103 protein-coding genes, 3 tRNA genes and 2 pseudogenes (1 of these 108 cut by a window edge) are annotated in these 114,700 nt (G+C 70.2%); 58 read left to right on the top strand and 50 right to left on the bottom strand.

Features of this window, described 5'->3' with window-relative positions:
* Window positions 1-46 precede the first annotated feature (46 nt).
* Window positions 47-937, top strand: a complete 891-nt coding sequence (locus tag ACZ45T_RS09465; protein WP_468439129.1) for a Cof-type HAD-IIB family hydrolase — start codon at window positions 47-49, stop codon at window positions 935-937.
* A 66-nt stretch (window positions 938-1,003) separates the two neighbouring features.
* Here ACZ45T_RS09465 and ACZ45T_RS09460 read toward each other — a convergent pair.
* From ACZ45T_RS09460 to ACZ45T_RS09445, 4 genes and pseudogenes are all read right to left on the bottom strand, one after another.
* Window positions 1,004-2,812 (bottom strand): annotated as a pseudogene (locus ACZ45T_RS09460) (sensor histidine kinase).
* A 24-nt stretch (window positions 2,813-2,836) separates the two neighbouring features.
* Window positions 2,837-6,394 carry a thiol reductant ABC exporter subunit CydD gene (gene cydD / locus ACZ45T_RS09455; protein WP_468439127.1) on the bottom strand — a complete coding sequence of 1,186 codons (3,558 nt, stop codon included), beginning with the start codon at window positions 6,392-6,394 and terminating at the stop codon, window positions 2,837-2,839.
* A 62-nt stretch (window positions 6,395-6,456) separates the two neighbouring features.
* Window positions 6,457-7,458: a cytochrome d ubiquinol oxidase subunit II gene (gene cydB, locus ACZ45T_RS09450; RefSeq protein WP_468439125.1), complete on the bottom strand. Its 1,002-nt coding sequence runs from the start codon at window positions 7,456-7,458 to the stop codon at window positions 6,457-6,459.
* A gap of 18 nt (window positions 7,459-7,476) precedes the next feature.
* Window positions 7,477-8,982 (bottom strand): cytochrome ubiquinol oxidase subunit I, encoded by a 1,506-nt coding sequence (locus ACZ45T_RS09445; RefSeq protein WP_468439123.1) that lies wholly within the window; start codon window positions 8,980-8,982, stop codon window positions 7,477-7,479.
* A 192-nt stretch (window positions 8,983-9,174) separates the two neighbouring features.
* Here ACZ45T_RS09445 and ACZ45T_RS09440 point away from each other — a divergent pair, with 192 nt between their 5' ends.
* The gene (locus ACZ45T_RS09440) at window positions 9,175-9,543 is read left to right on the top strand and encodes a cyclophilin-like fold protein (RefSeq protein ID WP_468439121.1); all 369 of its coding nucleotides are present in this window, start codon (window positions 9,175-9,177) and stop codon (window positions 9,541-9,543) included.
* A gap of 24 nt (window positions 9,544-9,567) precedes the next feature.
* On the opposite strand, the gene hisC is transcribed toward ACZ45T_RS09440, so the two are convergent.
* The gene (hisC, locus tag ACZ45T_RS09435; RefSeq protein WP_468439119.1) at window positions 9,568-10,647 is read right to left on the bottom strand and encodes a histidinol-phosphate transaminase; all 1,080 of its coding nucleotides are present in this window, start codon (window positions 10,645-10,647) and stop codon (window positions 9,568-9,570) included.
* 361 nt (window positions 10,648-11,008) lie between these two features.
* On the opposite strand from hisC, the gene ACZ45T_RS09430 reads away from it, so the two are divergent.
* From ACZ45T_RS09430 to ACZ45T_RS09420, 3 genes are all read left to right on the top strand, one after another.
* Window positions 11,009-12,124, top strand: a complete 1,116-nt coding sequence (locus ACZ45T_RS09430) for a LacI family DNA-binding transcriptional regulator (protein ID WP_030028209.1) — start codon at window positions 11,009-11,011, stop codon at window positions 12,122-12,124.
* Window positions 12,125-12,353: 229 nt separating this feature from the next.
* Window positions 12,354-13,499, top strand: coding sequence for a metallophosphoesterase (locus ACZ45T_RS09425; protein ID WP_468439117.1), 1,146 nt, complete (start codon window positions 12,354-12,356; stop codon window positions 13,497-13,499).
* Window positions 13,500-13,647: 148 nt separating this feature from the next.
* Complete coding sequence (locus tag ACZ45T_RS09420; RefSeq protein ID WP_468439115.1) at window positions 13,648-14,466, top strand: hypothetical protein; 819 nt, start codon at window positions 13,648-13,650, stop codon at window positions 14,464-14,466.
* A 41-nt stretch (window positions 14,467-14,507) separates the two neighbouring features.
* On the opposite strand, the gene ACZ45T_RS09415 is transcribed toward ACZ45T_RS09420, so the two are convergent.
* From ACZ45T_RS09415 to ACZ45T_RS09405, 3 genes are all read right to left on the bottom strand, one after another.
* Entirely contained in the window at window positions 14,508-15,875 is a 1,368-nt protein-coding gene (locus tag ACZ45T_RS09415) for a hypothetical protein (RefSeq protein ID WP_468439113.1), read from the bottom strand.
* 296 nt (window positions 15,876-16,171) lie between these two features.
* Window positions 16,172-16,957: a hypothetical protein gene (locus ACZ45T_RS09410; RefSeq protein ID WP_468439111.1), complete on the bottom strand. Its 786-nt coding sequence runs from the start codon at window positions 16,955-16,957 to the stop codon at window positions 16,172-16,174.
* Window positions 16,958-17,322: 365 nt separating this feature from the next.
* Window positions 17,323-18,519 (bottom strand): hypothetical protein, encoded by a 1,197-nt coding sequence (locus ACZ45T_RS09405; protein ID WP_468439403.1) that lies wholly within the window; start codon window positions 18,517-18,519, stop codon window positions 17,323-17,325.
* 382 nt (window positions 18,520-18,901) lie between these two features.
* Here ACZ45T_RS09405 and ACZ45T_RS09400 point away from each other — a divergent pair, with 382 nt between their 5' ends.
* A complete protein-coding gene (locus tag ACZ45T_RS09400) occupies window positions 18,902-19,990 on the top strand; it encodes a glycosyltransferase (RefSeq protein WP_468439109.1) in 1,089 nt (362 codons plus the stop codon).
* Between the two features lie 95 nt (window positions 19,991-20,085).
* Here ACZ45T_RS09400 and thiC read toward each other — a convergent pair whose 3' ends face one another.
* Window positions 20,086-21,876 (bottom strand): phosphomethylpyrimidine synthase ThiC, encoded by a 1,791-nt coding sequence (gene thiC / locus ACZ45T_RS09395; protein ID WP_468439107.1) that lies wholly within the window; start codon window positions 21,874-21,876, stop codon window positions 20,086-20,088.
* Window positions 21,877-22,088: 212 nt separating this feature from the next.
* Between thiC and ACZ45T_RS09390 the strand changes: the two genes are divergently transcribed.
* On the top strand, window positions 22,089-23,495 hold the full coding sequence (locus ACZ45T_RS09390; protein ID WP_468439105.1) for a YibE/F family protein: 1,407 nt from the start codon (window positions 22,089-22,091) through the stop codon (window positions 23,493-23,495).
* A gap of 45 nt (window positions 23,496-23,540) precedes the next feature.
* Here the strand turns inward: ACZ45T_RS09390 and ACZ45T_RS09385 are convergent, their stop codons facing one another.
* The 4 genes from ACZ45T_RS09385 to ACZ45T_RS09370 all read right to left on the bottom strand — a co-directional run bounded on the left by ACZ45T_RS09385 (window position 23,541) and on the right by ACZ45T_RS09370 (window position 25,839).
* The gene (locus ACZ45T_RS09385) at window positions 23,541-23,990 is read right to left on the bottom strand and encodes an SsgA family sporulation/cell division regulator (RefSeq protein ID WP_468439103.1); all 450 of its coding nucleotides are present in this window, start codon (window positions 23,988-23,990) and stop codon (window positions 23,541-23,543) included.
* A 96-nt stretch (window positions 23,991-24,086) separates the two neighbouring features.
* Entirely contained in the window at window positions 24,087-24,857 is a 771-nt protein-coding gene (locus ACZ45T_RS09380) for an IclR family transcriptional regulator (protein WP_468439101.1), read from the bottom strand.
* A 271-nt stretch (window positions 24,858-25,128) separates the two neighbouring features.
* On the bottom strand, window positions 25,129-25,356 hold the full coding sequence (locus tag ACZ45T_RS09375; RefSeq protein ID WP_468439099.1) for a DUF5326 family protein: 228 nt from the start codon (window positions 25,354-25,356) through the stop codon (window positions 25,129-25,131).
* 165 nt (window positions 25,357-25,521) lie between these two features.
* The gene (locus tag ACZ45T_RS09370; protein ID WP_468439097.1) at window positions 25,522-25,839 is read right to left on the bottom strand and encodes a cupin domain-containing protein; all 318 of its coding nucleotides are present in this window, start codon (window positions 25,837-25,839) and stop codon (window positions 25,522-25,524) included.
* 89 nt (window positions 25,840-25,928) lie between these two features.
* Here ACZ45T_RS09370 and ACZ45T_RS09365 point away from each other — a divergent pair, with 89 nt between their 5' ends.
* The 5 genes from ACZ45T_RS09365 to ACZ45T_RS09345 all read left to right on the top strand — a co-directional run bounded on the left by ACZ45T_RS09365 (window position 25,929) and on the right by ACZ45T_RS09345 (window position 29,641).
* Window positions 25,929-26,309: a phage holin family protein gene (locus tag ACZ45T_RS09365; RefSeq protein WP_468439095.1), complete on the top strand. Its 381-nt coding sequence runs from the start codon at window positions 25,929-25,931 to the stop codon at window positions 26,307-26,309.
* Window positions 26,310-26,320: 11 nt separating this feature from the next.
* Window positions 26,321-26,818 (top strand): low molecular weight protein-tyrosine-phosphatase, encoded by a 498-nt coding sequence (locus ACZ45T_RS09360; protein ID WP_468439093.1) that lies wholly within the window; start codon window positions 26,321-26,323, stop codon window positions 26,816-26,818.
* A gap of 79 nt (window positions 26,819-26,897) precedes the next feature.
* Window positions 26,898-28,019 carry a cystathionine gamma-lyase gene (locus ACZ45T_RS09355; protein WP_468439401.1) on the top strand — a complete coding sequence of 374 codons (1,122 nt, stop codon included), beginning with the start codon at window positions 26,898-26,900 and terminating at the stop codon, window positions 28,017-28,019.
* A 177-nt stretch (window positions 28,020-28,196) separates the two neighbouring features.
* Window positions 28,197-29,102 carry a LysR family transcriptional regulator gene (locus ACZ45T_RS09350; protein WP_468439091.1) on the top strand — a complete coding sequence of 302 codons (906 nt, stop codon included), beginning with the start codon at window positions 28,197-28,199 and terminating at the stop codon, window positions 29,100-29,102.
* A 59-nt stretch (window positions 29,103-29,161) separates the two neighbouring features.
* Window positions 29,162-29,641 (top strand): NUDIX domain-containing protein, encoded by a 480-nt coding sequence (locus tag ACZ45T_RS09345; protein WP_468439089.1) that lies wholly within the window; start codon window positions 29,162-29,164, stop codon window positions 29,639-29,641.
* Window positions 29,642-29,738: 97 nt separating this feature from the next.
* Here ACZ45T_RS09345 and ACZ45T_RS09340 read toward each other — a convergent pair whose 3' ends face one another.
* Complete coding sequence (locus ACZ45T_RS09340; RefSeq protein ID WP_468439087.1) at window positions 29,739-30,944, bottom strand: globin domain-containing protein; 1,206 nt, start codon at window positions 30,942-30,944, stop codon at window positions 29,739-29,741.
* 121 nt (window positions 30,945-31,065) lie between these two features.
* Window positions 31,066-31,716 carry an HAD family hydrolase gene (locus ACZ45T_RS09335; protein ID WP_468439085.1) on the bottom strand — a complete coding sequence of 217 codons (651 nt, stop codon included), beginning with the start codon at window positions 31,714-31,716 and terminating at the stop codon, window positions 31,066-31,068.
* A 181-nt stretch (window positions 31,717-31,897) separates the two neighbouring features.
* On the opposite strand from ACZ45T_RS09335, the gene ACZ45T_RS09330 reads away from it, so the two are divergent.
* From ACZ45T_RS09330 to ACZ45T_RS09320, 3 genes are all read left to right on the top strand, one after another.
* On the top strand, window positions 31,898-32,791 hold the full coding sequence (locus ACZ45T_RS09330; protein WP_468439083.1) for a GNAT family N-acetyltransferase: 894 nt from the start codon (window positions 31,898-31,900) through the stop codon (window positions 32,789-32,791).
* A 37-nt stretch (window positions 32,792-32,828) separates the two neighbouring features.
* A complete protein-coding gene (locus tag ACZ45T_RS09325; RefSeq protein WP_468439399.1) occupies window positions 32,829-33,269 on the top strand; it encodes a GNAT family N-acetyltransferase in 441 nt (146 codons plus the stop codon).
* A gap of 80 nt (window positions 33,270-33,349) precedes the next feature.
* The gene (locus ACZ45T_RS09320; protein WP_468439081.1) at window positions 33,350-34,525 is read left to right on the top strand and encodes a winged helix DNA-binding domain-containing protein; all 1,176 of its coding nucleotides are present in this window, start codon (window positions 33,350-33,352) and stop codon (window positions 34,523-34,525) included.
* A 41-nt stretch (window positions 34,526-34,566) separates the two neighbouring features.
* Here the strand turns inward: ACZ45T_RS09320 and ACZ45T_RS09315 are convergent, their stop codons facing one another.
* Both ACZ45T_RS09315 and dnaB read right to left on the bottom strand, forming a co-directional pair.
* The gene (locus tag ACZ45T_RS09315; RefSeq protein ID WP_468439079.1) at window positions 34,567-35,952 is read right to left on the bottom strand and encodes a serine hydrolase domain-containing protein; all 1,386 of its coding nucleotides are present in this window, start codon (window positions 35,950-35,952) and stop codon (window positions 34,567-34,569) included.
* A gap of 9 nt (window positions 35,953-35,961) precedes the next feature.
* Window positions 35,962-37,440 carry a replicative DNA helicase gene (gene dnaB / locus ACZ45T_RS09310; protein ID WP_468439397.1) on the bottom strand — a complete coding sequence of 493 codons (1,479 nt, stop codon included), beginning with the start codon at window positions 37,438-37,440 and terminating at the stop codon, window positions 35,962-35,964.
* A gap of 452 nt (window positions 37,441-37,892) precedes the next feature.
* Between dnaB and ACZ45T_RS09305 the strand changes: the two genes are divergently transcribed.
* Complete coding sequence (locus tag ACZ45T_RS09305) at window positions 37,893-39,230, top strand: MATE family efflux transporter (protein WP_468439077.1); 1,338 nt, start codon at window positions 37,893-37,895, stop codon at window positions 39,228-39,230.
* A gap of 122 nt (window positions 39,231-39,352) precedes the next feature.
* Here the strand turns inward: ACZ45T_RS09305 and rplI are convergent, their stop codons facing one another.
* The 4 genes from rplI to rpsF form a co-directional block, all read right to left on the bottom strand.
* Window positions 39,353-39,799, bottom strand: a complete 447-nt coding sequence (gene rplI / locus ACZ45T_RS09300; RefSeq protein ID WP_030008386.1) for a 50S ribosomal protein L9 — start codon at window positions 39,797-39,799, stop codon at window positions 39,353-39,355.
* Window positions 39,800-39,817: 18 nt separating this feature from the next.
* Window positions 39,818-40,054 carry a 30S ribosomal protein S18 gene (rpsR, locus tag ACZ45T_RS09295; protein ID WP_005315025.1) on the bottom strand — a complete coding sequence of 79 codons (237 nt, stop codon included), beginning with the start codon at window positions 40,052-40,054 and terminating at the stop codon, window positions 39,818-39,820.
* Between the two features lie 43 nt (window positions 40,055-40,097).
* On the bottom strand, window positions 40,098-40,697 hold the full coding sequence (locus ACZ45T_RS09290) for a single-stranded DNA-binding protein (protein ID WP_468439075.1): 600 nt from the start codon (window positions 40,695-40,697) through the stop codon (window positions 40,098-40,100).
* Window positions 40,698-40,769: 72 nt separating this feature from the next.
* Window positions 40,770-41,060, bottom strand: a complete 291-nt coding sequence (gene rpsF, locus ACZ45T_RS09285) for a 30S ribosomal protein S6 (RefSeq protein ID WP_004950685.1) — start codon at window positions 41,058-41,060, stop codon at window positions 40,770-40,772.
* A 249-nt stretch (window positions 41,061-41,309) separates the two neighbouring features.
* On the opposite strand from rpsF, the gene ACZ45T_RS09280 reads away from it, so the two are divergent.
* The 3 genes from ACZ45T_RS09280 (at window position 41,310) to ACZ45T_RS09270 (ending at window position 43,960) form a co-directional block, all read left to right on the top strand.
* A complete protein-coding gene (locus ACZ45T_RS09280; protein WP_468439073.1) occupies window positions 41,310-41,633 on the top strand; it encodes a hypothetical protein in 324 nt (107 codons plus the stop codon).
* Between the two features lie 133 nt (window positions 41,634-41,766).
* A complete protein-coding gene (locus ACZ45T_RS09275) occupies window positions 41,767-42,885 on the top strand; it encodes a lipid II:glycine glycyltransferase FemX (RefSeq protein ID WP_468439071.1) in 1,119 nt (372 codons plus the stop codon).
* Window positions 42,886-42,928: 43 nt separating this feature from the next.
* On the top strand, window positions 42,929-43,960 hold the full coding sequence (locus tag ACZ45T_RS09270) for an alanine racemase (RefSeq protein WP_468439069.1): 1,032 nt from the start codon (window positions 42,929-42,931) through the stop codon (window positions 43,958-43,960).
* 10 nt (window positions 43,961-43,970) lie between these two features.
* Here ACZ45T_RS09270 and ACZ45T_RS09265 read toward each other — a convergent pair whose 3' ends face one another.
* Window positions 43,971-45,431, bottom strand: coding sequence for a glycosyltransferase family 87 protein (locus ACZ45T_RS09265; RefSeq protein WP_468439067.1), 1,461 nt, complete (start codon window positions 45,429-45,431; stop codon window positions 43,971-43,973).
* 93 nt (window positions 45,432-45,524) lie between these two features.
* The gene (locus ACZ45T_RS09260) at window positions 45,525-48,131 is read right to left on the bottom strand and encodes a transglycosylase domain-containing protein (RefSeq protein WP_468439065.1); all 2,607 of its coding nucleotides are present in this window, start codon (window positions 48,129-48,131) and stop codon (window positions 45,525-45,527) included.
* A gap of 274 nt (window positions 48,132-48,405) precedes the next feature.
* Between ACZ45T_RS09260 and ACZ45T_RS09255 the strand changes: the two genes are divergently transcribed.
* The 3 genes from ACZ45T_RS09255 (at window position 48,406) to ACZ45T_RS09245 (ending at window position 51,514) form a co-directional block, all read left to right on the top strand.
* Window positions 48,406-49,008 carry a PadR family transcriptional regulator gene (locus ACZ45T_RS09255; protein ID WP_136210355.1) on the top strand — a complete coding sequence of 201 codons (603 nt, stop codon included), beginning with the start codon at window positions 48,406-48,408 and terminating at the stop codon, window positions 49,006-49,008.
* 49 nt (window positions 49,009-49,057) lie between these two features.
* Window positions 49,058-50,140 (top strand): inositol-3-phosphate synthase, encoded by a 1,083-nt coding sequence (locus tag ACZ45T_RS09250; protein ID WP_214930779.1) that lies wholly within the window; start codon window positions 49,058-49,060, stop codon window positions 50,138-50,140.
* A 105-nt stretch (window positions 50,141-50,245) separates the two neighbouring features.
* Complete coding sequence (locus tag ACZ45T_RS09245) at window positions 50,246-51,514, top strand: MFS transporter (RefSeq protein WP_468439062.1); 1,269 nt, start codon at window positions 50,246-50,248, stop codon at window positions 51,512-51,514.
* A gap of 24 nt (window positions 51,515-51,538) precedes the next feature.
* Here the strand turns inward: ACZ45T_RS09245 and ACZ45T_RS09240 are convergent, their stop codons facing one another.
* Window positions 51,539-53,005: a CCA tRNA nucleotidyltransferase gene (locus ACZ45T_RS09240; RefSeq protein ID WP_468439060.1), complete on the bottom strand. Its 1,467-nt coding sequence runs from the start codon at window positions 53,003-53,005 to the stop codon at window positions 51,539-51,541.
* Between the two features lie 186 nt (window positions 53,006-53,191).
* Here ACZ45T_RS09240 and ACZ45T_RS09235 point away from each other — a divergent pair, with 186 nt between their 5' ends.
* The 7 genes from ACZ45T_RS09235 (at window position 53,192) to trxA (ending at window position 62,620) form a co-directional block, all read left to right on the top strand.
* Entirely contained in the window at window positions 53,192-55,456 is a 2,265-nt protein-coding gene (locus ACZ45T_RS09235; protein WP_468439058.1) for a DUF6049 family protein, read from the top strand.
* Between the two features lie 46 nt (window positions 55,457-55,502).
* Window positions 55,503-57,677 (top strand): murein biosynthesis integral membrane protein MurJ, encoded by a 2,175-nt coding sequence (gene murJ, locus ACZ45T_RS09230; RefSeq protein ID WP_468439056.1) that lies wholly within the window; start codon window positions 55,503-55,505, stop codon window positions 57,675-57,677.
* 117 nt (window positions 57,678-57,794) lie between these two features.
* Window positions 57,795-59,510 carry a serine/threonine protein kinase gene (locus ACZ45T_RS09225; RefSeq protein ID WP_468439054.1) on the top strand — a complete coding sequence of 572 codons (1,716 nt, stop codon included), beginning with the start codon at window positions 57,795-57,797 and terminating at the stop codon, window positions 59,508-59,510.
* A 26-nt stretch (window positions 59,511-59,536) separates the two neighbouring features.
* Window positions 59,537-60,232 carry an RNA polymerase sigma factor SigM gene (gene sigM, locus ACZ45T_RS09220; protein WP_468439052.1) on the top strand — a complete coding sequence of 232 codons (696 nt, stop codon included), beginning with the start codon at window positions 59,537-59,539 and terminating at the stop codon, window positions 60,230-60,232.
* Window positions 60,229-61,146: an anti-sigma factor family protein gene (locus tag ACZ45T_RS09215; RefSeq protein ID WP_468439050.1), complete on the top strand. Its 918-nt coding sequence runs from the start codon at window positions 60,229-60,231 to the stop codon at window positions 61,144-61,146. The genes sigM and ACZ45T_RS09215 overlap by 4 nt, the downstream gene beginning before the upstream one ends.
* 123 nt (window positions 61,147-61,269) lie before the next feature.
* On the top strand, window positions 61,270-62,229 hold the full coding sequence (gene trxB, locus ACZ45T_RS09210; RefSeq protein WP_468439048.1) for a thioredoxin-disulfide reductase: 960 nt from the start codon (window positions 61,270-61,272) through the stop codon (window positions 62,227-62,229).
* A gap of 52 nt (window positions 62,230-62,281) precedes the next feature.
* A complete protein-coding gene (gene trxA, locus ACZ45T_RS09205; protein ID WP_468439046.1) occupies window positions 62,282-62,620 on the top strand; it encodes a thioredoxin in 339 nt (112 codons plus the stop codon).
* A gap of 93 nt (window positions 62,621-62,713) precedes the next feature.
* Here trxA and ACZ45T_RS09200 read toward each other — a convergent pair whose 3' ends face one another.
* The 9 genes from ACZ45T_RS09200 to rpmH all read right to left on the bottom strand — a co-directional run bounded on the left by ACZ45T_RS09200 (window position 62,714) and on the right by rpmH (window position 69,181).
* On the bottom strand, window positions 62,714-63,331 hold the full coding sequence (locus ACZ45T_RS09200; protein ID WP_360897092.1) for a GNAT family N-acetyltransferase: 618 nt from the start codon (window positions 63,329-63,331) through the stop codon (window positions 62,714-62,716).
* A 102-nt stretch (window positions 63,332-63,433) separates the two neighbouring features.
* Window positions 63,434-64,525 (bottom strand): ParB/RepB/Spo0J family partition protein, encoded by a 1,092-nt coding sequence (locus ACZ45T_RS09195; RefSeq protein WP_468439044.1) that lies wholly within the window; start codon window positions 64,523-64,525, stop codon window positions 63,434-63,436.
* Window positions 64,522-65,610, bottom strand: a complete 1,089-nt coding sequence (locus ACZ45T_RS09190) for a ParA family protein (RefSeq protein ID WP_468439042.1) — start codon at window positions 65,608-65,610, stop codon at window positions 64,522-64,524. Before ACZ45T_RS09190 ends, ACZ45T_RS09195 begins: the two co-directional genes overlap by 4 nt.
* 264 nt (window positions 65,611-65,874) lie before the next feature.
* On the bottom strand, window positions 65,875-66,591 hold the full coding sequence (gene rsmG, locus ACZ45T_RS09185) for a 16S rRNA (guanine(527)-N(7))-methyltransferase RsmG (RefSeq protein ID WP_468439040.1): 717 nt from the start codon (window positions 66,589-66,591) through the stop codon (window positions 65,875-65,877).
* Window positions 66,592-66,731: 140 nt separating this feature from the next.
* Entirely contained in the window at window positions 66,732-67,244 is a 513-nt protein-coding gene (locus ACZ45T_RS09180) for a Jag family protein (RefSeq protein ID WP_030707720.1), read from the bottom strand.
* A 15-nt stretch (window positions 67,245-67,259) separates the two neighbouring features.
* Window positions 67,260-68,366 carry a membrane protein insertase YidC gene (gene yidC, locus ACZ45T_RS09175; RefSeq protein ID WP_468439038.1) on the bottom strand — a complete coding sequence of 369 codons (1,107 nt, stop codon included), beginning with the start codon at window positions 68,364-68,366 and terminating at the stop codon, window positions 67,260-67,262.
* 3 nt (window positions 68,367-68,369) lie between these two features.
* Entirely contained in the window at window positions 68,370-68,651 is a 282-nt protein-coding gene (gene yidD / locus ACZ45T_RS09170; RefSeq protein WP_076043740.1) for a membrane protein insertion efficiency factor YidD, read from the bottom strand.
* Window positions 68,648-69,022, bottom strand: a complete 375-nt coding sequence (gene rnpA, locus ACZ45T_RS09165) for a ribonuclease P protein component (protein WP_078848045.1) — start codon at window positions 69,020-69,022, stop codon at window positions 68,648-68,650. The genes yidD and rnpA overlap by 4 nt, the downstream gene beginning before the upstream one ends.
* Before the next feature lie 21 nt (window positions 69,023-69,043).
* Window positions 69,044-69,181, bottom strand: a complete 138-nt coding sequence (gene rpmH / locus ACZ45T_RS09160; RefSeq protein ID WP_008741645.1) for a 50S ribosomal protein L34 — start codon at window positions 69,179-69,181, stop codon at window positions 69,044-69,046.
* Window positions 69,182-69,536: 355 nt separating this feature from the next.
* Between rpmH and dnaA the strand changes: the two genes are divergently transcribed.
* The 11 genes from dnaA (at window position 69,537) to ACZ45T_RS09105 (ending at window position 83,870) form a co-directional block, all read left to right on the top strand.
* A complete protein-coding gene (gene dnaA / locus ACZ45T_RS09155) occupies window positions 69,537-71,318 on the top strand; it encodes a chromosomal replication initiator protein DnaA (RefSeq protein ID WP_468439035.1) in 1,782 nt (593 codons plus the stop codon).
* An 898-nt stretch (window positions 71,319-72,216) separates the two neighbouring features.
* Window positions 72,217-73,347: a DNA polymerase III subunit beta gene (gene dnaN, locus ACZ45T_RS09150; protein WP_319721180.1), complete on the top strand. Its 1,131-nt coding sequence runs from the start codon at window positions 72,217-72,219 to the stop codon at window positions 73,345-73,347.
* Between the two features lie 240 nt (window positions 73,348-73,587).
* Window positions 73,588-74,463, top strand: coding sequence for a phosphogluconate dehydrogenase (NAD(+)-dependent, decarboxylating) (gene gnd / locus ACZ45T_RS09145; protein WP_468439032.1), 876 nt, complete (start codon window positions 73,588-73,590; stop codon window positions 74,461-74,463).
* An 86-nt stretch (window positions 74,464-74,549) separates the two neighbouring features.
* A complete protein-coding gene (gene recF, locus ACZ45T_RS09140; protein ID WP_468439029.1) occupies window positions 74,550-75,686 on the top strand; it encodes a DNA replication/repair protein RecF in 1,137 nt (378 codons plus the stop codon).
* On the top strand, window positions 75,683-76,219 hold the full coding sequence (locus tag ACZ45T_RS09135) for a DciA family protein (protein WP_468439027.1): 537 nt from the start codon (window positions 75,683-75,685) through the stop codon (window positions 76,217-76,219). The genes recF and ACZ45T_RS09135 overlap by 4 nt, the downstream gene beginning before the upstream one ends.
* 396 nt (window positions 76,220-76,615) lie before the next feature.
* Window positions 76,616-78,685: a DNA topoisomerase (ATP-hydrolyzing) subunit B gene (gene gyrB / locus ACZ45T_RS09130; protein ID WP_468439025.1), complete on the top strand. Its 2,070-nt coding sequence runs from the start codon at window positions 76,616-76,618 to the stop codon at window positions 78,683-78,685.
* 43 nt (window positions 78,686-78,728) lie between these two features.
* Window positions 78,729-81,338: a DNA gyrase subunit A gene (gene gyrA, locus ACZ45T_RS09125; RefSeq protein ID WP_468439023.1), complete on the top strand. Its 2,610-nt coding sequence runs from the start codon at window positions 78,729-78,731 to the stop codon at window positions 81,336-81,338.
* 3 nt (window positions 81,339-81,341) lie between these two features.
* A complete protein-coding gene (locus ACZ45T_RS09120; protein WP_468439021.1) occupies window positions 81,342-81,962 on the top strand; it encodes a DUF3566 domain-containing protein in 621 nt (206 codons plus the stop codon).
* Between the two features lie 118 nt (window positions 81,963-82,080).
* Window positions 82,081-82,154, top strand: a tRNA-Ile gene (locus tag ACZ45T_RS09115).
* 145 nt (window positions 82,155-82,299) lie between these two features.
* Entirely contained in the window at window positions 82,300-82,434 is a 135-nt protein-coding gene (locus ACZ45T_RS09110; protein ID WP_208809277.1) for a DLW-39 family protein, read from the top strand.
* Between the two features lie 122 nt (window positions 82,435-82,556).
* A complete protein-coding gene (locus ACZ45T_RS09105; protein WP_468439019.1) occupies window positions 82,557-83,870 on the top strand; it encodes a hypothetical protein in 1,314 nt (437 codons plus the stop codon).
* Here the strand turns inward: ACZ45T_RS09105 and ACZ45T_RS09100 are convergent.
* Window positions 83,857-85,128, bottom strand: coding sequence for a serine/threonine-protein kinase (locus ACZ45T_RS09100; protein ID WP_468439018.1), 1,272 nt, complete (start codon window positions 85,126-85,128; stop codon window positions 83,857-83,859). The genes ACZ45T_RS09105 and ACZ45T_RS09100 overlap by 14 nt on opposite strands.
* Window positions 85,129-85,197: 69 nt before the next feature.
* Window positions 85,198-85,746, bottom strand: a complete 549-nt coding sequence (locus ACZ45T_RS09095; RefSeq protein ID WP_030012999.1) for a helix-turn-helix domain-containing protein — start codon at window positions 85,744-85,746, stop codon at window positions 85,198-85,200.
* A gap of 161 nt (window positions 85,747-85,907) precedes the next feature.
* Here ACZ45T_RS09095 and ACZ45T_RS09090 point away from each other — a divergent pair.
* Window positions 85,908-85,980 (top strand) — tRNA-Ala (locus ACZ45T_RS09090).
* A gap of 238 nt (window positions 85,981-86,218) precedes the next feature.
* A complete protein-coding gene (locus ACZ45T_RS09085; protein WP_468439015.1) occupies window positions 86,219-86,728 on the top strand; it encodes a LysM peptidoglycan-binding domain-containing protein in 510 nt (169 codons plus the stop codon).
* Window positions 86,729-86,793: 65 nt separating this feature from the next.
* On the opposite strand, the gene ACZ45T_RS09080 is transcribed toward ACZ45T_RS09085, so the two are convergent.
* Complete coding sequence (locus ACZ45T_RS09080; RefSeq protein ID WP_468439013.1) at window positions 86,794-87,492, bottom strand: DUF5324 family protein; 699 nt, start codon at window positions 87,490-87,492, stop codon at window positions 86,794-86,796.
* A gap of 175 nt (window positions 87,493-87,667) precedes the next feature.
* On the opposite strand from ACZ45T_RS09080, the gene ACZ45T_RS09075 reads away from it, so the two are divergent.
* Complete coding sequence (locus ACZ45T_RS09075) at window positions 87,668-88,195, top strand: peptidylprolyl isomerase (RefSeq protein WP_468439395.1); 528 nt, start codon at window positions 87,668-87,670, stop codon at window positions 88,193-88,195.
* Between the two features lie 146 nt (window positions 88,196-88,341).
* Window positions 88,342-89,217, top strand: a complete 876-nt coding sequence (locus ACZ45T_RS09070; RefSeq protein ID WP_468439012.1) for a rhomboid family intramembrane serine protease — start codon at window positions 88,342-88,344, stop codon at window positions 89,215-89,217.
* Window positions 89,218-89,332: 115 nt separating this feature from the next.
* Here ACZ45T_RS09070 and crgA read toward each other — a convergent pair whose 3' ends face one another.
* Window positions 89,333-89,587 (bottom strand): cell division protein CrgA, encoded by a 255-nt coding sequence (gene crgA / locus ACZ45T_RS09065; RefSeq protein WP_319721979.1) that lies wholly within the window; start codon window positions 89,585-89,587, stop codon window positions 89,333-89,335.
* A 91-nt stretch (window positions 89,588-89,678) separates the two neighbouring features.
* Here crgA and ACZ45T_RS09060 point away from each other — a divergent pair, with 91 nt between their 5' ends.
* The 6 genes and pseudogenes from ACZ45T_RS09060 to ACZ45T_RS09035 all read left to right on the top strand — a co-directional run bounded on the left by ACZ45T_RS09060 (window position 89,679) and on the right by ACZ45T_RS09035 (window position 93,650).
* Window positions 89,679-90,452: a DUF881 domain-containing protein gene (locus ACZ45T_RS09060; RefSeq protein ID WP_468439011.1), complete on the top strand. Its 774-nt coding sequence runs from the start codon at window positions 89,679-89,681 to the stop codon at window positions 90,450-90,452.
* Window positions 90,424-91,176, top strand: a complete 753-nt coding sequence (locus ACZ45T_RS09055; protein ID WP_468439010.1) for a class E sortase — start codon at window positions 90,424-90,426, stop codon at window positions 91,174-91,176. The genes ACZ45T_RS09060 and ACZ45T_RS09055 overlap by 29 nt, the downstream gene beginning before the upstream one ends.
* 90 nt (window positions 91,177-91,266) lie before the next feature.
* Complete coding sequence (locus ACZ45T_RS09050) at window positions 91,267-91,443, top strand: hypothetical protein (protein WP_030011120.1); 177 nt, start codon at window positions 91,267-91,269, stop codon at window positions 91,441-91,443.
* Window positions 91,440-92,078 (top strand): aminodeoxychorismate/anthranilate synthase component II, encoded by a 639-nt coding sequence (locus tag ACZ45T_RS09045; protein ID WP_468439009.1) that lies wholly within the window; start codon window positions 91,440-91,442, stop codon window positions 92,076-92,078. Before ACZ45T_RS09050 ends, ACZ45T_RS09045 begins: the two co-directional genes overlap by 4 nt.
* A gap of 149 nt (window positions 92,079-92,227) precedes the next feature.
* A pseudogene (locus tag ACZ45T_RS09040) lies at window positions 92,228-92,899 on the top strand (class E sortase); the annotation flags it as partial.
* A gap of 22 nt (window positions 92,900-92,921) precedes the next feature.
* Complete coding sequence (locus tag ACZ45T_RS09035; protein ID WP_468439008.1) at window positions 92,922-93,650, top strand: class E sortase; 729 nt, start codon at window positions 92,922-92,924, stop codon at window positions 93,648-93,650.
* Between the two features lie 96 nt (window positions 93,651-93,746).
* Here ACZ45T_RS09035 and ACZ45T_RS09030 read toward each other — a convergent pair whose 3' ends face one another.
* The 7 genes from ACZ45T_RS09030 to ACZ45T_RS09000 all read right to left on the bottom strand — a co-directional run bounded on the left by ACZ45T_RS09030 (window position 93,747) and on the right by ACZ45T_RS09000 (window position 103,013).
* Window positions 93,747-94,784: a restriction endonuclease gene (locus ACZ45T_RS09030; RefSeq protein WP_468439007.1), complete on the bottom strand. Its 1,038-nt coding sequence runs from the start codon at window positions 94,782-94,784 to the stop codon at window positions 93,747-93,749.
* A 147-nt stretch (window positions 94,785-94,931) separates the two neighbouring features.
* Window positions 94,932-96,950 carry a Stk1 family PASTA domain-containing Ser/Thr kinase gene (gene pknB, locus ACZ45T_RS09025; protein ID WP_468439006.1) on the bottom strand — a complete coding sequence of 673 codons (2,019 nt, stop codon included), beginning with the start codon at window positions 96,948-96,950 and terminating at the stop codon, window positions 94,932-94,934.
* Window positions 96,951-97,144: 194 nt separating this feature from the next.
* Entirely contained in the window at window positions 97,145-98,608 is a 1,464-nt protein-coding gene (locus ACZ45T_RS09020; protein ID WP_468439004.1) for a peptidoglycan D,D-transpeptidase FtsI family protein, read from the bottom strand.
* Window positions 98,605-100,029 carry an FtsW/RodA/SpoVE family cell cycle protein gene (locus ACZ45T_RS09015; RefSeq protein WP_468439002.1) on the bottom strand — a complete coding sequence of 475 codons (1,425 nt, stop codon included), beginning with the start codon at window positions 100,027-100,029 and terminating at the stop codon, window positions 98,605-98,607. Before ACZ45T_RS09015 ends, ACZ45T_RS09020 begins: the two co-directional genes overlap by 4 nt.
* A gap of 31 nt (window positions 100,030-100,060) precedes the next feature.
* On the bottom strand, window positions 100,061-101,572 hold the full coding sequence (locus ACZ45T_RS09010) for a PP2C family protein-serine/threonine phosphatase (RefSeq protein WP_468439000.1): 1,512 nt from the start codon (window positions 101,570-101,572) through the stop codon (window positions 100,061-100,063).
* A gap of 93 nt (window positions 101,573-101,665) precedes the next feature.
* Window positions 101,666-102,163 (bottom strand): FHA domain-containing protein FhaB/FipA, encoded by a 498-nt coding sequence (locus tag ACZ45T_RS09005; RefSeq protein WP_360897191.1) that lies wholly within the window; start codon window positions 102,161-102,163, stop codon window positions 101,666-101,668.
* A gap of 10 nt (window positions 102,164-102,173) precedes the next feature.
* Window positions 102,174-103,013 carry an FhaA domain-containing protein gene (locus ACZ45T_RS09000; RefSeq protein WP_468438997.1) on the bottom strand — a complete coding sequence of 280 codons (840 nt, stop codon included), beginning with the start codon at window positions 103,011-103,013 and terminating at the stop codon, window positions 102,174-102,176.
* 293 nt (window positions 103,014-103,306) lie between these two features.
* Here ACZ45T_RS09000 and ACZ45T_RS08995 point away from each other — a divergent pair.
* From ACZ45T_RS08995 to ACZ45T_RS08970, 6 genes are all read left to right on the top strand, one after another.
* A tRNA-Leu gene (locus ACZ45T_RS08995) sits at window positions 103,307-103,389 on the top strand.
* 201 nt (window positions 103,390-103,590) lie between these two features.
* Window positions 103,591-105,273: a sensor histidine kinase gene (locus tag ACZ45T_RS08990; RefSeq protein WP_468438995.1), complete on the top strand. Its 1,683-nt coding sequence runs from the start codon at window positions 103,591-103,593 to the stop codon at window positions 105,271-105,273.
* Between the two features lie 8 nt (window positions 105,274-105,281).
* Window positions 105,282-105,941, top strand: a complete 660-nt coding sequence (locus tag ACZ45T_RS08985; RefSeq protein ID WP_468438993.1) for a response regulator — start codon at window positions 105,282-105,284, stop codon at window positions 105,939-105,941.
* A 52-nt stretch (window positions 105,942-105,993) separates the two neighbouring features.
* The gene (locus ACZ45T_RS08980) at window positions 105,994-107,394 is read left to right on the top strand and encodes a DUF2252 domain-containing protein (RefSeq protein WP_468438991.1); all 1,401 of its coding nucleotides are present in this window, start codon (window positions 105,994-105,996) and stop codon (window positions 107,392-107,394) included.
* Between the two features lie 76 nt (window positions 107,395-107,470).
* Complete coding sequence (locus ACZ45T_RS08975; protein WP_468438987.1) at window positions 107,471-108,322, top strand: hypothetical protein; 852 nt, start codon at window positions 107,471-107,473, stop codon at window positions 108,320-108,322.
* A gap of 157 nt (window positions 108,323-108,479) precedes the next feature.
* Window positions 108,480-108,824 carry a rhodanese-like domain-containing protein gene (locus ACZ45T_RS08970; protein ID WP_468438977.1) on the top strand — a complete coding sequence of 115 codons (345 nt, stop codon included), beginning with the start codon at window positions 108,480-108,482 and terminating at the stop codon, window positions 108,822-108,824.
* A gap of 6 nt (window positions 108,825-108,830) precedes the next feature.
* On the opposite strand, the gene ACZ45T_RS08965 is transcribed toward ACZ45T_RS08970, so the two are convergent.
* The 6 genes from ACZ45T_RS08965 to paaA form a co-directional block, all read right to left on the bottom strand.
* A complete protein-coding gene (locus tag ACZ45T_RS08965) occupies window positions 108,831-109,973 on the bottom strand; it encodes an acyl-CoA dehydrogenase family protein (protein ID WP_468438975.1) in 1,143 nt (380 codons plus the stop codon).
* Between the two features lie 102 nt (window positions 109,974-110,075).
* Complete coding sequence (locus ACZ45T_RS08960; protein WP_468438973.1) at window positions 110,076-111,179, bottom strand: 2Fe-2S iron-sulfur cluster-binding protein; 1,104 nt, start codon at window positions 111,177-111,179, stop codon at window positions 110,076-110,078.
* Window positions 111,180-111,686, bottom strand: a complete 507-nt coding sequence (gene paaD / locus ACZ45T_RS08955) for a 1,2-phenylacetyl-CoA epoxidase subunit PaaD (RefSeq protein WP_361949295.1) — start codon at window positions 111,684-111,686, stop codon at window positions 111,180-111,182.
* Window positions 111,680-112,384 (bottom strand): 1,2-phenylacetyl-CoA epoxidase subunit PaaC, encoded by a 705-nt coding sequence (gene paaC / locus ACZ45T_RS08950; RefSeq protein ID WP_468439393.1) that lies wholly within the window; start codon window positions 112,382-112,384, stop codon window positions 111,680-111,682. Before paaC ends, paaD begins: the two co-directional genes overlap by 7 nt.
* 17 nt (window positions 112,385-112,401) lie before the next feature.
* Window positions 112,402-112,686: a 1,2-phenylacetyl-CoA epoxidase subunit PaaB gene (gene paaB, locus ACZ45T_RS08945; protein ID WP_030009045.1), complete on the bottom strand. Its 285-nt coding sequence runs from the start codon at window positions 112,684-112,686 to the stop codon at window positions 112,402-112,404.
* Complete coding sequence (gene paaA, locus ACZ45T_RS08940; RefSeq protein WP_468438970.1) at window positions 112,683-113,711, bottom strand: 1,2-phenylacetyl-CoA epoxidase subunit PaaA; 1,029 nt, start codon at window positions 113,709-113,711, stop codon at window positions 112,683-112,685. The genes paaB and paaA overlap by 4 nt, the downstream gene beginning before the upstream one ends.
* A gap of 135 nt (window positions 113,712-113,846) precedes the next feature.
* Here paaA and ACZ45T_RS08935 point away from each other — a divergent pair, with 135 nt between their 5' ends.
* On the top strand, window positions 113,847-114,509 hold the full coding sequence (locus tag ACZ45T_RS08935; protein ID WP_468438968.1) for a DUF5819 family protein: 663 nt from the start codon (window positions 113,847-113,849) through the stop codon (window positions 114,507-114,509).
* Window positions 114,446-114,700 carry the 5' end (the start) of an HTTM domain-containing protein gene (locus tag ACZ45T_RS08930; protein WP_468438966.1) on the top strand. The gene runs 993 nt beyond the window's last position, so the window shows 255 of its 1,248 coding nt (coding positions 1-255); its start codon is at window positions 114,446-114,448; the stop codon falls past the right edge of the window. Before ACZ45T_RS08935 ends, ACZ45T_RS08930 begins: the two co-directional genes overlap by 64 nt.

Raw genomic sequence — 114,700 nt, 5'->3', positions numbered from 1 at the left:
CGAGATGGTCCGGAGATCGTCGGCCATGGTCGGGCCGTCCCGGGCCATGGGCGAAGATGGAGCCGTGACCTCGGCTCCCCAGTGCCCGGACGGGCCAACCCCCACGCCCCGGCTCATCGCCACCGACCTCGACGGCACCCTGCTGCGCGACGACAAGTCCGTCTCGCCGCGCACCGTCGCCGCACTCGCCGCTGCCGAGGAGGCCGGGATCGAGGTCTTCTTCGTCACCGGCCGCCCGGCCCGCTGGATGGATGTGGTCAGCGACCACGTCCACGGCCACGGCCTCGCGATCTGCGCCAATGGCGCGGCGGTCGTCGACCTGCATGCCGGACGGGAGTTCGTGCAGGTCAGAGCCCTTCAGCGAGGCATCGCACGCACCGTCGTCGACGCCCTGCGGGCCGCGGCACCCGGCACGTCCTTCGCGGTCGAGCTGACCACCGGCATCAACTACGAGCCGACCTACCCGCCCTTCTTCAAGGATCCGGGTGCCAAGGTCGCCACCGCCGAGAAGCTGCTGGACGAGGACACGGACGACAGCGCCGCGCCCGTGCTCAAGCTGCTGGCGCACCACGCCGAGCTCGCCCCGGACGACTTCCTGGCGCTGGCCCGCTCCGCCGCCGGCGCGTACGCGTCGATCACCCGCTCCAGTCCCACCGCCCTGCTGGAGATCAGCGGGCCGGGCGTCTCCAAGGCCAGCACGCTGGCGCTGTGCTGCGCCGAGCGGGGCATCTCCCCCGCCGAGGTCGTCGCCTTCGGGGACATGCCGAACGACGTGGAGATGCTGAGCTGGGCGGGCACCTCGTACGCGATGGGCAACGCGCACCCGGATGTGATCGCGGCCGCGTCCGGCCGTACGGTCGCCAACAACGAGGACGGGGTCGCTCTCGTCATCGAGCGCATCCTGGCCGAACGCATCGCCCAGCAGCAGCAGGCATGAGCGGTAGCCCCGGACCACCGGACACCCCGGGCCCGGGCTGATCCGCGAAGATCGCCCGGACAGGACCTAGAGCGGGGCCTCCCACACCAGGGTGGTCCCGCCGCCGTCCTCGGCGAGGCCCGGGCCGTACGAGCTCGCGCCGCCCAACGACTCGGCCCGTCGGCGCAGGTTCCGCAGCCCGCTGCGCCGGCCGCCCTCCGGGATGCCCACCCCGTCGTCGGCGACCGCCAGGCGGACCCCGGGCCGGCCGTCGGCGAGTGTGGCGGTGGAGTCCACGACCACCTCGATCCGGGACGCGTCGGCGTGCCGGAACGCGTTGGACAGTGCCTCACGCAGCGCGGCGATCAGGTTCTTGCCCACGAGCTCGCCGACGACCGCGTCGATCGGGCCGACGAAGCGGTGAGCGGGCTTGAAGCCCAGGGGCACGGCGGCCATGTTGATCTCCCGCAGCACCCGGGTCCGCAGCCCTGACGGTGCTTCCGCCGGGCCCTGCTGGAGGGCGAAGATCGCGGTGCGGATCTCCTAGATCGTCACGTCGAGCTCGTCCACGGCCTTGCCCACCCCGTCGCGGACCTCGGGCACGATGGACCGGCGCTGGGCGCCCTCCAGCATCATCCCGGTGGCGAACAGCCGCTGGATGACCAGGTCGTGCAGGTCACGGGCGATCCGGTCACGGTCCTCGAAGACGGCGAGCCGCTCCCGGTCGCGCTGGGCCTCGGCCATCATCAGGGCGAGCGCCGCCTGGGAGGCGAACTGCGTGGCCAAGGTCCGCTCGGCCTCGCTGAACGGCCGCTCGCCACGGGCCCGGGGGGTGATCAGCGCGCCCAGCACCCGCCCGCCACTGTGCAGGGGCAGCATCATGCAGGGCCCGTACGGGCTGGTCAGCTCACTGGCCATGCGGGGGTCGGAGGCCGCGTCGTCCACGAAGACCGGCTCGCCGTGCAGCAGGCTGTCCACCACCGGGCTCTCGGCCGGGATCACCAGTCCGAGCGAGGTGGCCGGGTTCTCGGCCGATACGGCGACGATCTCCATGCCGCCCTCCTCGGCCGGCAGCATCACGATCCCTGCGGCCGAGTCGGCCAGGTGGCGGGCCTGCTCGGCCACCACCGCGAGGGCGTCGTCGGCGTCCCCGCCCGACAGGAGGGCGGTGGTGACGGCCACCGAGCCGTCGATCCAACGCTCCCGCTGGGTGGCGGCCTCGTACAGCCGGGCGTTGCCGATGGCGATGCCCGCCTCGGTGGCCAGCACCCGGACCATGTGGACGTCGTAGTCGTTGAACTCGCCGCCGCCGTTCTTCTCGGCGAGGTACAGGTTGCCGAAGATCTCTCCCTGCACCCGGATGGGGACACCGAGGAAGGTCTTCATGGGCGGGTGGTGCGCCGGGAAGCCCTCCGCGCGCGGGTCCTTCGTCAGATCGGCGAGCCGCACCGTGCCGGGGTGCGAGATCAGTGCCCCGAGCAGGCCGCGCTTCCCGTCCGGACGGTCCCCGATCTTCCGGGCCAGCGCGGCGCTGATCCCGTACGTGACGAAGTCCGTGAGCCCGCGGCCCTCGGTGTCGACGACGCCGATCGCCGCGTACCGGGCGTCCGCGAGCTCGGCCGCGGTCTCGCAGATGCGGTCCAGCGTGGAGTGGAGTTCGAGGCCGGTACCGACCGAACGCATGGCCTCCAGCAATTGCGGCACCCGGGCCGTGAGTTCGGTGGACAGACCCTGCAGGCTCCTGGTGGCCTGGGCCGCGGCCCCGAGTGGGTCCGGCGTCCCCGTCGATGGATCCGGCACTGGAACCGGCACTGGAGCCGTCCCTGGAGCCGTCCCTGGAGCCGGTCCCGGATCCGATACGGGATCCGGGGATTGCTGCGACCGCTGCGCTGACATGCTCTTGAGACTAGTTAGTCCCCATTAGACGGGAAAGCTGGCCAAAGTCCCGTCGGTTGCCCTCTCCCGCTCCAGCAGCCGGCGCAGCGGCCCCTCGGCCGAGGCCAGCTCCGCGTACGCGCCCCGCTGCACGACCTCGCCGCGATCCAGCACGAGCACCTCGTCCACCGCCTCCAGCCCGGCCAGCCGGTGCGTGATGAGCACGGTGGTGCGGCCCTCGGTCGCGGCCAGCAGATCCGCCGTCAGGGCGTCCGCGGTGGCCAGGTCCAGGTGCTCGGCCGGCTCGTCCAGGACCAGTACGGGGAAGTCCGCGAGCAGCGCCCGGGCCAGGGCCAGGCGCTGGCGCTGGCCGCCCGAGATCCGCTCGCCGTGCTCGCCGACCAGGGTGTCCAGCCCGTCGGGAAGGCCGTCCGCCCAGTCCAGGAGCCGGGCCGCGGCCAGCGCGTCCCGCAGCTGCTGCTCGCTCGCCCCGGTCCGGGCCAGCCGCAGGTTCTCCCGGACCGAGCTGTCGAAGATGTGCGCGTCCTGGGCGCACAGGCCCACGAGCGCGCGTACGTCGTCGCTGTCGAGCGTGTGCGCGTCGGTCCCGCCCAGGGTGTACGCGCCTTCGCGCGGGTCCAGGAACCGGAGCAGGACCTGGGCCAGGGTGGTCTTGCCGGAGCCGGAGGGTCCGACGACGGCGATGCGGCGGCCGGCCTCCAGGGTCAGGTCGAGCCCGCGCAGCGCGTCACGCTCCTGGCCGGGGTGGCGGGCGGCGAGCCCCGTCAGCCGCAGCGGGAAGGGCGAGGCGGGGGCCTGAGCGGCGTGCTCCGGCTCGGCGACCGGGACCGGAGCGTCGATGACCTCGTAGACCCGCTCGGCGCTACGGCGCACCCGCTGGCGGTACTGGACGGCGAGCGGAAGTCCGCTCACCGCCTCGAAGGCGGCGAGGGGGGTCAGGACCGCGACGGCCATGGCCACTCCGGACAGCCGTCCCTCGTGGACGGCCGTCGCCGCGACGGCCGCGGCGGCCACGACGGTGAGGCCGCAGACGAGGGCGGACAGCCCGCCGCCCAGCCCGGCAGCGGCAGCGCCCCGCGCGGCGATGCGCGTCAGCAGGCCGTCGCTCTCCCGCGCCCGGCCCTTGCGGTCCTCCAGCGCACCGGCCACGGTCAGTTCCGCGGTTCCGGTGAGCAGATCGGCCACCCGGGTGGCGAGCTCGCCCCGGGCGGGTGCCAGCCTGCGCTCCGCACGGCGGGCGCAGGCCCCGCTGACCAACGGCACCCCGATCCCGGCGGCGAGCAGCCCGACGGCGAGTACGGCTCCGGCCTCGGGCAGCAGCCAGGTGGTGAAGGCGACCGAACCGGTGCCGACGAGCACCGCGGTGGCGACCGGCAGCAGCCAGCGCAGCCAGTAGTCCTGGAGCGCGTCGGCATCGGCCACCAGCCGGGCCAGCAGGTCCCCGCGCCGGTGCTCGCGCAGCCCGGCGGGCGCGATGCGCTCCAGCCGCCGGTACACGGACACCCGCAGGTCGGCGAGCATCCGCAGCACGGCGTCGTGCGAGACGATCCGCTCGGCGTAGCGGAAGACGGCGCGGCCCATGCCGAAGGCCCGGGTGGCGGTGACGGCCACCATCAGGTGGAGCACGGGCGGCTGTTCGGAGGCCCTGGAGATCAGCCAGCCCGACACGGCCATCAGGCCGACGCTGCACCCGACGGCCAGCGCTCCGAGCAGCAGCCCGAGCCGGAACCGCCCTTGCCATGCCTTGGCCACCGCCCGCACCCGGCGCAGCGGATCGGCTCCGCCCGAGTCGGTCCCGCCGCCGACCCGCACCGGCTCGGGTGCCGTGCCGAGGATCCACTCCCCGGCGTCCGGGGCAAAGTCAGCGGCGGTGCGGGCCTCGGCCCGGGCGGCAGCGCGGCGGGGGAGGGACCCGTCGGCGCGCGCCTCCGCCGTGTCGCTCCCGGCCTCCATCGGGACCACCCGGTCCGCGACGGCGAGCAGGGCCGGCCGGTGCACGACCAGCAGGACGGTCCGCCCGACGGCGAGGCGCCGGACGGCGTCCACGACGCCCGCCTCGGTCTCGCCGTCCAGGGCCGCCGTCGGTTCGTCCAGCAGCAGCACGGGCCGGTCCGCCAGGAACGCCCGGGCCAGGGCGAGGCGCTGCCGCTGCCCGGCGGACAGTCCCACGCCGCCCTCGCCCAGCGGGGTTTGCGCCCCGCGCGGCAGGGCGGACACGAACTCCCATGCCCCGGCGTCCTTCAACGCCGCGGTCACCTCGGTGTCGGAGGCCTCCGGGCGGGCCAGCCGTACGTTCTCGGCGATCGTCCCGGCGAACAGGTGCGGCCGCTGCGGCACCCACGCGATCTGCTCCCGCCACCGCGCCGGCGACAGCTCCGCCAGGTCCACGCCCGCGATCCGTACCCGGCCCGCGGTCGGGGTCACGAATCCCAGCAGCACCTGGAGCAGCGTGGACTTCCCCGCACCGCTCGGGCCGGTGAGGGCCACGCACTCCCCCGGCCCGACCGTCAGGGAGACGGGCCGCGGCGAGTCCTCGCTCCGGCCCTCGTAGCGGACGGCGACCCCGTCGATCTCGATCCGCAGGGGAGCGCCGCTCGGCAGCTCGGCCACGCCGGCCTGACCCTCGACCGGGGTCTCCAGGATCTCGAAGATCTCCTCCGCGGCCGCGAGCCCTTCCGCGGCCGCGTGGTACTGCGCCCCCACCTGCCTGAGCGGCAAGTACGCCTCGGGCGCCAGGACGAGGATGACCAGCCCGGTGTAGAGGTCCAGGCCACCGTGGACCAGTCGCATGCCGATGGTCACGGCCACCAGTGCCACCGACAGGGTCGCCAGCAGCTCCAGCGCGAAGGAGGAGAGGAAGGCGATGCGCAGGGTCCGCATCGTCGCGCGCCGGTAGTCGTCGGTGATCTTGCGGATCGATTCCGCCTGCGCCTTGGCCCGGCCGAAGACCTTCAGGGTGGGAAGCCCCGCCACCACGTCGAGGAAGTGTCCCGACAGCCGCGACAGCAGCCGCCACTGGCGGTCCATCCGGGACTGGGTGGCCATGCCGATGAGGATCATGAACAGCGGGATCAGGGGCAGCGTGACCACGATGATGGCCGCCGACACCCAGTCCTCGGTGACGATCCGGGCGAGCACCGCCACCGGCACGACCACCGCGAGCCCCAGCTGGGGCAGGTAGCGGGAGAAGTAGTCGTCGAGCGCGTCCACGCCCCGGGTGGCCAGCGCCACCAGCGACCCCGTCCTTCGACTGCTCAGCCGGCCGGGCCCGAGATCCGCGGCCCGGTCCAGCAGCCGGCCGCGCAGTTCCGACTTGACCGCCGCACTGGCGCGGTGCGCGGCCAGCTCCGTCAGCCAGGCGATCAGGCCGCGCCCCAGTGCCACCGCCGCGAGCAGCAGCAGCGGCGTCCGGAGCGCTTCGCCGCCCAGCCCTTCCTCGAAGGCACCGACCACGATCTCGGCGATCAGCATCGCCTGACCGACGACCAGCCCCGCCCCGGCAAGCCCCAGGGCCACCACCGCCCCCAGGAAGAGGCGGGTGGAACGGGCGTACCGAAGCAGGCGCGGGTCGATCGGTTTCACGTGAAACATCCCCCAAGGCAGGGTCAGGCACGGTCGAGCAGGGTCGGACGGACGAGGCGGGATCAGTGCGCGTCGGCGATGTGCTGCGTACCGATCCGCTTGCGGAACACCCAGTACGTCCAGCCCTGGTAGAGCAGGACGAGCGGAGTGGCCACTCCCGCGAGCCAGGTCATGATCTTCAGGGTGTACGGGCTGGACGAGGCGTTGGTGACCGTGAGGTTCCAGGCGTCGTCCAGCGAGGACGGCATGACGTTCGGGAACAGCGTCAGGAAGAGCATCGCGACGGTCGCCGCGATGGTGATCCCGGACAGGGTGAACGACCAGCCCTCGCGGCCCGCCAGGTTGAATCCGAGGGCACCGACCAGCGCGAGCACCGCGACGGCCATGGCGACCAGGCTCTTGGTGTCGCCGCGCGTGAACTGGGTCCAGGCCAGGAAGGCCAGGGCCAGTACGGCGGTGACCACACCCAGCCGGGTGGCCAGCTTGCGCGAGCGCTCCCGGATGTCACCGACGGTCTTGAGCGAGGTGAAGACCGCGCCGTGGAAGGTGAACAGGGTGAGGGTGACCAGGCCGCCGAGGACCGAGTAGACGTTGAGCAGGTCGAAGAGGGTGCCGACGTACTCCTTGTTCTGGTCGATCTTCACGCCGTGCACCATGTTGGCGAAGGCGGCGCCCCACAGGAACGCGGGGATCAGCGAGGTCCAGAAGATCGCGTGTTCCCAGTTGGTCTGCCAGCGGTCCTCGGCCCGCTTGTGCCGGTACTCGAAGGCGACACCGCGGATGATCAGGCAGACCAGGATGAGCAGCAGCGGCAGGTAGAAGCCGGAGAAGAGGGTGGCGTACCAGTCGGGGAAGGCGGCGAAGGTCGCCCCGGCCGCGGTGAGCAGCCAGACCTCGTTGCCGTCCCACACGGGCCCGATCGTGTTGATCAGGACCCGCTTCTCCTTGCGGTCGCGGGCGAGCAGCTTGGTCAGGACGCCGACCCCGAAGTCGAAGCCCTCCAGGAAGAAGTAGCCGGTCCACAGGACGGCGATGAGCACGAACCAGACGTCGTGGAGTTGCATGGTGTGGTCTCCTCAGCCTCAGTACGAGAAGGCCATCGGCCGGTCGGAGTTCTTGTCGTCCCCGCCGATCTTGGTGGGCGGGTTGAGGTCGGCCTCGTTGAGCTCGGGCGGTCCGGCCTTGACGTACTTGACGAGGAGCTTGACCTCGATGACGGCGAGCACGGCGTAGAGCAGGGTGAAGCCGATCATCGAGGTGAGCACCTCGCCCTGGGAGACGTTCGGCGAGACCGCGTCCCGGGTCCGCAGGACTCCGTAGACCACCCACGGCTGGCGGCCCATCTCGGTGAAGATCCAGCCCCAGGAGTTGGCGATGAGCGGGAAGCCCATGGTCCAGAGCGCGACGATCCAGTACAGGTTGGCGAACTTCGGGCTCAGCGCCTTCTTGTAGAGGACCAGGTTCGGTACCTCGTCCTCCCCGGTCCGCAGCCCCGCCGGCAGCATGAACTTCTTGCGGGTCAGCCAGAGCCCCAGTACGCCGACGCCGAGCGAGGCCATGCCGAAGCCGATCATCCAGCGGAAGCCCCAGTAGGCGACCGGGATGTTGGGCCGGTAGTCGCCGGGCCCGAACTTCTCCTGCTCGGCCTTGTTGACGTCGTTGATGCCCGGGACGAAGGAGGTGAAGTCGTCGTTGGCCAGGAAGGACAGCAGGCCCGGGATCTCTATCGCGACCTTGTTGTGGCCCTTCTCGACGTCTCCGTAGGCGAAGAGGGAGAAGGGAGCCGGCGCCTCGCCGTCCCAGAGCGCCTCGGCGGCGGCCATCTTCATCGGCTGCTGCTTGAACATGACCTTGCCGAGCAGGTCACCGCTGATGGCGGTGCCCATACCGGCGATGATCATGACGACCAGGCCGAGCCGGAGCGAGCTGCGCATCACGGGGATGTGCTTCTTGCGCGCGAGGTGGAAGGCGGCGATGCCGACCATGAACGCGCCGCCGACCAGGAAGGCCGCCGTGATGGTGTGGAAGAACTGGGTGAGCGCGGTGTTCTGGGTGAGGACGAGCCAGAAGTCGGTGAGCTCGGCCCGGCCCCGCTCCTCGTTGATGCGGTAACCGACCGGGTGCTGCATCCAGGAGTTGGCCGCCAGGATGAAGTAGGCGGAGAGGATGGTGCCCATGGACACCATCCAGATGCAGGCCAGGTGGATCTTCTTCGGCAGCTTGTCCCAGCCGAAGATCCACAGCCCGATGAAGGTGGACTCGAAGAAGAAGGCGATCAGCGCTTCGAAGGCCAGCGGGGCTCCGAAGATGTCACCCACGAATCGCGAGTAGTCGGACCAGTTCATTCCGAACTGGAACTCCTGGACGATGCCGGTGACGACACCCATCGCGATATTGATCAAGAAAAGCTTTCCCCAGAACTTCGTGGCCCTGAGGTACTTCTCCTTCTCCGTGCGCACCCACGCGGTCTGCAGGCCGGCGGTGAGCGCGGCGAGCGAGATCGTCAGGGGTACGAAGAGGAAGTGATAGACGGTGGTGATGCCGAACTGCCATCGCGCCAGAGTCTCCGGCGCCAAAGCTAGGTCCACGTCCTCGTCTCCTTCGCGTCGCCCATGATCACAGCGGCAGTGTGCCTGTTGTGTCCCGCTCAATACGGGAGAAACCAGGACACGCTTGTGAACGCGTTCACATTCACAAGCATTATGTCGTACCGCTTTCGGCGACCTTCGGGCGGGGTACCCCTCTAGCCAATCCATTCAACAGATTGTTGAATGCGGCTCATGCAGATTCGAATCTCCTGGCCTGCGGGCCACCTCACCGCAACCCTTGACGAGACGCCGACGAGCAAGGCCCTGGCCGAAGCCCTTCCGATCTCGGCCTCCGCCAACACCTGGGGCGAGGAGGTCTACTTCGACACCGGCGTCTTGGTGGCCCTGGAACACGACGCCCAGCAGGTCGTCGAGCCCGGCACGATCGCGTTCTGGACCGAGGGCGACGCCCTCGCGCTGCCCTACGGCCCCACGCCCATCTCGCGCGGAGGCGAGAGCCGCCTGGCGAGCCCGTGCAACGTGCTCGGCTCGTTCGACGGCGACCCCCGCCTGCTGTCCACCGTCCGCGACGGCGATCCCATCCGCGTGGAACTCGCCTGACGCGCGCGAGTCCCGCCGTCGGAGCTACAGCTCCTTGAAGAACGCCTCCGCCGCGTGCAGGAAGAGGTCGTTCGCCTCGGTCTCACCGATCGTGACCCGCAGGCCCTCGCCCGCGAAGGGCCGGACCACCACACCGGCCTTCTCGCAGGCCGCCGCGAAGTCGGCGGTCCGCTCCCCCAGCCGCATCCACACGAAGTTCGCCTGCGTGTCCGGCACGTCCCAGCCCTGCGCGAGCAGCGTCTCGTGGACCCGCGTGCGCTCGCACACCAGCGCCCCGACGCGGCCCATCAGCTCGTCCTCGGCGCGCAGCGAGGCCACCGCCGCGTCCTGCGCGAGCTGGCTGACGCCGAAGGGCACCGCCGTCTTGCGCAGCGCCGCGGCCACCGGCTCGTGCGCCACCGCGAAGCCGACCCGCAGGCCCGCGAGCCCGTACGCCTTGGAGAACGTACGCAGCACCGCGACGTTCGGGCGGCTGCGGTAGAGCTCGATGCCGTCCGGTACGTCGGTGTCGCGCACGAACTCGCGGTAGGCCTCGTCCAGGACCACCAGGATGTCCGAGGGCACCTGGTCCAGGAAGCGCTCCAGCTCGGCGCGGCGCACGGCGGTGCCGGTGGGGTTGTTCGGGTTGCAGACGAAGATCAGCCGGGTCCGCTCGGTGATCGCCGCGAGCATCGCGTCCAGGTCGTGCACATCGCCGTCGGTCAGCGGGACCTGCACGGACGTCGCGCCCGAGATCTGCACGATGATCGGGTACGCCTCGAAGGAACGCCAGGCGTAGATGACCTCGTCGCCCGGGCCGGCCGTCGACTGGATCAGCGACTGGGCCACACCCACCGAGCCGGTGCCGGTGGCCACGTGGTCCGCCGGTACGCCGAACCGCTCCGCGATCTCGTTCACGAGGCCGGTGCAGGCCATGTCGGGGTACCGGTTGAAGTTGCCGGCGGCCGCGACCGCGCTCTCCAGCACCCCGTGCAGCGGCGGGTACGGGTTCTCGTTCGAGGACAGCTTGTACGCGACGGGACCTCCCGCGGCAGCCGGCTTGCCGGGCTTGTACGTCGGAATGCCGTCCAGCTCGGCGCGCAGCTTCGGGCTCTTCTCGCTCACCGCAGGTCCTCCTCGACCGTCCCGTACGACGTCGCCGTCGACTCAATACTGCTCACCTTATGAGGATTCCGCTCTTCCGAGAATGGGGGCGCCTGGAATGCGGGGGAGCGCACGCATATATGCGCGCGCCGGTGGCCTGCGCCGTGGCGCGCATCCCTCGTGCAGGTGAGTTGAGACCGGCCCGAGACCAAACCGTTTTGGCATGCCCGGACCCGCCTACAAGCGCCACTCCCACCCTTGGCGATCAAATGCCTTCATTTCCAAGGTCATTGGGGGTGGCGAACCATGCAGAATCGTGCCTGTCAACGGGTGCATATGCACCCGGACCACCCACCCCACCGCGCCCTACTATCGGCTCGCCATGACAGCAGCAGGGAAGCATCAGGTGAGCCGGACCGAGACCACCCGGCGGGCCGCCGGCCGACAGGGCCGGGCAGGCATCAGGGACGTGGCCGCTGCGGCGGGCGTCTCCATCACAACCGTCTCCGACGCGCTCAATGGCAAGGGACGGCTGCCCGACGCCACCCGCCGCCACGTTCGCGAAGTGGCCGACCGCCTGGGCTACCGCCCGTCGGCCGCCGCCCGCACCCTCCGTACCGGCAAGTCGGGCCTCATCGGCCTGACCGTGACGACGTACGGGGATGAACCTTTCACCTTCACCGAATTCGCCTACTTCGCCGAGATGGCCAGAGCGGCCACCTCCGCCGCGCTCGCCCGCGGCTACGCCCTCGTCATCCTCCCCGCCACCTCCCGACACGACGTGTGGTCCAACGTCGCCCTCGACGGCACCGTCGTCATCGACCCCTCCGACCATGATCCCGTCGTCACCGAACTGGTCCGCCAAGGCCTGCCCGTGGTCTCCGACGGCCGCCCGGCAGGCTCCCTCCCCGTCACCGCATGGGTCGACAACGACCACGAGGCCGCCGTACTGGGCCTGCTCGACCACCTCGCCGCCGCGGGCGCCCGCCGGATCGGGCTGCTCACCGGCACCACCACCGACACCTACACCCGGCTCTCCACCACCGCCTACCTCAACTGGTGCGAGCGCGTCGGCCAAGACCCCGTCTACGAGTCCTACCCCGCCCACGACCCGTGCGCGGGCGCCGTCGCCGCCGACCGCCTCCTCGCCCGCCCCGACCGGCCCGACGCCGTCTACGGGCTCTTCGACCCCAACGGCACCGACCTGCTCGCCGCCGCCCGGCGCTACGGCCTGCGCGTCCCGGAGGACCTGCTGCTCGTGTGCTGCAGCGAGTCCACCGTCTACGCCAACACCGAACCGCCCATCACCACCCTGTCCCTCAAACCGCGCCGGATCGGCACCGCCGTCGTACAGCTGCTCATCGACGCGATCGAGGGAGTGGACACCGGGCGCCCCGTCGAACAGGTCGTCCCGACCGAACTCATCATCCGCACCTCGTCCCAGCGCAGGCAGCCCCGCACGACCGTCAGCCCGCCCCGTTCGCCGGCCCAGGACTGACCGCCAGACCGTCCGGTCGGCTTGGCCAAGGGCCCGGCCGAGGATTCAGCAGCACCAATATCGGTAGAAAGCGGTAGGAACGATCGGCTCCGCCTAGGATTCACCACCCCTGGTGCGTCACAGAGCGCGAGCCGCATTCCTATGATGGGCGCACGACATCATGGACCCTCCTCCCCGGAGGTCAGAGGGTCCGCAGGTGTACGGCAGCGCGACGGTGGTGGAGGGGTCGATGACTCAGGGGGCCGGTCAGGGACCCGCGATGCGGACGGAGACGCTGCGGGACTTCCGGGTTCCAGTCAACGAACCCGCCCCGTACGCCGTATCCACCGGGCATCCCGGCGAGGTCCCCGTGTACGGCGAGTACCCGGCGTACTACGAGGACGGCGCGCTGCCCGCGCACGCCACGAGCCAGGCACCCGAGGACGACGACCTCGACGGCTACACGCCGACCCACCGCGACCTCCCCGTCATCGGCCGCGGCGCGGTCGGTGGCCCCGGGGACACCGTCCAGGTCCAGTACGTCCCCCAGGAGGCCCCGGCGGCCGCCGGCCCCGGCCCGCTCTACGTCGTCGGCGACGTCCACGGCTACCTGGACGAGCTCGTCCACGAACTCCAGGCCCAGGGTCTGATCGACGCGGAACACCGCTGGTCCGCCGGCAACGCCCGGCTCTGGTTCCTCGGCGACTTCACCGACCGCGGCCCCGACGGCATCGGCGTCATCGACCTCGTCATGCGGCTGTCCGCCGAGGCCGCCGCCGCCGGCGGCTACTGCAAGGCCCTGATGGGCAACCACGAACTGCTGCTCATCGGCGCCAAGCGGTTCGGCGACACCCCCGTCGTCTCCGGCGCCGGCACCGCCACCTTCCAGGCCGCCTGGCTCCTCAACGGCGGTCAGCGCACCGACATGGAGCGCCTGCAGGACGTACACCTGCAGTGGATGTCCCGCCTGGACGCGGCCGTCCTGGAGGAGGGCCACCTGCTGCTGCACTCCGACACCACGGCCTACCTCGACTACGGCGACTCCATCGAGGACGTCAACGACACCATCCACGAGCTCCTCAACCGGGGTGACGCCGACATCACCTGGGACCTCTTCCGCAAGTTCACCAAGCGGTTCGCCTTCCGCGACGAGGGCACCGGCCCGCAGGCCGTACGCGAGCTGCTCGACACGTACGGCGGCACGCGCGTCGTGCACGGGCACAGCCCCATCCCGTACCTGCTCGGCGAAGTGGGCACCGAGGACGGTGACGGGGCGCGCGGCCCGGAGGCCGTGGACGGCCCGCACGTGTACGCGGAAGGGCTCGCCATCGCGATGGACGGCGGAGTGACGATGGCCGGCAAACTGCTTGTCGTACAACTCCCTTTGAGCGACTGAGAGCTTACGGAGAGGGGTATTTCCGGAAAGCCCCTGTCACGGCGTGGTGTGGGCGCTCTACCATCGCTCTATCCGTAGCAGGCTCTCCTCCGTTTGTGCCGGCGCCCGGGTCTACGCGGGCATACCGGCTTGTACGGAGCATCGGGGGATGCACATGACCAGCGCTCCGCACCTGCTGACCGAAGACCGGCCGGAGTTCGATCGGCTCCTCGACGAGGCGCTGCGCACCGCGCAGGACCGGCCCGAACTCGCCACCCTCGGCGAACGGCTGAACGCCGAACAGCTGCGCACCATGGCCCAGGGCGCCAGCGCACTGCTGGCGGCCGCGGCCGCGGCCGAGTACGACCACTACGTGAAGGTCCGCGAGGAACGGCGCGACGAGGTCCTGTCCACGCCGGGTGCCACGGCGGACGAGTACGGCGAGCAGGGCGGCGGCGGTGGCGTGGGCGTCAGCGCCGTGGTCGCGGTCCTCGCGCCGGTCCTGGCCGGCACCGCCATGCTGATCTTCCTGCTCGTCGGCTACAGCCTGAAGATGATCGAGCCCGAACCGGCTTTCGCCCAGACCATGCTGACGGCGGGTTGGCTGTTCGGTGCGCTCACCGTGGCCGCCCTGCTCTTCGCCGTGATCGGGCTGCTGGTGACGGCCGTCCGCAACAGCGCGACCGAGGTGGCCGCGGACGAGACCGAGGCGATACCCGACGAGGTGGCGCGGGCCCGCGAGGCCTGGCGGCACGCGCTGCTGGAACGCGGCATCATTCCGTTCCTGCGGGACGCCCTGGCCGACCCGAGTGCGGGGCTGGGATATCCGACCCCCCGCACGCCAGGGGCCGGGCGCATCCCCAGCCTGGGGTACTCCCGGCCCGACTTCACCAGCCCGGGATCCCCCTCCGAAGGACCCCGGCCCGGCTACACGCCTCCGGACTTCACGAGCCCGGACTTCGGCGGCCCCGAACACCGGCCGGACTGAGGTCCGACCGGCGGCCCGGGCCGCCTGGGTTCACTGGCGGGTCACCCGGCCGGGTGCTCGCGGCGGAACTTGTCGCCCTTGGGCGCTCGGGGCTGGGCCGCCGATGGCTGGGCGGGCGCGTCCTCGACGGACCTGTTCAGCGCGGGAGCGGTCAGGGGGCCGGGGGTGATCAGGACCCACGCGTGCTGATCCATCGGCGCCGCCGTCCCGCAGTTCAGAGACGGCGTGGGGTTGCTGACGGTGCAGAAGGTCTCGAAGACCCGCCCGTCGGTCGTCGACACCTCGATGTTGGCGCCGTTGGAGTGCTCGTCGACGGCGATTCCGCACGCCACCCCGGTGGGGTAGCCCGGGTTGCGCGCGGGATTGGTCAGGTTGTGCCAGTCGAAGTTCGTCACCGACGAACCGGGGCCGGCGATCCCGCGGATTCCGACGTACGCGACCCCGTTGATCATCACCGCCTTGACCTCACGGGACGCGCTGGGCTTGTAGTTGGCGATGGCGTTGCACTGGCCGGCCGGCCCCGTGGCACCGGTCGCGCCGGTGGCACCCCTGGCGCCGTCCACACCATCGACACCATCGACGCCCGTCGCACCGGTCGCACCGGTCGCGCCGTCCGCGCCGTTCAGACCGTCCGTACCCGGAGTACCCGTGGCACCGGTCGCACCCGTGGCACCCGTGGCACCGGTCGCACCGTCCGCGCCGTTCAGACCGTCCGTACCCGGGGTACCCGTCGCACCGGTCGCACCCGTCGCACCCGTCGCGCCGTCCGCGCCGTTCAGACCGTCCGTACCCGGGGTACCCGTCGCGCCCGTCGCGCCGTCCGCGCCGTTCAGACCGTCCACACCCGGGGTACCCGTCGCACCCGTGGCACCCGTCGCGCCCGTCGCGCCGTCCGCGCCGTTCAGACCGTCCGTACCCGGAGTACCCGTGGCACCGGTCGCACCCGTCGCACCGTCCGCGCCGTCCAGACCGTCCACACCCGGGGTACCCGTCGCGCCCGTCGCGCCGTCCGCGCCGTCCAGACCGTCCGTACCCGTGGCACCGGTCGCACCCGTCGCACCGTCAGCCCCGGTCGCACCCTGCGCACCCCGCGGGCCCCGCGGGCCCGTCGGGCCCGTCGGACCCGGTTTGCCGGGGCACTCGTCGCCGCCACCAGCGCGGGGGCCGGCCTCGGGGTCCTCTCTCGGATCGTGGTTGGGGTTCTTGTTCGGATCGCAGTGGTCCCCGCCGCCCGTGGGACTCGCCACGCGGGCGGTCTTGGCCGCCTGGAGGTTCTGAGCCGTGGCGAGCACGGGGGTGGAGATTCCCGCCAGTACCAGGGCAAGTGATGCGAGGGTGCCACCCTTCACCCAGCTGCTCCGCCTGGGCAGCGGGCCCAGGGTTGACCTGGTCCTCTTCTCGGGGCTCATGTACGCCGCTCCTTCTCGAAACCGGATCGAACGATCTGCGATAGGGCCTCGGGTCAGGCTGGCCGACCCGAGTGCGGGGGCCGGGATATCCGGCTCCCCACACACCAGGGGCCGGGCGCATCCCCAGCTGGGATGCTCCCGGCCCGACCTCACCAGTCCGGGATCCCTCTCCGAGGGACCCCGGCCCGGCTACACGCCTCCGGACTTCACGAGCCCGGACTTCGGCGGCCCCGACACCAGCCGGAGTGACCTCCCCCGACCGGCCCGGGACACGTCGGTGCGGCGTGCCTGTTACTTCATCGCCTTGCCGCCCTACGCTGATCCGGGTCGCCCTCGTCAGGCTGCCGGAACGACTGAGTCCACACCCCAGTGCAGGTGAGTGCGGTCGGGTCCTGTCCGCCACCCGGGACCGCGGTGCAGGGGGTCTCGAAGATGACCCCGCCCTGGGTCAGCACCTCGATCGTGATGTCGTTGGCCTGCTGCGCGATGGAGACACCACAGGCGTCCTCCGGGTAGTTGCCCTCCGGGTTCAGGGTGAGGTCGTACCAGGTCCAGACGCCCGCGTCGTCGCCCGTGAGATCGCGTACGCCGGCATAGGTGTTCCCATCTCCCGGGATCACCGCCTTGTACTCGCGACTTGCCTGGTCCCGGACGGCGTCGATGGACCGGCAGATGGCCCCGCCGGTGGCACCCGTAGCACCAGTAGCACCCGTAGCGCCCGTCGCACCGGTCGCACCCGTGGCTCCGTCGGCCCCGGGCTCACCCTGCGGACCCCGCGGGCCCGTCGGACCCGTCGGACCCGGCTTCGGGCACTCGTCGCCGCCACCGCGGGGACCTGCCACTCTCGGATCGTAGTCGTGGTCACCGTGATCGTTGTCGTACTGCTTGCACTTGTCCCCGGCGACCGTAAGGCTCGCCACGCGCGCCGCGTCGGCCGCTTGGAGGGTCTGACCCGTGGCGAGCACGGGGCTGGAGATTCCCGCCAATACCAGGGCAAGTGATGCGAGGGTGCCACCCTTCACCCAGCTGCTCCGCCTGGGCAGCGGGCCCAGGATTGACCTGGTCCTTTTCTCGGGGCTCATGTACGCCGCTCCTTCTCGAAACCGGATCGAACGATGTGCGATGGGGCCATGGGGCCACCTCGGTCATCGTGGGGATTGGCGTCGCGAGTGGCGCGACGCCTCGCAGACAAGTCCACTTATCGGACCAGCGATGCGGCACCAATGGCCGCACGGAGATGGCGCGGGTCCGCGACCCGAGCGCGGGGCCGGGGTATTCGACCCCCCCGCACGCCAAGGAGGCCGGGCGCATCCCCAACCTGGGATACACCCGGCCCGACTTCACCAGCCCGGGAATCCCCTCCGAGGGATCCCGGCCCGGCTACACACCTCCGGACTTCACAAGCCCGGACCTCGGCGGCCCGGCCCGTGAGCCGGAGTGAGCCTCCCTAGGGGAGGCGGTTCTTCCGGGCTCCAAGCATCGACTCTCCCTTGAACTTCTTCCCCTTGAGGGACCCAGGGACCGGGGCGGTCAGTGGAGTCCACCCTTCGTCCCAGATGAAGTCGTCGCCGTTGGTGTCTCCGTGCGTCTGGAAGACCTGACCGTCGTTGGTCAGCACCTTGACGTAGGAGTTGGCGCCCTGGTCGAGGATCGAGATACCGCAGGCCCTGCCGACGGGGAATCCGGGGTTTTCCGCGGTCGTGAGGTCCGTCCAGACGGGGTTCCCTCCGGCCGTGTCCGCACGACCGACGTAGGCGATGCCGTTCGTGAGTACGGCGTTGAACGACTCCGTGGCCGACGGCGCAAAGCTGTCGATGTCGCTGCAGGGCCCGGTGGCACCGGTCGCACCCGTCGCGCCGTCCGCGCCGTTCAGACCGTCCGTACCCGGGGTACCCGTGGCACCGGTCGCACCCGTCGCACCCGTGGCACCGGTCGCACCCGTCGCGCCGTCCGCGCCGTTCAGACCGTCCGTACCCGGGGTACCGGTCGCACCCGTCGCACCGGTCGCACCGGTCGCGCCCGTCGCGCCGTCCGCGCCGTTCAGACCGTCCGTACCCGGGGTACCGGTCGCACCGGTCGCACCCGTGGCACCGGTCGCGCCCGTCGCGCCGTCCGCGCCGTTCAGACCGTCCGTACCCGGGGTACCCGTGGCACCGGTCGCACCCGTCGCACCGGTCGCGCCCGTCGCGCCGTCCGCGCCGTCCGCGCCGTCCGCACCCGGGGTACCGGTCGCACCGGTCGCACCGGTCGCACCCGTGGCACCGGTCGCTCCCGTCGCGCCGTCCGCACCCGGGGTACCCGTGGCACCGGTGGCACCTGTGGCACCCGTGGCACCCCTCGGACCGGTCGCGCCCGTGGCACCCGGCCTGCCTTGCTCGCACTTGTCGTCACCGACGGGCGCGCCGGCCTTGACGTCCGCAGTCCTCGGCTCTTCGTCCGGGCCGAAGTCCGGATCGTGGTCCGGGCCGAAGTCCGGGTCGAAGTCCGGATCGTGGTCCGGGTTCTGGTCCGGGTTCTGGTCCGGGTTGTGGTCATGCTTGTTCGGCGGGCAGTGGGGCGCACCCGCGGGGCTCGCCGCGTTGACCCTCTCGGCCGCCTGGATTGCCTGAGCCGTGGCCAGCGCGGGGCTGGCGACTCCAATCATCACCAGGGCAAGTGATGCGAGCGTGCCACCAGTCAGCCAGCTACTGCGCCTGGGCAGTGGACCGAGGGTTGACCTGGTCCTGTTGTCGGGGCTCATACCACTCCTTCTCGAAACCGGATCGAACGATGTGCGGGGGCCTCTCAGGCCACCTCGGTCATCGTGGGGAACGCAGTCGCGAGTGACGGGAGCCTCGCGGATAAGTCCGCTTATCGGACCAGTCATGCCACACCAATGGCCGCTCATACCGTGCCGGGCGCGGCCCGGTCCTCGCCCTTGCGGTCGAGCTTCCTTGCACGGCATTACGCGGATGCCTACGGTCGGCTCAAGGTCATTTTCATCACTACAGTGGATGGGAACCTTGAAATCAACGGTCTGTCTGAACATGATCGTCAAGAATGAGGCTCCGGTGATCCGGCGCTGTCTCGAATCGGTACGCCCGTTGATCGATACCTGGGTGATCGTGGACACCGGCTCGACGGACGGCACCCAGGACATCATCCGGGAATTCTTCAGTGATCTGCCCGGTGTTCTGCACGAGCGGCCGTGGAAGGGATTCGACGGCAGCCGCAACGAGGCGATCGACCTCGCCCGCCCCACCGCCGACTACCTGCTGTTCCTCGACGCCGACGACATGATGCAGGTAGAGCCCGGTTTTCGCATGCCGGAGCTGACTTCCGACGCATACCGCGTCGCCGTGCACCACCAGCCCGTCATCCACTGGCGGCCCGCTCTGGTCTCCACCCGATTGCCGTGGAAATACGTAGGCGTGCTCCACGAGTACCTCGATTGCGAAGAGCGGCACAGCCAAGGAGTCCTCGAAGGCGCCAATATCCTCATCGTCGGCGGCGGGGCGCGCCTCGGCGAAGGCGGCGAGCGGGAGAAATACCTGCGGGACGCGGAGATTCTCCGGCAAGGGCTGATCAAGGAACCCGATAACGCCCGCTACATGTTCTACCTGGCACAGAGCTGGCGCGACGCGGGAGAACCGGAGAAGTCCCTCACCACCTACGACCTCCGGGCCGGCATGGGCGGCTTCGCCGAGGAGGCCTTCTGCGCCCGGCTCTACGCGGCACGCCTCGCGGCCAGTCTCGAAAGGCCGTCGGCCGAGGTGATGGACCGCTACCTGCGCGCGCACGAGAGCCGCCCCTCACGCGCCGAGTCGCTCGGCGATCTCGCCCGCCTCTGCCGCAACAAGGGCCGCTGGCCACTGGCGTACATGTTCGCCCGGCAGGCGGTGCGGATCCCCCGGCCCGAGGACATCCTCTTCGTCGAGTTCGACTGGTACGAGTGGCGCGCGCTCGACGAACTCGCGGTCGCCGCCTACTGGGTCGGCGAGTACCAGGAGTCGCTGGACTGCTGCGAGCGCCTCCTCCAGTCGGACGAACTCCCCGAATCCCAGCGCGAGCGGATCACCGGGAACCTCGAATTCGCGCGCGCCAAGCTGGGCCCGGACTACCAGGTGGTCGCCTGACCGGCGCATGCCGGCCATCGCACGCCTGACCGCCGCACGCCGGACCGGCCCGCTCCTCCCCCCTCGGGTGCGGGCCGGTCCTGTTCGGGCGTGGCTCAGTCGGCCAGCGGCAGGTAGACCCGATTGCCCGAGGCCGCGAACTCGGCGGACTTCTCCGCCATGCCGGCCTGGATCTCATCGGCCTTCAGGTCCCCGCCGTGCTCACGGCGGATGTCCTGCGAGATCTTCATCGAGCAGAACTTCGGACCGCACATGGAGCAGAAGTGCGCGGTCTTGGCCGGCTCGGCGGGAAGGGTCTCGTCGTGGAACTCGCGGGCCGTGTCCGGGTCCAGGGCCAGGTTGAACTGGTCCTCCCAGCGGAACTCGAACCGCGCGTCCGACAGGGCGTCGTCCCACTCCTGGGCGCCCGGGTGGCCCTTGGCCAGGTCCGCGGCGTGCGCAGCGATCTTGTACGTGATGACGCCGGTCTTCACGTCGTCCCGGTTGGGCAGGCCCAGGTGCTCCTTGGGCGTGACGTAGCAGAGCATCGCGGTGCCCCACCAGGCGATCATCGCGGCGCCGATGCCCGAGGTGATGTGGTCGTAGGCGGGCGCGACGTCCGTGGTCAGCGGGCCGAGCGTGTAGAACGGCGCCTCCTCGCAGATCTCCTGCTGGAGGTCGATGTTCTCCTTGATCTTGTGCATCGGGACGTGGCCCGGGCCCTCGATCATGGTCTGGACGTTGTGGCGCTTGGCGATCGTGTTCAGCTCGCCCAGCGTCTTCAGCTCCGCGAACTGCGCCGCGTCGTTGGCGTCCGCAATGGAGCCGGGGCGCAGGCCGTCACCCAGCGAGTACGTGACGTCGTACGTCGCGAGGATGTCGCAGAGCTCCTCGAAGTTCGTGTAGAGGAAGTTCTCCTTGTGGTGCGCCAGGCACCACGCGGCCATGATCGAGCCGCCGCGCGAGACGATGCCGGTCTTGCGGCGGGCGGTCAGCGGCACGTAGGGCAGCAGCACGCCGGCGTGGACCGTCATGTAGTCGACGCCCTGCTCGGCCTGCTCGATGACCGTGTCCTTGTAGATCTCCCAGGTCAGGTCTTCGGCGCGGCCGTCGACCTTCTCCAGCGCCTGGTAGAGCGGCACGGTGCCGATCGGGACGGGGGAGTTGCGCAGCACCCACTCGCGGGTGGTGTGGATGTTGCGGCCCGTCGAGAGGTCCATGACCGTGTCGGCGCCCCACTTGGTCGCCCAGGTCATCTTGTCGACCTCCTCCTCGATGGAGGAGGTGACCGCGGAGTTGCCGATGTTGGCGTTGACCTTCACCAGGAACCGCTTGCCGATGATCATCGGCTCGATCTCGGGGTGGTTCACGTTCGCCGGAAGCACCGCGCGACCTGCGGCGATCTCCTCGCGCACGACCTCGGGGGAGACGTTCTCGCGGATCGCGACGTACTCCATCTCCGGGGTGATCTCGCCCCGGCGGGCGTACGCGAGCTGCGTGACGGCGGCGCCACCACGGCCGCGGCGGGGCTGCCGCGGGCGGCCCGGGAAGACCGCGTCGAGGTTCTTGAGCCCGCCGCGCGGCGAGGTGTGCTTGATGCCGTCGTCCTCGGGGCGCACGGGACGGCCCGCGTACTCCTCGGTGTCACCGCGCCCGATGATCCAGTTCTCGCGCAGCGGCGCGAGACCCCGGCGGACATCGGTCTCGATCGTCGGGTCGGTGTACGGACCGGACGTGTCGTAGAGCGTGACGTCCTTGCCGTTGGTGAGGTGGACCTGGCGGACCGGCACCCGGAGGTCGGGGCGGGAGCCCGCCAGGTATCCCTTGTGCCAGCCCGGCTGGCGCTCGGTCTGGCCGTCGGTGTCCTGGCTGACGGCAGGCGTGCGTGCGTCGTCCTGAATGGTCATGAGACCTGATCTCCCTACGCCGGCATTACCCGGTAACAGGTTCGGCGGTCGACGCAGCCTCTTCCCGTACGCATCGGTGATGCGCGTACGGTGATCAGCGTCCTCTCAGCCCGGTGCTCCGAGCTCCCGCGTTGTGCAAAGTAGCCCCCACGCTAGCGTCATCCATGGCGTGCTGAACAGTGGGCCCCCTCATCTCTTGCGATGATCTGCTGGTGACGCCCTCGCCGCAGCCCCCCACCGATCCCACGGAGCCCGCTGGTCACGCCGGCCACGAGCACTCAGGTCCCGGGCACTCAGGTCCCGGGCCCGCCTCCGGTCATTCCCACGGCCACGGCCATGGCCACGGTCATGGTCCGGCGGCCCCGGTCTCGAAGCACCTGCGCAAGGTCATCGCGGCCGTCTTGATCCCGTTCGCCACCGCCGTCTTCGTCGGCATGGTGGTGCTCTGGCCGGGCGGCGCCCCTGCCCACGAGCGCACGGGGGTCGGCTTCGACCGCCAGACCCAGCAGGGCAAGGTCGTCTCGCTCGCACGCGTCGACTGCAAATCGGTGAACGCCTCGCAGGTGCCGCCCACCGGGGACACCTCCACCCCCGAGGGGCGCGAGGCCCAGGCCGCGCAGACCGGCGAGTGCAAGAAGGCCACCGTCGAGATCGGCAGCGGCCCGGACAAGGGCCGCACCTTCGTGGAGATCGTCCAGCCGGGCGCGCCGCGGCAGTTGACGGACGGCCAGGAGGTGGTGGTGGCGTACGCTCCGGACGCCCCGCGCGACCTCCAGTACTCGGTGATCGACGTGAACCGCAAGCTCCCCATGGCGCTGCTGGCCGGCATCTTCGCGGTCGCCGTCGTGCTCGTCGGGCGGATGCGAGGGCTGTTCGCGCTGATCGCGCTGGTCATCAGCTTCGGCGTGCTGACCCTCTTCATCCTCCCGGCCATCCTGCAGGGTTCGAACCCGCTGGTCGTCGCGGTGATCGGCGCGAGCGCCATCATGCTCATCGCGCTCTACATGTGCCACGGCCTGACCGCCCGCACCTCGGTCGCCGTCCTCGGCACGCTCGTCTCGCTGCTGCTGATCGGGCTGCTGGGCTCGGTATTCATCGACTGGGCGTTCCTCAGCGGCAACACCGACGACAACACCGGGCTGATCCACGGGCTCTACCCGGAGATCGACATGAGCGGTTTGCTGCTCGCAGGCGTGATCATCGGATCGCTGGGCGTGCTCGACGATGTGACGGTCACCCAGACGTCGGCGGTCTGGGAACTCCACCAGGCCGACCCCTCGATGGGGCCGCGCGGGCTGTACCGGGCGGCCATCCGGATCGGGCGCGACCACATCGCCTCGGTGGTCAACACCCTGGTGCTCGCCTACGCGGGCGCCGCCCTGCCGCTGCTCCTGCTGTTCTCGATCGCGAACAGCAGTATGGGTTCGGTGGCCAACAGCGAGCTGGTGGCGGAGGAGATCGTACGGACCCTCGTGGGCTCGATCGGCCTGGTGGCCTCGGTCCCGGTGACCACGGCGCTGGCCGCGCTGGTCGTCTCCGCCGACCGGCCGGGATCCCCGGTCGCCGGGCCGGCCTCGGGGCCGGTTCGCGGCGGCCGGGGCCGGCGGCGCAAGCGCTGAACGCTTCGCGAAGGAAGGGGGCGGCGGTCCGAGGAACGGCGGGGGTCAGCCGGCGTTCTGCTCGTTCTGCCGCGAGTCGGCGAGGATCTTGCCGAGCGCCTCGTCGAGGTTCTCCTCGAAGTCGCCCAGGTTCCGCTCCTGACCGAGCGGAACGAGCCGGTCGGTGCGGTCGAGGAACGCGACGAGCGGCGCCGCGCTGGCGCGGAACAGGGCCCGGTCGCCGCCGACCTGGAGCCGGATGTGGACGTCGGACAGTTCCTCGGGGTCGGTGGGGGCGATGTGCACATCGCCGTCACCGCACGGCTTGTTGATGCCGTCGAGGAGGAGTTCCCGGCCGAACGCCCAGGTCACGGGCGCATCTCCCGGAAGGTGAAAGGTCAGGCGGACTGCGTAGGGATCACGGGCGTCGTACCGGAGTTCCACCGGAATCCGGAACGAGAGCTCCTCCGAAACGAGAAAACTCATCATGACCTCTGCCTGTACCGACTCGCGCATTGCCTACCCCGCTGTAGTGGAAGTGGCCAGGAATGTCCCCCAGGGACCTCTTGACAAGAGTGGTGGAAGCGCTAGCAGATCACAAGGAGTGAGTTTTCAGATACTGATAGAGAACGAGAGGGTGCTCAACAGCGCGCCTACTTCACTCCGTAGTCGATTGACTACATAGAGCAATCGATCTTGATCATGCAGGGGGAGAGAAATCGCCATGGTTGCGGCGGTATCGCCCGCTGTGATGGGGATGGCGGCGCAGACTGTGCCGAGCGCATATTCCTGCCGCTCGATTACTGGCTGCATTCGCCCGAGGGCCCCGATCCGGTGCTCCAGTGACCGTAGATCGCGCACGGTATAAGGGGTGATGGCCTCGACCGGGTGACGGTCGTAATAGTCCTGACGCGCCTTCTCGTCGAGCTGGCCGAGCAGGCACTGCCCGATGGCGTGCGCATGGCCGGTCGCACGGAAATCGGCCCACTCCTCGCAGGCCGGATTGGCCGGGGTGTCCGAGACACCCACGACCTCGATCTCACCCTCGCGGTAGACCGCGAAGTAGACGGGGGCCCCGACCGCGTCGCGGAAGTGCGCGAGGGAGTCGAGGATCATGCTGCGACGTTTCTGCTGGAGTCCGCCACCGGCGAGACGCCCCGCCGCGTCGCCCAGGACGAACACTCCGCTCTCCCGGCGCAGATAGCCCTCGTGCGTGAGGGTGCGCAGCAGGTGGTACGCGGTGGGAAGCGGGAGCCCGGCCTCGCGCGCCAGCTGTTTCGCCGGAGCTCCCTCGCTATGGGACCCCACTGCTTCGAGCAGCCTCAGTGCCCTCTGCACCGAACCGATCAGGGTCGGAACACCGGCATTGTGAACCGAAGCCAAAGCTCACCCCCAGGCGTGGCGGCGGACCTGTGGGGGGCCCGCCCTGCGGGGGCCGCCCCCGCGTATGCCGTGGCTCCTGGGGGTCGTACTCAGCGGCTGGTCAAGACAACCGCAGGTCAGAGCGGCATGACCGGCGTGCGGCGCCCAGGGAACGGCATAGATTGCCACTCTATCCGCCGATTCCCGAGGTGTGAGCGGTTTAGCGGCTCACGTTCCCTCACATGGCTTAATCCCGGAAGGACCCGGCCTGTCCGCTTCTGCCCCTTGCCTTCTACCACTCACCGGCGGAGGACTTAGAACCGCCGCCGCCGACCTTCTTCACCACGAAGATCAGGCCGCCGACCAGGCCGACGAAGAGGAGCAGCTTGAAGACGAACCCGATCAGCGCGCCCAGGATGCTGGTGATCACACCGCCGAAGACGAACAGCGCCAGCAGCGGAACGGCGACCCACTTAACCCACCAGGGCATGCCTGCGAATGTCTCCCGGATCCCGTTCATGTCCTCGACCTCATCTTCTTCGTCGTCGTCCGTGACTTCCTGCTTTCGATGCTAGGAGTGCACGGTCTCGGGCGGGGGCCCGCGAGCCCCCGGAGTCCCCTGATCCGCCCCTTAGGGGGATCAGGGCGCCGACCCTCACACGAGACCGCCACGCGAGCGGCCCGGTCAGCTCTCCGGCGGGGAGAACACCACCAGCACCCTCAGGTCCTCGCTGATGTGGTGGAACTTGTGCGGGACCCCGGCCGGCACGTAGACCACGCTGCCGCGCGCCACCGTGCTCGTCTCCTCCCCGACCGTGATCGAGGCCCGCCCGCTGACGACGAAGTACACCTCGTCCTGGCGGTGCGGCTGCTGCGGATCGCTCTGCCCGGCGTCGAGCGCGTAGAGCCCGACCGACATGTTCCGCTCGCGCAGGAACTGCAGATAGGCGCCGTCGTTCGCGGCCCGCTCCGCTTCGAGCTCGTCAAGCCGGAAGGCTTTCATCGTGGTTGTGCCCCTTGTGCTCGATCGTGCCGTGGCATCCGCTGATCTGCGGATGTCCCACCGGGATCTTCTCTGCCACGATCAGACACATGACGAATTTCGTAGTCAAGACGCTCGCCAACGCGGCGGCCCTGGCCGTCGCCATCTGGCTGCTCGGCGACATCACCCTGGACGACGGCAGCAGCCTGGGCCGCCGGACGCTCACCCTGATCCTGGTCGCGCTGGTCTTCGGCCTGGTCAACTTCATCGTCAAGCCGGTGGTGAAGCTGCTCTCGCTGCCGCTGTTCATCCTCACGCTCGGCCTGTTCACCCTCGTGGTGAACGCCCTGATGCTGCTGCTGACCTCCTGGCTGGCCGAGGAGCTCGACCTCAGCTTCCACGTCGACGGCTTCTGGACCGCGGTCCTCGGCGGCCTGATCATCTCCATCGTCTCGTGGGCCGTGAACATGGTCCTGCCCGACAAGGACTGAACGGGCCGCCCATGTACCGCGTGTGCTTCGTCTGCACGGGCAACATATGCCGCTCGCCCATGGCCGAGTCCGTCTTCCGCGCCCACGTCGCGGAGGCCGGACTCGACTCCCTCGTCGAGGTGGACAGCGCCGGGACCGGCGGCTGGCACGAGGGCGACGGCGCCGACCCGCGCACCGTCTCCGTCCTGGAGGCCGCCGGCTACGAGCAGGACCACCGGGCCCGGCAGTTCCGGTCCTCCTGGTTCGCCCGCCTCGACCTCGTCATCGCGCTCGACGCCGGACACCTGCGGGACCTGCGCGCGCTCGCGCCCACCCCGCAGGACGCCGCCAAGGTCCGGCTGCTGCGGTCCTACGATCCGGCGGCCGCGGCCGCGGCCGCGCAGACCGACGTACCGGACCCCTACTACGGGTCGCTCGACGGGTTCGAGGAGTGCCTGGCGCTGGTCGAGGCGGCGAGCCCCGGTCTGCTGGACGCCGTACGCGAGGCCGTGAAGGAGTACACCGCGTGAAGGAGTGCACCGCGTGAACGAGTACGCCCCCGCAGCAGCAGGGCCGACCGGGCCGACCGGGCACGGGCCCGCGGACCCGCTGGGCGACGGCACCCGGGCCGTCCGCGCCGGACTGCCCGAACCGGTCAAGAACGAGCCGCCGCTGCCCGGACCGGTCTTCGCCGCCCACTTCCACCTCCCGGGCGACGTCGAGGGCCCGTACACCTACGGCCGCGACACCAACCCCACCTGGACCCTGCTGGAACGGGCGATCGGCGAACTGGAGGCCCCCGGCCAGGACGTGTACACCGTCGTCTTCGCCTCCGGCATGGCGGCGGTCTCCGCCGTCCTGCTCTCCCAGGCGCGCACCGGTGACACCGTCGTCCTGCCCGACGACGGCTACCAGGCGCTGCCGCTGCTGCGGGAGCAGCTGGAGGCGTACGGGATCCAGGTACGCACCGCCCCGACCGGCGAGGACGCCCAGCTCGCGGTCCTCGACGGCGCCCGGCTGCTGTGGATCGAGACCCCGTCCAATCCCGGGCTCGACGTCTGCGACGTACGACGTCTCGCGGACGCCGCGCACGCCGGCGGGACCCTGGTCGCCGTCGACAACACCCTCGCCACCCCGCTCGGGCAGCGGCCCCTGGAGCTCGGGGCGGACTTCTCCGTGGCGAGCGGCACCAAGGGCCTCACCGGCCACGGCGACCTCCTGCTCGGCTACGTCGTCTGCCGCGATCCGGAACTCGCCGCCCACGTCCGGCGCTGGCGCAAGATCGTCGGTGCGATCCCGGGACCGATGGAGGCCTGGCTCGCCCACCGCTCCCTGGCCACCATCCAGTTGCGCGCGCAGCGGCAGTGGGCCAACGCGATGGCCGTCGCCGAGGCGCTGGCCGACCGCGTCGAGGTGACCGGGCTGCGCTACCCGGGCCTGGCCACGGACCCCGCCCACAAGACGGCCGCCCGCCAGATGCGGGGCTTCGGATCGGTCGTCTCCTTCACCCTGCCCGACCGCGCCCACGCGGAGCGGTTCATGGCCGCCCTGCACCTGGTCGAGGACGCCACGAGTTTCGGCGGTGTACGGTCCACCGCCGAGCGGCGCGGACGCTGGGGCGGCGACGCCGTGCCGGAGGGGTTCATCCGCTTCTCCGCCGGCGCCGAGGACACCGAGGACCTGGTCGCGGACGTCCTGCGCGCCCTTGACCGTGCGGGTGGCACGGGCTGAACGGACCCTGGAAAAGGCGGTCCGAGCCTCCCCCCTCGTGGCTCGGACCGCCCTGGGTTCCGCGCGCGAAGAACCACTCGACAAGGCTAGTTGACCCTGCGTCAGAGTCCAATCACGGTAACGACAGGAGGCCATCGGCATATTTATAGTTGTAGGCCCCCACCGAGAGGTGCCGCGATGGACCTTGCCCTGCTGCGCACCTTCGTGGCCGTCCACCGGGCCGGCTCGTTCACCCGCGCCGCCGCCCTGCTCGGACTGTCCCAGCCCGCCGTGACCTCTCAGATCCGCACCCTCGAACGCCAGTTGGGGCGCCCGCTCTTCCTGCGCCGGGCCCGCGGCGTCACCCCTACCGCCGTCGGCGACGAACTCGCCCACAAGGCCGCCCCGCACCTCGACGCCCTGCTCCGGATCACCGAGGCCGAGCGGGACGCCGCCGGCACCTTGCGCACCCTGCACGTCGCCGGACCCCCCGAGTTCCTGTGCCTGCGCGTGCTCCCCGCCCTCGCACCCCTCGTCGGCCGCGGCCACACCCTGCGCGCCACCCTGCAGACCGGCGCCGAGGCGACCCTCGACGGGCTCGCCGCCGGCCACCACGACCTCGTCGTCACCACCGCCCACCCCCGCGGGGAGCTCTTCACCGCCACCGCCCTGTGCGACGAGGAGCACGTCCTGGTCGCCGCGCCCTACTGGGCCGCCCTCGTCGACACGGACCGGTTGCGCGACGGAGGTCCCGCCGCCCTCGACGGCATCCCGGTCGTCGAGGTCCACGAGACCCTGCCGCTCGTCACCCGCTACTGGGCCGGCGTCTTCGACACCGCGCCCGACGCCAGGTCGATGGCCGCCACCGTGGTCGCACCCGATCTGCGGGCCGTACTGGAATGCGTCCTGGCCGGTGCCGGGCTCGCCGTCCTGCCCCGCTACCTGTGTCAGGACGCCCTCGACAGCGGTCGGATCGTGGCCCTGATGGAGCCTGCCGTACCGCCGCTGCGCACGTGGTTCCTGGTCGTACGCACCGGGGGCCTCGCCCTCGCCCACCTCGCCAGGGCCCGCGACCGGTTGCTGGACGCCGCCGCGCGCTGGTGAGCTTCTCTTTTCGGCCCGGGGCGCGTTTCAGAAGCGGAGCGGTGGGCCACTCTTCTCCCATGACCGAACGCCCCGTGGTCAAACGCACCGCCCGCGCGATCCTGCTCGACGGTGACGACCTGATCCTCATCAAGCGCACCAAGCCCGGCGTCGATCCGTACTGGCTCACCCCAGGCGGGGGAGTGGAGTCCTCGGACGCCACCGTCGTCGACGCCCTCCACCGAGAGGTCCACGAAGAACTCGGCGCGAAGATCACCGATGTGGTGCCCTGTTTCGTCGACACCGTCGAGCACATCGCCGACGGGGGTGTGACCGGCGTGAAGGTGCAGCACTTCTTCGTCTGCCACCTCGAATCGATGGACCCGAACCTTCGGCACGGCCCCGAAATCGACGACCCCGAGGGCGAGTACGAGATCGTCCGCGTGCCCTTCAGCCGGGTGGGCATCGCCGCCGTCCATCTCGTCCCCCTGTCCCTGCGGCACTACCTCGACGGCAACATCGAGGGTGTACGCGCCATGCACGCACCCGACCTGGGCTGATCCGGCCTGATGGGCCTTGTTCCGGCCTCGATCCGGGCTTGATCCGGCCTGATGCGAAAGACAGGCTCCAGTGGGGCCGGCGGGCAGCCCGCCGGTCTCAGCCGGCGATGCCCGCCAGCTCCTCCACCGCGTCGTGCCGGATCCGCTCGCCGGGGATCCCGATCCGCAGGAGCTCGTGGACCCCACTGCGGATCATCGCGGGCGGTCCCGAGATGAACGCGTCGTACGAGCTCCAGGGCCCGTGCTCACCGATCGCCTGTGGCAGCTGCCCGGCCAGCCCGTCGCCGACCACCGGACGCACCGACAGCCACGGATGCGAGCGCTGCAGCCCCAGCAGCGTGTCCTTGTCGTAGAGGTCGCTGTCGCTGCGCGCCCCGAAGAACACCTCCACCGGCCGCCGCTCACCGTGCTCGGCCACGTCCTCGATCAGCGCCTTGATCGGGGCGATTCCGGTGCCCCCGGCCAGGCACAGCATCCCGTTGTCCGTGGTGTGGTCCACCACCATCGACCCGGCCGGCGGCCCGAGGCGCAGCACGTCCCCGGGGCGGGCGTGGCGCACGAGCGCGTTGGAGACCCAGCCCGCGGGGACGGCCTTGACGTGGAAGGACAGCAGCCCGTCGGCGCGCGGAGCCGAGGCGAAGGAGTAGTGCCGCCACACCCGCGGCCACCACGGGGTCTCCAGACTCGCGTACTGGCCGGCCAGGAAGGCGTACGGCTGGTCGGGGCGGACCGTCAGCACCGCGATGTCCGCGGTGCGCAGGTCATGGGAGACCACCTCCGCGAGCCACCACGCCGGGGCCCTCACCTCGTCCTCAGCCGCCGCGTCGATCATGGTCTGGGAGATCACGGTGTACGCGCGCACCCACGCGGCCTCCGTCTCCGGTCCCCAGTCCTGCGCGTACCGGGCCAGCGCCCCGACGAGCGCCTCGCCCACCACCGGGTAATGACCGGCCAGGGTGCCGTACTTGCGGTGGCCGGTGCCCAGTCGCCGCAGGTAGGGGATGAGCACGGCCGGATTGTCGATGTGCTCGGCAGCGGTCAGCAGCGCCTTCAGCAGCCGGTCGCGCTGCGCGTCCATGGCGGCAGGGAACATGCCCCGCACTTCCGGATGTCCGGTGAACACCAGGGCGTAGAAGTACGAGGTCATCTTGTCGGCGACGGGTGCGATCTCCGCGAGGGTCCGGCGGATGAGCACGGCATCCGGTGAGGGCTCGGTCGCACCGCCCTCGGCGGGTATCCGGGCCGTCCCCCGTCTGGCCGATCTGGTGGGCGGAGCGTCCATGCGGTGCCTCGCTTCGAGCATCTCGGTCGGTCTGCACACTCCACGGCCTCTGAATCCGTGGTTCCGGGTTTCACAGCCTGCCAGCCGCCTCAGATGCCTGTGGGGAAATGCGGAAAATCTGCGTTTCGAACCCACTTTCCTCTTAAGATGCCTCAACTCCCGGGCGTGCCACCCCTACGAGCTGGTATGCCTCCCGCAGATCCCGGCCCTCGTAGACATGGGTCGCACGCTCCGCCAGATGAGGCCGCGCGTTGACCGCCACCGAGACCGGCACCACCTCGAAGAGCATCGCGTCGGTCACCGAATCCCCGTACGCGACGCAGTCGCTGCGGCCCACCCCGAACCGCTCGCACAGCCGGTCCGCCACGGTGACCTTGCCCTCGGGGGTCAGGATCCCGGACGCCTCCACGGGCCGGGTGAACGGCACCTCCGGGAACACCGAACCGTGCGCGGCATGCGCGCCCCACTCCAGCAGCAGCTCGACGAAGAAGGACGGCGACAAGGAGATCACCGCGCAGTAGTCCCCGCGCTCCCGGATCTCCTGCCACACGTCCCGGATCCCCGCGAGCCAGGGAGAACCGTCGAACGCCGCCCGGACATGCGCGGGCGTCAGCTCCGACCACAGCGCGTGGGCGGCCACCGAGAACTGGTGCGGACCGATCTCCTGCGCGCCGAAAGCCCGTTCCAGCGCGGCGATCTCGGCGCTCAGCCCGAGCTGGCGGGAGATCTCGACCGGCGCGGCCGAGCCGTACATCAGCGTCCCGTCGAGGTCGAAGAGGTGCAGGAGGGTCATAGCCGTCGAGGCTAGCCGTTCCGTTTGACGTGAAGCACCGTGTTTCACGTGAAACATCGACACGTTTCACGTGAAACATCGGCGGCACCCGGAGGGACCCCTGTTTCACGTGAAACATCTCCGCACATCTCCGCGCCCAAATCCTCTGGACGGGCCCCATTCGATGATCCAGTCTGAGCCGGTGACACCACCACACATCACCGATCTGCCGATCCGACCGCTGACCGTGGACGATCTACGCCGCTGTGCCGACCTGTCCGAAGACCGCGGCTGGGCCCGTGAGGACCACAGGTGGGGACTGCTGCTCGCCGCCGGAAACGGCTACGGCGTCGATGCCCCGGACGGGCGGGGACTCGCGGCCGCCTGCATCGTCACCCAGTACGGCCACAGCCATGCCGGACCGGAGCTCGCCGCCATCGGGATGGTCCTCGTCGCCGACCGCTACGCCCGTCAGGGCTTGGGCCGCCGCCTGATGACCCACGTCTGCGACGACGTGCTCAAGGGCGTCCCCCTCACCCTGTACGCCACTCCCTACGGCCGCCCCCTCTACGAGGAGCTCGGCTTCCAGACCAGGGGCAGCGCCGAGATGCTCAAGGGCGCCTTCCGGCCCGACGGCACCCCGGGAACGTACGGCGCCTCCCGGGTCCGGCCGGCCACCGCCGAGGACCTCCCGCGCATCCTGCGACTGGACGCCGAGGTCTTCGGCATCGACCGCACCCACATGATCATCCGGCTGCCGGCCTTCGCCGACCAGCTGATCGTGGCCGAGGACCCCACCGGCGACGGCACCCTCACGGGCTACGCCGCGGCCTGGCCCAACATGGAAACCCATGTCATCGGCCCGCTGGTCGCCCACGACCTCGGCACCGCCCAATCCCTGATCACCACGCTCGCCCTGGGCACCGACCGGCCGCTGCGCACCGATGTCGACGTCCGCCACGAGGAGCTCCTCGGCTGGCTCAAGGACCGCGGCCTCGACTCCATCGCCTTCAACACCGTGATGACCCGAGGCATCCCCGCACTGCCCGGCGACTGGACCCGACGCTGGGCGCCGCTCACCTTGGCCGCGGGCTGAGAGAGGAAGACCCATCGTGACCGAGACCCCCGAGCTGATGATCCGGCCCGCCACCGAGGCCGATCTGCCCGCCATCGTCGCCATGCTCGCCGACGACCCGCTCGGCGCCACCCGCGAGTCCCCGGACGACCTCACCCCGTACGTCACGGCACTCAAGCGGCTGACCGACGACCCGAATCAGCACCTGGTCGTCGCCGTCCGCGCGGACCGCGTCGTGGGCACCCTCCAGCTGACCATCGTCCCGGGCCTCTCCCGCAAGGGAGCCACCCGCTCGATCATCGAGGGCGTCCGCGTCCACGCGGACGAACGCGGCAGCGGCCTGGGCACCCGGTTCGTCGAATGGGCCATCGACACGTCCCGCGACGAGAACTGCACACTCGTCCAGCTGACCTCGGACGTGACCCGGACCGACGCCCACCGCTTCTACGAGCGGCTCGGATTCACCGCCTCCCACGTCGGGTTCAAACTGCAGCTCTGAGCGCCCGCCCCGGGCGCCCTTGAGGGACCGGCCCGACACGCCGGGTCGCCGCCGGAGCGACCCGGCCTACGATCGGGAGGATGAGCCCCCGCCTCCCCCTCGTCACCACCGCCGAGCGCCGCCACCGGCTCGGACGACGCCACCGCCTGGCCCCCTCGGCCCACGCCGCCACGGTGGTGGAGGCGGCGGACTCCGTCGTCGCCCTGCACGCCACCGACGCCGCGACCGTCTTCCTCTCCGCCCGCGCCCGGCTCACCGAAGGCGGCCCCGCAGCAGTCGAGCAGGCGCTCTACGAGGACGTCAGCCTCGTCCGGCTGCTCAGCATGCGCAACACGCTCTTCGCGTTCTCGGCCGAACTCGCCCCGTACGTCGACTCCTCCACCGCCCGGGCCATCGCCGTCAAGGAACGCCGCAGCCTGCTCAAGCACCTGGACGAGGACGGGCAGGGACTCGACGCCCAGTGGCTGGCCCAGGCTGAGGCCGCCGCGCTCGACGCCCTCGACACCCGCGGCCCCTCCACCGGCAGCCAGTTGTCCGCCGCCGTGCCCGCCCTGCGTCAGAAGATCACCGTCGGCCGGGGCAAGAAGTACGAGACGCACACCGGGGTCGCCACCCGCGTCATCCGCCTGCTGGCCGCCGACGGCCGGATCCGCCGCGACCGGCCCCGCGGCTCCTGGACCTCCAGCCAGTACCGCTGGGTCCACACCGAGCCCTGGCCCGCCGTACCCGCCGCCGAGGCCCGCGCCGAGATCGCCCGCCGCTGGCTCCACGCGTACGGCCCCGCCACCGAGGCCGACCTCAAGTGGTGGACCGGGTGGACCCTCACCGACGTCCGCAAGGCCCTCGCCTCCGTGGGCCCCGACATGGTCCTCCTCGAAGACGGCAGCACCGCCCTCGTCGGACCCGGGGACACCGCACCCGAACCCGCCCCGGAGCCCTGGGCCGCGCTGCTCCCCGGCCTCGACCCCACCGGCATGGGCTGGGCCGACCGCGGCTTCCACCTCGACCCCGCGCACAAGCCCGCCCTCTTCGACTACGCCGGCAACATCGGCCCCACCGTGTGGTGGAACGGCCAGATCGTCGGCGGCTGGGCCCAGCGCTCCGACGGCGAGATCGTCTGGCGGCTGCTGGGCAGCCCGGGCCGCACCGCCGAGCAGGCGATCACCGCCGAGGCCGCCCGCCTCGCCTCATGGGTGGGCGACGCCCGCATCACCCCACGCTTCCGCACCCCGCTGGAACGTGAACTCGTCGCCTAGGGCCCGTCTTTCGGATCCAGCCGCAGGAGCAGGCGGAGCCGTCAGCCGATGCCCCGCCAGCCCTGCGGGTCCACCCCGCCGGGCACCGGGGCCTGGGCGTCGTACGGCTCCCGCGTGAAGACGAAGGACGCCAGGTCGAGGTGGCTCACCGAGCCGTCCTCGCGCCGCACGGCCCGCAGGGTCTCGCCGGCGTAGTAGCCCGACAGCCCGGTCCAGCTGCCGTCCGCCTCGGCCCGGAAGCGAGCCGTGCGCCCGGTCGAGCCCACCGGTGCCAGCAGCAGCGCCCCGTCCGCGGTCAGCCGCACCACCTGGGCCGAAGTCCCCCAGTACCAGGGGCCGCACAGCTCCAGCGGCACCCGGTCCGACTCCAGGAACGGCCGCCACGGCCGCGGGAACGGCGGTTCGGCATCCGCCACGATCCCCACCAGGTCCGCGGCCACCGTCGCGGCCGGAAGCCCCGAGGTGCAGTTCGCCAGGACCACCGCCGCCACGTCGTCGGCCTCACTCAGCCACAGCCCCGCGACGAACCCCGGCAGCGAGCCGCTGTGCCCCGCCAGCCTGCGTACGCCGTGGCTCACCAGCTGCATCCCCAGCCCGTAGCCGAGATCGGCGAAACCCGCCTCCGGGGGCGCGGCCGACGTCCGCATCTCCCGTACGGACTCCACACTCAGGACCCGCTCGTCACCGCGCAGCAGGAAGTCGGCGAACCGCGCCAGATCCCTGGTCGTGGACCACAGTTGACCGGCCGGAGCCATCAGTCCCAGATCCTCCAGCGGCTCGGGCATCATCACGTCCGCCCACGGATGCACCGCCCAGCCGCCCGCGTGGGGGGCCTGCGGCTGCCCGCTCGTACGGTCCAGCCCCAGGGGCTCCAGCACCTCGGCCCGCAGGACCTCTTCCCACGAGCCGCCGCGCAGCGCCTCGACCAGCGAACCCAGCAGGGTGTAGCCGGGGTTGGAGTAGTGATGCCGGCCGCCCGGCGCGAACTTGAACGGCTCGGCACCGAGCACGTCGGCCAGTTCGGGGCGCAGTTCGCCGGGCGTGCGCTCCCACCACTGGCCGGGCGTCTCCGCCGCCAACCCTCCGGTGTGGGACAGCAACTGGGCGATGGTCACCTCACCGGCGCCGGTCCCCGGCAGGTGCCGCTCCAGCGGATCGGAAAGGCTCAGCAGCCCCTCGTCCCGCAGGCGCATCACCAGAACAGCGGTGAAGGTCTTGCTGATCGACCCGATCCGGTACTGCACGTCGCCGTCCGGGCCGTGCCCCTCCACGGACGTACGAGAGCCCTCCCAGACCACCTCCCCGCCCCGCAGGACGGCCGCCACCACGGACGGCGCCCGACCCTCGCTCTGCGCGACGGCGATCCGGTGCCTGAGCGCACGCCGGGTGGCAGGGAGAAGTTCCACGTCTTCTGCAAGATCATCCATGATCGGATGCTACGTGTTGGCCATGTCCACGAACCGCGAATAATGGCCCTGGAAGGCCACGGTGATGGTGGCCGTGGGGCCGTTACGGTGCTTCGCCACGATCAGGTCCGCCTCGCCCGCGCGCGGGGACTCCTTCTCGTACGCGTCCTCGCGGTGCAGCAGGATGACCATGTCCGCGTCCTGCTCGATCGAGCCCGACTCACGCAGGTCGGAGACCATCGGCTTCTTGTCGGTGCGCTGCTCGGGACCACGGTTCAGCTGGGAGAGCGCGATCACGGGGACCTCGAGCTCCTTGGCCAGCAGCTTGAGGTTTCGGGACATGTCCGAGACCTCCTGCTGACGGCTCTCGGGACGGCGTGAGCCGCCCGACTGCATCAGCTGGAGGTAGTCGATGACCACGAGCGAGAGGTCGTTGCGCTGCTTGAGCCGGCGGCACTTGGCCCGGATCTCCATCATCGACAGGTTCGGGGAGTCGTCGATGTAGAGCGGGGCGGCGGAGACGTCCGGCATCCGGCGGGCCAGCCGGGTCCAGTCGTCGTCCGTCATCGTTCCCGAGCGCATGTGGTGCAGCGCCACCCGGGCCTCCGCCGAGAGCAGGCGCATGGCGATCTCGTTGCGCCCCATTTCGAGGGAGAAGATCACGCTCGGCAGGTTGCTCTTGATGGAGCAGGCCCGGGCGAAGTCCAGCGCGAGGGTGGACTTGCCCATGGCGGGACGGGCGGCGATGACGATCATCTGGCCGGGGTGCAGGCCGTTGGTCAGCGAGTCCAGGTCCGTGAAGCCGGTGGGAACGCCCGACATCTGGCCGCTGCGGGAGCCGATCGCCTCGATCTCGTCGAGCGCGCCCTCCATGATGTCGCCCAGCGGCAGGTAGTCCTCGGAGGTCCGCTGCTCGGTGACGGCGTAGATCTCGGCCTGGGCGCTGTTGACGATCTCGTCGACGTCGCCGTCGGCGGCATAGCCCATCTGCGTGATCTTCGTACCCGCGGCGACCAGGCGGCGCAGGACGGCTCTCTCGTGGACGATCTCCGCGTAGTACTCGGCGTTCGCCGCCGTGGGCACGGACTGGACCAGGGTGTGCAGGTACGAGGCCCCGCCGACCTTGCTGATCTCGCCGCGCCGGGTCAGCTCGGCGCCGACGGTGATCGGGTCGGCCGGCTCGCCCTTGGCGTACAGGTCGAGGATGGCCTGGTAGATCGTCTCGTGGGAGGGCCGGTAGAAGTCGTGGCCCTTGAGGACCTCGACGACATCGGCGATGGCGTCCTTCGACAGCAGCATGCCGCCGAGCACCGACTGCTCGGCGTCGAGGTCCTGCGGGGGGACGCGCTCGAAGCCCCCGCCACCGCCGCCGCTGCCACCGCCGTCCCAGGAGCCGCCCTCGCGGCCCCGGTCGTGCTGTTCGTCCCCGCGGCCGCGGCCTTCGCTGTTACGGCGCGGACGGGCGGGCAGACGGTCACCTGGACCGCTGTCGGCCCAGGGGTCGTCCATGGGCTCGGGCATGCTCACCGGGCCGCCTCCTCCCGTCCGCAACGCGGACCTCGCCGTGTCACTCTTTCTACGACACGGCTCTGACATTTGGGGCGCCCGAATCGGCTGTCGGCGAGTCGGGCAACGATCCAAGGTAGGGCCGGGAGCGGCGTCAGCCAATCTTGTTATCCACAGGCTGTGTGGATGAGATGTGGACGACGGCGCCAATGCTGTGGGTAACTCACCGGAAGCTGTGTACGGACCGGGGGACGACGCTGTGGACAAAATCACCTGAGCCACCCATCCACCCCATCTGACCTGCACTTTCTCGCTCGGCAGACGGCGGGCGGGAAAATTCTTGGCCACCGTCTCAAGATCGCCTCCAACGAGGTGGAAGGAACGCGCAAGTCAGGGCCACGGTAAGTGTCTAAAGGGTCTTGCATCTATTACCTGTGGAAGATTAGATTGAGCGCATGACACAGGCCCTCTCAGCACCGAAGGCCGGGCCGAGACGGCACGACCGCGAGATCTTCGCACTCGCCGTCCCCGCCTTCGGCGCCCTCGTCGCAGAGCCCCTTTTCGTGATGGCCGACAGCGCCATCGTGGGACACCTCGGCACCCCCCAGCTGGCCGGCCTCGGCATCGCCGCCGCCCTGCTCACCACCGCGGTGAGCGTCTTCGTCTTCCTCGCCTACGCCACCACCGCGGCCGTCGCCCGCCGGGTCGGAGCGGGCGATCTGGCGGCGGCCATCCGGCAGGGCATGGACGGCGTCTGGCTCGCCCTCCTGCTCGGCGCGGCCGTCATCGCCGTGATACTGCCCGCGGCGCCCTCGCTGATCTCCCTCTTCGGGGCCTCCGACACCGTCGCCCCGTACGCGATCACCTATCTGCGGATCTCCGCCCTCGGCATCCCGGCCATGCTCGTGGTCCTGGCCGCCACCGGTGTCATCCGCGGCCTCCAGGACACCCGCACCCCGCTCTACGTCGCCATCGGGGGCTTCGCCCTCAACGCGGGCCTGAACGCCGCCCTCGTCTACGGCGCGGGCTTCGGCATCGCGGGCTCCGCCTGGGGCACGGTCATCGCCCAGTGCGCCATGGCCGCCGCCTACCTGTTCGTCGTCGTGCGCGGGGCGCGGCGCCACGGAGCCTCGCTCCGCCCGGACACCGCGGGAATCCGGGCATGCGCCCAGGCCGGCGCGCCGCTGCTGGTCCGCACGCTGTCCCTACGCGCCATCCTGATGCTCGCGACCGCCGTGGCCGCCCGGCTCGGCGACGCCGACATCGCCGCCCACCAGATCCTGCTCTCCCTGTGGACCCTGCTCGCCTTCGCCCTGGACGCCATCGCCATCGCCGGACAGGCGATCATCGGCCGCTACCTGGGCGCGGGCGACACCGACGGCGCCAAGGCCGTGTGCCGCCGCATGGTCCAGTGGGGCATCGCCTCGGGCGTCGTCCTCGGCCTGCTGGTCGTCCTGGCCCGCCCGGTGTTCATTCCGCTGTTCACCAGCGATCCGGCGGTCGAGGCGACCCTGCTGCCCGCCCTGCTGGTCGTCGCCCTCTCCCAGCCCGTCTCCGGCATCGTCTTCGTCCTCGACGGTGTCCTGATGGGCGCCGGCGACGGCCGCTACCTGGCCCGGGCCATGCTGCTGACGCTCGCCGTGTTCGCCCCCGCCGCGCTGCTCGTCCCGGTCGTGGGCGGCGGTCTGACGACGCTCTGGTGCGCCATGACGCTGATGATGCTGGTCCGGATGGTCACCCTCCAGCTGCGCGCCCGCTCCGGCCGGTGGCTGGTCGCAGGGGCCACTCGCTAGGAGCCCACGATGTTTCACGTGAAACGCGCCGAGACTCGGTGATGTTTCACGTGAAACATCACCGGCCCCGACAACGACGAAGGGCCGCACCCCAATGGGGTGCGGCCCTTCACGCGCAGCCTTTAGGCGGCGACGACCTCGATGCCCACGTTCGCGGCCACGTCGGCGTGCAGACGCACGGAGACCTGGTACGAACCGAGGGTCTTGATCGGGGAGCCCAGCTCGACGCGGCGCTTGTCGACCTTCGGGCCGCCCGAGGACTCGATCGCCGTGGCGATGTCGGCCGGGGTCACGGAACCGAAGAGACGACCGGCGTCACCCGCGCGGGTGGCCAGACGGACCTTCACGCCCTCGAGCTTGGCCTTGACCTCGTTGGCCTGCTCGATGGTCGCGATCTCGTGGATCTTGCGGGCGCGGCGGATCTGCGCCACGTCCTTCTCGCCACCCTTGGTCCAGCGGATCGCGAAACCACGCGGGACCAGGTAGTTGCGAGCGTAACCGTCCTTGACGTCGACGACATCGCCGGCGGCACCGAGGCCAGAAACCTCGTGGGTCAGGATGATCTTCATTAGTCGGTCACCCTTTCCTTATCGCGCGGTGGACGTGTAGGGCAGCAGCGCCATCTCACGGCTGTTCTTCACGGCCGTGGCGACGTCACGCTGGTGCTGCGTGCAGTTGCCGGTAACGCGGCGGGCACGGATCTTGCCGCGGTCGGAAATGAACTTCCGCAGCATGTTCGTGTCCTTGTAGTCCACGTATGCGGTCTTGTCCTTGCAGAACGCGCAGACCTTCTTCTTAGGCTTGCGCACAGGCGGCTTCGCCATTGTGTCTCTCCTGTGTGATCAAGAAGTGGGGATGCGAGCTGCCCTAGAAGGGCGGCTCGTCCGAGTAGCCACCGCCGGAGCCGCCGGAGCTTCCGCCCCAACCGCCCCCGCCGCCGCCCTGCTGCTGCTGGCCGCCGGCCGGCGCGCTGGACGCCCACGGGTCGTCGGAGGGAGCTCCGCCGCCCTGCGGGGCACCGGTGCTGGGGGCTCCGCCCCAGTTACCGCCGCCGCCACCCTGCTGCTGACCGCCGCCGCCGTATCCACCCTGGCCACCGCGACCGGTGGTCTTGGCGACCTTGGCCGTGGCGTTCTTCAGGCTGGGGCCGACTTCCTCGACGTCCAGCTCGTAGACCGTGCGCTTGACACCCTCACGGTCCTCGTACGACCGCTGCTTCAGCCGGCCCTGCACGATGACGCGCATGCCCCGCTGAAGGGACTCGGCGACGTTCTCCGCCGCCTGCCGCCACACCGAGCAGGTCAGGAACAGGCTCTCGCCGTCCTTCCACTCATTGGTCTGACGGTCGAAGGTGCGGGGGGTGGACGCGACACGGAACTTCGCGACCGCCGCACCCGAGGGGGTGAAGCGCAGCTCGGGGTCGTCGACGAGATTGCCGACGACCGTGATGACGGTCTCGCCTGCCATGGATGAACCTCTCGGCGGGGATTGCTGCTGGGCTGCTGTGCTACTCGGTCCCGATTACCGCTGAACCGAAGTTCAGTGGGTCTCGGGGCGAAGGACCTTGGTCCGGAGAACCGACTCGTTCAGGTTCATCTGTCGGTCAAGCTCCTTGACGACCGCAGGCTCGGCCTGAAGGTCGATGACCGAGTAGATGCCCTCGGGCTTCTTCTTGATCTCGTAAGCGAGACGACGACGGCCCCAGGTGTCGACCTTCTCGACCTTTCCGTTGCCCTCACGGACGACAGAAAGGAAGTTCTCGATCAGCGGGGAGACAGCGCGCTCCTCGAGATCGGGGTCGAGGATGACCATCACTTCGTAGTGACGCATGTGGAACCCACCTCCTTTGGACTCAGCGGCCACGGTCGTTCCGTGGCAGGAGGGTCGTGATGCGTGCGCACGGCGTCCGAAAGCAGACACCGCGCAGCTGTACAGACTACCTCCTCGACTCCTTCCGGTTGAAATCCGGCAGGAGAGGGCCACAATCTGTATCCATCGGGTGTGCTCGGTGCTAGGCCTCCGGCCCCTGCCGGAGGCGGCCCGCAGCACCGCTCAGCTTCAGCCAGGAGGTGCCTTCCGATGGCACAGGCAATGCGGCCCCAGTCCCAGCCCCGTCAGATCTCCCTCTTCTCCACCGACGGCAAGCCCCACCCGCTGCAGGACACCCTGCTGGCGATCACCCTGGTCCTCGGTGCCGTGGCGTTCGTCACGGCCTTCTTCCACCACCTGCATCTGCTCAGCTCGTGGACCGGGCTGATCGGAATCCTGACCGGCGCCTACGGACAGTTCATCTCCGTCACGACTCGCGAGCGCTTTGCGCTGATCATCGGCCTTGGCGCGTCTGCCATCGGCTTCTTCCTCGGAATGGCGCACGGCGGCCTCTTCGGCGGCTGGCTGGGCTGACCCGGGGCACCTCCGCGACAGGGCGCCGGCCGGACACCGGCCCGGGCTGCGGCCCGTCCCCCAGATGGGTGGCGCCCTTGTCGCAGTAGGCTTCGCGCCATAGCCAGCGAAGCCGCCGGAGGAGACGCCCCGCATGAGCCTGTCCCTGAGGACCATCAGCCGAGAGCAGCATCTGGGTTACCTCCAGAGCCTGCCCTCGGCGAGCCACTGCCAGGTCCCGGCGTGGGCCGACGTGAAGAACGAGTGGCGTTCCGAGAACCTCGGCTGGTTCAACGAGTCCGAGGAACTCGTCGGTGCCGCCCTCGTGTTGTACCGGCAGCTGCCCAAGGTGAAGCGGTACCTCGCGTACCTCCCCGAGGGCCCGGTCATCAACTGGTACGCCCCGAACCTGGAGGAGTGGCTCCAGCCGATGCTGGCCCACCTCAAGCAGCAGGGCGCCTTCACCGTGAAGATGGGCCCGCCCGTCGTCATCCGCCGCTGGAACTCGACCGCCATCAAGGCCGGCATCCAGGACCCGAACGTGAAGCGCCTGCGCGACGTGGAGGCCTCGGTCATCGAGCCCCGCGCCTTCGAGGTGTCCGACAAGCTGCGCCGCATGGGCTGGCAGCAGGCCGAGGACGGCGGCGCCGGATTCGGCGACGTCCAGCCGCGCTACGTCTTCCAGGTCCCGCTGGCCAACCGCTCGCTGGACGACGTCCTCAAGGGCTTCAACCAGCTGTGGCGCCGCAACATCAAGAAGGCCGAGAAGGCCGGCGTCGAGGTCGTCCAGGGCGGCTACGACGACCTGCCGACCTGGCAGCACCTGTACGAGATCACGGCCGAGCGCGACAAGTTCCGCCCGCGCCCGCTCAGCTACTTCCAGCGCCAGTGGACGGCCCTCAACGCCGAGGACCCCAACCGGATGCGCCTCTACATCGCCACGCACGAGGGGGAGCCGCTGGCCGCCGCCACGATGCTCACCGTCGGCCAGCACGTCTGGTACTCGTACGGCGCCTCCGCCAACCACAAGCGCGAGGTCCGACCCTCGAACGCGATGCAGTGGCGCATGCTGCGCGACTCGTACGCGCTCGGTGCGAGCGTCTACGACCTGCGCGGCATCTCTGACACGCTGGACGAGAACGACCACCTGTTCGGCCTGATCCAGTTCAAGGTCGGCACGGGCGGCGAGGCCGTCGAGTACGTCGGCGAGTGGGACTTCCCGCTCAACAAGATGCTGCACAAGGCGCTCGACATCTACATGTCGCGCCGCTGATCCCCTGATCCCCGCTGTTATCGAGAAAGGTGCCGGACGGGCCATGGCGCTCACGCTCTACGTCGACACCGCGCGCTGGCGTGCGCACCAGAAGCAGGTCCAGGACCAGTTCCCCGGGATGGTCCCCGTCTGCAAGGGCAACGGCTACGGCTTCGGCCACGAGCGGCTGTGCGAGGAGGCGACCCGGATGGGCGCCGACATCCTCGCCGTCGGCACGACGTACGAGGCCGCGAGCATCAAGGACTGGTTCGGCGGCGACCTGCTCGTCCTCACGCCGTTCCGGCGGGGCGAGGACCCGGTGCCGCTGCCGGACCGGGTCATCCGCTCGGTGTCCTCGCTGGACGGGGTCCGCGGCCTGGTCGGCGCCCGGGTGGTCATCGAGTGCATGAGCTCGATGCGCCGCCACGGGATCTCCGAGCAGGACCTGGGCCAGCTCCAGGGGGCCATCGAGGACGTCCGGCTGGAGGGCTTCGCCCTGCACCTGCCGCTGGACCGCCCGGACGGCTCGGACGCCGTCGAGGAGGTCATCGGCTGGATGGACCGGCTGCGCGCGGCCCGGCTGCCGCTGCACACCATGTTCGTCAGCCACCTGCGCGCCGAGGAGCTGGCACGGCTTCAGCAGCAGTTCCCGCAGACCCGCTTCCGGGCCCGCATCGGCACCCGGCTGTGGCTGGGCGACCACGACGCGACCGAGTACCGCGGCGCGGTCCTCGACGTCACGCGCGTCGCCAAGGGCGACCGCTTCGGCTACCGCCAGCAGAAGGCCGCCTCCGACGGCTGGCTGGTCGTGGTCGCCGGCGGTACCTCGCACGGCGTGGGCCTGGAGGCCCCCAAGGCCCTGCACGGCGTGATGCCGCGCGCCAAGGGCGTCGCCCGGGCGGGCCTGGCCACGGTCAACCGGAACCTGTCGCCGTTCGTGTGGGCGGGCAAGCAGCGCTGGTTCGCCGAGCCCCCGCACATGCAGGTGTCGATCCTGTTCGTGCCCTCGGACGCGACCGAGCCGAAGGTCGGCGACGAGCTCGTCGCGCACCTGCGCCACACCACCACGCAGTTCGACCGGGTGCTCGACGCCTGAGCCGGCCCGGTCAGTCCCTGGGCCCCGTGCCCCAGTGGACCCGCTGTCCCTCCGAGGGCGCCGCGTACCGCGGCGCCCTCGCCGCGTCCGACAGCACGAACACGTCCCGGGCCCCGTCCAGGACGCCACCGGAGGGGTCGTCCGAGCCGTCCCGGCGTACCACGTCCCGCTCGGGCATCAGGATGTCCCGGACGATGACCGCGCACAGGTACAGGGTGGTCAGCAGGTGGGCGGCGATGGCCAGCTGGTAGCCCTCCACGGGCAGGCCCTGGTGCTTGTCCCCGCTGGTCGTGTAGGCGAGGTAGAACCAGATCCCGAGGAAGTAGACGACCTCGCCGGCCTGCCAGATCAGGAAGTCCCGCCAGCGGGGCCGGGCCAGTGCGGCGAGCGGGATGAGCCACAGCACGTACTGCGGCGAGTAGACCTTGTTGACCAGGATGAAGACGGCGACGACCAGGAAGGCCAGCTGCGCGAACCGGGGCCGCCGCGGGGCGGTCAGGGTGAGCAGTCCGATGGCCCCGCACAGCAGGAGCGTCAGCCCGGTGGCGTACGTGTTGGCATCGGTCAGGGGGTTGCCCGAGCGCTGGGAGATCAGCAGCCACACCGAGCCGAAGTCGATGGGGCGCTCCTGGCTGAAGGTGTAGAACTTCGTCCAGCCGTCCCAGGCGAAGAGCATGACGGGCAGGTTCACCACGAGCCAGGCCGTGACGGCGCCGCAGGCGGCCGAGCCGAACTCGCGCCACTTCCCCGCCCGCCAGCAGAGCACGAACAGCACCCCGAGCAGCAGCACGGGGTAGAGCTTGGCCGCCGTGGCCAGGCCGATGAAGACGCCGAAGAGCAGCGTCCGCCCGCGGGACCACATCAGCATCCCGGCGGCGGTCAGGGCGATGGCCAGCAGGTCCCAGTTGATCGTCGCGGTCAGTGCGAAGGCGGGCGCGAGGGCGAAGAGCAGCGCGTCCCAGGGCCGACGGCGGTGGGTGCGGGCGACGCACACGGCGATGACCGCCGCGCAGGCCATCAGCATGCCCGCGTTGACCATCCAGTACATCTGCTCGCGGTGCTGCATGGTGCCGCTGCCGGGGGTCAGCCAGGAGGCGATCTCCATGAAGAGCCCGGTGAGCACCGGGTACTCCAGGTACTCCATGTCGCCGGGGAGCCGGTCGAAGTAGGGCGTCAGGTTGTCGGCGAAGCCGCGCATCGCGTACAGGTGGGGGATGTCGGAGTAGCAGGCGTGGGTGTACTGCGAGCCCGCTCCCCGGAACCACGCCCAGTCGTAGCAGGGCAGCTTCTGCACCATGCCGAGCGCGAACATGCCGATGGCGATGAGGACCACGACACGGACCGGACCCAGCCAGTGGCCACCGAGCCGGGCATGGCGGCCGAGCGGGCCGCCGATGAACTCAACTCCGGCTGCCGCGACCTCGTCCTGCTGTGTGGGCAGTACGGGGCGGTCCTCGTGCACCTTGGTCATGGGCTCATCCTGCCGTACCGGGCCGGACATGGGGGAAGGCCGTCACACGCTCGGGTGCGACGGCCTTCCTCGGCTCACGGGGCGGTGGGCGGGTCACTCGGGCGCGGTGCCCGTGACCCCTCCGGTACTGCCGCCCGGGCGGCCCGGTTTGCCGCTGTTCGTCGGAGACGGCGAGGTGCTGGATCCGCCGGTGTTGCCGGCGATGATCCCCGAGGAGGAGCCGGTGTTCGTGCCTCCGGTGGTGGTCCCGCCCGTGTCCGGGTCGCAGTACAGCTCCCACGGCTTGCAGGAGGGCTTGCCCTTGGTCGGGGTCGGCAACGGCGACGGCGAGGTCGACGGGAGCGCCGAGGGGGACGTGGACGGCGACGCGGCGGCCGACGGGGTGGGGGAGGGAGCACCGGCGGAGTCGGCCGTGACGCCGATGTCGTCGGCCTCCGGGAAGTCCTTGACCGGGGCGTCCTTGAGCGCTTCGCGCATGTACTCGGTCCAGATCTCGGCCGGGATGTCACCACCGTGGAGGGAGGGGATGTCGCCCACGCCCTTCATGGACTGCAGCTTCTTGTCCTGCGAGTTGGGGTCGGTGCGGAAGAGGACGACGGAGGTGGACAGCTCGGGGGTGTAGCCGACGAACCACGCCGACTTGTTCTCGTCGGTCGTACCGGTCTTGCCCGCGGCGGGCCGGCCCAGCTTCTTGGCCTTCTTGCCGGTGCCGTTCTCGACGACGTTCTTCAGGACCTTGGTGATGTTGTCCGCGATGGAGTTGTCCATGGCCCGCTGGGCCTTGGGAGGCTCGAAGCCGGACAGCTTCTCGCCGTCCTTCTCGACCTCGATCACCGAGTAGGGCTCGTGGTGCGTGCCGGAGGCGGCGAACGTGGCGTACGAGTCGGCCATCCGGATGGCGCTGGGGGTGGAGGTACCGAGCGCGAAGGAGGCGTCCAGGTTGGGGTTGATCGACTCCTCGAGGATGCCCGTGGACTTGGCCAGCTCCCGCACCTTGTTGTGGCCCACGTCGAAGACGAGCTGGGCGAACGGGACGTTGATGGACTTCTCCATCGCCTCGTTGAGGGTCACGTACCCGAAGGGGGTGGGGCTCTCGTTCTTCTGCTTGAACGGGTTGCCGGAGGCGTCGCGCAGTGGCTTGCCCTCACGGTTGTTGATCACGGTGAGGTCGTTGGCCTGGTACTTGCTGTCGGCCGAGATGCCCCGGCCGTTGGAGTTCTGGGTGCCGTGCTGCATGGCCGCTGCGAGCACGTAGGGCTTCCAGGTCGAGCCGACCGGGACACCGCTGGTGTTGGCGTTGTTGCTGAAGTACTTCTGGTCCCAGCCCGGACCGCCGTACAGGGCCACGAGCGCCCCGCTCTTGGCGTCCACGGAGGCCGCGCCGAACTGTACGAAGGTGTCGGTGTCGGGACGTGCCTTCTCGTCGATGAGCCCCTTGCGGGTGTCCTCGACCGCCTTGACCAGGGCGTCGACCCGCGGCTTCTGGAAGGTGGTCTTGATCCGGTAGCCGCCCCGGGCCATCTGCTCGACGGTGACGCCCTTGGTCTTCATCACGTACGCCTTGGCCGTGTCGACCAGGTAGCCGATCTGGCCGGTCATGCCGCGGGCCTGCTCGGACTCCACGCGCGCGGGGAAGTCCGCGTCCTTGAACTTCGCCCGCTCGGCCTTGTCCATCCGGCCGACCTCGACCTCGCGGTCCAGCACCCAGGCCCAGCGCTTCCTGGCCCGGTCCTCGTTGAGGGCGGGGGTGGCCGCGGGGCCGATCCCGCCGTCCGGGTTGTAGAGGTTGGGGCCCTTGAGCACGGAGGCCAGGAAGGCGCACTCGGCGGGGTTCAGCTCCTGGCTGTCCTTGCCGAAGTAGGCGCGGGCCGCGGCCTGGATCCCGTAGGCGTCCCGCCCGTAGTAGGCGGTGTTGAGGTATCCCGCGAGGACCGTGTCCTTCTCCTCGGAGACACCCAGCTTGATCGCGATGAAGAGCTCCGTGACCTTGCGCTTGAGCGTCTGGTCGGAGTCCAGGTAGTTGTTCTTCACGTACTGCTGGGTGATGGTCGAGCCGCCCTGGGTGGAGCCGCCCGTGGCCATGTTCCACACGGCGCGGGCGATGCCCATCGGGTCCACGCCCTTGTCCGTCTCGAAGGACTGGTTCTCCGCCGCGATCACGGCGTCCCTCATCGACCGGGGAATGCTCGAGATCGGCACGATCTGCCGGTTCATCGAGCCGCCGGTCGCCACCATCTGGCTGCTGTCCGCCCAGTAGAAGACGTTGTTCTGCGCCTGGGCCGCCTTGTTCGGGTCGGGGGTGTTGACCATGGCGATACCGATGCCCGTGCCGGCGATGATCACCGCGAAGAAGCCCAGGGCCGTACCGGAGACGAACTTCCAGGAGGGCACGAAGCGCTTCCAGCCGTCCCTGTCGGACCGCGGGTAGTTGATGAGCCGCTTGTCCGGGCGGCCGCTGCCGCGAGCCGCGTTCCCGGCTCCCCGGCCCCGGCCCCGGGCCGCGGTCCCCCTCTGGGCGGCCCGCCGCGCCTCCGCGCGGCTGCTGGGCGCGGGCGGTTCCGCATACGGGCCGCTGGGCGATGCGGTGGGCACGTCACGGCCGGCCGGGGCGCCCCTGCCGGGGCGCTGCTGGGCGGCCCGGCGGGCCGCGGCGCGCCCACCACCTTGGGGCTGCGACGGTTTGCGGCGGTGCTCGCTCATCGAACGACTACTCCTCGGGCAGGCGAGTGGCCTGGAAGCGGCAGGTGAATTCCGGTTCCCCCGGTGTCCTGGCGCACAGACTACGCACGCGCAAAACCCGACCAGTGCCGAAGTTCACCCCAAATCAGGCAACCTGCCTGGTACGAATTGGTGATGTGACGCCGGTCACCACATCTCCCCTTGTCGATGAAGGCGGCCCGTTCTATCGTCTGGATGTATCGAGCCGATACATCAGCTCGGTATAAAGACTCAGAGTCGGAGGAGAGGCAGGCGGATGAGCAGACGCTCAGGCATCCTCGAATTCGCCGTCCTCGGCCTGCTTCGCGAGTCCCCCATGCACGGCTATGAGCTGCGCAAGCGGCTCAACACCTCGCTGGGGGTGTTCAGAGCCTTCAGCTACGGGACGCTCTACCCCTGCCTCAAGACGCTGGTCGCCAACGGCTGGTTGATCGAAGAACCGGGCAATGCCCCGGAAGACGCTCTCGCCGCTTCACTCGCAGGGCGCCGCGCCAAGATCGTCTACCGGTTGACGGCCGCGGGTAAGGAGCACTTCGAAGAGCTCCTGTCCCACACGGGCCCCGATACCTGGGAGGACGAGTCCTTCGCCGCCCGCTTCGCCTTCTTCGGTCAGACCGAACGAGAAGTGCGCATGCGGGTGCTGGAGGGCCGCCGCAGCCGGCTGGAGGAGCGTCTGGAGAAGATGCGCGCCTCACTGGCCCGAACGCGGGAGCGCCTCGACGACTACACCCTTGAGCTGCAGCGGCACGGCATGGAGTCCGTGGAGCGCGAAGTGCGCTGGCTGAACGAGCTCATCGAGAGCGAGCGGGCGGGACGGGATCAGAGACGACCCGGACCGTCCGACGAAACTGCAAAGTGAGGCCTGCATCTTGCAGACCTCGTCCGAGAACAAACAGGGAGCAACCGGAATGGGTTCGGTTCGCGTAGCCATCGTCGGCGTAGGCAACTGCGCCGCCTCGCTGGTGCAGGGCGTCGAGTATTACAAGGACGCCGACCCGGCGGCCAAGGTCCCCGGTCTGATGCACGTCCAGTTCGGCGACTACCACGTGCGTGACATCGAGTTCGTCGCCGCGTTCGACGTCGACGCGAAGAAGGTCGGCCTCGACCTTTCGGACGCCATCGGCGCCAGCGAGAACAACACCATCAAGATCTGCGACGTCCCGAACGCCGGGGTGACCGTTCAGCGCGGCCACACCCTGGACGGCCTGGGCAAGTACTACCGCATGACGATCGAGGAGTCCGCCGAGGCTCCGGTCGACGTGGTCCAGATCCTCAAGGACCGCCAGGTCGACGTTCTGATCTGCTACCTGCCGGTCGGCTCCGAGGCCGCGGCGAAGTTCTACGCCCAGTGCGCCATCGACGCCAAGGTCGCCTTCGTCAACGCCCTCCCGGTCTTCATCGCCGGCACCAAGGAGTGGGCCGACAAGTTCACCGAGGCCGGTGTCCCGATCGTCGGCGACGACATCAAGTCGCAGGTCGGCGCCACCATCACGCACCGCGTGATGGCGAAGCTGTTCGAGGACCGCGGTGTCCGTCTTGAGCGCACCATGCAGCTCAACGTCGGCGGCAACATGGACTTCAAGAACATGCTGGAGCGTGACCGCCTCGAGTCGAAGAAGATCTCCAAGACGCAGGCCGTCACCTCGCAGATCCCCGACCGTGAGCTCGGCGAGAAGAACGTCCACATCGGCCCGTCCGACTACGTGGCGTGGCTCGACGACCGCAAGTGGGCCTACGTCCGCCTCGAGGGTCGCGCCTTCGGCGATGTCCCGCTGAACCTCGAGTACAAGCTCGAGGTGTGGGACTCCCCGAACTCCGCGGGTGTCATCATCGACGCACTGCGCGCCGCGAAGATCGCCAAGGACCGCGGTATCGGCGGCCCGATCCTGTCGGCGTCCAGCTACTTCATGAAGTCCCCGCCGGTGCAGTACTTCGACGACGAGGCCCTGGCCAACGTCGAGAAGTTCATCAAGGGCGAGGTCGAGCGCTAGTCGAACCCCAAGGGTGTCGATGACACCCGGGCTTCGGCTGTTCTTCCGCGGAGGGTCCCCGGGCAATATGCCCGGGGACCCTCCGCGTATGTGACCCTTGCCCTCATGCCTGTCGTACGTGATCTGCGCGTACTCCTGCGTCTGAGCGACTTCCGCAACCTGCTCGCCGTACGGCTGCTCTCACAGGCGGCGGACGGCGTCTACCAGGTCGCGCTCGCCACCTATGTCGTCTTCTCCCCCGAGAAACAGACCTCGCCGGCAGCCATCGCCTCGGCCATGGCGGTACTGCTGCTGCCGTACTCGGCGATCGGCCCCTTCGCCGGGGTCCTGCTCGACCGCTGGCGCCGCCGCCAGGTCTTCCTCTACGGCAACCTGCTGCGGGCCTTCCTCGCCTGCGTCACCGGAATGCTGATCGTCGCGCACGTCCCCGACTGGCTGTTCTACGCCTCGGCGCTGTCCGTGACCGCCGTCAACCGCTTCGTACTCGCCGGGCTCTCCGCCTCGCTGCCCCACGTCGTCGGACCCGATCAGCTGGTCACCGCCAACGCGCTCTCCCCCACCGCCGGAACCCTCGCGGCGGTCGCCGGCGGGGGACTGGCCTTGCTCGTCCGCCTGCTCGCCTCCGACTCCGACGCCGTCGTCGTCCTGCTCGGGGCCGGGCTCTACCTGTGTGCGGCCCTCGTCTCCCTGCGCCTGGCCATCGGCCTCCTGGGGCCCGACCACCCGCCGGGCCGGATCCACCCCACGGTCGCCGAAGGGATCGCCGTCACCGCGCGCGGCATGATCGAAGGGCTCAGGCACCTCGCCGGCCGCCGTGAGGCGGCCCGGGCGCTGGCCGCGATGACCATGATGCGGTTCTGCTACGGCGCCCTGTTCGTCATGCTGCTGATGCTCTGCCGCTACTCCTGGTCGGGCAACGAGGCCGACGGGCTGGCCCTGCTGGGCTTCGCGGTCGGCGCCTCGGGGGCCGGATTCTTCGCGGCCGCAGTCGTGACCCCCTGGCTGGTGGGGCGGCTGGGCACCCTCGGCTGGATCACCGCCTGCTCCGCGGGCGCCGCCGTCCTGGTGCCGGCCCTCGGCCTGTCCTTCACCCCGGGCCCGATGCTGGCCGCCGCGTTCGTCCTCGGCCTCGCCACCCAGGGGGCCAAGATCTCCACCGACACGGAAGTGCAGTCGCGCGTGGACGACGAGTACCGGGGCCGCGTCTTCTCCGTCTACGACGTGCTCTTCAACGTCGCCTTCGTCGGCGCCGCCGCGGTGGCCTCCCTCATGCTCCCGGCCAACGGGCAGTCCGCGGTCCTGCTGCTCTGCGTGGCCGTCCTCTACGCCCTGACCGCGGCGCTGCTGGGCCGGCAAGGGCGATGTTTCACGTGAAACATCGCCCTTGCCGTTCCCGCCTCAGGCCTGCGCGGCCCACCACTCCTTGAGCGCGGCGACCGCGGCGTCACGCCCCATCGGGCCGTTCTCCAGCCGCAGCTCCAGCAGGAAGGCGTAGGCCTTGCCGATCACCGGACCCGGGCCCACATCCAGCACCTGCATGATCTCGTTGCCGTCCAGGTCGGGCCGGATCGCGTCCAGCTCCTCCTGCTCCTGCAGCTGCGCGATCCGCTCCTCGAGCCCGTCGTACGTACGGGAGAGGGCGTTGGCCTTGCGCTTGTTGCGGGTGGTGCAGTCGGACCGGGTCAGCTTGTGCAGGCGCTCCAGCAGCGGACCGGCGTCGCGGACGTAGCGCCGCACGGCGGAGTCGGTCCACTCCCCGTCGCCGTAGCCGTGGAAGCGCAGGTGCAGCTCCACCAGCCGGGACACGTCCTTGACCATGTCATTGGAGTACTTCAGAGCGGTCAGCCGCTTCTTGGTCATCTTCGCGCCCACCACCTCGTGGTGGTGGAAGGAGACCCGGCCGTCGCTCTCGAAGCGGCGGGTGCGGGGCTTGCCGATGTCGTGCAGCAGGGCCGCGAGCCGCAGCACCAGGTCCGGACCGTCCTCCTCCAGGGCGATCGCCTGCTCCAGCACGATCAGCGAGTGGTCGTAGACGTCCTTGTGCCGGTGGTGCTCATCGCTCTCCAGCCGCAGCGCGGGCAGCTCGGGCAGCACCCGGTCGGCCAGCCCGGAGTCCACGAGCAGGCCCAGGCCCTTGCGCGGGTTGGCGGACAGGATCAGCTTGTTCAGCTCGCCCTGCACCCGCTCCGCGGAGACGATCTCGATCCGGTCGGACATCGCCTTCATGGCCGCCACGACCTCGGGAGCGACCTCGAAGTCCAGCTGCGCGGCGAACCGCGCCGCCCGCAGCATGCGCAGCGGATCGTCGGAGAAGGAGTCCTCCGGGGTTCCGGGAGTGCGCAGCACGCCGGCGGCGAGGTCCTCCAAGCCGCCGTGCGGGTCGATGAACTCCTGCTCCGGCAGGGCCAGGGCCATGGCGTTGACCGTGAAGTCGCGCCGGACCAGGTCCTCGTCGATCGAGTGCCCGTAGGAGACCTCGGGCTTGCGCGACGTGCGGTCGTAGGCCTCCGAGCGGTACGTCGTCACCTCGATCTGGAAGTTCCGTACGGCGCCTGCGACGCGGGCGTTCTTCTGCGCCCCGACGGTGCCGAAGGCGATACCGACGTCCCACACCGAATCGGCCCACGGCCGGACGATCTTCAGCACGTCCTCGGGACGGGCGTCGGTGGTGAAGTCGAGATCGTTGCCGAGACGCCCCAGCAGCGCGTCGCGGACGGACCCGCCGACCAGGGCGAGGCGGAAGCCCGCCTCCTGGAATCGGCGGCCGAGCTCGTCGGCGACAGGGGCGACGCGCAGCAGTTCACTGACCGCGCGGCGCTGCACCTGACTCAGGGCACTGGGGTTGTCTTCGTTGGCGTTCGGCACAACAGAAAAGGGTACGTGCCCGGCCCGCCCGGGGCTTCACCGTTTTGCGGCGACCCCGGTCCACGGCCGCCCCCGGGCTGAGCCGATCATGTGGAGCAAGGCGCGGCACTCGCACACAGCGGGCCTCGTTACCATGCGTGGACGCACAAAAGACGACCACTGACACTTCGAGGGACGGGCTAGCGCGTGGCCGAGGCGGCAGACATCCAGGGGGCGTCCCCCGCTCCTGTCCGGCGCCGATGGCTGCGGCGCACGATCGTCCTGCTCGCCGGGACGCCCGTGCTCGCCGCTCTGGTCTACTCTCCCGCCCCGAAGGCCGAAGCCGCGCAGGCCTCCTCGGTCGACGTCCAGCTGACCTCCATGGCCCCCGCCTCACCGGTCAAGGGCGACACGCTGACCATCCAGGGCACCGTGGTCAACAACGGCCCCGAAACGATCAACGACGCCCACGTGGGCCTGCGGGTGGGACCCGTCCTCGCGGACCGGTCCTCGATCGACGAGGCGGCCGACCGCACCGGTTTCCGGGCCGGCATCGACCCCGGCGAGATCGACCCGGCCCACGCAGTGAAGATCGCCTCGCTGCCGTCGAAGGTCAGCCAGGAGTTCACCCTCACCGTCCCGGTGAACAAGCTGGAGCTGGACAAGGACGGCGTCTACCAGCTCGGCGTCTCCCTGTCCGGGGTGACCGAGAGCCGCCCGTCCGAACAGGTCCTGGGCATCAAGCGGACCTTCCTGCCCTGGCAGCCCGAGGCCGCCGCCAAGCGCTCCCAGCTCGCCTACGCGTGGCCGCTGATCTCCACCACCCGCGTGACGGCGGAGACCGGCTCCGACGAGCTCCAGACCCCCGTCTTCCTCGACGACTCCCTCGCCGACGAACTCAAGGCGGGCGGCCGCCTGGAACAGATGGTCACCCTCGGCAAAGAGCTGCCGATCACCTGGGTCATCGACCCCGACCTGCTCTACACGGTCGACGCCATGACCAAGGGCTACCGGGTCCGCACCCCGGGCGGCAAGCCGGTCCAGGGCAAGAACAAGGCCGTCGCCGAGCAGTGGCTGAGCTCCCTGGAAGCCGCCGTCCAGGGCAAGAAGGTCGTCGCCCTGCCCTTCGCCGACCCCGACCTCGCCTCCCTCGCCCACCACGGCAAGGACGTCTCGGGCACCCTGGGCCAGCTGCGCCCCGCCACCGACAAGGCGAAGCAGGCCGTCGAGACCGTCCTGCACGTCTCCGCGTCGACCGACTTCTCCTGGCCCGTGGACGGCGCCATCGACCCCTCGATCGTCAACGTCGCCACCTCGGCCGGCGCCCACAGCGTCCTCACCCGCAGCGACAGCCTCGTGGAGAGCGGAGCCCTCGGCTACACGCCCTCCGCCGCCCGGCCCATCGGCGCCGGCACCACCGCCGTCGTCGCGGACGCCGAGCTGTCCACCGCCTTCGAGGGCGACATGCTGAACGCCGGGAACGCCACCCTCGCCGTGCAGCGGTTCCTCGCCCACAGCCTCGCCCTCAACCTGCAGAAGACCGACGAACAGCGCAGCTTCGTCGTCGCCCCGCAGCGGATGCCCAGCGTCAGCCAGGTCCAGACGATGGCCGCCGCCGTACGCGGCCTCCAGGCGGGCCGCTGGACCCAGAACGGCGACCTCGAAGCAGCGGCCGCGGCCAAGCCGGATCCCCGGGCCACCACCCAGGTGCCGGGCGCCGGGCAGTACCCCGAGGCCCTGCGCAAGCAGGAGATGCCGGTGTCGGCCTTCGAGAAGATCCGCACCACGCAGAACACCCTCGACCACTTCAAGGTGATCCTCGCCGCGCCCGACCGCGTGGAGATCCCCTTCGGCAACACCACCAACCGGGAGATGTCCACCTCCTGGCGCGGGCGCCCCGAGGAGGGCCGCGTCTACCGCGACCAGGTGCAGGCCTACCTGATCGGCCTCACCGAGAAGGTCAAGGTCATCCCCAAGTCCGACGCCACGCTGTCCGGACACAGCGCCACCATCCCGATCAGCGTCCAGAACAGCCTCGTCCAGGACGTGCACGACCTCGTCCTGCGGGTGAAGTCCGCCAACCCGACCCGCCTGATGTTCGGCAACAGCGGCGAGGCAGAGCAGCAGGTCACGGTCCAGGGCGACCACACCCAGACGTTCAAATTCCCGGCCAACGCCACCGCGAGCGGCCCCGTCGAGGTCACCGCGCAGCTCTACACCAAGGACGGCGTCCCCTACGGCAAGGAACGCAGGTTCACCGTCGAGGCCACCGAGATCACCCCCACCGTCATGCTCGTGATCGCCGGCGGCGTGCTCCTCCTGGTCCTGGCAGGCATCAAGATGTACGCCAGCCGCAAGCGCGTCGCCGCACGCGCGGCCGCCGAGGAGAACACGCAGCCGAGTGACGAGTCCCCGGACACCGGACCGCAAAGCACCGACGGGTCCGGCACGGGTGAGACAGTGGACCGTTGAGCGACGCCGTGGCCGGTCGGCCTGGGGACGATGAGGTGGGGTTTCGATGAACGCGCAGTACGACGGTGACCGCGCGCAGGGCACTGGTGGGCCCGCGCCCTCCCAGGGCACTGCCCCGGGCACTCCGGTGCCCGGGCAGGTTCCCGCGCCCGCGCCCGCGCCGGACCACGACCCGTACGTCCAGGACGCCTACGACCACGACCCGTACCGGTCCCAGGACCTGTCCGCCCAGGACCCCGTCGCCGAGGTCCTCTACGACCGGGCGTCCCACCCCCCGCCGCCGCCCGGCACCTACCAGGAGCCCGGCCCGCTCTACGCGGCGCCGACCGCGCCCTCGTACTCCCCCGACCCCCGCGTCTGGGCCCAGACCCCGCCCCCCGAGCCGGACGGCCCCTCCCGCCACCTGCCGTACGGCGACCACGCCACCACCACCCAGTTCGTGGGCGTGGACTCCCTCGTCACCAAGGCATCGGACGAGCAGCCCGAACCCGACGCCTTCGCGCACCTCTACCGGGACCAGGAGGCGGCCCCCCGCACCCCCGCCGAGGACGCCCCCGTCGCCACCCCGGCCCCGAGCAAGCCCGCCGGCCGCGCCTCCAGCCTCCTCAAGTCCAGCGCGCTCATGGCCGCCGGCACGATCGTCTCCCGCATCACCGGCTTCCTGCGGACCCTGGTCATCGCGGGCGCCATCGGCGTCGGCACCTTCAACGACACGTACCAGATCGCCAACACCCTGCCCACGATGATCTACGTGCTGGTCGGCGGCGGCGCCCTCAACGCCGTCTTCATCCCGCAGCTGGTCCGCGCCATGAAGAACGACGACGACGGGGGAGAGGCGTACGCCAACCGGCTGCTGACCCTCGTCGTGGTCCTGCTGGCCGCCATCACCACCATCTGCGTCCTGGCCGCACCGGTGTTCATCACGATGATGTCGCCGAAGATCGCCTCCGACCCCCAGCAGATGGACGTCGCGGTCGCCTTCGCCCGCTACTGCCTGCCCACCATGTTCTTCATGGGCGTCCACGTGGTCCTCGGTCAGATCCTCAACGCCCGCGGCCGCTTCGGCGCGATGATGTGGACCCCCGTCCTCAACAACATCGTCGTCATCGCCACCTTCGGCGCCTTCATCTGGGCCTTCGGCGGCTTCACCACCTCCGGCGTCAACGCCACCACCGTCACCTCCGACGGCGTGCGCCTCCTGGGTCTGGGCACCCTGCTCGGCCTCACCGTCCAGGCCCTCGCGATGCTGCCCTACCTGCGCGACGCGGGCTTCAGGCCGCGCCTGCGCTTCGACTGGAAGGGCCACGGCCTCGGCAGGGCCGCCCGCCTCGCCAAGTGGACGTTCTTCTTCGTCCTCGCCAACCAGATCGGCCTCGTCGTCGTCACCCAGCTCGCCACCTGGGCCGGCTCCGTCGCCGAGAAGCAGGGCCACCCCGGCACCGGCATCACCGCCTACAACTACGCGCTGCTGCTGTGGCAGATGCCGCAGGCCATCATCACCGTCTCCGTCATGACGGCCGTACTGCCCCGCATCTCCCGCTCCGCCCACGACGGGGACGCCGCCGCCGTCCGCGACGACATCTCCTACGGGCTGCGCACCTCCGCCGTCGCGATCGTGCCCTGCGCCTTCGCGTTCCTGGCCCTCGGCGTCCCCATGGCCACCCTGCTCTACGCCGGCTCCGGCGCCGGCGCCCAGAACATCGGCTACGTCCTGATGGCCTTCGGCCTCGGACTGATCCCCTACTCCGTCCAGTACGTCGTCCTGCGCGGCTTCTACGCCTACGAGGACACCCGGACGCCCTTCTACAACACCGTCATCGTCGCCGCCGTCAACGCCGCGGTCTCCGCCGCCTCCTTCTTCGTGCTCCCCGCCCGGTGGGCCGTCGTCGGCATGGCCGCCGCATACGGCCTCGGCTACACCGTCGGCGTCGGCGTCGCCTGGCGCCGCCTGAAGACCCGCCTCGGCGGCGACCTCGACGGCGCCCACGTGATGCGCACCTACGCCCGCCTCACCGGCGCCTGCGTCCCCGCCGCCGCCGTCGCGGGCGCCGCCGCCTACGGGGTCACCCAGTGGCTGGGCAGCGGAGTCGCCGGCTCCGCCGCCGCCCTCGTCGCCGGCGGCCTCGCCCTGGCGGCCGTGTTCCTCATCGCCGCCAAGCGCATGCGGATCGAAGAGCTCAACGCGATGGTCGGAATGGTCCGCGGACGTTTGGGGCGCTGATGCGCACAACCGTCGCCCCCTTTCGTGTGTCGTGCATAGCGTCGGACTGTGGGCACAATTGGCATGGCTTCGCAGGCTGGCCTACAGCGCGCAACGGATGGGGAGGCAGGAACGACGGTGGCGGAACGTAGCACGGCTGCCGTCGACGTGGCCGACAACAGCGGCGATGAGCCGCTGGCCGCTCAGGCGGCAAAGGCCACGTCCGACGGGGTGGACACCCAGAACGGACGAGCCGCGGACGGACCCATGCCCGACAAGGACGGCGAACGCACCAACGCGGCCCCTGCGGCCGCACCCGAACTCCACAGCGGCCACAAGCTCGCCAGACGCTACCGGCTGGAAGAGTGCGTCACCCGTGTGGACGGATTCAGCAGCTGGCGCGCTATGGACGAGAAACTGCGCCGGGCCGTGGGCGTCCACCTGATGCCCGCCGACCACGCGCGGGCACGCTCCGTCCTGGCCGCCGCACGCTCCTCCGCCCTCCTCGGCGACCCCCGGTTCGTCCAAGTCCTGGACGCCGTGGAGGAGAACGACCTCGTCTACGTCGTCCACGAGTGGCTGCCCGATGCCACCGAACTCACCGCGCTCCTCGCGGCGGGCCCCCTGGAGGCCCACGAGGCCTACCAGCTCGTCAGCCAGATCTCCCAGGCGATGGCCGCCGCACACCGCGAGGGCCTGGCCCATCTGCGGCTGACGCCCAGCGCGATACTGCGCACCTCCACGGGCCAGTACCGCATCCGCGGCCTCGCCGTGAACGCCGCCCTGCGCGGTATCACCAGCGACACCCCGCAGCGCGCCGACACCGAGGCGATCGGCGCCCTGCTGTACGCCGCCCTCACCCAGCGCTGGCCGTACGAGGACGACGCGTACGGCCTCACCGGCCTGCCCAAGGGCGTGGGCCTGATCGCCCCCGACCAGGTCCGCGCAGGTGTCCACCGGGGCCTGGGCGAGCTCGCCATGCGCGCACTCGCCAACGACGGGGCCACCGCCTCCCGTCAGGAGCCCCCCTGCACCACCCCTGAGGAGCTGGCCAAGGCCGTGGCGGCGATGCCCCGCATCCGGCCGCCGGAGCCCGCCTTCACGGCCCCGCCCGAGTACCAGCACACCACCTACCAGCAGGGCAACTACGGCCGCCCCACGCCGCCCGGCGTGACCGCCGCCCAGAGCCTGCCGGTCCCCCCGCCGCCGCCCCTGCAGAGCCGTACCGGCCGCGCCCTCAAGTGGGGCGTCGCCGCCCTCCTGATCGCCGCCCTCGGCCTGGGCAGCTGGCAGCTGGCCGACGCCCTCCTGGACCACAAAACCCGGAAGGGCAACAGCGGCACCAACAACACCAAGCCGGGCACCGACGACAACGGGGAGAAGAAGGAGCCCACTCCGCTGGCGGTCAAGGGAGCCCAGGAGTACTTCCCCGACGGCAACCCACAGGACGCCAGTGGTGTCTCGAACACCTACGACGGAGACGCCACCACCTACTGGCGCACCCGGAGCTACTACGACGGCCCCGAAGTGAAGATCAAGGACGGCCTCGGCATCGTCTACGATCTCGGCTCCGAGCAGGACGTCAGCGCGGCATCGATAGCGCTGAAGTACGGCGGCGACCGCACCACCCTCACGCTGTACGCCACCGACAAGTCCCCCAAGGGCTCCGTCAGCGCCATGACGAAGATCGCCGGCGCGACCACCTCGGAGACCGCCCTCCAGGTGACCGCCGAGAAACCGGTCAAGACGCGGTACGTGCTCCTGTGGATCACCGCCATGCCTTCAGCCCCACAGGACGAGTTCAGCGGCGCCGGCTTCAAGCAGGGCATCACGGACGTGAAGTTTTCGGGCTGACCGCACTACCGGGGAGGGGCTCACCGTTGGATGACACGACGCCCGGCGGCGGCAGCGACCAGGAACTCCTGGCGCTGCACGTCGCCGGGGACCCCGACGCCTTCGGGGAGCTCGTGCGGCGGCACCGGGACCGGCTGTGGGCCGTGGCCCTGCGGACGCTCGGCGACCGGGAGGAGGCCGCCGACGCCGTGCAGGACGCCCTCGTATCGGCCTACCGGGCCGCCCACACCTTCCGCGGGGAATCCGCCGTCACCACCTGGCTGCACCGCATCACCGTCAACGCCTGCCTCGACCGCGCCCGCAAGGCCGCCTCCCGCAGGACCGCTCCCCTCGACGACACGGACCGCCTGGAGCGCCTCCTGGAGCCCCACGAGTCCGCCGAGGCCCCCGCGGAGCGCCAGGACCTCCACCGCCAGCTCCTGGCCGCCCTCGGCACCCTCCCGGCCGAACAACGGGCCGCCCTCGTCCTCGTCGACATGCAGGGATACCCCGTCGCCGAGGCCGCTCACCTCCTCGGCGTCCCCACCGGCACCGTGAAGAGCCGGTGCGCACGCGGCCGGGCGAAACTCGTCCCGCTCCTCACTCATCTGCGCACGAATGCCGGGGATAACACCGCCGCCGAGCGGGGAAGGAACCGGACGCCGGGGACACCCGTCCCACCAGCGGCAGAACCCAGGCATCCAGACCCAGACGCTGTGAAGGGCGGAGGTGGACGACCGTGACCCCCCCGACGAGCACGACCGGCACGACGGGCACGATCAGGCACCCGGACGTCTCGGAGATCTCCGACCTCACCGAAGGACTCCTCTCCCCGTCCCGCACGGCCGAAGTCCGCCGCCACCTCGGCGCCTGCGCCCTGTGCGCCGACGTCCTCGCCTCCCTGGAGGAGATCCGCTCCCTCCTCGGCACCCTCCCGGGACCCGCCCGGATGCCCGCCGACATCGCAGGCCGCATCGACGCGGCCCTCGCCGCCGAGGCACTCCTCGACGCCACCCAGCCCCGCGACCAGGCCGCCCCGGCCCCCCGGCCGCGCACCACCGGCCGCGATGTTTCACGTGAAACATCGCCCGCGGGTCACCCGACCGGCCCAACCGGCCCCGGGCGGCGCCGCGCCCGCCGCCGGATCGCCGTCCTCAGCGGCCTGGCCGGAGCCGCCGCCTGCGCCCTCGGCCTCTTCCTGTTCGGCGACCTCACCGGCACCCCCACCGGCGACACCTCCGCCGGCACCAAGGCCTCGGACTCCACCGGCCGTTCCCCCGTCACCGCCGCCAACGGCGGCGACTACACCGCACAAGGACTCCGGGACAACGTCCAGCAGCTCCTCGCCCAGAGACAAACCACCAAGACCGTCCCGGGCGAACAGAACAACACCTACGGGATGGAGAACACCTCCCCCGGCGACCAGCGGGCGCTCCCCCCCGTCCCGCCGTGCGTCCAGGAAGCCACCGGCCACGCCGACGCCCCGCTCGCCTCCGAACGCGGCACCTACCAGGGCACCGCCGTCTACCTCCTCGTCCTGCCGCACCCGGACGACTCCGCACGCGTGGACGCCTACCTCGTGGACACCAGCTGTGAGAACACCGCCTCCACCACCCCCGGGAAGGTCCTCCTGACGAGCACCTATCCGCGCGGCTGACCCGATCAGGCCGTACCGGGGCAGTTGGGGAATGCATGCGCCGTAGGATCCGTTGGGTGGGGTGAGAGTCCGCACCGGCCCCCGGTAGGCAGCACGCAGTCCGCAGAAACGAGGAAGAAACCCGTGAGCGACGTCCGAAACGTGATCATCATCGGCTCCGGGCCGGCCGGCTACACGGCCGCCCTGTACACGGCACGCGCTTCGCTCAAGCCTCTGGTCTTCGAAGGCGCCGTCACCGCGGGTGGCGCCCTGATGAACACCACCGAGGTGGAGAACTTCCCGGGGTTCCAGGACGGCATCATGGGCCCGGACCTCATGGACAACATGCGCGGCCAGGCAGAGCGCTTCGGCGCCGAGCTGGTCCCGGACGACGTCGTGGCCGTGGACCTGAGCGGTGACATCAAGACCGTCACCGACACCGCCGGCACCGTGCACCGCGCCAAGGCCGTCATCGTCACCACCGGCTCCCAGCACCGCAAGCTCGGCCTGCCCAACGAGGATGCCCTCTCCGGCCGCGGTGTCTCCTGGTGCGCCACCTGCGACGGGTTCTTCTTCAAGGACCACGACATCGCCGTCGTCGGCGGCGGCGACACCGCGATCGAGGAAGCAACCTTCCTCTCCCGGTTCGCCAAGTCCGTCACGATCGTCCACCGCCGCGACAGCCTGCGCGCCTCCAAGGCCATGCAGGACCGCGCCTTCGCCGACCCCAAGATCAAGTTCGCCTGGGACAGCGAGGTCGCCGAGATCCACGGCGAGCAGAAGCTCTCCGGCCTCACCCTGCGCAACACCAAGACCGGTGAGACCTCCGAGCTGCCCGTGACCGGCCTCTTCATCGCCGTCGGCCACGACCCGCGCACCGAACTCTTCAAGGACCAGCTCGACCTCGACGACGAGGGCTACCTCAAGGTCGACGCCCCCTCCACCCGGACCAGCGTCACCGGCGTGTTCGGCGCCGGCGACGTCGTGGACCACACGTACCGTCAGGCCATCACGGCCGCGGGCACCGGTTGCTCCGCCGCCCTGGACGCCGAGCGCTTCCTCGCCGCCCTCGCGGACGCCGAGAAGGCCCACGCGACCGCCTGACCCCCGCACCAGCCCCACCCCACACCCCGCAGGAATGAAGAAGGAGGCCGCTGTGGCCGGCACCCTCAAGAATGTGACCGACGCTGACTTCGACGCCGAGGTCCTCAGGAGCGACAAGCCCGTACTGGTGGACTTCTGGGCCGCCTGGTGCGGACCGTGCCGCCAGATCGCGCCGTCCCTCGAGGCCATCGCCGCCGAGTACGGCGACCAGATCGAGATCGTCAAGCTCAACATCGACGAGAACCCGGCCACGGCCGCCAAGTACGGCGTCATGTCCATCCCGACGCTGAACGTCTACCAGGGCGGCGAGGTCGCCAAGACCATCGTCGGCGCGAAGCCGAAGGCCGCCATCCTGCGCGACCTCTCCGACTTCGTCGAGGTCAAGGCCTGAGGCGCTGAGGGCCCCTCCCAGCGGTAGCTGGGGGAGTTTCACGTGAAACGGGGCCGCCCCTTCCCTGGGGCGGCCCCGTTTCGCGCATCCGGCTCACAGCGGACGCAGCGCGGGCTCCTTGCGCGCCGCACCCAACAGCCGGTCCAACGCCAGCTCCACGTCCTCTTTCCAGGACAGCGTCGACCTCAGCTCCAGGCGCAGCCGCGGATGCGCCGGATGAGGCCGTACGGTCTTGAAGCCCACCGCCAGGAGATGGTCCGCGGGCAGCAGACACGCCGGCCCGTCCCAGCGCGCGTCCCCGAACGCCTCGATCGCCCGGAACCCCCGCCGCAGCAGATCCTTCGCCACCGTCTGGACCATGACCCGTCCCAGACCCTGCCCCTGATATCCCGGCATGATCCACGCGGTGATCAGCTGCACCGCATCCGGCGAGACCGGACTGGTCGGAAACGCGGTGGCCCGCGGAACGTAAGCCGGCGGCGCGTACAGCACGAACCCCACCGGAACATCGTCCACATAGACCACGCGGCCACATGATCCCCACTCCAGAAGGACAGCGGAGATCCACGCCTCCTTCTCCAGTGCCGGCGTACCCGCCTTCACAGCGGCCTCACCACTCACCGGATCCAGCTCCCAGAACACACAGGACCGGCAACGACGCGGCAAGTCCTGGAGGTTGTCCAGCGTGAGCGGTACCAGCCGACGACCCATGACCGCATCGTATCCACTGGCCCCTCGTTCTTCGACAGCAAAGCGAAGGGGCGGACCGCGCCGGTTCGCACCGACACGATCCGCCCCTCGGCGGCCCGGGGATCACTCCCCGGAAAGACCCTGCTCCAACACCCGGCCCTCGCCCGGCGCCAGCGTCCCCAAAATCCGCTCCAGATCCTCCATCGACGCGAACTCGACGGTGATCTTGCCCTTCTTCTGGCCCAGATCCACCTTCACCCGCGTCTCGAACCGGTCCGACAGCCGCGTCGCCAGCTCACTGAGCGCCGGAGCCACCCGGGCACCCGCCCGCGGACCCTTCGGCTTCACCGTGCTGGACGGCTCGGAGGCCATCAGCGTCACGATCTCCTCGACCGCACGCACCGACAGCCCCTCGGCCACGATCCGGTGCGCCAGCCGGTCCTGCTCCTCGGAGTCCTCCACCGAAAGCAGCGCCCGCGCGTGCCCCGCCGAGAGCACGCCCGCAGCCACCCGGCGCTGCACCGACGGCGACAGCTTCAGCAGCCGCAGCGTGTTCGACACCTGCGGACGCGAACGCCCGATCCGGTCCGCCAGCTGGTCATGCGTACAGCTGAAGTCCCGCAGCAGCTGGTCGTACGCCGCAGCCTCCTCCAGCGGATTCAGCTGAGCCCGGTGCAGGTTCTCCAGCAGCGCGTCCAGCAGCAGCTTCTCGTCGTCCGTCGCCCGGATGATCGCCGGAATGGCCTCGAGCCCGGCCTCCCGGCACGCACGCCAACGCCGCTCGCCCATGATCAGCTCATAGCGGCCCGGAGCCGACTGCCGCACCACCACCGGCTGGAGCAGACCCACCTCCTGGATGGAGGTCACCAGCTCGGCCAGCGCGTCCTCGTCGAACACCTCACGCGGCTGCCGCGGATTCGGCGTGATCGCGTCCATCGGAAGCTCCGCGAACGTGGCTCCCGCCACCACATTGGCCTCGGCCACCGCCGGCTCCGGCTCTTGCACCGGGACGACGGCGAGCGATGTTTCACGTGAAACATCGGCCTGCGCCAACGAAGCGAGCTTCGCCGCGGCGATCCCACGCTCCGACGTCATCACCGGCACCGACGACGGAGACGTCGACCCGGCACTGATCACCGGCGGCGTCTTCTCCTGCGGAGCCGCGGGAATCAGCGCACCGAGCCCCCGCCCCAGACCCCTACGTCGCTCACTCACTGGTTCCCCTCCGCCACACTCTGCGTGCTGTTCATGCCCGCGCCCAGATGGGCGTGCTGGGCGTCGTACTGCATTCCGACCCCCCGGAACGCGATCTCTCGCGCCGCCTCCAGATAGGAGAGGGAACCACTGGAACCCGGGTCATACGTGAGCACCGTCTGCCCATAGCTCGGCGCCTCGGAAATGCGCACCGACCGCGGGATGCTCGTCCGCAGCACCTCCTTGCCGAAGTGGCTGCGCACCTCCTCCGCCACCTGCGAGGCCAGCCGGGTCCTGCCGTCGTACATCGTCAGCAGGATGGTCGACACGTGCAGCGTCGGGTTGAGGTGGGCCCGCACCAGATCGACATTGCGCAGCAGCTGCCCCAGACCCTCCAGCGCGTAGTACTCGCACTGGATCGGGATCAGCACCTCCGCGCCGGCCACCAGCGCGTTCACCGTCAGCAGCCCGAGCGAGGGCGGGCAGTCGATCAGGATGTAGTCGAGAGGCTGCTCGTACGCCTGGATCGCCCGCTGCAGCCGGCTCTCCCGCGCCACGAGCGACACCAGCTCGATCTCCGCACCCGCCAGATCGATCGTGGCCGGAGCACAGAAGAGCCCCTCCACGTCCACCACCGGCTGAACGACCTCCAGCAGGGGCCGGCTGTCGACCAGCACGTCGTAGATCGACGGCACGTCCGCGTGGTGGTCGATGCCCAACGCCGTGGACGCGTTGCCCTGCGGGTCGAGGTCGACCACCAGGACCCGCGCTCCGTGCAGGGCCAGCGAGGCCGCCAGATTCACGGTCGTCGTGGTCTTGCCCACGCCGCCCTTCTGGTTGGCCACCACGATGACCCGGGTCTGCTCCGGCCGGGGCAGGCCCTCACCGGCACGCCCCAGCGCCTCCACGGCCAGCTGGGCGGCTCGGCCGATGGGGGTGTCGTTGTCTACAAGGGGCGGAGGCAATGTTTCACGTGAAACATCCTCACCCGCCGATTCAGAGCGGGGACCGGGGACCGGATCGGCCATCGGCCCCGCGAGGTTGGCGTCGGACCGCACGGTGTCACTCTCCTCGACATCAGGCTCGCGATGAACAGAGCCTGCCATGTCACCGGGGTCGCGAACCAGCGGGGCCCGTACTCCTGTGGATGAATCCACCGATGTGGACAACTCCGTCCCCCTTCCGTCCTTGCGGAGGCGGGGGGACGCAGCCGCACGACCGCGGCTGATGATTCCGTGCAGCAGAGAGCGACGTTTCACGTGAAACACGATGCCCGGACGGAGTCTTCAGGCCGCTACGACACTCCGAAATCCATACCTATAGGGCCCAACACGGATGAAATCTCCGCCCGAACCCCATACATCAGGCAATCAACGGCGCCGACGGACGCGTCCCACGCGGGCCGCCTTAGCCCGCTTGGCCGCGAACCTCACCCCACCGGGGCTCTCCCCGACCTCGACCCGCACCACCGTCGACAACGGATCCACCAGACCCTCGCCCACATGCAGCACCGAGGTCTTCACCACACCCAGCTTCGCCAGCGCGGTCTTCGCCGACACCAGCTCCTCATCGGCGGTGTCGCCCTTCAGCGCCAGCATCTCCCCGTACGGACGCAGCAGGGGCACGCCCCAGCCGGCCAGCCGGTCCAGCGGAGCCACCGCACGCGCCGTCACCACGTGCACCGGCTGCAGCTTGCCCAGAACCTCCTCGGCCCGCCCGCGCATCACCGTCACGTGGTCCAGGCCCAGCAGCTCCACGGCCTCCTGGAGGAAAGTCGTCCGCCGCAGCAGCGGCTCGAGCAACGTGATCTTCAGATCACGGCGCACCAGAGCCAGCGGGATACCGGGCAGACCCGCACCCGAACCCACATCGCACACGGTGACGCCCTGGGGCACCACCTCCGACAGCACAGCGCAGTTCAGCAGGTGCCGCTCCCACAGCCGCGGGACCTCACGCGGCCCGATCAGGCCCCGCTTGACTCCCGCGTCCGCCAGCAGCTCCGCATACCGCACAGCTTCCGGGAAAAACTCACCGAACACCGCGCGCGCCTCTTCAGGCGCCGGGGGAAGCTCAGCTGCCTCCGTCACGGGGACCGTCCTTCCGTACCGCATGGTTCTGAAAAACCACGTCTTCACGATGCCGCGTCATGCCACGTCGTTCACATGCCAGGCTGACAAACATCGGCCCCGCCTGCGACACAGACGGGGCCGAATACTCTCGCTACCGATCAGGCCGGGAGCACAACGACGAAGCGCTGCGGCTCCTCGCCCTCGGACTCGCTCCGCAGACCGGCGGCCGCCACGGCGTCGTGGACGACCTTCCGCTCGAACGGCGTCATCGGAGCCAGCTTCATCGGCTCACCGGACGCCTTCACATCCGCCGCCGCCTGGGCGCCCAGCGCCGCCAGCTCCTCGCGCTTCTTCGCACGGAACCCGGCGATGTCCAGCATCAGCCGGCTGCGGTCCCCGGTCTCCCGGTGCACGGCGAGGCGCGTCAGCTCCTGAAGAGCCTCCAGAACCTCACCGTCGCGGCCCACGAGCTTCTGCAGATCACGGCTGGCCGAGTCACTGACGATCGACACCGCGGCCCGGTCGGCCTCGACGTCCATGTCGATGTCGCCGTCCAGGTCGGCGATGTCCAGCAGACCCTCGAGGTAGTCGGCCGCGATCTCACCCTCCTGCTCGAGGCGGGTCAGGGTGTCGCCACTCTCAGCGGCGGCGGTGGTGGTGCCTTCCGTCACGGGAGGGACTCCTTCTTACTTCTTGGGAGAGGGCTTGCTGGGCGTCTGGCGCTGCGACTTCGACTGCCGCTTCGGCTGCTGCCGCTTCGCGGCGCCACCGCCGCTCGCCGCATCCGAGTCTGCCGTGGCCTCGGAACTCTTGGTCACGGAACCGTCCGGCTGGGCAGCCATGCCCTGCTTCGTCAGCGCCGTGATGAACTTGCGCTCGTTGTCGTTGCGGTCCGGGCCCTTGGCCACGATCGCCGCGACGATCTTCTTCTTGCCCCGGCCCTTGACGTCACCGTGCGAGCTGATGTGCTTCAGCAGGCGGGTCAGGTACTGGTCCTGCGCCTTGCTGCCCGGCGTCGGGTTCTGGTTGATCACGTACATCTGCTGACCCATGGTCCACACGTTCGTGGTCAGCCAGTAGACGAGAACACCGACGGGGAAGTTGATGCCCATGACCGCGAAGATCACGGGGAAGATGTACATCAGCATCTTCTGCTGCTGCATGAACGGCGTCTTGACCGACAGGTCCACGTTCTTCTGCATCAGCTGACGCTGGGTGTAGAACTGCGACAGCGACATCATGACGATCATGACGGCGGTGACGATCCGCACATCGGTGATCGAAGCGCCCAGGGCAGCGACCTTCTCGGAGCTGTCCATGAACTTGGCCGCCAGCGGGGCGCCGAAGATGTGGGCCTCACGCGCACTGTCCAGGAGCGGACCGTCGATGTAGCCGATCTTGTCGCCGTTGGCGATGCTCGCGAGCACGTGGTACAGCGCGAAGAAGAACGGGGACTGCGCCAGGATGGGAAGACACGAGGAGAGCGGGTTGGTACCCGTCTCCTTGTAGAGCTTCATCATCTCTTCGGACTGGCGCTGCTTGTCGTTCTTGTAGCGCTCCTGGATCGCCTTCATCTTCGGCTGGAGCGCCTGCATGCCTCGCGTCGCCTTGATCTGCTTCACGAAGAGCGGGATCAGACAGATGCGGATCAGGATCACCAGGGACACGATGGACAGGCCCCAGGCCCACCCACTGTCCGCACCGAAGACCGCCCCGTACAGCTTGTGGAACTGGACGATGATCCACGAGACGGGTGTGGTGATAAAGCTGAACAGACTGGCAATCGTGTCCACTAATCAGGCTCCTTGAGCATTGCGAGATCTACGCAACGCACTGCGCAGCTGCTCGTGCCAACGCGGGCGTTTACGAGGTGGGACATGGTCCACACCACCCGGGGACCACGGATTGCACCGCAGGATCCGCCAGGCGGTCAGAGCCGTCCCCTTCACCGCACCATGCCGGTCGATGGCCGTGTACCCGTAGTGCGAACACGACGGGTAGTACCGGCACACCGGGCCGAGCAGCGGACTGATCGTCCACTGGTACAGCTTGATCAAAGCGAGCAGCGGGTACTTCATCGAGCCACGCCTCCCAGGAGCCGCACCAGAGCGGCATCCAGGTCCCGGGCCAGTTCGTCGGGGCCGGCATCACCCGCTCCGGGCAACGCACGTACCACCACCAGGCTACCGGCGGGCAGCTGAGACAGCCGCTCCCGGACCAGATGGCGCAGACGCCGCTTCACCCGGTTACGTATGACGGCATTGCCGACAGCCTTGCTGACGACGAAACCCGCACGCGACGAGGGATCGATCTCCCCCGACTCGTGCGGGTCCGTTGCACCGCTTGTGCGTAGGTGGACGACGAGGAGCGGGCGACCAGCCCGACGACCTCGACGTACCGCGCTCGCGAAGTCCTCGCGCCGCCTCAGCCGATTCTCGGGAGACAGCACGACGTCACGACCTGCGTGTTGTTACGCGGAAAGGGCGGCGCGGCCCTTGCCACGACGGTTCGCGAGGATCGCGCGACCGGCACGGGTACGCATCCGCAGGCGGAAGCCGTGGGTCTTGGCACGACGGCGGTTGTTCGGCTGGAAGGTGCGCTTGCTCACTCGGGGGCTCCAGAGAATGAATCGTTGTGGCGGGACATCGCCTGGCTGTCACCGTGCGCCCACGAGGAAACTCGCGTGTTCGCCCGAGTGGCACCGCTAAATGATCACTATCAGTGACCTTCGCCCATCGGTAGGCAGGCGGCAGCAGCCATCGACAACTCGACCTCGTTACGGTACGCGCGGCTACGCCATCCGGTCAAACCGAGCCGACGAGGCCCCACACTGTGCACAGGCTGTGGACAACGACTTGAACCGTACCCGCTGGCCTGACTACCGTTGCCTGACCCCGGATTTTTTGTCCCGACCGTCCCAAAGAACCACACATTCGTGGGACCCCTGTGAGAGAGCGTGCTCTGTGGCTGACGTACCTGCCGATCTTGCCGCAGTGTGGCCAAGGGTGCTCGAAAAGCTCCTCGGGGAGGGACAGCCGGGCATCGAGCCCAAGGACAAGCAGTGGGTCGAGCGGTGCCAGCCCCTGGCACTCGTCGCCGACACCGCACTGCTCGCCGTCCCCAACGAATGGGGCAAGCGCGTCCTCGAAGGCCGCCTCGCCCCGCTGATCAGCGACGCCCTCAGCCGCGAATGCGGCCGCCCCATCCGGATCGCCATCACCGTGGACGACTCCGCCGGCGAGCCCGCACCCCCCGCCCCGCCCGCCGGCCAGGCGGGCGCGTACGAACCGTACGGAGGCCAGCGCCCCGGCGGCGGCCCCTCCGACGACCAGCTCCCCACCGCCCGTCCCGCCTACCCGGACTACCAGCAGCCGCGCCCCGAGCCCGGCGCCTGGCCCCGCGGCGGCCAGCAGGACGACTACGGCTGGCAGCAGCCCCGCCTCGGCGGCTTCCCCGAGCGCGACCCGTACGCCTCCCCGCAGCCCGGCTACCTCCAGCAGTCCGAGCCCTCCGGCTACGACCAGGACTCTTACGAGCCGCAGAAGTACGAGCAGTCCCCGTACGAACCCCAGCAGCACCAGCAGCACCAGCCCCGCCAGTCCCATCAGTACGAGCAGCAGCAGTACGAGCAGCCCGCACCGCGCCAGGCCCCGGGCCGGCCCGCGGCGGCACCGGCCCCGTCCGGCGGCTCCCCCTCGGGCCCGCTGGAGCCCACCGCCCGGCTGAACCCCAAGTACCTCTTCGACACCTTCGTCATCGGCGCCTCCAACCGCTTCGCGCACGCCGCCGCGGTGGCCGTCGCCGAAGCGCCCGCGAAGGCCTACAACCCCCTCTTCATCTACGGGGAGTCGGGCCTCGGCAAGACGCACCTGCTGCACGCCATCGGGCACTACGCGCGGAGCCTCTACCCCGGCACCCGCGTGCGGTACGTGAGCTCCGAGGAGTTCACCAACGAGTTCATCAACTCGATCCGCGACGGCAAGGGCGACGCCTTCCGCAAGCGCTACCGCGAGATGGACATCCTGCTCGTCGACGACATCCAGTTCCTCGCGAGCAAGGAGTCGACGCAGGAGGAGTTCTTCCACACCTTCAACACGCTCCACAACGCCAACAAGCAGATCGTGCTCTCCTCCGACCGGCCGCCCAAGCAGCTCGTCACCCTGGAGGACCGGCTCCGCAACCGCTTCGAGTGGGGCCTGATCACCGACGTCCAGCCGCCCGAGCTGGAGACCCGTATCGCGATCCTGCGCAAGAAGGCCGTCCAGGAGCAGCTCAACGCCCCGCCGGAGGTACTGGAGTTCATCGCCTCCCGCATCTCGCGCAACATCCGCGAGCTGGAGGGGGCGCTGATCCGGGTCACGGCCTTCGCGAGCCTCAACCGGCAGCCGGTCGACCTGGGCCTCACCGAGGACGTCCTCAAGAACCTCATCCCGGGCGGCGAGGACAGCGCGCCCGAGATCACCGCCACCGACATCATGGCCGCCACCGCCGACTACTTCGGCCTGACCGTGGACGACCTGTGCGGCTCCTCGCGCAGCCGGGTCCTGGTCACCGCCCGGCAGATCGCCATGTACCTGTGCCGGGAGCTCACCGACCTGTCGCTGCCCAAGATCGGGGCGCAGTTCGGCGGCCGCGACCACACCACCGTGATGCACGCGGACCGCAAGATCCGCGCTCTGATGGCCGAACGGCGCTCCATCTACAACCAGGTCACGGAGCTCACCAACCGCATCAAGAACGGCTGAGGACCGCCGGCAGGCGACTGGCAGACGACCGGCCGGCGGCTGGTTCGGGCCCGCGCCAGGGCCCCTTCAAACGCATCGAGAGGGCGCTCCCGGACTACGACGGGGGCGCCCTTCTTCGTCCGCGCGCCCCTGACCTGTTCGAATACGCCCCCACGGGAGCAACTCATCCACAGATTCCGGGACTTTCTTTCCTCCACAGCCTGGGGACGGGTCACGTCGCCCACAATCTGTCCACAGGGAGGCCTGGTGAGGAACCATCAGGCCAGGTCAGCCGCCTGTGGAATTGTGCGCAAGCGCCATCCACAGCCTGTGGACAGATTTTTCGTCCACAGCTCTGTCCACGTCGTTGTCCACCGCTACCCCACAGGTTCCCGCATCCTGTGCACAGGATCCGATGACTTCTCCACACCGTTGTCCACTGTTCGGCAACGCAACACCCCCTCTCACCGTCCGGAGTGAAAGCGGTCACACGGATGTAGACGTTTGGGTTGTGGAGTACCGGGGGAAAGCTGGGGACACACCTGTGGAGTAGTCGGGGTCCCCTGGGGACAGCCTGTGCAGAAGTTTTTGTTCTCCACAGAGACACCGTGTTGTCCACCGGTGTCACCCACAGGGTCGGTGGATAAAAAACAGGGCCTGACCTGCGAGAACGGGCTTATCCACCGTTTCCACAGGCCCTACTACTACCCCCATAGAGAGTTAGGCCGGTTTCGGTTTTCAAGCAGGTCCTGTGCACAACTCGTCGATCGGCCGCCCCGACGCCTCGCTCCCGACTTGACCGCCAGCCGCACCGACTGTCGGCGCCGTACGTCAGACTGGTCCCCGGCATCGGTCGAGGCATCGACGAGCCGACGACGAAGGCCGGCAGACGAGCGAGCAACAGCAGGAGGCGGTTCCGGTGAAGATCCGGGTGGAGCGCGACGTACTCGCGGAGGCGGTGGCCTGGGCTGCCCGTAGCCTCCCGGCCCGGCCGCCGGTGCCCGTTCTCGCGGGCCTGCTGCTCAAGGCCGAGGACGGCACGCTGAGCCTCTCCGGCTTCGACTACGAGGTCTCGGCCCGCGTCTCCGTCGAGGCGGACGTCGAGGAGGACGGCACCGTCCTGGTCTCCGGCCGGCTGCTCGCCGACATCTGCCGCGCCCTCCCCAACCGCCCGGTGGAGATTTCCACAGACGGTGTACGGGCGACCGTGGTCTGCGGCTCCTCGCGATTCACACTCCACACCCTGCCTGTGGAGGAATACCCGGCGCTGCCGCAGATGCCGACCGCCACCGGCACCGTGCCCGGCGAGGTCTTCGCCTCCGCCGCCAAGCAGGTGGCCACCGCCGCCGGCCGCGACGACACGCTGCCCGTGCTGACCGGTGTCCGCATCGAGATCGAGGGCGACCGCGTCACCCTGGCCTCCACCGACCGCTACCGCTTCGCGGTCCGCGAGTTCCTGTGGAAGCCGGAGAACCCGGACGCGTCGGCCGTGGCCCTGGTGCCCGCCAAGACGCTCCAGGAGATCGCCAACTCTCTGACCAGCGGTGACACCGTGACCCTGGCGCTGTCCGGCTCCGGTGCGGGCGAAGGCCTGATCGGTTTCGAGGGCGCCGGCCGCCGCACCACCACCCGGCTGCTCGAGGGCGACCTGCCCAAGTACCGGACGCTGTTCCCGACCGAGTTCAACTCCGTCGCCGTGATCGAGACCGCGCCCTTCGTCGAGGCCGTCAAGCGCGTGGCCCTGGTCGCCGAGCGGAACACCCCGGTGCGGCTGAGCTTCGAGCAGGGCGTGCTGATCCTCGAGGCCGGCTCGTCCGACGACGCACAGGCTGTGGAGAGGGTCGACGCCCAGCTCGACGGCGACGACATCTCGATCGCCTTCAACCCGACCTTCCTGCTGGACGGCCTGAGCGCGATCGCCTCCCCGGTGGCCCAGCTGAGCTTCACCACCTCCACCAAGCCCGCGCTGCTGAGTGGCCGCCCGGCCCTCGACGCGGAGGCGGACGAGGCCTACAAGTACCTGATCATGCCGGTGCGCCTCTCCGGCTGACGCCTTCCCCACGTCGACGTCGGGCCCGGTCTCGCACGCTGCGAGGGCCGGGCCCGACGTCGTCCACAAGCCGGGGACGGCCTGGGGACAGACCCCGATGGAGCGCCATGGAGCGCCCGTGGGGCCCGGCGCCACGGCCCGGCGTAGGCTCGGATCCGGTGGGCGACGCCCGGCGCGTCCTGGAGGACAGGGCCCGGGGAGCCCCGGCAAAGACGGCCACAACGCTTAAGGAACCATCTGATGGAGCTTGGTCTCGTCGGTCTCGGCAAGATGGGCGGCAACATGCGCGAGCGCATTCGCCGCGCCGGCCACACCGTCATCGGATACGACCGCAACCCGGACCTCGCGGATGTCCACAGCCTGCAGGAGCTTGTGGACAGCCTGCAGTCCCCCCGCGTGGTGTGGGTCATGGTCCCGGCCGGTGCGGCCACCCAGTCCACCGTCGACGAGCTCGCCGAGCTGCTGTCGCCCGGTGACATCGTGGTCGACGGCGGGAACTCGCGCTGGACCGACGACGAGAAGCACGCCGGGGAGCTGGCGGCCAAGGGCATCGGCTTCGTCGACTGCGGTGTCTCCGGTGGCGTGTGGGGCCTGGAGAACGGTTACGCGCTCATGTACGGCGGCGCCGCGGAGGACGTGGCCCGCGTGCAGCCGGTCTTCGACGCGCTCAAGCCCGAGGGCGAGTTCGGCGCCGTACACGCCGGCAAGGTCGGTGCGGGCCACTTCGCGAAGATGGTCCACAACGGCATCGAGTACGCCATGATGCAGGCCTACGCCGAGGGCTGGGAGCTCCTGGAGAAGGTGGACTCGGTCACCGACGTCCGCGAGGTCTTCCGCTCCTGGCAGGAGGGGACGGTCATCCGTTCCTGGCTGCTGGACCTGGCCGTGAACGCCCTCGACGAGGACGAGCACCTGGAGCAGCTGCGCGGCTTCGCGCAGGACTCGGGCGAGGGCCGCTGGACGGTGGAGGCGGCGATCGACAACGCCGTGCCGCTGCCCGCGATCACCGCGTCGCTGTTCGCGCGGTTCGCCTCGCGCCAGGACGACTCCCCGCAGATGAAGATGATCGCCGCGCTGCGCAATCAGTTCGGCGGCCACGCGGTCGAGAAGAAGTAGCCGACCGGCAGTCGTCGACCCGTAGCGGTCGGCGAGAAGCACAGCACCACAGCGAGCAGTTGGAAGCCGGGGGAGGTCGGCGCCGTATGCATGTTTCGCATCTCTCATTGGCCGACTTCCGCTCGTACGCCCGGGCCGAGGTTCCCCTCGACCCGGGCGTCACCGCTTTCGTGGGCCCCAACGGCCAGGGGAAGACCAACCTGGTCGAGGCGATCGGCTACCTGGCGACGCTGGGCAGCCACCGGGTCTCCTCGGACGCTCCGCTCGTACGGATGGGGGCGGACCGGGCGATCATCCGCGCCGCCGTCACCCAGGGCGAGCGGCAGCAGCTGGTGGAGCTGGAGCTGAATCCGGGGCGGGCGAACCGGGCCCGGATCAACCGGTCCTCGCAGGTCAGGCCGCGGGACGTGCTGGGGATCGTACGGACGGTGCTGTTCGCGCCGGAGGACCTGGCCCTGGTGAAGGGCGATCCGGGGGAGCGGCGGCGGTTCCTGGACGAGCTGGTGACGGCGCGCTCCCCGCGGATGGCGGCGGTCCGTTCCGACTACGAGCGGGTGCTCAAGCAGCGCAACACCCTGCTGAAGTCGGCGGCGATGGCGCGCCGGCACGGCGGTCGCTCGATGGACCTGTCCACCCTCGACGTGTGGGACCAGCACCTCGCGCGCGTGGGTGCGGAGCTGCTGGCGCAGCGTCTGGACCTGATCGCGACGCTGCTGCCGCTGGCGGACAAGGCGTACGAGCAGCTCGCGCCGGGCGGTGGCCCGCTGGGGCTGGCGTACAAGTCCTCCGCGGGCGAGGCGGTGGACAGTGGTGCGGCGCGGACGCGTGAGGCGCTGTACGAGGTGCTGCTGGCGGCGTTGGCCGAGGTGCGCAAGCAGGAGATCGAGCGCGGTGTGACCCTGGTGGGTCCGCACCGCGACGACGTGCTGCTGCGGCTGGGGGAGCTGCCGGCGAAGGGGTACGCGAGTCACGGGGAGTCGTGGTCGTACGCGCTGGCGCTGCGGCTGGCCTCGTACGAGCTGTTGCGCTCGGAGGGCAGTGAGCCGGTGCTGATCCTGGACGACGTGTTCGCGGAGCTGGACGTGCGGCGGCGGGAGCGGCTGGCGGAGCTGGTGGCTCCCGGTGAGCAGGTGCTGGTGACGGCGGCGGTGGACGACGACGTTCCGGGGGTGCTGGCGGGTACGCGGTTCGGGGTGTCCGGTGGTGAGGTGACCCGGCTGTGAGCGAACAGGGCAAGGACCCGCAGGAGGGTCGTAAGGCTCCGGAGGTCTCCGGGGTGGATCTGGCGCGGCAGGCCCTCGCCGCGGCGCGGGAGCAGGCGCGGGCCCGGGGGAACGCGGCGGGCGGGAAGAAGCGTCACCAGGGTCCCGGGCTGCGGTCGGGTGCGCGTGCGGACGGACGGGACCCGATGCCGTTGATGGCGGCGCTGGACCGGTTGCGCACGGAGCGCGGCTGGGAGATGCCGATGGCGGTGGCGGGTGTGATGGAGCGCTGGCCGGAGATCGTGGGGCCGGAGATCGCGGCGCACTGTGAACCGGAGCGGTACGAGGACCGTGAACTGGTCGTGCGGTGCGATTCCTCGGCGTGGGCGGCGCAGCTGAAGTTGTTGGCTCCGCAGTTGGTGGCCCGGCTGAACGCGGACCTGGGGCAGGGCACCGTGCGGATGATCATGGTGCGGGGGCCCGGGGGGCGGCCGAAGGGGTACGGGCCGTGGCGTGCGCCGGGCAGTAAGGGGCCCGGGGACACATACGGGTGACCGTGCGGGGGCGGGAGCCCTGCGGCGCCGTTGCCGGGGCGCTGCCCCGGACCCCGCGCCTCGAACGCCGGCGGGGCTGGAGTTGCCCGAGGGGTTGGAGTTGCCCGCGGGGCCGGATTCGGGTGGTGTCCCTCACGGTAGTGGGAGGTTGACAGGCCGAAGCGCTGGATGCCCGTGTGAGCCTCTTTGAGCCCCGTCCCGGATGTGGGGAGTCGGAGAGAGGAGGTTCAGGGCGGCACATGAGGACTCAGGTACCGGCAAACCCCCATTCATGTCGGTGGTACCGGTAGACTGGAGCAAATCCCGCCCGCTTGCGGGATCCCGCTGACAAACGCTGACAACGCAGATCGACGCAGCCGCTCCTGCTTGCATGCCTGCTGGCCCGGAGTTCGGCCTGTGCTGTGCCAGAAAGGGCGCTTCGTGGCCGATTCCGGCAACCCCAACGACAAGAACGAGTCCACCGCCGACGGCGAGGCCGCAGAGGCAGGTGGGTCTTCGTATACCGGCAGCAACATTCAGGTCCTGGAGGGCCTGGACGCGGTCCGCAAGCGGCCCGGCATGTACATCGGCTCCACGGGCGAGCGCGGCCTGCACCACCTCGTTTACGAGGTCGTGGACAACTCGGTCGACGAGGCCCTGGCCGGGCACGCGGACACCATCGACGTGACGATCCTCGCGGACGGGGGTGTCAAGGTCGTCGACAACGGTCGTGGCATCCCGGTCGACATCGTGCCGTCCGAGGGCAAGCCGGCCGTCGAGGTCGTCCTGACCGTCCTGCACGCGGGCGGCAAGTTCGGCGGCGGCGGTTACGCCGTCTCCGGTGGTCTGCACGGCGTCGGCGTGTCCGTCGTGAACGCCCTGTCGACAAGGGTCGCGGTCGAGGTCCGGCGTGACGGCTACCGCTGGACGCAGGACTACAAGCTCGGTGCTCCGACCGCCGCTCTGGCGAAGAACGAGGAGACCGACGCGACCGGTACGTCGGTCACGTTCTGGGCCGACGGCGACATCTTCGAGACGACCGAGTACTCCTTCGAGACGCTGTCGCGGCGGTTCCAGGAGATGGCCTTCCTGAACAAGGGCCTGACCCTGTCGCTGACGGACGAGCGCGAGTCGGCGAAGGCGACCGCGGGCGCGGACGACCCGGACGCGGACACGGCCGAGCCGCAGGCGCGCACGGTGAAGTACTACTACGAGGGCGGCATCGTCGACTTCGTGAAGTACCTGAACTCGCGCAAGGGTGAGCTCATCCACCCGACCGTCATCGACGTCGAGGCCGAGGACAAGGAGCGCATGCTCTCGGTCGAGATCGCGATGCAGTGGAACTCGCAGTACACGGAGGGTGTGTACTCCTTCGCGAACACGATCCACACGCATGAGGGCGGTACGCACGAGGAGGGCTTCCGTGCGGCACTGACGGGTCTGGTCAACCGTTACGCGCGCGAGAAGAAGCTGCTGCGCGAGAAGGACGACAACCTCGCCGGCGAGGACGTCCGCGAGGGTCTGACGGCGATCATCTCGGTGAAGCTGGGCGAGCCGCAGTTCGAGGGCCAGACGAAGACCAAGCTGGGCAACACGGAGGCGAAGACCTTCGTGCAGAAGGTCGTGCACGAGCACCTCAACGACTGGTTCGACCGGAACCCGGTCGAGGCCGCGGACATCATCCGCAAGTCGATCCAGGCGGCCACGGCGCGCGTCGCGGCCCGCAAGGCCCGTGACCTGACCCGTCGCAAGGGTCTGCTGGAGTCGGCCTCGCTGCCGGGCAAGCTGTCGGACTGCCAGTCGAACGACCCGACGAAGTGCGAGATCTTCATCGTCGAGGGTGACTCGGCCGGTGGTTCCGCGAAGTCCGGCCGCAACCCGATGTACCAGGCCATCCTGCCGATCCGCGGCAAGATCCTGAACGTCGAGAAGGCCCGTATCGACAAGATCCTCCAGAACACCGAGGTCCAGGCGCTGATCAGTGCCTTCGGTACCGGTGTGCACGAGGACTTCGACATCGAGAAGCTCCGCTATCACAAGATCATCCTGATGGCGGACGCCGACGTCGACGGCCAGCACATCAACACCCTGCTGCTGACCTTCCTCTTCCGCTTCATGCGTCCGCTGGTCGAGGCGGGTCACGTGTACCTGTCCCGTCCGCCGCTCTACAAGATCAAGTGGGGCCGGGACGACTTCGAGTACGCGTACTCGGACCGCGAGCGCGACGCGCTGGTGGAGCTCGGCAAGCAGAACGGCAAGCGGATCAAGGAAGACTCGATCCAGCGCTTCAAGGGTCTGGGCGAGATGAACGCCGAGGAGCTGCGCGTCACCACGATGGACGTGGACCACCGTGTCCTCGGCCAGGTCACGCTGGACGACGCGGCGCAGGCCGACGACCTGTTCTCGGTGCTGATGGGTGAGGACGTCGAGGCGCGGCGCTCCTTCATCCAGCGCAACGCCAAGGACGTTCGGTTCCTCGACATCTGAGTCGGCTCTGCTGACCGCCGCCTGAAAGGACTTCTGACCAGCAATGGCCGACGAAACCACCCCTACCGCAGAGAACTCCGCGGAGGAGCAGCCCGTGATGCGCATCGAGCCCGTCGGGCTCGAGACGGAGATGCAGCGCTCCTACCTCGACTACGCGATGTCCGTCATCGTCTCGCGCGCCCTGCCGGACGTGCGCGACGGCCTCAAGCCGGTGCACCGCCGTGTGCTGTACGCGATGTACGACGGCGGCTACCGGCCCGAGAAGGGCTTCTACAAGTGCGCCCGTGTCGTCGGTGACGTCATGGGTACGTACCACCCGCACGGTGACAGCTCGATCTACGACGCCCTGGTCCGCCTGGCGCAGCCGTGGTCGATGCGCATGCCGCTGGTGGACTCGAACGGCAACTTCGGTTCTCCGGGCAACGACCCGGCGGCCGCGATGCGCTACACCGAGTGCAAGCTGATGCCGCAGGCCATGGAGATGCTCCGGGACATCGACGAGGAGACCGTCGACTTCCAGGACAACTACGACGGCCGCAACCAGGAGCCGACGGTCCTGCCGGCGCGCTTCCCGAACCTGCTGGTCAACGGCAGTGCCGGTATCGCGGTCGGTATGGCGACGAACATCCCGCCGCACAACCTGCGCGAGGTCGCGGCCGGTGCGCAGTGGGCGCTGGAGCACCCGGAGGCCTCGCACGAGGAGCTCCAGGACGCGCTCATCGAGCGGATCAAGGGTCCTGACTTCCCGTCGGGTGCCCTGGTGGTGGGCCGCAAGGGCATCGAGGAGGCGTACCGGACCGGTCGCGGCTCCATCACGATGCGCGCGGTGGTGGAGGTCGAGGAGATCCAGAACCGCCAGTGCCTGGTGGTCACGGAGCTTCCGTACCAGACCAACCCCGACAACCTCGCGCAGAAGATCGCGGACCTGGTGAAGGACGGCAAGGTCGGCGGCATCGCCGACGTGCGTGACGAGACCTCGTCGCGGACCGGCCAGCGCCTGGTGATCGTCCTGAAGCGGGACGCCGTCGCGAAGGTCGTGCTGAACAACCTCTACAAGCACACCGATCTGCAGACGAACTTCGGCGCGAACATGCTGGCGCTGGTGGACGGCGTGCCGCGCACGCTGTCGATCGACGCCTTCATCCGCCACTGGGTGACGCACCAGATCGAGGTCATCGTCCGACGCACGAAGTTCCGCCTGCGCAAGGCGGAGGAGCGCGCGCACATCCTGCGCGGTCTGCTCAAGGCGCTGGACGCGATCGACGAGGTCATCGCGCTGATCCGGCGCAGCAACACGGTCGAGATCGCGCGCGAGGGCCTGATGGGCCTGCTGGAGATCGACGAGATCCAGGCGAACGCGATCCTGGAGATGCAGCTGCGCCGCCTGGCGGCGCTGGAGCGGCAGAAGATCGTCGCCGAGCACGACGAGCTCCAGGCGAAGATCAACGAGTACAACGCGATCCTGGCCTCGGAGGAGCGTCAGCGTTCCATCGTGAGTGAGGAACTGGCGGCGATCGTCGAGAAGTTCGGCGACGACCGGCGTTCCAAGCTGGTGCCCTTCGACGGTGACATGTCCATCGAGGACCTGATCGCCGAAGAGGACATCGTCGTCACGATCACGCACGGCGGTTACGTCAAGCGCACCAAAACCGAGGACTACCGCTCGCAGAAGCGCGGCGGCAAGGGCGTGCGCGGTACGAAGCTGAAGCAGGACGACCTGGTCGACCACTTCTTCGTGTCCACCACGCACCACTGGCTGCTGTTCTTCACGAACAAGGGCCGGGTCTACCGGTCCAAGGCGTACGAGCTTCCGGACGCCGGGCGTGACGCGCGCGGGCAGCACGTGGCGAACCTGCTGGCCTTCCAGCCGGACGAGAAGATCGCTCAGATCCTCGCGATCCGCGACTACGAGGCGGCGCCCTACCTGATCCTGGCCACCAAGGGCGGCCTGGTGAAGAAGACGGCGCTCAAGGACTACGACTCGCCCCGTTCGGGTGGTGTCATCGCGATCAACCTCCGGGAGACGGAGGACGGCAGCGATGACGAGCTGATCGGCGCTGAGCTGGTGTCCGCGGACGACGACTTGCTGCTGATCAGCAAGAAGGCGCAGTCGATCCGCTTCACGGCGACCGACGACGCGCTGCGTCCGATGGGCCGTGCGACCTCGGGTGTGAAGGGCATGAGTTTCCGCGAAGGAGACGAACTGCTCTCCATGAGCGTGGTCCGGCCCGGTACGTTCGTCTTCACCGCGACCGACGGCGGCTACGCCAAGCGGACGCCGGTCGACGAGTACCGCGTCCAGGGTCGTGGTGGTCTGGGCATCAAGGCCGCGAAGATCGTGGAGGACCGCGGATCACTGGTCGGGGCCTTGGTCGTGGACGAAACGGATGAGATCCTCGCCATCACGCTCGGCGGTGGTGTGATCCGTACGCGCGTCAACGAAGTCAGGGAGACCGGCCGTGACACCATGGGCGTTCAGCTGATCAACCTGGGCAAGCGCGATGCCGTGGTGGGCATCGCACGCAATGCCGAGGCCGGTCAGGAAGCTGATGAGGTCGAGGTCGACGAGAACGAGACCGAGGCGGGCGAGGGACAGGCCGCCGAGGCAGCCGCCGAGGGCACTGAGCCTTCGGCCGGGGAGCACGAGGAGTAAGTCGTGAGTGGAGCCACGGGCGCCGGACCGGCCAAGACTGGAGAGGACGGTGCCCGTGGCCCTGCCGCGGACTCCCAGGGGGGAACCGTGACGGACACCCGAGGACCGCAGCCGCCGGCCGGTGCGGTACCCGCAGAGCCGCCGTACCAGCCGCCGCAGGCCTACGCGGCGCCCTCGGGCCCGGGTGCGCCGCGGGGCACCAAGGGCGCCGCCGGGCAGCGCATGCCGCGTCCTGGGGTCCGTACGGCCCCCAGGACGCGCAAGGCGCGGCTGCGGGTGGCCAAGGCCGACCCGTGGTCGGTGATGAAGGTCAGCTTCCTGCTGTCGATCGCGCTGGGCATCTGCACGATCGTGGCGGCGGTGGTGCTGTGGATGGTCATGGACGCGATGGGCGTCTTCTCGACCGTCGGCGGCACGATCAGCGAGGCGACCGGCTCGAACGAGAGCAACGGCTTCGACCTCCAGTCGTTCCTGTCGCTGCCGCGCGTGCTGATCTTCACGTCGGTGATCGCGGTGATCGACGTGGTGCTGGCGACGGCGCTGGCGACGCTGGGCGCGTTCATCTACAACCTGTCGGCGGGCTTCGTCGGCGGTGTGGAGCTGACGCTCGCCGAGGACGAGTGACCTGCTGATTGACCTGCGGGGACGCCCGCGGGCACCGTTCATTGGGGCTTCGCCCCGGGGGATTTTGGCTGGACCCGCTCTGTGCGCTAATCTTCAGGAGTCAGCGCGCAGCGCGGATGGGGCTATAGCTCAGTTGGTTAGAGCGCATCCCTGATAAGGATGAGGCCACAGGTTCAAATCCTGTTAGCCCCACAGTGTCGAAGACCCCCAGGCCCCAGGCCTGGGGGTCTTTGTCGTTGGGCCAGTTGGTGGGCCGACAGGTCACCGATCGGTATCGGTCCGTGTGTATTGTTGGGCTTCAGAAGTCCCCTACGTCAACGAAAGACGAGGTCGCGCGGTGAAGAAGCTGCTCCTGGTCGCACTGGCCGCCATCGGCGGGCTCCTCGTGTACCGCCAGATCCAGGCGGACCGCGCCGAGCAGGACCTGTGGACGGAGGCAACTGACTCCGTGCCCTCTGGTTCCGGTGTGTGAGACCCAAGGCTGATCTCATGAAGCCCCGGCTGCCGCTGCGGCCGGGGCTTTGTGCTGTTCTGTGACGAAAACTTCCGTTATGCAAAGATTTGGCTTGCGCTAGCAAACTCGGGGTGGGCGTGATGGGTCGGATACGGGCGACGGCGTGGGCGGCGGCCCTGGGGCTGGTCGGGGCGGGTCTGCCGGGAATCGCGTACGCCGAGGGGACGGCGCCCCAGCCCGCGGCGACGTACCGGGCGGCCGACGGCGCGAAGCCGGTCGCGGGCAAGCCCTCCACGGCGGACGCCCCGCTGGTGGAGGCCGGCAGCACCTACGCGGACACCCTCGGCCCCGGGGAGCGCTTCTACCGGCTCGTCCTGGAGAAGGACCAGTCCTACGTGTACGTCTCCGCCGTGGTGCGGCCCGGAGCGGGGGCCAAGGTCACCGGCAGCGACGGCATCGAGGTGGAGATCATGACCACCGCGGGCCGCTCCTGCCCCGGCAGCACCGGCCGCGCGTCCTTCGGCTACGACCCGGTGCCCATCAGCGCGGTGGGCGTGCGCAGCGGCGTGGAGGACGACGACTGCGCGCCGGGCGGCCCCTACTACGCGAAGGTCACGCGCACCTCGGCCAAGGGTTCCGACCAGAGCCCCTGGCCGCTCGAACTCCGCGTCCAGCGCGAGCCCGGCCGGGCTGCGGCGGGCCCCACGGCCGCGCCCGGCACCTGGCCCTCGGGAGCGCCGACCCTGCCCGGTACGGAGCCGGTGGCCCGGACCGGTGGCACGGGCTTCAACGACGCCCGGGCGGTGCGCGGCGGGGTCTGGCGCGACGACCTGCGGCCCGGGCAGACCCGCTGGTACCGGGTGCCGCTGGACTGGGGCCAGCAGCTGGGCGTCGGCGCGGAGTTGGCCGCGGCCACGCTGACCAAGCCGTCCGGCTCGGCGTCCAACGGGATCACCGTGTCGCTCTACAGCCCCTACCGGGGCCTGGTCTCGTACAAGGACGCCTCCTACGACGGCAAGCAGGCGGGGGTCACGCTGGAGAAGACCCCGCCGGTGTTCTACGAGAACCGTTTCGCCCATGACAAGGACGTGGAGCACGCCGCGATCGCCGGCTGGTACTACGTCGCGGTGACGATGGGCGCGAGGGTCGCCGATTTCACCGCGGAGGCGACCCCGGTACCGCTGACGCTGCGCCTGGACGTCACCGGCGCCCCGGCCAAGGCTCCCGCGTACAAGGAGGCCTTGGCCGCGGGCGGGTTCGGGATCGGGGCCGAGGACCGGACCGCCGCCGAGGAGGGGCTCACGGCCCCGGAGGCCGCCGACGCCGCGGAGAAGGCCTCGGTGATGCGGGTCGTGGCGGGCGCCGGCTTCGGCACCGGGACGCTGCTGCTGCTCGTGCTGGGCGGCTGGACCCTGCTCGGGCGGCGGCGGGGGCGAGGCGCTACAGCTGGGTGAGGGCCCAGACGCCGACCGCGAAGCAGAGCAGCGCGGCGGTGAGGAGCGCGGCCACGGCCTTGGGCGGGGGCGGGGCGATCTTGGCGCTCACCTCGGCCGGCGGGGCGGCGGGAGAGACCGGGGCCGGCACCGGGCCCGGTACCGGGCTCGGTGGCGGCAGGTGGAAACTCCCCGTCTCCGAGGGGCCGTACGCCGGCACCTGCGCCGGGACGGCCGGGTACGGGGACGTGGGAGGCGACGTGGCGGCCGTCGGGGCGGCCGTCGTGGCGGTGCCGCGCGGGTCGGTGCGGGCGGGCTCCGCGGCCACCGTCACGGAGGCGGATCCGCCCGGCGGGACCGCGGCGGCCGCGGGCGCCTGCGGGCCCGCCGCGGCCGGGGTCACCGGGCCCCCGGGGCCGAAACCGGGCGGCAGCGGGCCGAGTTGGTCGAACACCTCCACCGGATCCTCGTCCGGGGCGGGCGGCGCCAGCAGCTCCACGGCCTCGGCAAGGGCCTTGCGCGCCCCTGTGGCCGTCTTGAACCGGCCCTGGGGGTCCGGCTGCAGGAGACCGGAGATGACGCCCCAGAGTGGCGCGGGAACGCCTTGCGGGGGGCCGGGCGTTCCGTGGGCGAGGAAGTGCTCCACCAGGGCCTGGGAATCGGGCTTGCTGCCCTGGAGGAGGTAGAGGGCGACCAGCCCGACGGCGAAGAGGTCGGCGGGGAAGTCGGGCTCAGCGCCCAGTAGTTGTTCGGGGGCGAAATAACCGGGCGTGCCGACCACGTAGTCGGTCTCGGTCAGCCGGGGCTCGCCCTTGCGCATGGAGATGCCGAAGTCGGACAGCCGCAGGTGCGGCCGCCCGGTTCCGGTGGCCTCCATGAGGATGTTGGCCGGTTTGATGTCGCGGTGCACCACGCCCTCCGCATGCACCGCCGCCAGACCCGACAGGAGCTGGTCGAGCAGCGTGCACACGAAACGGGGCGGCAGGGGCCCGTAGTCCCCGATCACGTGGGCGAGGGAGCCGCCGCCGACCAGGTCCATGGTGAAGAGGACCTTGTCGTCGTCGGCCGCCCAGCTGGCGGGGGCCAGTACGTGCGGGTGATCGATCCGCAGGGCCTGCTCGCGCACGAACCGCAGGAGCGTGTGGGCGTCGCTCTGCAGCAGGACCTTCGCGGCGACGTAGCGGCGACGGCGGTGGTCCCAGGCACGCCATACGGCACCCGCGCCCCCGCGCCCGATCGGATCGATCAGCTCGTACCGGCCGGCGAAGACCTCACCCATCGCTGCGCCCGTCCCCCGTCACCCGTCGTCCGCCCTCGTGCGTGCCTCGTGCGTGCCTCGTCGTGCGTGTCAGTTCTGGTGCGCCTCGTAGTGCGCGACGGCGTCTGCGGTGCGGCCCGCTCCGTACACCCGGAGGAACTCTGCCAGTTCCGGGTGGCTGGGGGCGAGGGTGTTCGCCGCGTCGATGATGTCGCCGGCCGCGGAGACCGAGCGCAGCAGCGACTGGATCTCGCGGACGACCCGCTTGACGGTGGGTGCGCCGGAGCTCGTGGTGGTCTGGCCGCTGTTGCTGAGGACGGAGCCTCCCTGGGTCTTCTTGATCTCGTCCATCCGGTCGGTGGCCTCCCCCGCGCTGACGCTTCCGTCGGCCACCTGGCCGGCGAGATCCTGGAGGGCCTGGACGCGCTGCACCACGGCCGGGTTCCCGATCTTGGCGCGCTGGCCGCTCATCAGCTGGGACAGCATGGGCGCCGACAGTCCGAGGACGGCAGCGAGGCGGGCCTGGTTCAAGCCGAGGTCATCTATGAGCCGGCGGAAGAGAGCTCCCAGCGGCTCCCCGTACCAACTGCGCTGAAGCTCCCTGGCTCTGGCCGTGGCCTCTTGCTGTACTGCGTCCACTCTTACTACTCCCCTTCGCTGGTGCGAACCTCGCGAGCATCTTACGGAGAGTGGTCGCAGGGCGGGAGTCCCTATTATTTTGCGAGATGAGGGGGTACACCCGGTACTCTGTTCTGCGGAACGACCACCTTCCCGCGTGGGACGGGTGCGTCCGGTTTCACGGGGCCTTAGCTCAGTTGGTAGAGCGCTGCCTTTGCAAGGCAGATGTCAGGAGTTCGAATCTCCTAGGCTCCACATATCAGACCCTTCTGACCTGCGGAAACGCAGTCAGAAGGGTCTTTTTCATTGGCCGGGCGGCGGCCGCCCGTTCCATCAACAGCCCGCCTCGTCGGCCGACTTGATGACCACGCATCCCCGGCATCCCCCGCCGTCCCCCGGATGGCCCCGTCACAGGGCCGCCCGGCGCCCCGTGTCGGACAGTGGGGGAAGGCACCAGCCCAGGGGGGCGCGATCACGCCGGAGGCGTACAGACATGGGACTCTTCGACTTCCTGAAGTCCGACAAGAAGAAGGCACACGAGGCCGCCGAGAAGACGAAGGAGCAGATGGAGCGGCAGGCCCCGGCCGCCGACGCCGCCTCGGCCACCAGGGCCGCCGCCGAACGCATGGCCGCCGCCGCGCCGCCCAAGCCCGCGGCCCCGACCCCCGGGTCGGCCGCGCACAAGGCCGTGCCCGTCGCCCCCAAGCCCGCCGCCATGCCGCCCAAGCCCGCCGCGGCCTCCACGATGCCCGGCGCACCGCACACCCCGTCCCCGACGTCGGCCGCGCACAAGGCCGTTCCGGCGGCGCCGACCCCCAAGCCCGCCGCCACGGCCAGGAAGCGTACGTACACCGTCAGGCCCGGCGACTCGCTCTCCGCGATCGCCGGCCGCGAGCTCGGCAACGAGGCGCGCTGGCGCGAGCTCTACGCCATGAACAAGGGCGTCGTCGGCCCCAACCCCGACCTCATCCGGCCGGGCATGGTCCTCACCCTCCCGAGCTGAGGGAAGGCGACGCGGAAGGGGCCCGGATCCAGCCGGATCCGGGCCCCTTCGCGTGCGTGCGCCGCTCAGCGCTGCTTGTCCTCCGAGGAGGGACCGGGCTCCGCCTCGCGCTCCTTCTCCGCCAGCTCGTCGTCGAAGCTCGCCGGCTCGGCATCGCGCGCCGGCACCTCGGTGGCCGCCGGCGGCTCGACGAGCCAGTCCGGGTTCGACTGCTGGTCCCACCACTTCCACGCCGCGAAAGCCGCGCCCGCCAGGACGCCGACCACCGCCACGCCGCGCAGCGCCCGGCCGCAGCGCGCCCGCCGCTCGTGGCGCCGCACCAGCTTCCGCACCTCCTTGGCCGACACCTGGCCGCGCAGCGCGGCCAGCGCGGCGGTGGACCGCGACGCGGCCTCCTCGGCCATCGGGGTGGCGGCCGCGATCGCGCTCTCGATCTTCGGCTGGGTGTAGTCGGCCGCTTGCCGCGCCGCCCGGCGCGTCTGCCGCACCGCCTTCGTCGCCGCCCGGTCCACGTTCGGCGGCACATGCGCCCGCGCCGCCTTGAGCCGGGGATGCAGATGGCTGTCGTACGTCATGCGGGCCTGCCGCGCGGTCTCGTTGGCCGCGTGCGACAGCTTCGGCGCGAGCACTTCATTCGCCTCGTGCGCGTAGTGCGCCATGGCATCTTTGGCGGTCCCTGCGTACGGTGCCACCACTTCCGACGCGTGCCGCACGGTCTCCCTGGCGCTTTCCGCTGCCGCGAGCACGCTGTCCTTGCGGGTCACAGGATTCCTCCTTCTCGGTGGCGGACACAGTTCACCTTTCCACCCTTTGTCGGATCATGCCTGCCATATCGCCGACCGGCATGCGTGACAGGGCATACGGGTGGACGATTTCAGTGCCGCGGAGCGCTCCGTGCGACCATCTGGACCGACAGTGATGACTATGGAAGGCAGATCCGTGGCCGAGAAGCTCTACGCCACCCTGAAGACCAACCACGGCGACATCCAGATCGAGCTTCTGGAGAACTTCGCTCCGAAGACCGTCCGGAACTTCGTCGAGCTCGCCACCGGAGCCCGCGAGTGGACCCGTCCCACCGACGGCCAGAAGACCACGGACCCGCTGTACGACGGCACCGTCTTCCACCGTGTCATCAGCGGCTTCATGATCCAGGGCGGCGACCCGCTCGGCAACGGCACCGGCGGTCCCGGCTACCTGTTCGCGGACGAGTTCCACCCCGACCTGGCCTTCACGAAGCCCTACCTGCTCGCCATGGCCAACGCGGGCCCGGGCACCAACGGCTCGCAGTTCTTCATCACCGTCGCGCCCACCGCCTGGCTGACGCGCAAGCACACCATCTTCGGCGAGGTCACCGACCCGGCCAGCCAGAAGATCGTGGACGCCATCGCCGCCAGCGCCACCAACCCGCGCACCGAGCGCCCCCTGGACGACGTGATCATCCAGTCCGTCGTCGTCGAGAAGCGCTGACCGCCCCGGGACCCGGCCGCCGGACCCCGGACACCGCCCCGGGAACCTTTCCGCCCCGCCCGTCCGTACTGCATGCGTACCCATTGCGGGGGCCATGCCGGACCGGCGGGGCGCACCCTGTGCCTCGCCGCCGATCGAGGGAACCGATGGACACCGACCGTCTGCCGGGCTGCTACCGCCACCCGGACCGCGACACGGGGATCACCTGCACCCGCTGCGAGCGCCCCATCTGCCCCGAGTGCATGATCAGCGCCTCGGTCGGCTTCCAGTGCCCCGAATGCGTCCGCGCGGGCTCAGGCACCGGGCACCGCCCGAGCGCCAACGCGCCGCGCACCCTCGCCGGCGGGGTGGTCGCCGCCGACCCCCATCTCGTCACCAAGACCCTGATCGGGATCAATGCCGCGGTGTTCCTCGCGGGCCTGGCCGCCCCGGCGCTCGTGGTCCGGCTGGAGCTGCTCGGCCGGTACGTCGAATTCCTGGGAGCGCCCGTCGAAGGGGTTTCCACCGGCGAGTACCACCGGCTGCTGACCTCGGTGTTCCTGCACACCGAGTGGTGGCACATCATCGGCAACATGATCGGCCTGTGGGTGATCGGCGGCCCGCTGGAGGCGGCGCTGGGCCGGGCCCGCTATCTGGCCGTCTATCTGCTCTCGGGCCTGGGCGGCAGCGCCCTCGTCTACCTGCTGACCGCGCCGAACACCCCGACGCTCGGCGCGTCCGGCGCCGTCTTCGGCCTGCTCGGCGCCACCGTCGTGCTGGCGCGGCGGCTGCGGTACGAGATGCGGCCGGTGATCACCATGGTCGTGCTGATGCTGGTGCTGACCTTCGTACCGATCGGCAGCGGGCTCAGCGTGTCCTGGCAGGCCCACGTGGGCGGCCTGGTCACCGGCGCCCTGGTGGGCCTGGGCATGCTCGCGCCCACCGCCGGCAGGAATCGCACACTCATCCAATGGGTGACCTGTGCGGGGGTGTTCCTGCTGGCAGCGGCGCTGATCCTGCTCCGCACGGCGGAACTCACCTGATCACACCGGCGTCAACTCTCCACAGGGTTATCCACAGATCTTCTGTCTTTTCCTCAGGTGTGGATGACGCTGTGGATAACTCATGGGGAGAGCTTCCGTCAGAGACCGGGACGTGCTACTTCCACTGCGTGGAAACGCCGAATCCCGCGGCGATGAAGCCGAAACCGACCACAATGTTCCAATTGCCCAGGGCCTCGATCGGCAGCTGGGTCTCGGTCACGTAGAAGACGACGATCCACGCGAGTCCGATCAGGAAGAAGGCCAGCATCACCGGGGCTACCCAGCTGCGGTTCGTCAGCCGGATGGCCTGCGGCTGCCGCGTGGGCGGCGGCGTGTAGTCGTCCTTCTTGCGGATACGTGACTTCGGCACGAGGGGCTCTCCTGTCGATGCGCTGGGGACCTTGCCTGCCCCGGGCGTCCGTTAGCGTAGTGGACCTGTGGCGTAGAAGGAGAAGGGTACGTTGAGCAATTCCGACGACTCCTCCGCGGGTCCCCGCCGCCGGGCCAGACCGGTCCGGCTGCTGACCGCCGCCGTCTTCGCCCTGGCCGGGCTGCTCTTCGTCACCAGTTTCAACACTTCCAAGGGTACGAACATCCGCACGGACGCCTCGCTCCTGAAGCTGTCGGACCTCATCGAGGAGCGCAGCCAGGACAACGCGGCGCTGGAGGAGAGCACCGGAGCGGCCCGCCGCCGGGTGGAGGCCCTCGCCGATCGCGACGACGGCAGCACCAAGGCCGAGGACGCCAAGCTGGCCGCCCTGCGCAAGGCCTCGGGCACCGAGGAGCTCTCCGGCAAGGGTCTGACGGTGACCCTCAACGACGCCCCGCCGAACGCCACCGCCCGCATCCCCAACGTGCCCGAGCCGCAGCCCAACGACCTGGTGATCCACCAGCAGGACCTCCAGGCCGTGGTGAACGCCCTGTGGCAGGGCGGCGCCCAGGGCATCCAGGTCATGGACCAGCGGCTCATCTCCACCAGCGCGGTGCGCTGCGTGGGCAACACCCTGATCCTCCAGGGCCGGGTCTACTCGCCGCCGTACAAGATCTCGGCGGTCGGCGACCCGGGCGCGTTGCGCAAGGCCATGGCGGCCTCGTCGGCCCTGCAGAACTACCAGCTGTACGTGAACGCGTACGGGCTCGGCTGGAAAGTGGACGAGCACAAGGCGCTGACACTTCCCGGCTACTCCGGCACAGTGGACCTCCACTATGCGAAGCCGGTGGCAACCACCCCGTGAACGGGTCCGTCCCGACGTCGTACTGCGCCTGGTGGTACGGACGTTCAGCGAGGTGTGCCTGACGGCGGGCACCCTGATCGTGCTGTTCGTGGCGTACGTCCTGCTGTGGACCGGGGTCAAGGCCGACCGGGCCATGGACGGGGAGATGGCCCGGCTGCGCGACCGCTGGGCGGCGGCGGCCCCGGCGGCCGCGCCGCAGCCGGCGGCACCGGAACCGGCGGCCCCGGCAGGGCAGGCGCCCCCGCAGCGCTACCCCGCCGGTCAGGCCTTCGCCGAGATGTACATCCCGCGCTTCGGCCCGGACTGGAACAAGCCCGTCCTGGAGGGCACGGGCGCCGAGCTGCTGAAGAAGGGCCTGGGCCACTACGCCGGCACCGCCCGCCTCGGCGCCACCGGGAACTTCTCGGTGGCCGGCCACCGGCGCACGTACGGAGACCCCTTCAAGGACTTCCCGCAGCTGCGCGAGGGGGACGAGGTGATCCTCAAGGACGCGAGCACCTGGTACACGTACACGGTCCGGGGCGGGCCCCTGCGCACGCTGCCGACCGACGTCGCAGTGGTCGACGCGGTGCCGCGGAAGTCGCCGTTCACGGCCCCCGGCCGGTATCTGACCCTGACGACCTGCGATCCCGAATGGGGCCACAGCCACCGGCTGGTGGTCTGGGCGGAGCTGACCGGCACGCGCACCGTGGGGCAGGGCCGGCCGGACGGTTCGTCCGGGTGACCCACCCGGCCGGGCCGCTGCCTTTAGTCTGTTCGCGTACCGCTCCTGCGGTACGTGGAACGATCGTGGACGAAAAGGGAAACAGACGGCATGTACGGCTGGATCTGGCGGCATCTGCCGGGGAACGCGTGGGTACGCGCGCTGATCTCACTCGTACTGGTCCTCGCGGTGGTCTTCGTGCTCTTCCAGTACGTCTTCCCGTGGGCCGAGCCGCTCCTTCCGTTCAATGACGTGACGGTGGACGAGGGATCGGGAGCCACTCCGTGAGCGCGCGCATTCTGGTTGTGGACAACTACGACAGCTTTGTCTTCAACCTGGTCCAGTACCTCTACCAGCTCGGCGCCGAGTGCGAGGTGCTGCGCAACGACGAGGTCGAGCTGTCGCACGCGCAGGACGGCTTCGACGGAGTGCTGCTGTCCCCCGGGCCCGGCACGCCGGAGGAGGCGGGCGTGTGCATCGACATGGTCCGCCACTGCGCGAACACGGGCGTCCCCGTCTTCGGCGTGTGCCTCGGCATGCAGTCGATGGCGGTGGCCTACGGAGGGGTCGTGGGCCGGGCGCCCGAGCTGCTGCACGGCAAGACCTCGCCGGTGGTCCACGAGGGCCGGGGCGTGTTCGAGGGCCTGCCCTCCCCCTTCACCGCGACCCGGTACCACTCCCTGGCGGCCGAGCCCGAGACCCTGCCCGACGTGCTGGAGGTCACGGCGCGGACCGAGGACGGGATCATCATGGGGCTGCGGCACCGGGAGCACGACGTCGAGGGCGTGCAGTTCCACCCCGAGTCGGTGCTGACCGAGTGGGGGCACCGGATGCTCGCGAACTGGCTGGTCCGGTGCGGTGACGCGGGTGCCGTGGAGCGCTCGGTGGGGCTGGCCCCGGTGGTGGGCAAGGCCGTCGCGTGACCGCGGTCGCGCCGTCCGCGCCCACGCAGGGCCGGGCCGCGCGACGCAGGGCAGCTCAGGAGGCCGCGAAACGGGCCGCCAGGAACACCCGCAGACGGGGCGGCCGGCGGCGCAAGCGGCCGGCCTCGGGCGGCCCGGTGGTCATCGCGAGCCGGCTGGCCGGAGAGCTGTTCATCACGCTGGGCCTGGTGATGCTGCTGTTCGTCGCCTACCAGCTCTGGTACACGAACCTGCTGGCGGAGCGGACGGCGAACGGAGCCGCGGGCTCGCTGCGGCAGACGTGGGAGAAGGAACCGGGCGGCGGAGCCGCCGCGCCGCCCGTGACGGCGTTCGAGCCCGGCCAGGGCTTCGCGATCCTCTACATCCCGAAGCTGGACGTGAAGGTCCCCGTGGCGGAGGGCATCAGCAAGCCGAAGGTGCTGGACCGGGGAATGGTCGGGCACTACGGCGAGGGCTCCCTGAAGACGGCGATGCCGGCCGACGCGCAGGGCAACTTCGCGGTGGCCGGACACCGCAACACCCACGGCGAGCCGTTCCGCTTCATCAACCGGCTGGTGCCCGGGGATCCCGTGGTCGTCGAGACCCGGGACGCGTACTACACGTACGAGATGACCTCGGCGCTGGCGCAGACGCCGCCGACGAACGTGTCGGTGATCAAGCCGGTGCCGGAGGGGTCGGGGTTCACCTCACCCGGCCGGTACATCACGCTGACCACCTGCACCCCGGAGTTCACCAGCACCTACCGGATGATCGTATGGGGCAGGATGACCGATGAACGCCCCCGCAGCCAGGGCCCACCGCCCGCGCTGACCAGCCCGTAGCCGCTCTAAGGACGAATCAGCAGTGTCTCGTGCCCGCCGCCGCGCCGCGGCCCCGCCCGTCGGCAGCCGCAGTGTGCTCGCCGGGTTCCTGAGCCTGCTGGGCGAGGTCCTGATCACCGTGGGCCTGGTCCTGGGCCTGTTCGTGGCCTACTCGCTGTGGTGGACGAACGTGCTCGCGGACCGGCAGGCGTCGGCGCGCGGCGACGAGATCCGCCAGCAGTGGCAGGCGCCGGCGCCCGCGAAGCCGGCGGAGCCGGGGGCGCTGGACACCGAGGGCGGCGTCGGCTTCCTGCACGTGCCGGCGATGAAGAACGGCGAGGTGCTGGTCAAGCCGGGTACCGACCCGGACGTCCTCGACGACGGCGTCGCGGGCTACTACACGCAGCCGGTGAAGTCGGCACTGCCGTGGGACGCGAAGGGGAACTTCTCGCTCGCGGCGCACCGGGACGGGCACGGGGCGAAGTTCCACAACATCGACAAGGTGAAGAACGGCGACGCGATCGTCTTCGAGACGCGGGACACCTGGTACGTCTACAAGGTCTTCGCGGAGCTGCGCCAGACCTCGAAGTACAACACGGACGTGATCAACCCGGTCCCGAAGGAATCGGGCAAGACGGCCCCGGGCCGCTACATCACCCTGACCACGTGCACCCCGGTCTACACGTCGAAGTACCGGTACATCCTGTGGGGCGAGCTGGTCCGGACGGAAAAGGTGGACGCGAAGCGAACGCCTCCGGCGGAGCTGTGGTGACGGTGGTTACGGTGTGTAACTGAGTGCCTCGCAGGCACTCAGTTACGGGGGCTGTGGATAAGTCGGGTGACTGAGTTGCTGGAAGTAACTCAGTCACTAGCGCAGTACCTGGAGCTGGACACCCGCGCTCCACGCCTCCAGAAGGCCCCTGTGGACGGCCGTGACGCCTCCCTGGGCGGAGATGGCCAGGGCCTCCCGGGTAAAGGCGCACGTGGCCACGTAGAGGGCCACGTCGGCCTGGTGGAGCACCTTGGACGCGCCGAGGAACTTCTGCATCTCTCCGCTGAGCACGTGCCGGAAGGGCGCGAAGTTCTTGCACTGCACGGCGACCGAGCGTCCGTCGGCGGTGCGGGCGGTGATGTCGACCCCGCGGTCGCCGCCGTGCCCGCCGTACACCTCGACGTCGGTGCACCCGTCGCGGCGCAGCAGCCCGGCGACATGCTGCTCGAACTCCCTCCAGTTCATGGCGTCGATGGTCCCGATGACCCCGGTGAGGGCCTTCACGTCCTGGCCGCGCTGGAGCCGGCTGAGCTGGAGGTCGTGCTCGACGAGCTTCATCTGGATCTGCTGGACGTCCTCCCGGAGGGAGATCAGCTCGCGGCCCTGTTCGCCGGAAGTCTCGATGAGCACGTTCAGCATGGGCACGACGGTCTTTCCGAGCACGTCGGTGATCCGGCCGTCGATCCGCTCGTCGAGCTCGTCCCATTTGGGCCTGTGGATAGAGTTATCCACAGGTCGTGTACGCACCTCGTACTCGGCGTCGAGGAGGTACGTACGCACCTGACGTGCGACTTCGCTGTCCCGGAGGAGCATTCCGACGTTGAGGACAGCCCTCCGACTGTAGATCGTGAGGTTGCGGCGCTTTGAGAGTGACAAGTTGTCACTCTCAAAATCCCGTAGTTCGGAACCCCTGAGCACGGACAGTCCGTTGGTTGCAAGCTCCTCACGGTGACGTTGGACAAGTTGGCGGATTGCCGTCTCCGCAACCTCGTAATACGCCGCCACCATCGCCGTCGTCACGTGCAGCCCGTCCGGCAGCAAGGACAGGGCCTTCACCTTGTCCAGGACGTGCGTCCGTTCCAGAACGCTCGTTCGCAGGGTCCGAGATTCCAGCAGTACCGATTCGTTGATCATGACCCGTCCCTCCCGGGTGGAGTCCGGTACCCCACCCCCATCCGGGTTAACGAATTCGTACATATGAAGACACGTACGCAAAAAGGTCCGGCCCCTCTCCGAGGAGAGGGGCCGGACCTTGTTCTGTCCTGCGGGCCGGGCCGGAGGCTAGCGGCGGCCGGGGCCGCCCGTCAGGCCGGCGATGATGCCGCCGTCCTGCTGCTGGCCCGCCGTCGTCCAGACGTTGACCGACTGGCCCGAGGTGCCCGGGGTGTTCGGCGCCGGGTCGGAGGCCACGATGATCGCGTTGTCGTCCGTCGGGCCGCTGACGATCCCGAGCTTCAGGTTGGCGCGCTTGAGGTCGTCCTTGTACTGGCCCAGGGTCTTGCCGACGAAGCTCGGGACGGCCGTCGCCTGCGCGACCTTGGCGATGGTGATGTTGACCGTCTTGCCCACCTCGAGCTGCTGCCCGGCGGCGTACTGCTGCTGGACGACCGTGCCGGGGGCGGCTCCGGGCTGCTCGGCCTCCGTCACGCTGCCGAGCTTCAGCTTGGCGTCGTTGAGGGCCTTGATCGCCTCGTCCTTGGTCTTGCCCTTGAGCTCCGGGACATCGGCCTTGGACAGTTCCTTGGCGACGGTCAGCGTGATGACGCTGTTCTTCTCCGCCTCGACGCCCGCCTTCGGGTTCTGTTCGAGGACGGTGCCCGGGGTGCGGTCGGACTCCTGGGGCTTGCGGTCGACCTGGAAGCCCTTCTCCTTCAGCGCCCGCTCCGCGTCCTCGTACTTCATGTTGAGCACGTCGAGGACGGGGATCTTCTGGGCGCCCGAGGAGATCGTCACCGTGACCGTGGAGCCCTCTTCGACCTTGGTGTCGGCCACCGGGTCCTGCTTGCAGACGTTGCCCTTGGGCTGGTCGTCGCAGGGTGCGTCGGTGCCCTTGACGACCTTGAGGCCGACGTTGTCGCCGCTCTTCTGCGCCTGCTCCAGGGTCTGGCCGACGAGCTTGGGCACGGAGGGCCGGTTGTCGGCGCCCCCGCTGAAGAGGGAGCGGCCGATGAGGATCGCGCCGACGAGGACGAGGACGCCGGCCGCCACGAGCAGGACCGTGGAGGCCTTGCTCTTCTTCTGCTGGCGGCGGTTCGGGCCCTGGTCGTAGCCGCCGTGGCCCTGGTCGCCGTAGCCGTATCCGCCGTCGCCCGGGGGCATCGGCGGCATCATCGAGGTCTGGCCGGCGTCGGTGGTGCGCAGGGCGGTGGTGGGCTGGTCGTAGCCGGGCTGCCCGTAGCCGTGGTTCTGGTCGGGGTAGCCGTAGCCGGCCGCGCCCATGCTGGCGGTGGCGGCTACGGGCTGGCCGTCGAGGCAGGCCTCGATGTCGGCGCGCATCTCGTCGGCCGACTGGTAGCGGTAGTCGGGGTCCTTGACCAGTGCCTTGAGGACGATCGCGTCCATCTCGGGCGTGATCTCGGGGTCGAAGTTCGACGGCGGCTGCGGTTCTTCCCGTACGTGCTGGTAGGCGACGGCCACGGGGGAGTCGCCGACGAACGGGGGCCGGACGCTGAGGAGCTCGTAGAGCAGGCAGCCCGCGGAGTAGAGGTCGGAGCGCGCGTCGACCTGCTCGCCCTTGGCCTGCTCCGGGGAGAGGTACTGGGCGGTGCCGATGACGGCGGCGGTCTGCGTCATGGTCATGCCGGAGTCGCCCATGGCGCGGGCGATGCCGAAGTCCATGACCTTGACCTGGCCGGTGCGGGTCAGCATCACGTTGGCGGGTTTGATGTCGCGGTGCACGATGCCGGCGCGGTGCGAGTATTCGAGGGCCTGGAGGATGCCGATGCACATTTCCAGGGTGCGTTCGGGCAGCAGTTTGCGGCCCGAGTGCAGCAGTTCGCGCAGGGTGGATCCGTCGACGTACTCCATCACGATGTACGGGATGGAGATGTTGTCGACGTAGTCCTCGCCGGTGTCGTAGACGGCGACGATCGCCGGGTGGTTCAGCGACGCGGCCGACTGGGCCTCGCGACGGAACCGGGCCTGGAAGGACGGGTCACGGGCGAGATCGGCACGCAGGGTCTTGACGGCGACGGTACGGCCGAGCCGGGTGTCGTGGGCGAGGTAGACCTCGGCCATGCCACCACGGCCGAGCACGTGGCTCAGCTCGTACCGGCCGCCGAGGCGACGCGGCTCTTCCATAACGTTGCAGCCCTCTCCGTCAGTCCCGACCGCACCTGTGTGTGGTCCGGCGGTGTGCTGTTCGCGCAAAGGCTACCGGCCGATCGTCCGTGATCGGTTCGTGGCCACAGCCTGATACTGGACCGGTACCGTACGCTCGGATCCGTGCGGGTTCAGTGACATGGGTCACTCCGCTCCGGTCCGTTATCCCTTGATTACTGCTGGCCCTTCAGGACCGCTTCCATGACCGCCTTGGCGACGGGGGCGGCGAGACCGCCACCGCTGATGTCCTCACGGTCCGCCCCGCTGTCCTCGATGACGACGGCGACGGCGATGGGCGAGGTGCCGTCCGCGTTCTCGGCGTAGGAGATGAACCAGGCGTAGGGGCGCTTCTTGTTGCCCTCGCCGTGCTGCGCGGTGCCGGTCTTGCCGCCGACCTTCACGTCCTTGATCTTGGCGTTGCCGCCGGTGCCGGCGTCGACGACGTTGACCATCATCTGCTGGACCTTCTGCGCGTTGGCGGCGGAGAGGGGCCGGCTCATTTCCTGCGGCGAGTGCTTCTCGATGACGTCGAGGTTGGGGGCCGTGAGGTGGTCGACCATGTAGGGCTTCATCAGCTTGCCGTCGTTGGCGATCGCGGCGGTGACCATGGCCATCTGGAGCGGGGTGGCGGCGGTGTTGAACTGCCCGATGGAGCTCAGGGCGTTGCCGTCCTTGGCCATCTTCTTGTCGTAGATGCTGGCGAAGGCGCGGACCGGGATGTCGATCTTGTCGTTGTTGAAGCCGAACTTCTCCGAGGTCTCCACCATCTTGTCGCGGGTGACCTTGTCGCCCAGGTTCGCGAAGACGGAGTTGCAGGAGACGCGCAGTGCCTCGTTGAGGTTGGCCTTCTCGCAGCCCTTGGCGTGGTTCTCCATCACGGTCTTGGTGCCGGGCAGGAAGTACGGCTCGGGGGTGTCCGTCGGGTCGTTGATCTCCTTGACCACGCCGTGTTCCAGGGCGGCGGCCGCGGTGACCACCTTGAAGGTGGAGCCCGGCGGGTACGTCTCGCGCAGGGCGCGGTTGACGAGGTTCTTGTCCTCGCTGTCCTTGAGCTCGACCCAGGCCTTCTCGTCGTCCTTGGAGTTGCCGGCGAAGCGGGAGGGGTCGTACGAGGGGGTGGAGACCAGGGCGAGGATGGCGCCGGTGCGCGGGTCGATGGCGGCGACCGCGCCCTTGTTCTTGCCGAGCTTCTCGAAGGCGGCCTTCTGGGCTTCGGGGTTGAGCGTGGTGACGACGTTGCCGCCCTGCTTCTTCTCCCCGGTGAACATGCCGATGGTGCGGTCGAAGAAGAGCCGGTCGTCGTTGCCGGTGAGGATGCCGTCTTCGAGGGATTCGAGCTGGGTGGAGCCGAAGGCCTGCGAGGCGTACCCGGTGACGGGGGCCCAGAGCTCGCCGTTCGCGTAGGTGCGCTTGTACTTGTAGTCGCTGCCGTTGGTGACCGCGGAGCCGGTGATCGGCTCGCCCGCGACGATGATGTTGCCGCGTTCGGTGGCGTACTGGGCGATCTGGACCCGGCGGTTCTCCTTGCGCGTGCTGAGTTCCTCGGCCTGGACGTACTGGAGCCAGTTGGTGCGGATCAGCAGTGCGAGGACGAGCAGCCCGCAGAACAGCGAGATGCGGCGCAGGGGCTTGTTCATGACGGGCGGACCACCTGGGTCATCTCGGAGTCGGGGGACGGGGCGGGGGCCGGGGCGGGGCGGCGTGCGGTGTCGCTGATCCGGATGAGGATGGCGATGAGGATCCAGTTCGCGAGGACGGAGGAGCCGCCGGACGCGAGGAAGGGCATGGTCATGCCGGTGAGGGGGATGAGGCCCATGACTCCGCCGGCGACGACGAAGATCTGGAGCGCGAAGGCTCCGGAGAGGCCGATGGCGAAGAGCTTGCCGAAGGGGTCGCGGGCGGCGAGGGCGGTGCGCACGCCCCGCTCGATGATGAGCCCGTAGATCAGGAGGAAGGCCATCACCCCGGCGAGGCCGAGTTCTTCGCCGACGGTGGAGAAGATGAAGTCGGAGTTGGCGGCGAAGCCGATCAGGTCGGAGTTGCCCTGGCCCCATCCGGCGCCGAGGACGCCGCCGGAGCCGAAGCTCATGATCGACTGGCCGACCTGCTCGCAGGCGCCCGAGGTGCTGTAGCAGGCGAAGGGGTCGAGCCAGGCGGTGACGCGGGCCTTGACGTGGCTGGCGGTGGCGCCGACGACGGTGGCGCCGCCGACCGACATGAGCAGGCCGATGACGATCCAGCTGGTGCGCTCGGTGGCCACGTACAGCATGATCACGAACATGCCGAAGAAGAGCAGCGAGGTGCCGAGGTCGTTCTCGAAGACGAGGACGAGCAGGCTCATCGCCCAGATCATGAGGATCGGGCCGAGGTCGCGGCCGCGGGGCAGGTAGAGGCCCATGAAGCGGCGGCTGGCGAGTGCGAGGGCGTCCCGCTTCACCATGAGGTAGCCGGCGAAGAAGATCGCGATGACGATCTTGGCGAACTCTCCGGGCTGGATGGAGAAGCCGCCGACGCTGATCCAGATCTTGGCGCCGAAGACGTCGGCGCCCAGGCCCGGGATGACGGGCAGGATCAGCAGGACCAGGGCGCCGGCCATGGAGATGTACGTGAACCGCTGCAGGACGCGGTGGTCCTTGAGGATGAGCAGGACGGCGGCGAACAGGGCGATGGCGACCGCCGTGTACATCATCTGGCGGGGCGCGGAGGGGGTGAAGGCGCCGAAGGACCGCTTGGCGAGGTTCTGGAGCCGCTCGGACTGGTCCAGGCGCCAGATCAGGACGAGGCCCAGTCCGTTGAGGAGGGTGGCCAGCGGCAGCAGCAGCGGGTCGGCGTACTTGGCGTAGCGGCGTACGACGGCGTGTGCGATCCCGGCGAGGGCACCCAGGCCGAGTCCGTAGGTGAGCATGCCGGGGGGCAGCTTGCCGTGGATCGACAGGCCTACGTTGGCGTAGGCGAAGATCGGGATGACCACGGCGAAGACGAGCAGCAGGAGCTCGGTGTTCCGCCGGCTCGGCAGCTCGATGGCGCCGATGGTGGTCGTGTTGGTGACAACGCTCATGGTGTGGCAGGCCCCCTGTGCCCGCGAATGTCTACTGCTTGCCGCACAGGCTGACCACTTGCTGCTCCGCGGGAGTCAGAGTGGAGCCCGGTGTCTGGTTCTGCGCCTCGGCGTTGCGGCGCTCTTCGTCCTTCTTGCAGGCGGAGACCTGGACGCTGAGCTCGTCGATCTTCTCGCGGGCGCCGTCGAGGTTGCCTTCGCTGATGGTGGCCTCGACCAGCTTGCGCTTGAAGGGCGGCAGGTACTTCAGTTCGATGTCGGGGCGGTCGGTCTCCACCTTGGAGAGCTCCAGCGGGCCGAGCTTCTGGCTGATGCCGCGGAAGAGCGCCACGTGCTCGCCCTTGACGCCGACGTAGTACTGGGTCTGGGTCCAGCGCCAGCCGGCGTAGCAGCCGCCGCCGATGACGCCGGCGACGAGGAGCAGGGTCAGCGTGCGGGTGGTCCACTTGCGCCCTTTGCTGCGGCGCCGGCGGGGGTGGTCGTACGTGTCCTCGTAGCCGGAGTCGGCGTCGTAGCCGTCGGCTTCGCCGAAGGTGCCGTACGCGCCGCCCTGGCCCTGGTCGCCGTACCCGTAGGCGGGTGCGTCGCCGCTGCCGGGCGGGCCGAAGGCGCCCGCGGGCGGCGGGACCTGGCGGCCGAGGCCGGAGGCGCGGCCGGCCGGGGTCTGCATGGCGTTGCCGCCGTCGAAGAGCTGGTGCTGGTTCTCGGCGACCGCGCCGACGACCACAGGGGTGTCGTTGACCTGGGCGGCGAGGGTGTCGCCGCTGTCGGTGTCGAGGACGTCGGCGACGATGCAGGTGATGTTGTCGGGTCCGCCGCCGCGCAGTGCGAGCTGGATCAGCGACTGCACGGTCTCGCGGGGGCCGTGGTAGTCGGCGAGGGTCTCTTCCAGGGTCTGGTGGGAGACGACGCCGGAGAGCCCGTCGGAGCAGATCAGGTAGCGGTCGCCGGCGCGGACCTCGCGGATGGAGAGGTCGGGTTCGACGATGTCGCCGCTGCCGAGCGCGCGCATGAGGAGGGAGCGCTGAGGGTGGGTGGTGGCTTCCTCTTCGGTGATGCGGCCCTCGTCGACGAGGCGCTGCACCCAGGTGTGGTCCTGGGTGATCTGCGTGAGGACGCCGTCGCGGAGCAGGTAGGCGCGGGAGTCGCCGACGTGGACGAGGCCCAGGCGCTGGCCGGTCCACAGCAGGGCGGTCAGCGTGGTGCCCATGCCCTCGAGCTGGGGGTCCTCCTCGACCATGACGCGCAGCTGGTCGTTGGCGCGCTGCACTGCCGTGGCGAGGGAGGTGAGGATGTCGGAGCCCGGGACGTCGTCGTCGAGCTGCACGAGGGTGGAGATCACCTCGGAGCTCGCGACCTCGCCGGCGGCCTGGCCTCCCATGCCGTCGGCGATCGCGAGGAGACGGGGACCGGCGTAGCCGGAGTCCTCGTTGCCCTCGCGGATCATGCCCTTGTGTGATCCGGCGGCGAACCGCAGGGACAGACTCATGCGCACCTGCCCTGTCGACGAAGCTTCCTCCGGGTACAACCGGTCTCGAGCCACACTGCCCACCCTCCGGTCGGGAGCGCGCTCGGGTCCGTGTCCTCGGTGGGACGGATCGCCGCCGCGCGCTCGCTCCGCTCGCTCATTCTCGTACTACTTCCGCAGCTCGATGACGGTCTTGCCGATGCGGATCGGTGCGCCCGGCGGAATGGGCGTCGGGGTGGTCAGCCGGGTCCGGTCGAGATACGTGCCGTTGGTGGACCCGAGATCCTCGACGATCCACTGCCCGTCACGGTCGGGATAGATCCTGGCATGGCGGCTGGACGCGTAGTCGTCGTCCAGCACGATCGTGGAGTCGTGGGCGCGGCCCAGCGTGATCGTCTGGCCGGCGAGGGCCACCGTGGTTCCCGTGAGGGTGCCCTCGGAGACGACGAGCTTGGTCGGCGCACCGCGGCGCTGGCGCTGCTGCGGCGGAGCGGCCTGGCGGCCCGCCTGCTGCGGGGCGCCGGCGGCGCCGCCGCGGCGGGAGCCGCGCTGGGTCACTCTCGTTCCGAAGAGATCGCTGCGGATGACCTGGACGGCCACGATGACGAACAGCCACAGGACGGCTAGGAAACCCAACCGCATGACCGTCAGGGTCAGCTCTGACATTGCCCCCGCTTCACCCTTCGGCTTGCCGGTAAATGATGGTGGTGCTGCCCACGACGATCCGCGAGCCGTCGCGGAGCGTAGCGCGGGTGGTGTGCTGCCCGTCCACCACGATGCCGTTGGTGGACCCGAGATCCTGGATCGTCGAGGGCGTTCCGGTCCGGATCTCACAGTGCCGGCGCGATACGCCGGGGTCGTCGATCCGCACGTCGGCTTCCGTGCTTCGGCCGAGTACGAGCGTGGGGCGCGAGATCTGGTGGCGGGTGCCGTTGATCTCGATCCAGTGGCGCCTCGGGGCGCCGGAGTTGGCCACGGGGGCGACGGGTCCGCCGGGGGCGGGCCGGCGCGCGCCGGGGCCGCCGGGCGGCGGGGCGCTGGGCATGGGCGGGGCGGCGACCGGCGGGTAGCCGTAGCCGCCCTGTGCCTGGCCCTGGGGGGCCTGGCCGTGCGGTGCGCCGCCTGCCTGGGGCTGGGAGGTGCTGGAGGCCAGGGTACGACTGCGGACCCGGTAGAGCCCGGTGTCGAGGTCGTCGGCCTTCTCCAGGTGGACCTTGATGGGGCCCATGAAGCTGTAGCGCTGCTGCTTGGCGTAGTCGCGGACCAGGCCCGCGAGCTCGTCGCCGAGCTGCCCGGAGTACGGGCTCAGGCGGTCGTAGTCACCGGCGCTGAGCTCGACGATGAAGTCGTTGGGGACGACGGTCCGCTCGCGGTTCCAGATGGTGGCGTTGTTGTCGCACTCCCGCTGGAGGGCGCCGGCGATCTCCACCGGCTGGACCTCGGACTTGAACACCTTGGCGAAGGTGCCGTTCACCAGACCTTCGAGTCGCTGCTCGAATCGCTTCAGAACTCCCATGGGGCACCTCCTCCGTCGTTGTCGCCCTGTACTGCTTACTGATCGTATCCACGCGTGGCGGATTCGGGTGGTTCCCCATCGGTCCTGCGAGGACGAGTGTTGGTCCTCACAAGGGATCGTAGGGGCGCCCCAGGGACAGTGTCCCGCACCTGGGGCGGAGTGCGGGAGGGGCCGTCCCCACCGGGGTGCGGGGGCGACGGGAAAGCGATGTGATTCCACCCCGTACGCCGTGCTAATGTTTCGACGTCGCCAGGGGAACGGCCCGAAAGGGAAGAACCACTGGGGCGCTGCTCGGGCGAGTGGCGGAACGGCAGACGCGCTGGCTTCAGGTGCCAGTGTCCTTCGGGACGTGGGGGTTCAAATCCCCCCTCGCCCACATCGACGAAACGGTCGTCATCGCGAAAGCGGTGGCGGCCGTTTCGTGTTTCCCCCGATCTCGACGCGGGGCATCTGCCGCTGTCCCGTGGGTGATCCAGGACACGTGGCCGATGTCGCTGTCCGCCGTGCGACTTTCGTCGTACGGGGCGCGACGAAAGAGGGCGGCCGTCGGCGTGTGCGGGTGTCTAGGGTCGGTCGCGTGGATGCGAAGGCGAAGACGCGTGCGGGCTGGGACTGGCTGAAGGGGCCGGAGCCGTGGACCGGGCGGATGCTGGCGGGGGACCTGCTGCTCGCGGCGGTCCTGGCCCTGCTCGGGCTGGGGGTCGAGGAGCTCGACAACGGCTCCGGGAAGCGGATGCTGGCGAGCGCCGCTGTCGTGCTGGTGCTGACCCTGCTGCGGCGGCGGCTGCCCGCGACGACGCTGGTGATCGGATCGGCGGTGGGTGCGTACCTGCCCGGGTCCTTCCTGGTCATGGGCCTGCTGGGCTGGTCGGCGGGGCGCCGGATCGTCGGCGTGGGACGGGCGCTGGCCGCGTTCACGATCGCCTTCCTGGCGTCGGTCGGCTTCAGCATCGTGCACGAGTGGGCGCAGATGCGGCCGCTGCTGGTGATCGTCTTCTCCACCCTGATGTTCCTGGCGATGACGGTCATGCCGGGCCTGGCCAGCCGGTACTGGCACCAGCGCCGTACGCTGCTGCGCGCGCTCCAGGAGCGCAACGGGCAGTTGCTGCGCGAGCGGGCCATGGTCGCGGGACAGGCGAGGCTGCGCGAGCGGCAGCGGATCGCCCAGGACATGCACGACAGCCTCGGCCACCAGCTGGCGCTGATCTCGGTGCACACCGGTGCGCTGGAGGTGGATCCGAAGCTCACCGACCGCCAGCGCGAGGCCGTGGGGGTGCTGCGGCAGGCCTCGGTGGCGGCCATGCACGAGCTGCGCGAGGTCGTCGGCATCCTGCGCGACGGGGTCGAGGCGCCGGTCCCCGCGGACGAGGCGGCGCAGCCCGCGGCGCGCGGGGTGGCCGGGATCGCGGGGGTCGTGGAGGCGGCGCGGGGCGCGGGGACCGACGTACGGCTGACCGCGTCGGGGCAGCCCCGGCCGCTGGTGGCGGCCTGTGACCACGCGGCGTACCGGATCGTGCAGGAGGCCCTGACGAACGCGTACAAGCACGCGCCGGGGGCGCCCATCACGGTCGAACTGCGCTACGAGGACGACGCGTTGGTGGTGGAGATCGCCAACGGTCCGGCGGCGGGCCCGGGAGTCGGCGAGGTGGTGTCCGGCGGCCAGGGGCTGACGGGGCTGCGCGAGCGGGCCCGGCTGGTCGGCGGGATGGTGCACGCGGGCGAGACCGAGGGCGGTGGGTTCCGGGTGGCGGGGGTGCTGCCGTACGGGGCGGAGCCGGCCGGGGTGGAGGACGTCGCGGACGACTTCGGCCAGCAGACGCAGGCCCAGGCGCTGGTCGGGGCGCCGCCGATGGACTGGGCGGCGGTGGACCGGGAGTTGGCGGTCCGGGGGCGCAGCCGGACCGGCGGGGTCGCGCTGGGCTGCGGGATCGCGGTGGCGGCGGTGGTGCTCCTGGTGATCGTGATCGGGGCCTTCGCGGTCCTGGTGGTGGGCTCGGTCAACGACGCGATGCTCGACCGGGCCGAGTTCGACTCCGTGCAGGTGGGGGACTCGGAGCAGTCGGTCCGTGGCCGGCTGCCCTCCGGGGAGAGCATCCTGACCTCCGGCATGGACCGGAAGGGGCCGCCGCGGCCGGTGGGTTCGAGCTGTCTGGCCCTGCTGTCGACGGAGGAGTCGGAGCTGACCACCGATACGGTTTTCCGGTTCTGCTTCAAGGACGGCAAGCTCGTGGACAAGCAGGCGTACGAGGTCAAGCAGTAGGAGCACGGGTGACAGCCGAAGTGATCCGCGTGGTGATCGCCGATGACGAGCCGTTGATCCGGGCCGGGATCAGGATGATCCTGACCTCGGCGGCGGACATCGAGGTCGTCGCGGAGGCGGCGAACGGCCGGGAGGCGGTGGAGCTGGCCCGCTCGCACGCGCCCGACGTGATGCTGCTCGACATCCAGATGCCGGTGATGGACGGGCTGACCGCACTGGGGGAACTGCGGCGGGCCGCCCCGGAGGTGCGGGCGCTGATCCTGACCACTTTCGGTGAGAAGGAGAACGTGCTGCGGGCGCTGGGCCAGGGCGGTGCGGGCTTCCTGCTGAAGGACTCAGCGCCGGGCGAGCTGATCGGGGCGGTCCGGGCGGCCGCGGCCGGGGACGCGTACCTCTCGCCGGGGGCGACCCGGCACGTGGTGGACCAGCTGGCGTCGGGGACGGCCGCGGCGCGCGGCGAGGAGGCCCGGCGCCGGGTGGCGGAGCTGAGCGAGCGCGAGCGGGGCGTGCTGGCGCTGCTCGGGGAGGGCCTGTCCAACGCGGACGCGGGCCGGCGGCTGCACATGAGCGAGGCGACCGTGAAGACGTACGTGAGCCGGATCCTGGCGAAGCTGGGCTGCGAGAACCGGGTCCAGGCGGCATTGCTGGCCAGGGACGCCGGGCTGTAGATACGGTCAGCCCGTTCTGGAAGCGATCAGTGAACGGGTGGGGGCGGCGCCGATGGCGGCGGTAGTGGGGCAGCGGATTCCGGACGTGGCGGGCTTCGCGCCGCGGGTGGCGGCGGATTCGCCCAAGGGAGAGGGCCAGGCGCTGCGGGCACGCGTGCCGCGGTCGGCGCACGCCGCCTTCGTGGCGCCGGCCGGGCGGCCGGACGCCGTGCGGGCGGTGGAGGAGTCCAACGTCGGGCGGGTCGCCGCCCTGGCTCCCATACGGGTGGGCCGGATGGCCGCGAACCCCTTCGCCTTCCTGCGCGGGGCGGCCGGCCTGATGGCCCACGACCTGTCCGGCGGCCCGGTGACCGGGATCGGCGCGCAGATCTGCGGCGACGCGCACGCGGCGAACTTCGGCCTGTACGGGGATGCGCGCGGGCGGCTCGTCATCGACCTGAACGACTTCGACGAGACCGTGTTCGGTCCGTGGGAGTGGGACGTGAAGCGGCTGGCCACCTCGCTGGTGCTGGCCGGCCGGGTGGCCGGCGCGGACGAGGGCACCTGCCGGGCGGCCGCTCTGGACGCGGTGGGCGCCTACCGGCGGACCATGCGGCTGCTGGCCAGACTGCCCGCGCTCGACGCGTGGAACGCCATCGCGGACGAGGAGCTGGTCTCGCACACCGACGCCCGCGATCTGCTGGGCACGCTGGAGCGGGTCTCGGAGAAGGCCCGCAACAACACCTCCGCGCGGTTCGCCGCCAAGTCGACGGAGATCGGGGAGGACGGCCGTCGCCGCTTCGTCGACGCGCTGCCCGTGCTGCGGCGGGTCGGGGACGCGGAGGCGGCGGCCGTGGCGGCCTCGCTGGGCCCGTACCTGGAGACGCTCCAGGGGGACCGGCTGCCGCTGCTGGCCCGGTACGCGATCCACGACGTGGCCTTCCGCGTGGTGGGCACCGGGAGCGTCGGCACCCGTTCGTACGTGGTGCTGCTGCTGGACCACCGGGGCGAGCCGCTGGTGCTCCAGGTGAAGGAGGCGCGGCCCTCGGTGCTGCTGCCGCACCTGCCCGGGCTGGGCTTCAGCGCGCCGCCGGAGGAGCACGAGGGCCGCCGGGTGGTGGCCGGGCAGAAGCGGATGCAGGTGGTCTCGGACATCATGCTGGGCTGGACCACGGTGGAGGGCCGCCCGTTCCAGGTGCGGCAGTTCCGCAACCGCAAGGGCAGTGTGGATCCGGCGGCGCTGGCCGCCCCGCAGATCGACGACTACGGGCGGATGACCGGGGCCCTGCTGGCCCGGGCGCACGCGCACAGCGTCGACCCGCGGCTGCTGGCCGGGTACTGCGGAAAGAACGAGGAGCTGGACGAGGCGATGGCGGCCTTCGCGGTGGCCTACGCCGACCGGACCGAGGCCGACCACGAAGACCTGGTGTCGGCGGTGCGGTGCGGCCGGATCGCCGCGGAGGCCGGGGTCTGAGCGGGGCGCTTCGCGGCGGGCGGGTGTTCCCCCGGGGGAAAGCACCGCCCGCGCGGGCGGGCCGTAGGCTGGCCGGGTGAGCGAGCACACCGAGCAGAGCGTCCCCGACGATTCCGCCGTCCCCGACGATTCCGCCGTCACCGCGGAAGAGCGCCCCGAGGCGCGCCTGGAGCGGGCCGTGCGGGCCGCTGAGCAGGCCCTGATCGAGTTCGAGATCGCGGTGGAGACCTTCCGGGTGGAGGTGGAGAACTTCTCCCGCCTGCACCACCAGAAGCTCGGCCCGATGTACTCGCGGCTCGACGAACTGGACGCGCTGATCGCCGAGGCGAAGGCGGCCCGCACCGGGGATCCCGCGGACCTCCAGCGGGCCAAGGACGCGCGCTCGCTGGTCATGCCGATGCCGGGGGTGGAGGAGCTGTTCCACGACTGGCTGGGCTCGGACGGGATCTCCGACGACGCCTCCGCGATGCTCACCGACCGGCCCGTGCGGCCGCCGGAGCGGGTGCGCCCCTCGGAGGAGGTGCGCCGCCTGTACCGCGAGCTGGTCCGCCAGGCCCACCCCGACCTCGCCCAGGAGGACGGCGAGCGGGAGCGGCGCGACGCGTTCATCGCGCGGGTCAACGCCGCGTACGGGCGGGGTGACGAGCGACTGCTGCGCGAGCTGGCCGAGGAGTGGGCGGCCGGGCCGGCGCCGGAGACGGCGGCGCCGGGCGAGAGCGAGGAGCTGTACGCCCGGCTGGAGTGGCTGGCGCGCCGCAAGGAGCTGCTGGCGCTCGTGGCCCGGGAGCTGGAGGAGAGCGCGATCGGGTCGATGCTGAGGATGGCGCCGGAGGATCCGGACCGGCTGCTGGAGGAGATCGCGGAGCAGCTGCTGGCGCAGGTTTCCGAGCGTGAGGCGGAGCTGGCCGCTGCGCTCGCCGCGCCGTAACGGGGCCGAGGGTGCGGGGCCGCTGCGCGTGCGGCGCCGCTGCTGGGGCTCCGCCCCGGACCCCGCGCCTCAAACGCCGGCGGGGCTGGTTCGGGCGGGGCTGAATGGGCACGTCGGATAGGTTGGAAGCACTATCTGCGATGAGAGAAGGCGACGTATGAACTTCGGACCGCTTCCCTCGGTGGACGCCGCCGCGGTGCCCTCCGAAGGCTTTGTCCTTGACGTCCGTGAGGACGACGAATGGGCGGCCGGTCACGTCGAGGGCGCTCTGCACATCCCGATGAGCGACTTCGTGGCCCGCTTCGGTGAGCTGACGGAGGCCGTCGAGGACGGCCGCCGGGTGTACGTGATGTGCCGGGTCGGCGGGCGTTCCGCGCAGGTCACCCAGTACCTGGTGCGCCAGGAGATCGACGCCGTGAACGTCGACGGCGGGATGCAGGCCTGGGACGGTGCCGGGCGCCCGATGGTGACGGACAACGGGACCCCGGCCTTCGTCCTGTAGTCGCGCTCAGGCGAGGGGGTGGGCGGCCAGCAGGTCGCCCAGGGCCTCCTCGTGCGCGGCGGCCGGGCCGAGCTGGAGTTCCAGCTGCTTGGCCCAGGCGTGGTAGCGGTGCAGCGGGTAGTCGGTGTCCGCGCCGAAGCCGCCGTGCAGGTGCTGGGCGGTCTGCACGACCCGGCGTACGCCCTCCGAGGCCCAGATCTTGGCGACCGCCACGTCACCGGAGCTCGGCAGCGGCCCGCCGGCGCCGCCGGCCCCGGCGTCGAGCCGCCAGGCGGCCTGCCAGAGGGTGACCTCCATGGCGCGCAGGTCGATGTAGCGGTCGGCGGCCTGGACGGCGACGGCCTGGAAGGTGGCCACCGGGAAGCCGAACTGCTCGCGCTTGCTCGTGTACCGGCTGGTCATGGTGAGAACGCCCTCGCCGAGCCCGAGGGCCAGTGCGCAGGTCCCGGTGGCGAGGAGCTGGCGCAGCCGCTCCCATGCTCCCGGGGTCTCGATGAGGTGGGCCGGGTCCACCCGTACGCCGTCCAGGGCGAGTTCGGCGAGCCGCTCCCCGCTGGTGGAGACCTGCTCGGCGAGGGCGAGGCCCTCGGCGGTGCGCGGGACGAACGCGAGGACGGCCTCGCCCTCGCCGGTGTGGGCCGGTACGGCGATCCAGTCGGCGCTCTGCGCCCACGGGACGGCGGTCTGCGTGCCGTCCAGGATCCACTCCTCGCCGTCGCGGCGGGCGATGACGGCGAGTTCGGCCGGATCGTGGCCGGAGCGGCCGTGCGCGGCGGCGGTGAGCACGAGCGTGCCGCGCCCGGCGCCGGGCAGCAGGGCGGCGGCCAGTTCGGGGCTGCCGTGGGCCTGGACGGCCATGGCGGTGGCGCAGTGTTCCAGCAGCGGCACGCGGGCCAGCACCCTGGCGGCCTCGCGCAGTACGAGGCACAGGGCGATGGCGTCCAGGCCGGCGCCGCCGTGCTCCTCCGCGAGGACCAGGCTCAGCAGGTCGGATCCGGCGAGCCTGGCCCACAGCGGGCGGTCGAAATCGTCGGCGACGGCTCCCGGGGTGAGCGCGGGGCTGGGCACGCCGTCGGGTGCGACGTCCGCGAACACCGCCCGGGCCGCCTCGACGGCGGCCTGCTGCTCCTCGGTGAAGGTGAAGTCCACTGCCTGTCCTCCCGCGCGCGTTCAGGTCTGACGGTGCGTCAAGATAGAACACGTTCTGGAAATTGGACAGAGGAACTCCCCAAGCGGCCTCGGGGAAGCCGCTTAGCGGTCGAAGTCGATCTCCACTTCCTCCGTCACCGGGTGCGACTGGCAGGCCAGCACGAACCCGGCCTCCGTCTCCTCGGCCTCCAGCGCGAAGTTGCGGTCCATCCGGACCTCGCCCGACACCAGGAACGCCCGGCAGGTGCCGCAGACCCCGCCCTTGCAGGCGTACGGGGCGTCCGCGCGGTTGCGGAGCACCGCGTCCAGGAGGGACTCCCCGTCCTGGACCGGCCAGGTGCCGGAGCGCCCGTCGAGCCGCGCGGTGACCCGCCCATGCGAGGCGGCCGTCGAAGCCGCGGTACGGACCGGCGCCGCACTGTCCTCGACGTGGAAGATCTCCTCGTGCACCCGGGTCCGTACGACACCGAGCGCGCCCAGGGCCCGCTCCGCGCCCTGGACCAGGCCGTAGGGCCCGCACAGGAACCAGCCCGTCACCTCCGCCACCGGCAGCAGCGCCGGCAGCAGGGCAGCCAGCCGCTCCTCGTCCAGCCGCCCGGACGGCAGCCCGGACTCCTGCTCCTCGCGGGAGAGGACCGTCACCAGCTGGAACCGCGCCGGATACCGGTCCTTGAGGTCGGCGACCTCCTCCAGGAACATCGTCGAGGCCGCCGTGCGGTCGCTGCGTACGAGGCAGAAGCGGGCGTCGGGCCGGGTGGCCAGCAGGGACGCCGCGATCGACAGCACGGGCGTGATGCCGCTGCCGCCGACGATCGCCGCGTAGTGCCCCGAGGCCGGTGCGGCAGCCGGGTCCAGCACGAACCGGCCGGCCGGGACCATGACGTCCAGCACGTCCCCGGCGGCGATCTCCTTGTGCGCGAAGGTGGAGAACTCCCCGCCCTCCACCAGCCGCACGCCGACCCGCAGCGCCGCCGGGCCCGGGCCGCCCGCCGCCGGGGCGGGGGAGCAGATCGAGTAGGTGCGGCGGACCTCGGCGGCGCCCTCGGGGCCGGTGCGGCGCAGGGTGAGGTGCTGGCCGGGGGCGTGCCGGTACTCCTCGCGCAGTTCCTCGGGAACCCGGAGGGTCAGTGCCACCGAGTCGTCGGTGAGCCGGTCGACTGCCGCCACCGTCAGCGGGTGGAACGCGCCGTGGCGGGGTGCGGCCATCTACAGCTCCTTGAAGTGGTCGAACGGTTCGCGGCAGGCGGTGCAGCGGCGCAGCGCCTTGCACGCGGTGGAGGAGAACCGGCTGAGCAGCTCGGTCTCGGTCGATCCGCAGTGCGGGCAGCGGACCGACAGGGTCAGCGGGACCGGCCCGCCGGCCGCGTGCGGGCGCGGCGGGGCAATGCCGAACTCGGCGAGCTTGCGCCGCCCTTCGGCGCTGATGTCGTCGGTGGACCAGGCGGGGGCCAGCACGGTGGTCACCCGCACCTCGGGTATGCCGTGGCCGGTCAGGACCCGCTCGATGTCGGCGGACATGGCCTCGATGGCCGGGCAACCGGTGTAGGTGGGGGTGAGGGTGACCTCGGCGTGGCCGTCCTCGTGCATCCGCACTCCGCGCACCACGCCGAGCTCGCCGAGGGTGAGCACGGGCAGCTCCGGGTCCGGGACGGAACCGGCCAGCTCGGCCAGCTCCGCCTCCAGACGGGTCGTCCCGGCGTCGGCGGTCACCATGACGCCCCCGGGTGGCTGCGGTGCAGGTGCTGCATCTCGGAGAGCATCCGGCCGAAGGACTCGGTGTGCAGACCCTGCCGGCCGGCCCCGGCCGCCCAGGCGCCGGTGCGCGGCCCCTCGGGCAGGGTGAGCCCGGCCTGCTCCAGCACGCCGGTCAGCGCGGCCAGCCAGCGCCCTTCCAGGGCGGCCCAGTCCAGGCCGTCGAGGCCGTCCACCGGCTGGAACATCTCCCCGGTGTACTTCCACAGCGCGTCCAGGGCGGCCTGCATGCGGCCCCGGCTCTCCTCGGTGCCGTCGCCGAGCCGCAGGGTCCACTGCTCGGCGTGGTCGCGGTGGTACGCGGTCTCCTTGACGGCCTTGGCCGCCAGGGGCGCGAACGGGCCGTCCCCGCGGGCGAGTTCTCCGTAGAGCTCGTGCTGGTGGAGGGAGAAGAAGAGCTGGCGGGCGATGGTGTGGGCGAAGTCGCCGTTCGGCTGCTCGACCAGCTGGAGGTTGCGGAAGGACCGCTCCTCGCGCAGGTAGGCCAGCTCGTCCTCGTCGCCGGCCATGGACAGCAGGATGCGGGCCTGGCCGAGCAGGTCGAGGGCGATGTTGGCGAGGGCGACCTCCTCCTCCAGGACGGGGGCGTGCCCCGCCCACTCGCCGAGGCGGTGGGAGAGGATCAGCGCGTCGTCGCCGAGGGCGAGGGCGGCCGACATGGTGACATCGGTGCTGGTCACAGGTGGCTCACCCCCTCCGGGATGTCGTAGAAGGTGGGGTGGCGGTACGGCTTGTCGGCGGACGGGGCGAAGAACGGGTCCCGCTCGTCCGGCGAGGAGGCGGTGATCTCGGTGGAGGGCACCACCCAGATGGAGATGCCCTCGCCGCGCCGGGTGTACAGGTCGCGGGCGTTGCGCAGGGCCATCTCCGCGTCGGGGGCGTGCAGGCTTCCCGCGTGCGTGTGCGAGAGACCGCGCCGCGAGCGCACGAACACCTCCCACAGGGGCCAGTTCTGCGTCATACCCGTGCCTCCTCGTTCTTCTTGTTCACGTGCTTCTCCGCATACGCCGCTGCCGCGTCCCGCACCCAGGCGCCTTCCTCGTGGGCCCTGCGCCGCTGGCCGATCCGCTGCTCGTTGCACGGACCGTTGCCCTTGAGCACGTTCCAGAACTCGGCCCAGTCGATCGCGCCGAAGTCGTGGTGCCCGCGCTCCTCGTTCCACTTCAGGTCCGGGTCGGGCAGGGTCAGGCCGAGGGACTCGGCCTGCGGGACGGCGATGTCCACGAACCGCTGGCGCAGCTCGTCGTTCGAGTGGCGCTTGATCCGCCAGGCCATCGACTGCGCCGAGTGCGCCGACTCGTCGTCCGGCGGGCCGAACATCATCAGCGACGGCCACCACCACCGGTCGACCGCGTCCTGGGCCATCGCGTGCTGGGCCTCGGTGCCCTTGGACAGGGCCATGAGGAGCTCGAAGCCCTGGCGCTGGTGGAAGGACTCCTCCTTGCAGATGCGGACCATGGCGCGCGCGTAGGGACCGTAGGAGCAGCGGCAGATCGGCACCTGGTTGGTGATCGCGGCGCCGTCCACGAGCCAGCCGATCGCGCCGACGTCCGCCCAGGTCAGGGTGGGGTAGTTGAAGATCGAGGAGTACTTCTGCTTCCCCGAGTGGAGCTTGTCGAGCAGCTCGTCGCGGCTGGTGCCGAGCGTTTCGGCCGCGCTGTAGAGGTACAGCCCGTGGCCCGCCTCGTCCTGCACCTTGGCCATCAGGATCGCCTTGCGGCGCAGCGAGGGCGCGCGGGTGATCCAGTTCGCCTCGGGCTGCATGCCGATGATCTCGGAGTGCGCGTGCTGGGCCATCTGACGGACCAGCGAGGCGCGGTACTCGTCGGGCATCCAGTCGCGCGGCTCCACGCGCTCGTCGGCCGCCACGGCCGCGTCGAATGCGGCCAAGAGCTGTGCGCCCAGGTCAGCCGTCATGCCTGTGCCGTCCGTCCCGTCTGTCCCGAGGGCCGTGTCCGGTCCCGTTTCCGGGGTCACTGCCACCATTCCGGCCCCCTGTGAGAGTCTGCCGTCCGCCCGACCGACCGATCGTTCGGTTCATCCGCTTCAATGGTGAGTCGACGGCCCGTAGGGTGTCAACCTCTGTGGTCAACCCTGTGGACGCCGGACGATCGGGGCGGGATGGATTCGAACGCGCACGAGCCCGCCGAAGGGGCCGTTCCGCCACCCCCGCGGGCGCCCGGAATCGCCGGTCTGTCCACCCCGTACCGCGTGGTCGCGGCCCTCGCCCTGGGGGCGGTCGCCGTGGCCGCCTGCACGCACCTCGCGCTCGTCTTCCTGCACGTCGCCCCGTCCAACACGGTGAGCAAGCAGCACGCGGGGACGATCGACGGCTGGATATATCCCGAGTTCGAACAGAACTGGAAGCTCTTCGCACCCAATCCGCTCCAGCAGAACATCGCGGTCGAGGCGCGCGCGCAGATACGGACCGACGGCGGCGAGCTGATCACCACCGACTGGCGCGACCTGAGCGCCGAGGACGGCGCCGCCATCCGCCACAGCCTGCTGCCGAGCCACACCGAGCAGAACGAGCTGCGCCGGGCCTGGGACTTCTTCACGAGCTCCCACGACGAGGACAACAAGCCGGGCGGCGAGCGCGGCGAGCTGTCCGAGGAGTACCTGCGGCGGATCGCGGTGGCCCGGCTCTCCCCGGAGCAGCGCGCCGGGCGCGTCCTGCGGATCCAGCTGCGCTCGGCGACGACGGCGCTGGACGCGCCGAAATGGAGCACCGAGACGATCGACACCGAGACCTACTACCGGGAGCTGCCGTGGTGGACGGTGTGAGGCGGGCCCGCGAGGCGCTGGTGCGGGCGGCCGCGAAGGTCACCGGGCAGGCGCTGGGCCCGTACCAGAGCGCGGTGGTCCGCATCGGCTTCGCCGGCACCTGGCTCTTCTTCCTGCTGCGCGAGTTCCCGAACCGCGCCGAGCTGTACGGGCCCGACGGGCCGTGGAGCTGGGGGCTGGCCGACCGGCTG

The organism is Streptomyces sp. NPDC030995, assembly GCF_055571215.1.
This window is presented reverse-complemented; position numbering and strand designations above follow the sequence as displayed.

Coding starts and splice junctions, on each gene's coding strand:
- gnd (WP_468439032.1), top strand. CDS start 73,588: ATGGAGCTTGGTCTCGTCGGTCTCGGCAAGATGGGCGGCAACATGCGC.
- ACZ45T_RS09275 (WP_468439071.1), top strand. CDS start 41,767: ATGAGCCTGTCCCTGAGGACCATCAGCCGAGAGCAGCATCTGGGTTAC.
- ACZ45T_RS09200 (WP_360897092.1), bottom strand. CDS start 63,331: ATGGGTCGTCGGCTGGTACCGCTCACGCTGGACAACCTCCAGGACTTG.
- ACZ45T_RS09315 (WP_468439079.1), bottom strand. CDS start 35,952: ATGGATGATCTTGCAGAAGACGTGGAACTTCTCCCTGCCACCCGGCGT.
- ACZ45T_RS09425 (WP_468439117.1), top strand. CDS start 12,354: ATGACTCAGGGGGCCGGTCAGGGACCCGCGATGCGGACGGAGACGCTG.
- cydB (WP_468439125.1), bottom strand. CDS start 7,458: ATGCAACTCCACGACGTCTGGTTCGTGCTCATCGCCGTCCTGTGGACC.
- ACZ45T_RS09465 (WP_468439129.1), top strand. CDS start 47: ATGGGCGAAGATGGAGCCGTGACCTCGGCTCCCCAGTGCCCGGACGGG.
- recF (WP_468439029.1), top strand. CDS start 74,550: ATGCATGTTTCGCATCTCTCATTGGCCGACTTCCGCTCGTACGCCCGG.
- paaD (WP_361949295.1), bottom strand. CDS start 111,686: ATGGTGACCGCCGACGCCGGGACGACCCGTCTGGAGGCGGAGCTGGCC.
- ACZ45T_RS09440 (WP_468439121.1), top strand. CDS start 9,175: ATGCAGATTCGAATCTCCTGGCCTGCGGGCCACCTCACCGCAACCCTT.
- ACZ45T_RS09385 (WP_468439103.1), bottom strand. CDS start 23,990: ATGCGCGAGTCGGTACAGGCAGAGGTCATGATGAGTTTTCTCGTTTCG.
- ACZ45T_RS09325 (WP_468439399.1), top strand. CDS start 32,829: ATGATCCGGCCCGCCACCGAGGCCGATCTGCCCGCCATCGTCGCCATG.
- ACZ45T_RS09030 (WP_468439007.1), bottom strand. CDS start 94,784: ATGATCAACGAATCGGTACTGCTGGAATCTCGGACCCTGCGAACGAGC.
- ACZ45T_RS09400 (WP_468439109.1), top strand. CDS start 18,902: ATGATCGTCAAGAATGAGGCTCCGGTGATCCGGCGCTGTCTCGAATCG.
- ACZ45T_RS09270 (WP_468439069.1), top strand. CDS start 42,929: ATGGCGCTCACGCTCTACGTCGACACCGCGCGCTGGCGTGCGCACCAG.
- paaA (WP_468438970.1), bottom strand. CDS start 113,711: ATGGTGGCAGTGACCCCGGAAACGGGACCGGACACGGCCCTCGGGACA.
- thiC (WP_468439107.1), bottom strand. CDS start 21,876: ATGACCATTCAGGACGACGCACGCACGCCTGCCGTCAGCCAGGACACC.
- ACZ45T_RS09335 (WP_468439085.1), bottom strand. CDS start 31,716: ATGACCCTCCTGCACCTCTTCGACCTCGACGGGACGCTGATGTACGGC.
- ACZ45T_RS09360 (WP_468439093.1), top strand. CDS start 26,321: ATGTACCGCGTGTGCTTCGTCTGCACGGGCAACATATGCCGCTCGCCC.
- ACZ45T_RS09190 (WP_468439042.1), bottom strand. CDS start 65,610: ATGGCAGGCTCTGTTCATCGCGAGCCTGATGTCGAGGAGAGTGACACC.
- ACZ45T_RS09415 (WP_468439113.1), bottom strand. CDS start 15,875: ATGAGCCCCGAGAAGAGGACCAGGTCAACCCTGGGCCCGCTGCCCAGG.
- ACZ45T_RS09370 (WP_468439097.1), bottom strand. CDS start 25,839: ATGAAAGCCTTCCGGCTTGACGAGCTCGAAGCGGAGCGGGCCGCGAAC.
- ACZ45T_RS09265 (WP_468439067.1), bottom strand. CDS start 45,431: ATGACCAAGGTGCACGAGGACCGCCCCGTACTGCCCACACAGCAGGAC.
- ACZ45T_RS09350 (WP_468439091.1), top strand. CDS start 28,197: ATGGACCTTGCCCTGCTGCGCACCTTCGTGGCCGTCCACCGGGCCGGC.
- ACZ45T_RS09375 (WP_468439099.1), bottom strand. CDS start 25,356: ATGAACGGGATCCGGGAGACATTCGCAGGCATGCCCTGGTGGGTTAAG.
- ACZ45T_RS09070 (WP_468439012.1), top strand. CDS start 88,342: ATGGACACCGACCGTCTGCCGGGCTGCTACCGCCACCCGGACCGCGAC.
- ACZ45T_RS08935 (WP_468438968.1), top strand. CDS start 113,847: ATGGATTCGAACGCGCACGAGCCCGCCGAAGGGGCCGTTCCGCCACCC.
- ACZ45T_RS09345 (WP_468439089.1), top strand. CDS start 29,162: ATGACCGAACGCCCCGTGGTCAAACGCACCGCCCGCGCGATCCTGCTC.
- ACZ45T_RS09405 (WP_468439403.1), bottom strand. CDS start 18,519: ATGATTGGAGTCGCCAGCCCCGCGCTGGCCACGGCTCAGGCAATCCAG.
- ACZ45T_RS09290 (WP_468439075.1), bottom strand. CDS start 40,697: ATGGCAGGCGAGACCGTCATCACGGTCGTCGGCAATCTCGTCGACGAC.
- ACZ45T_RS09055 (WP_468439010.1), top strand. CDS start 90,424: ATGCGAAGCCGGTGGCAACCACCCCGTGAACGGGTCCGTCCCGACGTC.
- ACZ45T_RS09020 (WP_468439004.1), bottom strand. CDS start 98,608: ATGAACAAGCCCCTGCGCCGCATCTCGCTGTTCTGCGGGCTGCTCGTC.
- paaC (WP_468439393.1), bottom strand. CDS start 112,384: ATGTCGGCCGCCCTCGCCCTCGGCGACGACGCGCTGATCCTCTCCCAC.
- ACZ45T_RS09005 (WP_360897191.1), bottom strand. CDS start 102,163: ATGTCAGAGCTGACCCTGACGGTCATGCGGTTGGGTTTCCTAGCCGTC.
- ACZ45T_RS09085 (WP_468439015.1), top strand. CDS start 86,219: ATGGGACTCTTCGACTTCCTGAAGTCCGACAAGAAGAAGGCACACGAG.
- ACZ45T_RS09245 (WP_468439062.1), top strand. CDS start 50,246: ATGCCTGTCGTACGTGATCTGCGCGTACTCCTGCGTCTGAGCGACTTC.
- ACZ45T_RS09305 (WP_468439077.1), top strand. CDS start 37,893: ATGACACAGGCCCTCTCAGCACCGAAGGCCGGGCCGAGACGGCACGAC.
- ACZ45T_RS09260 (WP_468439065.1), bottom strand. CDS start 48,131: ATGAGCGAGCACCGCCGCAAACCGTCGCAGCCCCAAGGTGGTGGGCGC.
- ACZ45T_RS09420 (WP_468439115.1), top strand. CDS start 13,648: ATGCACATGACCAGCGCTCCGCACCTGCTGACCGAAGACCGGCCGGAG.
- rplI (WP_030008386.1), bottom strand. CDS start 39,799: ATGAAGATCATCCTGACCCACGAGGTTTCTGGCCTCGGTGCCGCCGGC.
- ACZ45T_RS09280 (WP_468439073.1), top strand. CDS start 41,310: ATGGCACAGGCAATGCGGCCCCAGTCCCAGCCCCGTCAGATCTCCCTC.
- pknB (WP_468439006.1), bottom strand. CDS start 96,950: ATGGAAGAGCCGCGTCGCCTCGGCGGCCGGTACGAGCTGAGCCACGTG.
- ACZ45T_RS09050 (WP_030011120.1), top strand. CDS start 91,267: ATGTACGGCTGGATCTGGCGGCATCTGCCGGGGAACGCGTGGGTACGC.
- ACZ45T_RS09100 (WP_468439018.1), bottom strand. CDS start 85,128: ATGGGTGAGGTCTTCGCCGGCCGGTACGAGCTGATCGATCCGATCGGG.
- ACZ45T_RS09430 (WP_030028209.1), top strand. CDS start 11,009: ATGACAGCAGCAGGGAAGCATCAGGTGAGCCGGACCGAGACCACCCGG.
- ACZ45T_RS09365 (WP_468439095.1), top strand. CDS start 25,929: ATGACGAATTTCGTAGTCAAGACGCTCGCCAACGCGGCGGCCCTGGCC.
- dnaB (WP_468439397.1), bottom strand. CDS start 37,440: ATGGACGACCCCTGGGCCGACAGCGGTCCAGGTGACCGTCTGCCCGCC.
- ACZ45T_RS09105 (WP_468439019.1), top strand. CDS start 82,557: ATGGGTCGGATACGGGCGACGGCGTGGGCGGCGGCCCTGGGGCTGGTC.
- ACZ45T_RS09250 (WP_214930779.1), top strand. CDS start 49,058: ATGGGTTCGGTTCGCGTAGCCATCGTCGGCGTAGGCAACTGCGCCGCC.
- ACZ45T_RS08980 (WP_468438991.1), top strand. CDS start 105,994: ATGGCGGCGGTAGTGGGGCAGCGGATTCCGGACGTGGCGGGCTTCGCG.
- ACZ45T_RS08960 (WP_468438973.1), bottom strand. CDS start 111,179: ATGGCCGCACCCCGCCACGGCGCGTTCCACCCGCTGACGGTGGCGGCA.
- ACZ45T_RS09410 (WP_468439111.1), bottom strand. CDS start 16,957: ATGAGCCCCGAGAAAAGGACCAGGTCAATCCTGGGCCCGCTGCCCAGG.
- ACZ45T_RS09000 (WP_468438997.1), bottom strand. CDS start 103,013: ATGGGAGTTCTGAAGCGATTCGAGCAGCGACTCGAAGGTCTGGTGAAC.
- yidD (WP_076043740.1), bottom strand. CDS start 68,651: ATGAAGTACCCGCTGCTCGCTTTGATCAAGCTGTACCAGTGGACGATC.
- paaB (WP_030009045.1), bottom strand. CDS start 112,686: ATGACGCAGAACTGGCCCCTGTGGGAGGTGTTCGTGCGCTCGCGGCGC.
- ACZ45T_RS09320 (WP_468439081.1), top strand. CDS start 33,350: ATGAGCCCCCGCCTCCCCCTCGTCACCACCGCCGAGCGCCGCCACCGG.
- ACZ45T_RS08970 (WP_468438977.1), top strand. CDS start 108,480: ATGAACTTCGGACCGCTTCCCTCGGTGGACGCCGCCGCGGTGCCCTCC.
- murJ (WP_468439056.1), top strand. CDS start 55,503: ATGAACGCGCAGTACGACGGTGACCGCGCGCAGGGCACTGGTGGGCCC.
- rpsF (WP_004950685.1), bottom strand. CDS start 41,060: ATGCGTCACTACGAAGTGATGGTCATCCTCGACCCCGATCTCGAGGAG.
- ACZ45T_RS09255 (WP_136210355.1), top strand. CDS start 48,406: ATGAGCAGACGCTCAGGCATCCTCGAATTCGCCGTCCTCGGCCTGCTT.
- gyrA (WP_468439023.1), top strand. CDS start 78,729: ATGGCCGACGAAACCACCCCTACCGCAGAGAACTCCGCGGAGGAGCAG.
- ACZ45T_RS09015 (WP_468439002.1), bottom strand. CDS start 100,029: ATGAGCGTTGTCACCAACACGACCACCATCGGCGCCATCGAGCTGCCG.
- ACZ45T_RS09340 (WP_468439087.1), bottom strand. CDS start 30,944: ATGCTCGAAGCGAGGCACCGCATGGACGCTCCGCCCACCAGATCGGCC.
- rpsR (WP_005315025.1), bottom strand. CDS start 40,054: ATGGCGAAGCCGCCTGTGCGCAAGCCTAAGAAGAAGGTCTGCGCGTTC.